This window comes from Caballeronia sp. GAWG2-1, from assembly GCF_023631405.1.
In the GTDB taxonomy this organism is placed as follows: Bacteria; Pseudomonadota; Gammaproteobacteria; order Burkholderiales; family Burkholderiaceae; genus Caballeronia.
In genome coordinates this window covers 1-115343 of record NZ_JALQDD010000042.1, presented here as the reverse complement: position 1 = coordinate 115343, position 115343 = coordinate 1, and the positions used below count along the sequence as shown (strand labels likewise).

101 protein-coding genes, 1 other RNA gene and 3 pseudogenes (1 of these 105 running past the window's edge) are annotated in these 115343 nt (G+C 54.7%); 60 read left to right on the top strand and 45 right to left on the bottom strand.

The annotated features are described in order from the left end of the window. The 7 genes from proW to NCR98_RS29775 all read right to left on the bottom strand — a co-directional run. On the bottom strand, positions 1 to 181 hold the start of the coding sequence (gene proW / locus NCR98_RS29805) for a glycine betaine/L-proline ABC transporter permease ProW (protein ID WP_033758677.1). 911 nt of this gene lie to the left of the window's left edge; only the first 181 of its 1092 coding nucleotides appear in the window; it begins with the start codon at positions 179 to 181; its stop codon lies off the left edge, out of view. Continuing rightward, entirely contained in the window at positions 178 to 1374 is a 1197-nt protein-coding gene (gene proV, locus NCR98_RS29800) for a glycine betaine/L-proline ABC transporter ATP-binding protein ProV (RefSeq protein WP_010672155.1), read from the bottom strand. Before proV ends, proW begins: the two co-directional genes overlap by 4 nt. 501 nt (positions 1375 to 1875) lie before the next feature. Next, positions 1876 to 2844: a class 1b ribonucleoside-diphosphate reductase subunit beta gene (gene nrdF, locus NCR98_RS29795; protein ID WP_284503992.1), complete on the bottom strand. Its 969-nt coding sequence runs from the start codon at positions 2842 to 2844 to the stop codon at positions 1876 to 1878. Continuing rightward, positions 2844 to 4982 carry a class 1b ribonucleoside-diphosphate reductase subunit alpha gene (gene nrdE / locus NCR98_RS29790; protein ID WP_250489372.1) on the bottom strand — a complete coding sequence of 713 codons (2139 nt, stop codon included), beginning with the start codon at positions 4980 to 4982 and terminating at the stop codon, positions 2844 to 2846. The genes nrdF and nrdE overlap by 1 nt, the downstream gene beginning before the upstream one ends. Further along, positions 4952 to 5365: a class Ib ribonucleoside-diphosphate reductase assembly flavoprotein NrdI gene (gene nrdI, locus NCR98_RS29785; RefSeq protein WP_033778606.1), complete on the bottom strand. Its 414-nt coding sequence runs from the start codon at positions 5363 to 5365 to the stop codon at positions 4952 to 4954. The genes nrdE and nrdI overlap by 31 nt, the downstream gene beginning before the upstream one ends. Positions 5366 to 5369: 4 nt before the next feature. Beyond that, positions 5370 to 5612 (bottom strand): glutaredoxin-like protein NrdH, encoded by a 243-nt coding sequence (gene nrdH, locus NCR98_RS29780; RefSeq protein ID WP_010257769.1) that lies wholly within the window; start codon positions 5610 to 5612, stop codon positions 5370 to 5372. 303 nt (positions 5613 to 5915) lie between these two features. Continuing rightward, positions 5916 to 6233: a DUF883 family protein gene (locus tag NCR98_RS29775; RefSeq protein WP_010257764.1), complete on the bottom strand. Its 318-nt coding sequence runs from the start codon at positions 6231 to 6233 to the stop codon at positions 5916 to 5918. 153 nt (positions 6234 to 6386) lie between these two features. Between NCR98_RS29775 and NCR98_RS29770 the strand changes: the two genes are divergently transcribed. The 4 genes from NCR98_RS29770 (at position 6387) to NCR98_RS29755 (ending at position 9697) form a co-directional block, all read left to right on the top strand. Further along, on the top strand, positions 6387 to 6722 hold the full coding sequence (locus NCR98_RS29770) for a DUF2002 family protein (RefSeq protein ID WP_003850360.1): 336 nt from the start codon (positions 6387 to 6389) through the stop codon (positions 6720 to 6722). Between the two features lie 135 nt (positions 6723 to 6857). Next, positions 6858 to 8267 carry an S-methylmethionine permease gene (gene mmuP / locus NCR98_RS29765; protein WP_031594055.1) on the top strand — a complete coding sequence of 470 codons (1410 nt, stop codon included), beginning with the start codon at positions 6858 to 6860 and terminating at the stop codon, positions 8265 to 8267. After that, on the top strand, positions 8254 to 9192 hold the full coding sequence (gene mmuM / locus NCR98_RS29760) for a homocysteine S-methyltransferase (RefSeq protein ID WP_250489371.1): 939 nt from the start codon (positions 8254 to 8256) through the stop codon (positions 9190 to 9192). Before mmuP ends, mmuM begins: the two co-directional genes overlap by 14 nt. A gap of 85 nt (positions 9193 to 9277) precedes the next feature. Next, positions 9278 to 9697, top strand: coding sequence for a hypothetical protein (locus tag NCR98_RS29755; protein WP_010257757.1), 420 nt, complete (start codon positions 9278 to 9280; stop codon positions 9695 to 9697). Here NCR98_RS29755 and speG read toward each other — a convergent pair whose 3' ends face one another. From speG to NCR98_RS29725, 6 genes are all read right to left on the bottom strand, one after another. After that, on the bottom strand, positions 9698 to 10243 hold the full coding sequence (gene speG, locus NCR98_RS29750) for a spermidine N1-acetyltransferase (protein WP_003850356.1): 546 nt from the start codon (positions 10241 to 10243) through the stop codon (positions 9698 to 9700). Between the two features lie 261 nt (positions 10244 to 10504). Then, complete coding sequence (locus tag NCR98_RS29745) at positions 10505 to 11185, bottom strand: ABC transporter ATP-binding protein (RefSeq protein ID WP_250489370.1); 681 nt, start codon at positions 11183 to 11185, stop codon at positions 10505 to 10507. Next, positions 11175 to 12005 (bottom strand): ABC transporter ATP-binding protein, encoded by an 831-nt coding sequence (locus tag NCR98_RS29740; RefSeq protein WP_250489369.1) that lies wholly within the window; start codon positions 12003 to 12005, stop codon positions 11175 to 11177. Before NCR98_RS29740 ends, NCR98_RS29745 begins: the two co-directional genes overlap by 11 nt. Then, positions 11995 to 12852, bottom strand: coding sequence for an ABC transporter permease (locus NCR98_RS29735; protein ID WP_010257750.1), 858 nt, complete (start codon positions 12850 to 12852; stop codon positions 11995 to 11997). Before NCR98_RS29735 ends, NCR98_RS29740 begins: the two co-directional genes overlap by 11 nt. Then, positions 12849 to 13901 carry an ABC transporter permease gene (locus NCR98_RS29730; RefSeq protein WP_154210683.1) on the bottom strand — a complete coding sequence of 351 codons (1053 nt, stop codon included), beginning with the start codon at positions 13899 to 13901 and terminating at the stop codon, positions 12849 to 12851. Before NCR98_RS29730 ends, NCR98_RS29735 begins: the two co-directional genes overlap by 4 nt. Continuing rightward, positions 13901 to 15469, bottom strand: a complete 1569-nt coding sequence (locus NCR98_RS29725; protein WP_010257743.1) for an ABC transporter substrate-binding protein — start codon at positions 15467 to 15469, stop codon at positions 13901 to 13903. The genes NCR98_RS29730 and NCR98_RS29725 overlap by 1 nt, the downstream gene beginning before the upstream one ends. 658 nt (positions 15470 to 16127) lie before the next feature. On the opposite strand from NCR98_RS29725, the gene mgtA reads away from it, so the two are divergent. Together mgtA and mgtU are read left to right on the top strand one after the other, a co-directional pair. After that, positions 16128 to 18830, top strand: a complete 2703-nt coding sequence (gene mgtA, locus NCR98_RS29720) for a magnesium-translocating P-type ATPase (RefSeq protein ID WP_062758852.1) — start codon at positions 16128 to 16130, stop codon at positions 18828 to 18830. Positions 18831 to 18840: 10 nt separating this feature from the next. Continuing rightward, positions 18841 to 18927, top strand: coding sequence for a magnesium transporter protection protein MgtU (gene mgtU / locus NCR98_RS33545; protein ID WP_350029534.1), 87 nt, complete (start codon positions 18841 to 18843; stop codon positions 18925 to 18927). A gap of 67 nt (positions 18928 to 18994) precedes the next feature. Here mgtU and NCR98_RS29715 read toward each other — a convergent pair whose 3' ends face one another. The 5 genes from NCR98_RS29715 to NCR98_RS29695 all read right to left on the bottom strand — a co-directional run bounded on the left by NCR98_RS29715 (position 18995) and on the right by NCR98_RS29695 (position 22677). Beyond that, positions 18995 to 19849, bottom strand: a complete 855-nt coding sequence (locus NCR98_RS29715; protein WP_010257738.1) for a PA4780 family RIO1-like protein kinase — start codon at positions 19847 to 19849, stop codon at positions 18995 to 18997. A 326-nt stretch (positions 19850 to 20175) separates the two neighbouring features. Continuing rightward, positions 20176 to 20664, bottom strand: a complete 489-nt coding sequence (locus NCR98_RS29710; protein ID WP_250489368.1) for a cold-shock protein — start codon at positions 20662 to 20664, stop codon at positions 20176 to 20178. A 343-nt stretch (positions 20665 to 21007) separates the two neighbouring features. Beyond that, a complete protein-coding gene (locus NCR98_RS29705; RefSeq protein WP_010672163.1) occupies positions 21008 to 21253 on the bottom strand; it encodes a YmjA family protein in 246 nt (81 codons plus the stop codon). Positions 21254 to 21540: 287 nt separating this feature from the next. Then, the gene (locus tag NCR98_RS29700; RefSeq protein WP_010672164.1) at positions 21541 to 21843 is read right to left on the bottom strand and encodes a contact-dependent growth inhibition system immunity protein; all 303 of its coding nucleotides are present in this window, start codon (positions 21841 to 21843) and stop codon (positions 21541 to 21543) included. A 3-nt stretch (positions 21844 to 21846) separates the two neighbouring features. Further along, positions 21847 to 22677, bottom strand: coding sequence for an RNase A-like domain-containing protein (locus tag NCR98_RS29695; protein ID WP_250489367.1), 831 nt, complete (start codon positions 22675 to 22677; stop codon positions 21847 to 21849). A gap of 964 nt (positions 22678 to 23641) precedes the next feature. On the opposite strand from NCR98_RS29695, the gene NCR98_RS29690 reads away from it, so the two are divergent. Further along, the gene (locus NCR98_RS29690) at positions 23642 to 24445 is read left to right on the top strand and encodes a hypothetical protein (RefSeq protein WP_250489366.1); all 804 of its coding nucleotides are present in this window, start codon (positions 23642 to 23644) and stop codon (positions 24443 to 24445) included. Positions 24446 to 24606: 161 nt separating this feature from the next. On the opposite strand, the pseudogene NCR98_RS29685 reads toward NCR98_RS29690, so the two are convergent. From NCR98_RS29685 to NCR98_RS29655, 7 genes and pseudogenes are all read right to left on the bottom strand, one after another. Continuing rightward, positions 24607 to 24944: pseudogene (locus tag NCR98_RS29685) on the bottom strand (hypothetical protein); the annotation flags it as partial. Between the two features lie 345 nt (positions 24945 to 25289). Next, positions 25290 to 27605, bottom strand: a complete 2316-nt coding sequence (locus NCR98_RS29680) for a primase-helicase zinc-binding domain-containing protein (RefSeq protein ID WP_250528119.1) — start codon at positions 27603 to 27605, stop codon at positions 25290 to 25292. 14 nt (positions 27606 to 27619) lie between these two features. After that, a complete protein-coding gene (locus NCR98_RS29675) occupies positions 27620 to 27961 on the bottom strand; it encodes a DUF5375 family protein (RefSeq protein ID WP_250489363.1) in 342 nt (113 codons plus the stop codon). Then, a complete protein-coding gene (locus tag NCR98_RS29670) occupies positions 27948 to 28214 on the bottom strand; it encodes a hypothetical protein (protein ID WP_250489362.1) in 267 nt (88 codons plus the stop codon). The genes NCR98_RS29675 and NCR98_RS29670 overlap by 14 nt, the downstream gene beginning before the upstream one ends. Continuing rightward, positions 28211 to 28738: a host cell division inhibitor Icd-like protein gene (locus tag NCR98_RS33415; RefSeq protein ID WP_284503991.1), complete on the bottom strand. Its 528-nt coding sequence runs from the start codon at positions 28736 to 28738 to the stop codon at positions 28211 to 28213. Before NCR98_RS33415 ends, NCR98_RS29670 begins: the two co-directional genes overlap by 4 nt. Before the next feature lie 13 nt (positions 28739 to 28751). Next, complete coding sequence (locus tag NCR98_RS29660; RefSeq protein ID WP_250489359.1) at positions 28752 to 29000, bottom strand: hypothetical protein; 249 nt, start codon at positions 28998 to 29000, stop codon at positions 28752 to 28754. Beyond that, positions 28997 to 29254: a helix-turn-helix transcriptional regulator gene (locus NCR98_RS29655; protein WP_250489357.1), complete on the bottom strand. Its 258-nt coding sequence runs from the start codon at positions 29252 to 29254 to the stop codon at positions 28997 to 28999. Before NCR98_RS29655 ends, NCR98_RS29660 begins: the two co-directional genes overlap by 4 nt. A 521-nt stretch (positions 29255 to 29775) precedes the next feature. On the opposite strand from NCR98_RS29655, the gene sid reads away from it, so the two are divergent. The 3 genes from sid to NCR98_RS29640 all read left to right on the top strand — a co-directional run bounded on the left by sid (position 29776) and on the right by NCR98_RS29640 (position 33011). Next, a complete protein-coding gene (sid, locus tag NCR98_RS29650; protein WP_250489356.1) occupies positions 29776 to 30492 on the top strand; it encodes a capsid size-determining scaffold Sid in 717 nt (238 codons plus the stop codon). Continuing rightward, entirely contained in the window at positions 30489 to 30740 is a 252-nt protein-coding gene (locus NCR98_RS29645) for an ogr/Delta-like zinc finger family protein (protein WP_350029533.1), read from the top strand. Before sid ends, NCR98_RS29645 begins: the two co-directional genes overlap by 4 nt. A 531-nt stretch (positions 30741 to 31271) precedes the next feature. After that, the gene (locus NCR98_RS29640) at positions 31272 to 33011 is read left to right on the top strand and encodes an ATP-dependent nuclease (RefSeq protein WP_250489354.1); all 1740 of its coding nucleotides are present in this window, start codon (positions 31272 to 31274) and stop codon (positions 33009 to 33011) included. A 21-nt stretch (positions 33012 to 33032) separates the two neighbouring features. Here NCR98_RS29640 and NCR98_RS29635 read toward each other — a convergent pair whose 3' ends face one another. From NCR98_RS29635 to smpB, 3 genes are all read right to left on the bottom strand, one after another. Continuing rightward, positions 33033 to 34229, bottom strand: coding sequence for an integrase domain-containing protein (locus tag NCR98_RS29635; protein WP_250489353.1), 1197 nt, complete (start codon positions 34227 to 34229; stop codon positions 33033 to 33035). 192 nt (positions 34230 to 34421) lie between these two features. Continuing rightward, positions 34422 to 34783, bottom strand: a transfer-messenger RNA (tmRNA) gene (gene ssrA, locus NCR98_RS29630). A 43-nt stretch (positions 34784 to 34826) separates the two neighbouring features. Next, positions 34827 to 35309: an SsrA-binding protein SmpB gene (gene smpB / locus NCR98_RS29625; protein WP_010257694.1), complete on the bottom strand. Its 483-nt coding sequence runs from the start codon at positions 35307 to 35309 to the stop codon at positions 34827 to 34829. Between the two features lie 158 nt (positions 35310 to 35467). Here smpB and NCR98_RS29620 point away from each other — a divergent pair, with 158 nt between their 5' ends. Then, positions 35468 to 35902 carry a type II toxin-antitoxin system RatA family toxin gene (locus NCR98_RS29620; protein WP_010257692.1) on the top strand — a complete coding sequence of 145 codons (435 nt, stop codon included), beginning with the start codon at positions 35468 to 35470 and terminating at the stop codon, positions 35900 to 35902. Next, positions 35895 to 36188, top strand: a complete 294-nt coding sequence (locus NCR98_RS29615) for an RnfH family protein (RefSeq protein WP_033758668.1) — start codon at positions 35895 to 35897, stop codon at positions 36186 to 36188. Before NCR98_RS29620 ends, NCR98_RS29615 begins: the two co-directional genes overlap by 8 nt. A 95-nt stretch (positions 36189 to 36283) precedes the next feature. Here the strand turns inward: NCR98_RS29615 and bamE are convergent, their stop codons facing one another. The 3 genes from bamE to nadK all read right to left on the bottom strand — a co-directional run bounded on the left by bamE (position 36284) and on the right by nadK (position 39442). Next, positions 36284 to 36631: an outer membrane protein assembly factor BamE gene (gene bamE, locus NCR98_RS29610; protein WP_010672176.1), complete on the bottom strand. Its 348-nt coding sequence runs from the start codon at positions 36629 to 36631 to the stop codon at positions 36284 to 36286. A gap of 186 nt (positions 36632 to 36817) precedes the next feature. Beyond that, positions 36818 to 38479: a DNA repair protein RecN gene (gene recN, locus NCR98_RS29605; RefSeq protein WP_250489352.1), complete on the bottom strand. Its 1662-nt coding sequence runs from the start codon at positions 38477 to 38479 to the stop codon at positions 36818 to 36820. 84 nt (positions 38480 to 38563) lie between these two features. Next, complete coding sequence (gene nadK / locus NCR98_RS29600; protein WP_010257685.1) at positions 38564 to 39442, bottom strand: NAD(+) kinase; 879 nt, start codon at positions 39440 to 39442, stop codon at positions 38564 to 38566. A 122-nt stretch (positions 39443 to 39564) separates the two neighbouring features. Here nadK and grpE point away from each other — a divergent pair, with 122 nt between their 5' ends. Then, positions 39565 to 40146 (top strand): nucleotide exchange factor GrpE, encoded by a 582-nt coding sequence (gene grpE, locus NCR98_RS29595; protein WP_010257683.1) that lies wholly within the window; start codon positions 39565 to 39567, stop codon positions 40144 to 40146. Positions 40147 to 40205: 59 nt separating this feature from the next. Here grpE and ung read toward each other — a convergent pair whose 3' ends face one another. Further along, positions 40206 to 40886, bottom strand: coding sequence for a uracil-DNA glycosylase (gene ung / locus NCR98_RS29590; RefSeq protein ID WP_022624103.1), 681 nt, complete (start codon positions 40884 to 40886; stop codon positions 40206 to 40208). Positions 40887 to 41128: 242 nt separating this feature from the next. Between ung and grcA the strand changes: the two genes are divergently transcribed. Next, positions 41129 to 41512, top strand: coding sequence for an autonomous glycyl radical cofactor GrcA (gene grcA / locus NCR98_RS29585; RefSeq protein ID WP_010672180.1), 384 nt, complete (start codon positions 41129 to 41131; stop codon positions 41510 to 41512). Between the two features lie 217 nt (positions 41513 to 41729). Here grcA and srmB read toward each other — a convergent pair whose 3' ends face one another. Further along, positions 41730 to 43058, bottom strand: a complete 1329-nt coding sequence (gene srmB / locus NCR98_RS29580; RefSeq protein WP_250489351.1) for an ATP-dependent RNA helicase SrmB — start codon at positions 43056 to 43058, stop codon at positions 41730 to 41732. A 165-nt stretch (positions 43059 to 43223) separates the two neighbouring features. Here srmB and trmN point away from each other — a divergent pair, with 165 nt between their 5' ends. Next, the gene (trmN, locus tag NCR98_RS29575) at positions 43224 to 43973 is read left to right on the top strand and encodes a tRNA(1)(Val) (adenine(37)-N(6))-methyltransferase TrmN (RefSeq protein WP_010257673.1); all 750 of its coding nucleotides are present in this window, start codon (positions 43224 to 43226) and stop codon (positions 43971 to 43973) included. Here the strand turns inward: trmN and nadB are convergent. Further along, on the bottom strand, positions 43958 to 45601 hold the full coding sequence (gene nadB / locus NCR98_RS29570; RefSeq protein ID WP_502799821.1) for an L-aspartate oxidase: 1644 nt from the start codon (positions 45599 to 45601) through the stop codon (positions 43958 to 43960). The two genes, trmN and nadB, sit on opposite strands and share 16 nt — an antisense overlap. A gap of 390 nt (positions 45602 to 45991) precedes the next feature. On the opposite strand from nadB, the gene rpoE reads away from it, so the two are divergent. From rpoE to acpS, 11 genes are all read left to right on the top strand, one after another. Beyond that, positions 45992 to 46570 (top strand): RNA polymerase sigma factor RpoE, encoded by a 579-nt coding sequence (rpoE, locus tag NCR98_RS29565; RefSeq protein ID WP_010257669.1) that lies wholly within the window; start codon positions 45992 to 45994, stop codon positions 46568 to 46570. A 27-nt stretch (positions 46571 to 46597) separates the two neighbouring features. Further along, positions 46598 to 47251, top strand: a complete 654-nt coding sequence (gene rseA, locus NCR98_RS29560; protein ID WP_010257667.1) for an anti-sigma-E factor RseA — start codon at positions 46598 to 46600, stop codon at positions 47249 to 47251. Beyond that, positions 47251 to 48207 (top strand): sigma-E factor regulatory protein RseB, encoded by a 957-nt coding sequence (rseB, locus tag NCR98_RS29555; RefSeq protein WP_010257666.1) that lies wholly within the window; start codon positions 47251 to 47253, stop codon positions 48205 to 48207. Before rseA ends, rseB begins: the two co-directional genes overlap by 1 nt. Continuing rightward, positions 48204 to 48668: a SoxR-reducing system protein RseC gene (gene rseC, locus NCR98_RS29550; RefSeq protein ID WP_010257664.1), complete on the top strand. Its 465-nt coding sequence runs from the start codon at positions 48204 to 48206 to the stop codon at positions 48666 to 48668. The genes rseB and rseC overlap by 4 nt, the downstream gene beginning before the upstream one ends. Before the next feature lie 218 nt (positions 48669 to 48886). Then, positions 48887 to 50686 carry a translation elongation factor 4 gene (lepA, locus tag NCR98_RS29545; protein WP_010257661.1) on the top strand — a complete coding sequence of 600 codons (1800 nt, stop codon included), beginning with the start codon at positions 48887 to 48889 and terminating at the stop codon, positions 50684 to 50686. A 9-nt stretch (positions 50687 to 50695) separates the two neighbouring features. Continuing rightward, complete coding sequence (gene lepB, locus NCR98_RS29540) at positions 50696 to 51670, top strand: signal peptidase I (protein WP_010257658.1); 975 nt, start codon at positions 50696 to 50698, stop codon at positions 51668 to 51670. 131 nt (positions 51671 to 51801) lie between these two features. Further along, a complete protein-coding gene (rnc, locus tag NCR98_RS29535) occupies positions 51802 to 52482 on the top strand; it encodes a ribonuclease III (protein ID WP_010257656.1) in 681 nt (226 codons plus the stop codon). A gap of 141 nt (positions 52483 to 52623) precedes the next feature. Continuing rightward, positions 52624 to 53529 carry a GTPase Era gene (era, locus tag NCR98_RS29530; protein WP_010257653.1) on the top strand — a complete coding sequence of 302 codons (906 nt, stop codon included), beginning with the start codon at positions 52624 to 52626 and terminating at the stop codon, positions 53527 to 53529. Between the two features lie 4 nt (positions 53530 to 53533). After that, positions 53534 to 54262, top strand: a complete 729-nt coding sequence (gene recO / locus NCR98_RS29525) for a DNA repair protein RecO (RefSeq protein ID WP_010257651.1) — start codon at positions 53534 to 53536, stop codon at positions 54260 to 54262. Positions 54263 to 54334: 72 nt separating this feature from the next. Further along, positions 54335 to 55066, top strand: a complete 732-nt coding sequence (gene pdxJ, locus NCR98_RS29520) for a pyridoxine 5'-phosphate synthase (RefSeq protein ID WP_010257647.1) — start codon at positions 54335 to 54337, stop codon at positions 55064 to 55066. Then, the gene (gene acpS, locus NCR98_RS29515; protein ID WP_010257645.1) at positions 55066 to 55446 is read left to right on the top strand and encodes a holo-ACP synthase; all 381 of its coding nucleotides are present in this window, start codon (positions 55066 to 55068) and stop codon (positions 55444 to 55446) included. Before pdxJ ends, acpS begins: the two co-directional genes overlap by 1 nt. Here the strand turns inward: acpS and NCR98_RS29510 are convergent. Both NCR98_RS29510 and NCR98_RS29505 read right to left on the bottom strand, forming a co-directional pair. Then, positions 55443 to 55691: a YfhL family 4Fe-4S dicluster ferredoxin gene (locus NCR98_RS29510; protein ID WP_010671305.1), complete on the bottom strand. Its 249-nt coding sequence runs from the start codon at positions 55689 to 55691 to the stop codon at positions 55443 to 55445. The genes acpS and NCR98_RS29510 overlap by 4 nt on opposite strands. Before the next feature lie 55 nt (positions 55692 to 55746). Next, positions 55747 to 56586 carry a MurR/RpiR family transcriptional regulator gene (locus NCR98_RS29505; RefSeq protein WP_010257643.1) on the bottom strand — a complete coding sequence of 280 codons (840 nt, stop codon included), beginning with the start codon at positions 56584 to 56586 and terminating at the stop codon, positions 55747 to 55749. 76 nt (positions 56587 to 56662) lie between these two features. On the opposite strand from NCR98_RS29505, the gene yfhb reads away from it, so the two are divergent. Beyond that, positions 56663 to 57379 (top strand): phosphatidylglycerophosphatase C, encoded by a 717-nt coding sequence (gene yfhb, locus NCR98_RS29500; protein ID WP_250528118.1) that lies wholly within the window; start codon positions 56663 to 56665, stop codon positions 57377 to 57379. A 63-nt stretch (positions 57380 to 57442) separates the two neighbouring features. After that, on the top strand, positions 57443 to 57934 hold the full coding sequence (gene tadA, locus NCR98_RS29495; protein ID WP_250489350.1) for a tRNA adenosine(34) deaminase TadA: 492 nt from the start codon (positions 57443 to 57445) through the stop codon (positions 57932 to 57934). Here the strand turns inward: tadA and mltF are convergent. Further along, positions 57931 to 59397, bottom strand: a complete 1467-nt coding sequence (mltF, locus tag NCR98_RS29490) for a membrane-bound lytic murein transglycosylase MltF (RefSeq protein WP_010257637.1) — start codon at positions 59395 to 59397, stop codon at positions 57931 to 57933. The genes tadA and mltF overlap by 4 nt on opposite strands. Positions 59398 to 59664: 267 nt before the next feature. Between mltF and purL the strand changes: the two genes are divergently transcribed. From purL to glnB, 5 genes are all read left to right on the top strand, one after another. After that, complete coding sequence (gene purL, locus NCR98_RS29485; RefSeq protein WP_250497565.1) at positions 59665 to 63552, top strand: phosphoribosylformylglycinamidine synthase; 3888 nt, start codon at positions 59665 to 59667, stop codon at positions 63550 to 63552. A 579-nt stretch (positions 63553 to 64131) separates the two neighbouring features. Continuing rightward, complete coding sequence (locus tag NCR98_RS33540) at positions 64132 to 65559, top strand: sensor histidine kinase (protein WP_191918343.1); 1428 nt, start codon at positions 64132 to 64134, stop codon at positions 65557 to 65559. Between the two features lie 3 nt (positions 65560 to 65562). After that, positions 65563 to 66231 (top strand): two-component system QseEF-associated lipoprotein QseG, encoded by a 669-nt coding sequence (gene qseG / locus NCR98_RS29475; protein ID WP_033778643.1) that lies wholly within the window; start codon positions 65563 to 65565, stop codon positions 66229 to 66231. Further along, positions 66231 to 67565, top strand: coding sequence for a two-component system response regulator GlrR (glrR, locus tag NCR98_RS29470; protein WP_010257627.1), 1335 nt, complete (start codon positions 66231 to 66233; stop codon positions 67563 to 67565). Before qseG ends, glrR begins: the two co-directional genes overlap by 1 nt. Positions 67566 to 67749: 184 nt before the next feature. Next, on the top strand, positions 67750 to 68088 hold the full coding sequence (gene glnB, locus NCR98_RS29465) for a nitrogen regulatory protein P-II (RefSeq protein WP_003848647.1): 339 nt from the start codon (positions 67750 to 67752) through the stop codon (positions 68086 to 68088). Positions 68089 to 68154: 66 nt separating this feature from the next. On the opposite strand, the gene hmpA is transcribed toward glnB, so the two are convergent. After that, positions 68155 to 69339: an NO-inducible flavohemoprotein gene (gene hmpA / locus NCR98_RS29460; RefSeq protein WP_124890208.1), complete on the bottom strand. Its 1185-nt coding sequence runs from the start codon at positions 69337 to 69339 to the stop codon at positions 68155 to 68157. A gap of 327 nt (positions 69340 to 69666) precedes the next feature. Between hmpA and glyA the strand changes: the two genes are divergently transcribed. Together glyA and NCR98_RS29450 are read left to right on the top strand one after the other, a co-directional pair. Further along, complete coding sequence (gene glyA, locus NCR98_RS29455) at positions 69667 to 70920, top strand: serine hydroxymethyltransferase (RefSeq protein WP_010257616.1); 1254 nt, start codon at positions 69667 to 69669, stop codon at positions 70918 to 70920. A 128-nt stretch (positions 70921 to 71048) separates the two neighbouring features. Next, the gene (locus NCR98_RS29450; protein WP_033758649.1) at positions 71049 to 72197 is read left to right on the top strand and encodes a 3-phenylpropionate MFS transporter; all 1149 of its coding nucleotides are present in this window, start codon (positions 71049 to 71051) and stop codon (positions 72195 to 72197) included. Here NCR98_RS29450 and csiE read toward each other — a convergent pair. After that, a complete protein-coding gene (csiE, locus tag NCR98_RS29445; protein WP_010671313.1) occupies positions 72179 to 73447 on the bottom strand; it encodes a stationary phase inducible protein CsiE in 1269 nt (422 codons plus the stop codon). The two genes, NCR98_RS29450 and csiE, sit on opposite strands and share 19 nt — an antisense overlap. A gap of 155 nt (positions 73448 to 73602) precedes the next feature. Here csiE and NCR98_RS29440 point away from each other — a divergent pair, with 155 nt between their 5' ends. The 3 genes from NCR98_RS29440 to NCR98_RS29430 all read left to right on the top strand — a co-directional run bounded on the left by NCR98_RS29440 (position 73603) and on the right by NCR98_RS29430 (position 76418). Next, positions 73603 to 74229: a DUF1007 family protein gene (locus NCR98_RS29440; protein WP_010257608.1), complete on the top strand. Its 627-nt coding sequence runs from the start codon at positions 73603 to 73605 to the stop codon at positions 74227 to 74229. After that, the gene (locus NCR98_RS29435) at positions 74220 to 75200 is read left to right on the top strand and encodes a nickel/cobalt transporter (protein WP_245116126.1); all 981 of its coding nucleotides are present in this window, start codon (positions 74220 to 74222) and stop codon (positions 75198 to 75200) included. Before NCR98_RS29440 ends, NCR98_RS29435 begins: the two co-directional genes overlap by 10 nt. A gap of 204 nt (positions 75201 to 75404) precedes the next feature. Further along, the gene (locus NCR98_RS29430) at positions 75405 to 76418 is read left to right on the top strand and encodes a TIGR04086 family membrane protein (protein WP_010257601.1); all 1014 of its coding nucleotides are present in this window, start codon (positions 75405 to 75407) and stop codon (positions 76416 to 76418) included. 63 nt (positions 76419 to 76481) lie between these two features. Here NCR98_RS29430 and suhB read toward each other — a convergent pair whose 3' ends face one another. Beyond that, positions 76482 to 77276: an inositol-1-monophosphatase gene (suhB, locus tag NCR98_RS29425; RefSeq protein WP_003848661.1), complete on the bottom strand. Its 795-nt coding sequence runs from the start codon at positions 77274 to 77276 to the stop codon at positions 76482 to 76484. Positions 77277 to 77417: 141 nt separating this feature from the next. On the opposite strand from suhB, the gene trmJ reads away from it, so the two are divergent. From trmJ to sseB, 5 genes and pseudogenes are all read left to right on the top strand, one after another. Beyond that, positions 77418 to 78170, top strand: coding sequence for a tRNA (cytosine(32)/uridine(32)-2'-O)-methyltransferase TrmJ (gene trmJ, locus NCR98_RS29420; protein ID WP_010257594.1), 753 nt, complete (start codon positions 77418 to 77420; stop codon positions 78168 to 78170). A gap of 130 nt (positions 78171 to 78300) precedes the next feature. Continuing rightward, a complete protein-coding gene (gene iscR, locus NCR98_RS29415) occupies positions 78301 to 78798 on the top strand; it encodes a Fe-S cluster assembly transcriptional regulator IscR (RefSeq protein ID WP_010257591.1) in 498 nt (165 codons plus the stop codon). A gap of 88 nt (positions 78799 to 78886) precedes the next feature. Next, positions 78887 to 80035: pseudogene (locus NCR98_RS29410) on the top strand (IscS subfamily cysteine desulfurase); the annotation flags it as partial. Positions 80036 to 80208: 173 nt separating this feature from the next. After that, positions 80209 to 81495, top strand: a complete 1287-nt coding sequence (pepB, locus tag NCR98_RS29405; protein ID WP_250489346.1) for an aminopeptidase PepB — start codon at positions 80209 to 80211, stop codon at positions 81493 to 81495. Between the two features lie 46 nt (positions 81496 to 81541). Further along, positions 81542 to 82306: an enhanced serine sensitivity protein SseB gene (gene sseB / locus NCR98_RS29400; protein WP_010257582.1), complete on the top strand. Its 765-nt coding sequence runs from the start codon at positions 81542 to 81544 to the stop codon at positions 82304 to 82306. Between the two features lie 270 nt (positions 82307 to 82576). Here the strand turns inward: sseB and sseA are convergent, their stop codons facing one another. Further along, positions 82577 to 83419, bottom strand: coding sequence for a 3-mercaptopyruvate sulfurtransferase (sseA, locus tag NCR98_RS29395; RefSeq protein ID WP_010257579.1), 843 nt, complete (start codon positions 83417 to 83419; stop codon positions 82577 to 82579). Positions 83420 to 83565: 146 nt separating this feature from the next. On the opposite strand from sseA, the gene NCR98_RS29390 reads away from it, so the two are divergent. From NCR98_RS29390 to NCR98_RS29330, 13 genes and pseudogenes are all read left to right on the top strand, one after another. Continuing rightward, positions 83566 to 88461: an alpha-2-macroglobulin family protein gene (locus NCR98_RS29390; RefSeq protein WP_250489345.1), complete on the top strand. Its 4896-nt coding sequence runs from the start codon at positions 83566 to 83568 to the stop codon at positions 88459 to 88461. A gap of 12 nt (positions 88462 to 88473) precedes the next feature. After that, positions 88474 to 90801 carry a peptidoglycan glycosyltransferase PbpC gene (pbpC, locus tag NCR98_RS29385; protein ID WP_250489344.1) on the top strand — a complete coding sequence of 776 codons (2328 nt, stop codon included), beginning with the start codon at positions 88474 to 88476 and terminating at the stop codon, positions 90799 to 90801. A 175-nt stretch (positions 90802 to 90976) separates the two neighbouring features. Then, positions 90977 to 91408, top strand: a complete 432-nt coding sequence (ndk, locus tag NCR98_RS29380) for a nucleoside-diphosphate kinase (RefSeq protein WP_003848684.1) — start codon at positions 90977 to 90979, stop codon at positions 91406 to 91408. A gap of 187 nt (positions 91409 to 91595) precedes the next feature. Next, complete coding sequence (gene rlmN, locus NCR98_RS29375; RefSeq protein WP_010257560.1) at positions 91596 to 92765, top strand: dual-specificity RNA methyltransferase RlmN; 1170 nt, start codon at positions 91596 to 91598, stop codon at positions 92763 to 92765. 80 nt (positions 92766 to 92845) lie between these two features. Continuing rightward, on the top strand, positions 92846 to 93580 hold the full coding sequence (gene pilW / locus NCR98_RS29370) for a type IV pilus biogenesis/stability protein PilW (protein WP_031594241.1): 735 nt from the start codon (positions 92846 to 92848) through the stop codon (positions 93578 to 93580). Continuing rightward, positions 93570 to 94589 (top strand): cytoskeleton protein RodZ, encoded by a 1020-nt coding sequence (gene rodZ / locus NCR98_RS29365; RefSeq protein ID WP_250489342.1) that lies wholly within the window; start codon positions 93570 to 93572, stop codon positions 94587 to 94589. Before pilW ends, rodZ begins: the two co-directional genes overlap by 11 nt. 37 nt (positions 94590 to 94626) lie before the next feature. After that, complete coding sequence (ispG, locus tag NCR98_RS29360) at positions 94627 to 95748, top strand: flavodoxin-dependent (E)-4-hydroxy-3-methylbut-2-enyl-diphosphate synthase (protein WP_003848692.1); 1122 nt, start codon at positions 94627 to 94629, stop codon at positions 95746 to 95748. Positions 95749 to 95853: 105 nt separating this feature from the next. Then, complete coding sequence (hisS, locus tag NCR98_RS29355; RefSeq protein WP_010257545.1) at positions 95854 to 97128, top strand: histidine--tRNA ligase; 1275 nt, start codon at positions 95854 to 95856, stop codon at positions 97126 to 97128. A gap of 39 nt (positions 97129 to 97167) precedes the next feature. Further along, entirely contained in the window at positions 97168 to 97785 is a 618-nt protein-coding gene (locus tag NCR98_RS29350; protein ID WP_010257542.1) for a YfgM family protein, read from the top strand. Positions 97786 to 97804: 19 nt separating this feature from the next. Next, the gene (gene bamB / locus NCR98_RS29345; RefSeq protein ID WP_250489341.1) at positions 97805 to 98986 is read left to right on the top strand and encodes an outer membrane protein assembly factor BamB; all 1182 of its coding nucleotides are present in this window, start codon (positions 97805 to 97807) and stop codon (positions 98984 to 98986) included. A gap of 174 nt (positions 98987 to 99160) precedes the next feature. After that, positions 99161 to 100582, top strand: a pseudogene (der, locus tag NCR98_RS29340) (ribosome biogenesis GTPase Der); the annotation flags it as partial. 131 nt (positions 100583 to 100713) lie between these two features. Next, complete coding sequence (locus tag NCR98_RS33535; protein WP_010257531.1) at positions 100714 to 100935, top strand: zinc ribbon domain-containing protein; 222 nt, start codon at positions 100714 to 100716, stop codon at positions 100933 to 100935. 312 nt (positions 100936 to 101247) lie between these two features. Further along, on the top strand, positions 101248 to 103689 hold the full coding sequence (locus NCR98_RS29330) for a glucose/quinate/shikimate family membrane-bound PQQ-dependent dehydrogenase (protein ID WP_250489339.1): 2442 nt from the start codon (positions 101248 to 101250) through the stop codon (positions 103687 to 103689). Positions 103690 to 103733: 44 nt separating this feature from the next. Here the strand turns inward: NCR98_RS29330 and NCR98_RS29325 are convergent, their stop codons facing one another. The 3 genes from NCR98_RS29325 to xseA all read right to left on the bottom strand — a co-directional run bounded on the left by NCR98_RS29325 (position 103734) and on the right by xseA (position 106896). Continuing rightward, on the bottom strand, positions 103734 to 104066 hold the full coding sequence (locus tag NCR98_RS29325) for a protealysin inhibitor emfourin (protein WP_010671321.1): 333 nt from the start codon (positions 104064 to 104066) through the stop codon (positions 103734 to 103736). Then, the gene (locus tag NCR98_RS29320; protein ID WP_182500256.1) at positions 104063 to 105076 is read right to left on the bottom strand and encodes a M4 family metallopeptidase; all 1014 of its coding nucleotides are present in this window, start codon (positions 105074 to 105076) and stop codon (positions 104063 to 104065) included. The genes NCR98_RS29325 and NCR98_RS29320 overlap by 4 nt, the downstream gene beginning before the upstream one ends. Positions 105077 to 105522: 446 nt before the next feature. Then, the gene (gene xseA, locus NCR98_RS29315) at positions 105523 to 106896 is read right to left on the bottom strand and encodes an exodeoxyribonuclease VII large subunit (protein ID WP_033758621.1); all 1374 of its coding nucleotides are present in this window, start codon (positions 106894 to 106896) and stop codon (positions 105523 to 105525) included. Between the two features lie 168 nt (positions 106897 to 107064). Here xseA and guaB point away from each other — a divergent pair, with 168 nt between their 5' ends. The 4 genes from guaB to NCR98_RS29295 all read left to right on the top strand — a co-directional run bounded on the left by guaB (position 107065) and on the right by NCR98_RS29295 (position 113797). Then, positions 107065 to 108531 (top strand): IMP dehydrogenase, encoded by a 1467-nt coding sequence (gene guaB, locus NCR98_RS29310; RefSeq protein ID WP_031594021.1) that lies wholly within the window; start codon positions 107065 to 107067, stop codon positions 108529 to 108531. A 68-nt stretch (positions 108532 to 108599) separates the two neighbouring features. Then, complete coding sequence (guaA, locus tag NCR98_RS29305; protein ID WP_010671325.1) at positions 108600 to 110180, top strand: glutamine-hydrolyzing GMP synthase; 1581 nt, start codon at positions 108600 to 108602, stop codon at positions 110178 to 110180. Between the two features lie 387 nt (positions 110181 to 110567). After that, positions 110568 to 111848: a DUF262 domain-containing protein gene (locus NCR98_RS29300; protein WP_187492060.1), complete on the top strand. Its 1281-nt coding sequence runs from the start codon at positions 110568 to 110570 to the stop codon at positions 111846 to 111848. Continuing rightward, on the top strand, positions 111845 to 113797 hold the full coding sequence (locus NCR98_RS29295; protein ID WP_187510548.1) for a DUF262 domain-containing protein: 1953 nt from the start codon (positions 111845 to 111847) through the stop codon (positions 113795 to 113797). The genes NCR98_RS29300 and NCR98_RS29295 overlap by 4 nt, the downstream gene beginning before the upstream one ends. 322 nt (positions 113798 to 114119) lie before the next feature. Here NCR98_RS29295 and NCR98_RS29290 read toward each other — a convergent pair whose 3' ends face one another. Then, positions 114120 to 115028 carry a hypothetical protein gene (locus NCR98_RS29290; RefSeq protein WP_187510549.1) on the bottom strand — a complete coding sequence of 303 codons (909 nt, stop codon included), beginning with the start codon at positions 115026 to 115028 and terminating at the stop codon, positions 114120 to 114122. Between the last annotated feature and the right edge of the window lie 315 nt (positions 115029 to 115343).

Genomic DNA, 115343 nt, shown 5'->3' with positions numbered 1-115343 from the left:
TATTGAAATGTTCCGGCGCGGGCGCAGGGGCGCTGTTGAGCCAGTCACTGCTGCTGGCTGCATCGGGTGTCGCGCTGCCATCGGGCGTGCCCCAGGCATCGGCACCGCTGCTGCTGGTGGGCGCAGCCTGACTGCTGGCGGCGGTGCCGCTATCCCACGGATTGGTGGTTTCCTGACTCATGGCTGGGCTCCTTCACGATCTAACGCGCGCAATAGCGTGCTTTTGGAAATGATACCGACATACTGATTCTCCTCGCCGACCACTGGCACCGCACAGGGCGCCTGAGCGACGTGCGAGAGCAGATCGCTCAGTGAGGTATCGGCGGGCACCGCGGCTGGCGAGTCGAGAAGGGCGCTATCGAGTCCCAGACCTGCTGCCAGCGCGGCTTTCAGCGAGTCGGTGGAGACCACGCCAAGAAACTTCTGTTTCTCCAGCACGTAGCCGTAGTCACGGTCTTCATCCTGCAGCAGCTTAATGGCGGAGCGCGGGCCGAAACCTGGCGCTTTGCGGATCAACGCTCCCGCGCTACGACGGGCGATATCTTTGGCGCTGAATACGTGACTGATATCGACGCCACGGAAGAAGGTGCGGACATAGTCATTGGCTGGGTTATTCAGGATCTCATCCGGCGTACCAACCTGTATCACTTCGCCGCCCTGCATAATGGCAATACGGTCGCCAATACGCATCGCTTCATCAAGATCGTGGGAAATAAAGACGATGGTGCGCTGATGCCTGGCTTGTAAATTAACCAGTTCATCCTGCATTTCAGTACGAATCAACGGATCCAGTGCGGAGAAGGCCTCATCCATTAATAAGATGTCGGGATTGATGGCCAGTGCGCGGGCTAATCCGACGCGCTGCCGCATCCCTCCGGAAAGTTCATCCGGGTAAGCGTGCGCATAATTCTCCAGCCCGACCTGACGTAACGCTTCCAGTGCTTTTTCCTGGCGTTCAGCCAGTGCGACTCCCGCTAATTCCATACCAAATGCCGTATTATTTAATACATTCATGTGCGGCATCAAAGCAAATGACTGGAATACCATGCTGATTTTATTTCTGCGCACGTCACGCAGTTCGCTGGCTGATATTTTGGCAATATCGACACCGTCAATAATCACCTGGCCGCGCGTCGGCTCTATCAGACGATTGAGAAGGCGAACCATGGTCGATTTTCCTGAACCGGATAACCCCATGATGACGAATATCTCGCCTTCTTCAATGGCCAGACTGGCGTTCTTTACGCCAAGGGAGAGCCCGGTCTTCTCAAGAATGACATCTTTGGTCGCACCCTTTTCAATATATTTAAACGCGCGATCCGGATTGTCGCCAAATATTTTATAGAGATTTTTTACTTCGAGCTTAATAGCCATGCAGTCATTAAATCCTGGTTGAAATATCTAATATTATCCTGTCGTTCCCGCTGAAATTTAAGCAGGCCATACCGTAGCACACTGACGTTATCTGACAACCCTGAAGTGGGATATTGACCGGCCGCGGGACATTCAGATGCCGATTATCTTCAGTGCTCACAAGGGATAAGCGTGGATTAATTTTTTGTGAAATCATTGGCGGGTTTTTGGCATTTCAGCCGATTTGCCGAGTGAAAGGGAGAAAAACAAGTGTCACCGACGTGAAATATTACGGAAATAATGGATTCCGATGCAGGGAAATAATCACGCCTGAAACGATCGGGTTCAGTGGAATAATTGGTCGAAAAAAAAGGAAATGCGGGGAGGGGCAGAATCAACAAACGGTGAAATAGTCAGGTTGTGTTGCAGTAATATTTTTTTCTTATGATTAGACGGAATGGCGCGGCTGACACGGCACTGCCAGTGAAAACCGGATGCTGACAAAACAGCACCCGGTAACCCTCAGAAATTCCAGTCCTCGTCTTCGGTTTCGACCGCTTTTCCCATCACATAGGAGGAGCCTGAACCGGAGAAGAAGTCGTGGTTTTCGTCGGCGTTGGGCGACAGAGCCGACAGAATGGCCGGATTCACCGCTGTCAGCTCCGCCGGGAACAGCGCCTCATAGCCCAGATTCATCAACGCTTTGTTGGCGTTGTAGTGCAGGAAGGTTTTCACCTCCTCTACCCAGCCGACATCGGCATAGAGCGCCTCGGTATAAGCCACTTCGTTTTCATACAGCGCCAGCAGCAGATCATAGGCGAACTGCTGCAGCTCTTCGCGGCGCAGATCGTCAGCGGCAGCCAGCGCCTGCTGATATTTGTAACCGATGTAGTAACCGTGCACCGCCTCATCGCGAATAATCAGGCGAATCAGGTCAGCGGTGTTGGTCAGCTTGCCACGGCTCGACCAGTACATCGGCAGCCAGAAGCCGGAATAGAACAAAAACGACTCCAGGAAGACGCTGGCGATCTTCTTCTTCAGCGGATCATCGGCCTGGTAGTGTTCCAGGATGATGCGCGCCTTGTTCTGCAGCGGCGCATTCTCTTCGCTCCACTGATAAGCGGCATCCACATCCTGGGTGTTACACAGGGTTGAGAAGATCGAACTGTAGGAGCGGGCATGCACCGCTTCCATAAAGCTGATATTCGACAGCACCGCCTCTTCGTGCGGGGTAATGGCATCTTCCATCAGCCCCGGCGCGCCGATCACGTTCTGGATAGTGTCGAGCAGCGTCAGGCCGGTGAACACCCGGATGGTCAGCTGCTGCTGCTGTTTATCCAGCGTCTGCCAGCCGGGCAGATCGTTGGAGAGCGGCACTTTCTCCGGCAGCCAGAAGTTGCTGGTGAGACGATTCCACACTTCAAGATCTTTGTCATCCTGAATGCGGTTCCAGTTAATTGCCTGAATCTGTTTTAGTTTCATCGTTTTCATCACAGGGAGCATGAGACGCAACCCTGAACCTCCGTGCCCTGAAGCGCCATCTGGCGCAGTCGAATGTAATAGAGCGTTTTGATGCCTTTTTTCCACGCGTAAATCTGCGCTTTGTTGATGTCACGGGTCGAGACGTCATCGCGGAAGAACAGCGTCAGCGACAGGCCCTGATCGACATGCTGAGTCGCTTCTGCGTAGGTATCAATAATCGCTTCCGGCCCAATCTGATACGCATCCTGATAGAGATGGAGATTCTCATTGGTCATAAACGGCGCGGGATAGTAGACGCGGCCGGTTTTGCCCTCTTTGCGGATCTCGATGGGGGAGACAATCGGATGGATGCTGGAGGTGGCATGGTTGATGTAGGAGATTGAACCGGTTGGCGGGATCGCCTGCAGGTTCTGATTAAACAGTCCGTGCTGCATCACCGCGTCGCGCAGTGCCTGCCAGTCCGCCTGTGTCGGCAGCGTCAGTCCGGCGTCGGCAAACAGCGTAGCTACCCGTTCCGTGCGCGGCAGCCATTCGCGCTGCAGATACTTATCGAAGTAGGCGCCGCTGGCGTACTGCGATTCCGCAAAGCCATCGAAGGTCTGCTGACGCTCCTGTGCCAGCTGATTAGAGGTGCGCAGCGCATAATAGGTGATGCAGTAGAAGTAGAGATTGGTGAAATCCAGCGCTTCCGGTGAACCATAGGCGATGCCTTCCCGCGCCAGATAGCCGTGCAGGTTCATCTGACCCAGGCCAATGGCGTGCGAACGGCGATTGCCTTCGGCGACCGAGGGCACCGAGCCAATTTCGCTCATCATCGACACCGAGGTCAGGGCGCGGATCGCCACATCCACGGTACGCGCCAGATCGCGTGAATCCATGGCGTGCGCAATGTTCAGTGAGCCGAGATTACAGGAGATATCTTTGCCGATCCGGTGATAGCTGAGATCGTCATTGTACTCGCTGGCGCTGTTCACCTGCAGGATCTCAGAGCAGAGGTTGCTCATGTTAATGCGACCGGCAATCGGGTTACTGCGGTTCACGCTGTCCTCATACATGATGTAGGGATAGCCCGACTCAAACTGAATCTCAGCAAGCGTCTGGAAGAAGTCGCGTGGCTGAATATAGGTTTTACGAATGCGGTCGTCGGCCAGCATCTCGTCATATTTCTCGCTGATGCTGATATCGCCAAAGGCCTGACCGTAGATCCGTTCAACGTCGTAAGGTGAGAACAGCGCCATCGGTTTGTTCTCTTTTGCCAGCTGGAAGGTGATATCGGGGATCACTACGCCCAGCGACAGGGTTTTGATGCGGATCTTCTCATCGGCGTTTTCGCGCTTGGTATCAAGGAAGCGGAAAATATCGGGATGGTGCGCATTGAGCCACACCGCGCCAGCGCCCTGACGCGCGCCGAGCTGATTCGCATAAGAGAAGGCATCCTCCAGCATTTTCATCACCGGGATAACGCCCGACGACTGATTTTCAATACGTTTGATTGGCGCACCGGACTCACGCAGGTTCGACAGCAAAAAGGCGACGCCGCCGCCGCGCTTTGAGAGCTGCAGTGCCGAATTCACGGCGCGACCAATCGACTCCATATTGTCTTCGATGCGCAGCAGGAAGCAGGAGACCAGCTCACCGCGTTGCTGTTTGCCGCAGTTCAGGAAGGTTGGTGTAGCGGGCTGGAAACGGCCGCTGAGGATCTCCTCCAGCAGGGCCCGCGCAAGCTTTTCATCGCCCTGAGCCAGCGTCAGCGCCACCATGCAGGCGCGCTGTTCGAAGGTTTCCAGATAGCGTTTGCCGTCGAAGGTCTTCAGGGTGTAGCTGGTGTAGTACTTCCAGGCACCGAGAAAGGTTTTGAACTCAAATCCCCAATTTTCCGCCACCTCATGCAGCGCAAGCAGGAACGAAAAATCGTACTGGTTCAGCACTTCCGCTTCGTAATAGCTCTCTGCCACCAGATAGCGTAAACGCTCAGCGCAGCTATTGAAGGGGACGGTATTGGGCTGCACATGCTGCAGATAAAACTGACGTGTCGCTTCGCGATCCTTGTCGAACTGGATGCGGCCCTCGGCGTCGTAGAGATTAAGCATGGCATTAAGGGCGTGATAATCGAGCGTCACGCCGTTGAGGGTGTCTGTTGTTGCCAAAATTGGGTTACTCCCGCTTTAACTTTCGCGATATCGTCAGGCGTTCCCATCAGCTCGAAGCGGTAGAGGCAGGGAACCTGACATTTTTTTGCAATGATGCTGCCCGCCAGGCAGTAACCGGCACCGAAGTTACGGTTGCCCGCTGCGATCACGCCACGAATACCGCGTCGGTTCGCCTCATCATTAAGAAACTGAATCACCTGACCGGGCACCGCACCGCGACTGCTGCCACCGCCATAGCTGGGCACGACCAGAATATAGGGCTGGTCGATATGCAGTTGTTGCCGGGCATCAAGCGGGATGCGCCGGGCGGGCAGGCCGAGGCGCGTCACAAACCGGTGGGTGTTTTCCGACTGGCTGGAAAAATAGACCAGCGGGAACATGTGTTTACCCCCCGACAGCAGAAAGCGTGCGCAGAGTGGCGATTTTATCCGGGCGGAAACCGCTCCAGTGATCGTTATCTGCCATCACAACCGGTACCTGGCGGTAACCCAGTGATTTCAGGTTGTCGATCGCCTCGGGCTGGCTGTCGAGATTGATAAGCTGATAGGCGAGACCCTGACGGTCCATCGCATTTTTGGTTGCCGTGCACTGGACACAGTTATCTTTAGTGTAAATAATAATGCGCATGATTCGTATTTCCCTCTGTATGCGGTTCTGATGTCAGGAAACAGAGCTGGAGGAGCAGGTTGCGGGCCTCATTCTGCCGGACATCTGGTGTCGTGCTGATGAGATAAATACTAGATGTAGTGGTTTTGTGGGTCAAGCCCACCAGATATAGGGTTTTATGATTTGCATTTGCGCAACAGCGGCAAAGCCAGCAGGGATGCGCCCTGCAGCCTGGAAAAATCTTTTGTAAATGTCATCGGCCAGAAAAAGGGCATAAAAAAGCCCCGCACAGGGCAGGGCTCAGGAGATTTTTTAGAGTTGAGCTTAGCGGCGTGAAGCCAGCAGCACACCCACTACGATACCGAAAGCGGCACCGATACCAACACCGTGCCATGGCTTGTCATGGACATAAGTGTCAACCTGCGCACTGGCATCACGCGCAACCTGTGAAACACGGTTGCTGCCGCCGTTCAGTCTGGAGCGGGTCTGTTTCAGCAGCTTTTCTGCCTGACTGCGTGCAGAATCGACTTCGTCTTTGGCGTCACTGCCGTAAGATTTCAGCAGCGCTTCCAGTGAATCGGCCAGTTCGTTAACATCCTGATTAATATCAATGTCATCGTTTTTTACAGTGCGATTAAACATTTTTTAGCTCCCTTTGATTTAAAAACGTAATACTAGTGTAGACGACCTTGAGATAAACGAGACGCGGGAGTGTTCTTTAGGGAAAATTCCGAATGCCCACTCTGTCATGCTGTTGTAAGGTTGCGAAGCTTTTGAAAGAGGAGAGGATCGAGCATGTATTTACGACCAGATGAGGTAGCGCGCGTACTGGAAAAAGCGGGTTTCGAAGTCGATGAAATTACCCCACGGGCCTATGGTTATCGCCGTGGAGAGAACTATGTTTATGTGAATCGCGAAGCGCGCATGGGGCGCATGGCACTCGTCATTCACCCGACACTGAAAGAGAAGAGCCAGCCGTTCGCTGAACCTGCTTCAGAAATGAAGACCTGCGATCACTACACCCAATTCCCTCTCTACCTGGCGGGTGATTCACAGGAACACTACGGCATCCCGCACGGATTTAGTTCCCGCATGGCGCTGGAACGTTATATTCAAAGCGTTTTCGGCTAACGCATCAGGCCCCGCCGCGACGGGGCACTGAACCGCCTTTAACTCCTCCCTGTTTCCCTGCCGTTGCAATTACCGGCTGTGACGCGTATAAAACTGTTCCTTATAGATGTTTAGACGTCCATACGGATAAAAGTGATGAGCGAACAGCCAACTCCCTCGCAGGAACAATTCAAACGCACCATGAAAGTGCGCCATCTGGTGATGTTATCGCTGGGCGGTGTAATCGGCACCGGCCTGTTTTTTAATACCGGCTATATCATTTCCACCACCGGGGCGGCGGGTACGCTGCTCGCCTATCTGATTGGCGCGCTGGTGGTCTGGCTGGTGATGGTCTGTCTGGGCGAACTCTCGGTGGCGATGCCGGAAACCGGCGCGTTCCACGTCTATGCCGCACGCTATCTCAGCCCGGCAACCGGCTACACCGTGGCCTGGCTCTACTGGCTGACCTGGACCGTGGCGCTCGGCTCCAGCCTGACGGCGGCGGGCTTCTGTATGCAGTACTGGTTTCCGCAGATCCCGGTGTGGATCTGGTGCCTGGTCTTCTGCTGTGCCATCTATCTGCTGAACGTCATCTCAACCCGCTTCTTCGCCGAAGGGGAGTTCTGGTTCTCGCTGATTAAGGTGGTGACGATCGTCGCCTTTATCGTGCTAGGGGGCGCGGCGATGTTCGGCTTTATCCCGATGAAGGATGGCACGCCCGCACCGGGCCTGAGCAACCTGACGGCGCACGGCTGGCTGCCTAACGGCGTACTGCCGATTCTGATGACCATGGTGGCAGTCAACTTCGCCTTTTCCGGCACCGAGCTGATCGGTATTGCGGCCGGTGAAACCCAGCAGCCGGAGAAAGTGCTGCCGCTGGCGATCCGTACTACCGTGGCCCGGCTGATTATCTTCTTCATCGGCACGGTATTTGTGCTGGCGGCGCTGATTCCTATGGATCAGGCGGGTATCGTGAAAAGCCCGTTCGTGCTGGTCTTCGAAAAGATCGGCATCCCGTGGGCGGCTGATATTATTAACTTTGTGATCCTGACCGCTATCCTGTCTGCGGCCAACTCCGGACTCTATGCCTCCGGGCGGATGCTCTGGTCGCTGGCCAATGAAAATACGCTGCCGCGCGCCTTTGCCCGGGTGAATAAACGCGGCGTGCCGATGCTGGCGATCACCGTCAGCATGGTGGGTGGTTTGCTGGCGCTGGTCTCCAGCGTGGTGGCGCCCGACACGGTGTTTGTGGCGCTGTCGGCCATCTCCGGCTTTGCTGTGGTGGCGGTCTGGCTCAGCATCTGCGCTTCGCATTTTGTTTTCCGTCGTCGTCATCTTCAGCAGGGCAAATCGCTGACCGATCTGGCCTACCGTGCGCCGCTCTATCCGCTGACGCCGGTACTGGGTTTCCTGCTCTGCCTGCTGGCCTGCGTCGGTCTGGCATTCGATCCGACTCAGCGTATCGCGCTGTGGTGTGGCATCCCGTTTGTGCTGTTCTGCTATGCCGCTTACCATCTGACCCACAAATCATCCCCGAAGCCTGAGGAGGCCAATGATGTCGCATAACCCTGTCGCGCAGGCTTTAACGGAGTCGCCACTGCTGATTCTGGATGGTGCCCTGGCCACCGAGCTGGAAGCCCGCGGCTGTCATCTGGCCGATGCGTTATGGTCAGCTAAGGTGCTGATGGAAAATCCTGAGCTGATCTATCAGGTGCACTACGACTATTTTGTCGCCGGCGCGCGCTGTGCCATTACCGCCAGCTATCAGGCGACGCCGCAGGGCTTTGCCACACGTGGCCTTGATGAGGGGGAGTCACTGGCGTTGATCGCGCAGAGCGTCGAACTGGCGCGACGCGCCCGTCACGATTATCTGGCGGTACGGCCCGACGCAAAAACGCTGCTGGTAGCGGGATCGGTCGGTCCCTATGGCGCCTTCCTGGCGGATGGTTCGGAATATCGCGGCGACTATGCGTTGCCGGAAGCGGAGATGATGGCGTTTCACCGCCCACGCGTGCAGGCGCTGCTGGCGGCGGGTGCCGATCTGCTGGCCTGCGAAACCCTGCCTTCGTTTGCCGAAGCGCAGGCGCTGGTGAAGCTGCTGGCTGAATTTCCTGAAGGCCGCGCCTGGTTCTCGTTTACCCTGCGTGACGCCGGACACATCAGCGACGGCACGCCGCTCTCAGACGTCGTGAGCTGGCTGAATCAGCAGCCACAGGTGGTAGCGGTGGGAATCAACTGCGTGGCACTTGAGAGCGTGACGCCTGCGCTGCAGCAGTTGCAGAAGCTGACCGACAAGCCGCTGGTGGTCTATCCCAACTCCGGCGAGCAGTATGATGCTGGCAGCAAAACCTGGCACTCAGCGCCATCAGGCTGCACGCTGCATGACAAACTGGCAGAGTGGCAGCAGGCGGGCGCGAAGCTGATTGGCGGCTGCTGTCGCACCTCACCCAACGACATCGCGGCTATCGCCCGCGCTTGTCAACCGCAATAAGCTGGCTGAATCGGGCGATGATAGCCCGATTGAGGCGGAGAGGGCGGTCTACACTCTGATCACTGATCACTCTGTGGACCCCTTCATGAAACAGCGAATTCTGGCCCTGGCCGCCGCGCTGCTGCTTAGCGGCTGTGCCACCATTGTCGGCAATGAAACCCAACTGGTGCGCATCGACTCCTTGCCGCAGGGCGCGCGCTTTACCGTGCAGGATGAGCGTGGCTATGCGGTTGCGCAGGGTTTCACGCCGCAGACCGTTGAACTGGAAAAATCTACCGGCCGCTACTTCGGCAAAAAGCACTACCTGCTGATGCTGGAAAGTCCGGGCTACGTGCCGGTCACGGTGCCTATCGAGGCACGCGCTAACCTGTGGTATCTGCTGGGCAATATCCCACTGGGTGGCTTCCCCGGCTGGCTGCTGGTCGATCCCTTCTATGGCGGCATGTACGACCTTAAGCCTGAACACCCGCGTCCCTTTATGAACCCGGTTGGCGCGCGCGGCTGATTACTGCGCGGTCGGCTTCACCATTCCGCCTGGCGTTTTATGGCGTTCCAGATACTGATGCTGGAAAATGCACATGCGGATGGTGTTGCGGTACTCCCCGTTGATGAAAAACTCATGTTTAAGCACGCCTTCGATCTCGAAGCCGAGCTTGGTGTAGATGTGGATCGCTTTTTCGTTCTCCTGATCGACAATCAGGTAGAGCTTGTAGAGATTCAGCACCGAAAAGCCGTAATCCATCGCCAGTTTTGCCGCCTGGGTTGCCAGTCCTTTGCCCTGATGGGCCGGATCGATAATGATCTGAAACTCGGCGCGGCGGTGCACATGGTTGATTTCCACCAGTTCCACTAATCCCGCTTTCTGCCCGCTGTGCTCGACCACAAAGCGACGTTCTGTCTGATCGTGAATGTGCTTGTTGTAGAGATCGGACAGCTCCACAAACGCCTCATACGGCTCCTCAAACCAGTAACGCATCACGCTGGCGTTGTTATCCAGCTGATGGACAAAGTGCAGATCTTCCCGCTCCAGCGGACGCAGTTTTACCGTCATTGCCTTTTCCTCTCATGAAATAATGGTCGCGAGTATACCGCATCAGCCAGCCGCTGCGTTTTGCGCTGTCGCATTCGCTGCCTGCTTCAGTCTGTAAAGGTTTACAGCGTCGCGTGGCAATCTAATGACTCAGAGGAAGAGGACAGCGCGCCATTCTGGCAATAGAGAGGATGAGGCTAATGGCGAAAGAAGGGGATGTTACAGAAAGGCGTGGCGGATGCAGCAGCGCCGGACGGCAGGTGAACGCCGTCCGGCCTGATTTCAGGCAGAGATCTGTTCGATGATACGACCCTGCGACATGTGCACGGCGCGATCGCACATGTGATCGATCACGTCGGGATCGTGGCTCACCAGCACCATGGTCAGACCATCCTGCTGTTTCAGATCGTTGAGCAGATTGAGGATCTCCGCCTGCACTGACATATCCAGCGCCGACGTCGGCTCATCCAGCAGCAGGATCTTCGGCTGCAGCAGCAGGGCGCGCACGATGGCAACACGCTGACGCTGGCCGCCGGAGAGCTGATGCGGATAGCGATCCGCCAGAGCGGGATCGAGCCCGACGTGACGGAAGCCCTGATCGATACGATCGTTGATATTGTCGCGTTTCAGCAGCTTCAGCGGCTCGGCCAGCGTGCGACGCAGCCGGTGACGCGGATGCAGCGAGGCATAGGGATCCTGAAACACCATCTGCACTTCCTGACGCAGCGCGCCGGTGAAGGCTTTACCCGGCTGAACTTCGTGACCGGCAAGCTGCATCTGACCCTGCCAGTGTGGGTTCAGACCTGCCAGCACCCACAGCAGCGACGACTTGCCGCAGCCTGACGGACCCACCAGACCAAAACACTCACCAGCGTTAACCTCCAGGTTAACCTCATGCACCACGGTGCGCAGCTCGTAACCCTGTTTGTGGGCGACGCTTAGATTCTGCAGCTTAATCATCATTCGCCTCCAGCGCAGCGCGGTCCAGCACCGGTAAAGTCTGTCCGTGGGTCGCTTTGCCCGGACGGCAGGCCCACAGCGTGCGGGTGTAGGGATGAGTAGCGTGCGGCAGATCGGCGGCGGGTAGCGTATCCAGCAACCGGCCTTTATACATCACCATCACCCGCTCGCAATGTTCTGAAACCTGCTGCAAATCATGGCTGATCAGCAGCAGGCCCATGTTGCGCGCCTCCACCAGACCGCGGATCAGCGCCAGCACCTGATCGCGCATGGCATGATCCAGCGCGGAGGTCGGTTCATCGGCGATCAGGAAGTCCGGATCGGTAATCAGGGCGATCGCCAGCATCACGCGCTGGCCCATGCCGCCAGAGAGCTGATGCGGATACTGCTGCATCAGACGACGCGGATCGGGCAGGCCGACCGCATCCAGCATTTCACATACTTTCTCTTTGCGCTCGGCACGGCTCAGACGGCGATGCAGGATCAGCGGCTCTTCCACCTGCCAGCCAATGGTGCGCGTCGGGTTAAGGGCATACTTCGGGTCCTGCATCACCATCGCCACGCGGTTACCGCGCAGCTGGTTCCAGTGACGCTCGCTTAGCGTCAGCGCATTTTCACCGGCCACCTGGAGCTGGCTGGCCTGCAGATGCAGCTCGGGCGAGAGTAAGCCCATCAGGCTGCGGGCGGTCAGTGACTTGCCGGAACCGGACTCACCGACCAGCGCCACGCGCTCGCGACCCACGGAAAAACTGATGTTGTCGACCAGCAGCGCATCGTCGCTGCGAATGGTCAGCCCCTCGGCATGGAGCAGATTATTTTGCATGACGGGTATCCAGTCGGTCGCGCAGGCCATCGCCTGTCAGGTTAAAGGCCAGGCTGGCAAACAGAATCGCCGCGCCCGGTGCAGCAGCAACCCACCACTGATCAAAAATGACTTTACTGCCTTCGGCCACCATCGAACCCCATTCCGCCGTCGGCGGCTGAACGCCCATACCGAGGAAACCGAGTCCGGCCGCAGCCAGGATAATCCCGCCCAGGCTCAGGGCGGCGCGGACTACCGCCGTCGGCATGCAGAGCGGCAGGATATGACCGAACATCAGGCGAAAGCCCGTAATCCCCTGCATCCGCGCGGCAGCAAGGTAGTCGCTGCGGCGCAGTGCCAGGGTTTCAGCGCGTGCCTGACGGGCAAACGGCGGCCAGCTGGTCAGTGCCAGCGCCAGCGCGCCGTTCATCAGGCCAGGGCCGAGAATCGCCACCAGCGCCAGCGCGATCACCAGGTTGGGCAGTGACAGAAAGATATCGGTAATGCGCATCAGCAGGCGTTCGGTCCAGCCGCCCACGTAACCGGCGGTGATGCCGATCAGCAGCCCGGCCGGAATAGTCAGCACCAGAATCAGCGACACCAGCAGCAGGGTCGGACGCGCACCGTAAATCACGCGCGACAGCAGATCGCGGCCAAAGCCGTCGGTGCCGAACCAGTGCTGTGCCGACGGCGCCAGCAGACGGCTCGACATGGTCTGCACGTTCGGATCGAACGGCGCAATCAGCGGCGCCAGCAGTGCCATCAGGATAAGAATCGCCACCAGCGTCAGCCCAACGGTTAACGAGGTAACGCGTTGACGGCGACGGCGTGGTCGCAGCGTTTCGAGTTCAGAGAGTTGTTGCGTCATCGGGTTCTCGGATCGGTTAACCAGGTTAAAACATCCGCCAGGGTGTTAATCAGGATAAAGCAGCTGCCGATTAACAGGGTTGAGCCCAGAATCGCCGGCACATCGCCGGAGAACAGCGCATTGGTCATATAGCGACCCACACCTGGCCAGGCGAAGACGGTTTCAGTCAGCACCGAGCCTTCCAGCAGCGTAGCGTAGGAGAGGGCGATCACCGTGACCAGCGTGCCCAGCACGTTGGGGAAGATATGGCGCAGCAGGATGCGCACCCGACCCGCGCCTTTAGCACGCGCCAGCACCACATACTCTTTGCTGCTCTCTTCCAGCAGCGCAGCACGCAGCAGGCGGGTAATGCCCGCCATCGCCAGCAGGCCGAGGATAACCACCGGCAGCCAGAGGTGCGCAATCGCATTGCGGAACATCTCCGGTTCACCCGACAGCCAGCTGTCGATCAGCACAAAGCCGGTCTTCGGCTCCAGGGTATAGACCCAGATATCATCCAGCCGTCCCGGTCCGGCGGACCAGTGCAGCACCGCATAAAAGAGCAGCAGGCCCAGCAGGCCGAGCCAGAACACCGGCACCGAGTAGCCCAGCAGCGAGACAAAGCGGGCGAGATTATCGATCCAGCTCCCCGGTTTCCAGGCGGCCAGCAGCGCCAGCGTCACACCGAACACCACCGCGAAGAGCATCGCGCAGGTCGCCAGCTCGATGGTGGCGGGGAAGGTGGTCATAAGGTCGCCGCTCACCGACTGATTGGTGAGACGGGAGACACCCAGATCGCCCTGTGCCAGATGTTCGACGTAGCGCCAGAACTGCATCAGCACCGGCTGGTCGAGACCCAGGTCATGACGCACCTGCTCATAGGTCGCTTCACTGGCGTGATCGCCGGCGATCTGCTGCACCGGATCGATCGGCGAGAGATGCGACAGCATAAAGGTGAAGGCGAGCAGGCCAAGCAGCGTGACCAGCAGCGACAGTACGCTACCGATCAGGCGCCCGCCACGCTGCCAAAAAAGCCGGGCGAACCCGGCTGAAGGAACAGACTGTGCCATTACTTAGTGACCTGCGAGTAATACACCATGTCAGGGTTAATGCCCTGCACATAGCCTTTCAGGTTGTCGCGCAGGGCGATCAGGTTCTTCGCCTGCATCCCAATCACATACGGTGAGTTCTTCATTACTTCACGCTGCATCGCTTCATACAGCGCCACGCGTTTCTTCGGATCGCTCTCGGCGGTCGCCGCAATCACCTGCTTGTTCAGCTCAGGAATGTGCCAGTCTGAACGGAAGGCGATGGTTTTGCTGCCATCTTCCGGGTTGTAAGCAAACGAGGCGGCATTGGTGTTGGGATCGAAGTAGTCGGAGCCCCAGGCGTTCAGCGTCGCTTCATATTTATGCGCTTTCACGTTGGTCGACACTTCGGAGCTCAGACCCGGCACCACTTCCACTTTCACGCCCGCTTTGGCGAAGCTGCCCTGCAGCGCCTGTGCGATATCCAGATAAGGCGGCTGGTTGCTGGTGGAGAGCTTGAAGGTGACGTTGTTCAGGCCCGCTTTCTTCAGAATCGCTTTGGCTTTTTCCGGATCGTAGCTGTATGGCGTGTCGTTGATCGCGCCCAGGAAGCCCTTAGGCAGGAAGCTCTGATGCACGTCGAACTGACCTTTCAGCAGCTCACTGGCGATGCCTTTGTAATCCCACAGGTAGCGTGCCGCTTCCCAGAAGGCCGGGTTCTTCATCGTCTCGTTCGCACCGATGTTGAACTGGATGTAGTAGAGCGACGCCATGGGAATCGCTTCCGTCTTCACGCCCGGTTTGCCGTTCAGCGCAGCAATCTGATCGGCACCCAGGTTACGGGCGATATCGGCATCACCCTGTTCCAGCAGCAGACGACGCGCAGCCGGTTCAGGCACGTTTTTGATCAGGATGTTCTTCATTTTTGGCGCGCCCGCTGGTGAGGTCGGGTTAGCGCTGAGCAGCACCACCTGATGCATCACCACTTTGCGGATCTGATACGGGCCGCTGCCCGCCGAGTGGGTGGCCAGCCAGGCGTTACCGAAATCGCCGTTCTTCTGGTTCGCCATCGCGGTTTTTTCATCAATGATGGACGAAACCGGGGCAGAGAGCAGGCTCAGGACGTAGGTCGGGCTGACGTTGGCGGTCCAGCTGATCTGCACATGATTGTCGTCGACTTTCTTCAGGAAGCCATCGACGTTATCTTTGTTCCAGCCGAGCTGCGTCAGGATGAAAGAGGGATCGAGGTTCAGTTTCACCACGCGGCCCAGCGAGAAGATCACATCTTCCGGACGCAGCGGGTTGCCGGTAGAGAATTTCGCATCTTTGCGCAGTTCAAAGGTCAGGCTGCGGTTGTCGCTGCCGGGCTGCCACGAGGTGGCCAGCGTGGGTTTCAGATCCACCGGATTCTGCGGGTCAGACTGTACCAGACGCTGATAGATGTTCGTAAAGGCCTGAACGCTGGTCAGTTCAAACCCTTTGGCCGGGTCGAAGCTGTCTGCGTCGTCAGTTGATTGTGCAATCACCAGCGTATCTTTTGGTGTTGCGGCCTGGGCTGTGAAGGCGGCAGCCAGCGTCAGCGCCAGCAGTGATGGAATTATAGTTTTCATGAAATTTCCTTGCCTCTAAAAAGTTACGCGAGTTTACGAAAGGGCCGATGCGAAGAATAGTCGAATATGGGCTAATCATATGCCAAAAGGTTATAAGCATTACCTGGCGGTTATAAGAAGATCGCCACGCTGTTACCGAAGCGGCAACCTGAGCAGAAACAAATCCTCAACGAAACCGTTATTCAATACGTTATTGCTTTACCGACGCCGGCCTCTCTTTATAATGGCGGCAGATAACTTCAGGAGAATTCAGTTGGACAGTCACCCGAGATTAACCTTTATTCTGGCAAGCTGAGTTTCCTCTGCTGCTTGCCAACCGGCGAGCAGCGATCCCCGCTTTAATTAACGATCGCGCTCCTTGTTTTTAATCCTGCTATCACCAGGAGTGCGCGTTATGCTGCTGTTTTTATTCGCTCTTTTTCCTCCGCCCCGTCTGGCGTAGCCCAGGCTGCGCCCAATCGCTGATATCAGACTTTTAAAACGCCGCGTATAACCGGCGTCAGGTAACCCTGTGCGCGTCATTATTTTGTGTGCAGGCGGAATAACCTGACTGTTTCTGAAAGTCACCCCATTAAATAACCCGGCTACGCCAGGTTTTATCCATGCACGTTATTTCCCGTGCAGGACAACTATTGCTTTAAATCAGGGAGATGTCGAAATGAGCGACATGAAACTGGAGCAGGTTGCGATCACTTCATCCGGCAACCGTAATGATAAAAAAAGTAAAAAAATGTTTGCTGTGGCGCAGCAGGCAGACCAGCACATTGATATGACGCTGGCGAACCTGCGCAGCCAGCGTCAGGGTCTGACCCAGGCTGAGGCGGCGAAACGACTGGCTTTGTATGGCCGTAATGAAGTGGCGCATGAGAAAGCGCCACCTGCGCTGATTCAGCTGCTGATGGCGTTTAATAACCCGTTTATCTACGTATTACTGGTCCTGGCGCTGGTGAGCCTGTTTACCGACTATATTCTGCCGCTGCGCGCCGGTCAGGAGACCGATCTCTCCGGCGTGATCATCATCTTCACCATGGTGATGCTGAGCGGGCTGCTGCGCTTCTGGCAGGAGTTTCGCACTAACCGTGCGGCGCAGGCACTGAAGTCACTGGTGCGCAGCCAGGTCACCGTGTTGCGCCGTGAGCCAGGCAGCGAAACCGCGCAGCGTCAGGATGTGGATATGAGCGAACTGGTGCCGGGCGATATCATTCTGCTCAGCACCGGCGATCAGGTGCCTGCCGATGTCCGTCTGCTGAGTTCACGTAATCTGTTTATCAGTGAAGCAGTACTGACCGGTGAGTCGCTGCCGGTTGAGAAACAGAGCTGCGATGCGGGTATCGATGCCGAAGGTCAGACCGCCCAGGAGCGGCTGGCATCACCGAATATCTGCCTGATGGGCACCAGCGTGGCCAGCGGCACAGCCAGCGCAGTCGTGGTAGCGACGGGCGGCGAGACCTGGTTCGGCTCCCTGGCCTCATCGCTGACCGGAAGCCGTCCGCAGACCGCGTTTGACCGCGGGGTGAACAGCGTCAGCAAGCTGCTGATCCGCTTTATGCTGGTGATGGTTCCGGTGGTGCTGCTGATTAACGGCTTTACCAAAGGCGACTGGATGGATGCCACACTGTTTGCACTGGCGGTCGCGGTCGGACTGACCCCGGAAATGCTGCCGATGATTGTCAGCGCCAACCTGGCTAAGGGCGCGATTGCGATGTCACGCCGCAAAGTGATCGTTAAAAAGCTCAACGCCATTCAGAACCTCGGCGCGATGGATGTGCTCTGCACCGATAAAACCGGCACGCTGACCCAGGACACCATCCTGCTGGCGCATCATCTGGATGCGCGGGGCAACGAAGATGCACAGGTGCTGCTGCTGGCATGGCTCAATAGCGGCAGCCAGAGTGGCGCGAAAAACCTGATGGATCGCGCCTTACTCTGCGCGGGCGATAAGGTCATTTCACAGTCTCAGCGCAGCCAGTTCCAGCTGATCGATGAGCTGCCGTTTGATTTTACCCGCCGTCGGGTGTCGGTGCTGGTGGAAGATCTGACTCAGCATCGTTCACAACTGATCTGCAAAGGCGCAGTGGAAGAGATGCTGGCCGTCAGCATTGCCGTGCGGCAGGGCGACACGGTGGTCGCACTGGATGCGGCACAGCGTGCGGCGCTGCTGGCGCAGACCGAACACTATCATCAGCAGGGTTATCGCGTGCTGCTGGTGGCAACCCGTGATGGCGAGCTACACGCGCCGCTCAGCGACAGTGATGAGCGCGATCTGATTATCCAGGGAATGCTGACCTTCCGCGATCCGCCTAAAGCCAGCGCGGGTAAGGCGATTAAAGCCCTGCGTGACAGCGGTGTGACGGTGAAAGTACTTACCGGTGACAATCCGCTGGTGACGCTGCGGGTCTGTGCCGATGTCGGGCTGACCGATCCGGCCATGCTGACCGGCGATCAGATTGAGGCGATGAACGATGATGAGCTGGCGCAGGAAGCCGAGCGCTGCACCCTGTTTGCTCAGCTGACGCCGCTGCAGAAATCCCGTCTGGTGCGGCTGATGCAGCAGAACGGTCACACCGTCGGGTTCCTGGGCGATGGCATTAATGACGCGCCTGCGCTGCGGGCGGCTGACACCGGGATTTCCGTGGACAGCGCGGCGGATGTGGCGAAAGCCTCATCGGACATCATCCTGCTGGAGAAAGATTTACAGGTGCTGAATGAGGGTGTACTCAAAGGACGCGAGACCTTTGGCAACATCATCAAGTATCTCAACATGACCGCCAGCTCCAACTTCGGCAACGTTTTCTCGCTGCTGGTGGCCAGTGCCTTTATTCCGTTTCTGCCGATGCTGTCGATTCATCTGCTGATTCAAAACCTGATGTATGACGTTTCCCAGCTGGCGCTGCCGTGGGACAAGGTTGACCGTGAGTTTCTGAATAAGCCGCGTAAATGGGATGCCGGCAACATCAAACGCTTCATGCTGTGGATGGGCCCGACCTCGTCAATTTTTGACGTCACCACCTTTGCGCTGATGTGGTTTGTTTTCGGCGCTAACCATGCAGGCGTGCAGTCGCTGTTCCAGTCCGGCTGGTTTATTGAGGGGCTGCTGTCACAGACGCTGGTAGTGCATATGCTGCGTACCCGGAAGATTCCGTTTATCCAGAGCCGCGCCACCTTACCGGTGATGCTGACCACGCTGGCGGTGATGGCGCTGGGCATCCTGATCCCGTTCTCACCGCTGGGTGCGATGGTCGGTCTGGTGCCACTGCCATGGCAATATTTCCCGTGGCTGGTGCTGACACTGTTCAGCTACTGCCTGGTGGCGCAGGGCATGAAGCGTTTCTATATCCGTCGCTTTGGTCAGTGGTTCTAGGGAGGGGAAGATGAAAAAAAGCAGGCTCGATAAGGTCTTTGTCGGCGTGATGATCATCGGCTTAACTCTGATTGCGCTGACGGTCATCGTGCGGTGATGACGTTGTGATAGTGCGGTAATTAAGAGGCAGCGAGGCGACTCGCTGCCTTTTTTTATTGATGCAGTTACTCTTCGTCGCGCTCACGGCTGGCGCGCTGGCGCTCGTAATATTCATCTTCAGCGGTGATGATCTCATCCATCAGAGAATCCATATCCACCACGCGCTCCTCTTCCACAAACTTCCCGGTAAGCGGCGTTTCCGGGGTGAGCTTGCCATCTTCATAGAGCAGCCAGATCTCTTTGGCATAGCGCGTCTTCAACAGCTGCGGAGCGAACTGACCGTAGTAGGAGGTGATGTTGTCTACGTCACGTTCAAACATCGACTCGGCATGGTTATTGGCCGCCGCATCAACTGCCTGTGGCAGGTCGATAATCACCGGGCCCTGGTCATCCAGCAGTACGTTGAACTCGGATAAGTCACCGTGAACGATACCGGCACAGAGCATACGGACGATGTTGCGGATCATGGTGTGGAAATCCGTCACCGCCTGCTCTTCAGACAGAGAGACATCGCTGAGACGTGGCGCGACCGAGCCATTAGCATCGGTCACCAGCTCCATCAGTAACACACCGTCGATGCAGAGATAAGGCTGTGGAACGCGAACACCGGCGTTCGCCAGGCGGAACAGGGCATCTACTTCGGCGGTCTGCCAGGACTCTTCCTGCTGCTTACGGCCGAACTTTGTGCCTTTCTGCATGGCGCGGGCGTTACGGCTGTTACGGGTTTTACGACCTTCCTGATACTGCACGGCCTGCTTGAAGCTACGCTGGGTCGCTTCTTTATAGACTTTGGCGCACTGCACCTTGCCGCCGCATAGCACGGTATAGACGTCTGCTTCTTTGCCGCTTTTCAGCCGCTGCAGGACATCGTCAATCAGGCCGTCATCGACCAGGGGCTGGATTCTGTTTGGGATTTTCATGCGGCTTTATACCTTATTTCACCCGCTTTTCGTATCACTTTGCGATGATGGAAAACATTGGCAATGACTGAACAAAGTTTCTAATTCTACCCTGGAAAGTCGCTTTGTGGGGATGAACCTTGATGAGCTGCGCTTTTGACCTTTGTTTTATCATAAACAATGGATTAGAGGGGAGAGCAGGACGGTTTTATCCGCCAGAGCAACGCTTTGTTATGTATCAGCCCTGTGGGCGGGGATTTCGTGTCAGAGAAATGTGCCTGAATAGCAGGCTGGCGGGAGGCTGAAGGCCGGAATTCTGCCAACAGAATTTCGGCCCGCCTGCGGGATTACTTCAGGCCTTTAAGCACTTTAACCGTGCTTTCAATGTCGATCTCATCTTCAGAGAAGATCAGTGTCGTACCCTGGAAGGTGGTGACCGCCAGCTTTTTCAGCGAGCGCATCTCATTGGCGTTCGGGTCAGTTTTCGGCCGGATATTATTCAGCAGCAGTCCCACTGACAACACCGCGTTCTCTTTATCGACACCGGCATCGACCGGGACTTCTTCGTTGTAGACCAGATAAGACTTAATCGAGGTGATCTTGAGCCGCTCGCCTGCGATATAGATGTATTTGCTGGTCGGCGAGACCTTCACCGCATAGGCGGATAAGCCCTTGTTGTTGGTGGTGGGTTCAAACGTCACCGCCGCATCTTTCTTGATCAGATCAGGATTGGCGACCTTAATCACATGAAAATAGCGGTTATCACCGTTTTCATCTTTGATAAAGCCAAAACCTTTATCTTCAAACCAGGTTGTGATCGTTCCGTTCATCGCCATTTTTGCCTGCTTAATCTACTCAGTTTTTTACAGCGCGCAGTGTAAAACACAATGCCTGCGCAGACTATATAAGTCTGGATGATAATTTTCAGGTGCGCCAGAGGGTGAGCGGCGGAAGGGGGACTTTGTGGCGGATGAAGGCGAGTGTGATGGAGTGTGTGTAGCGGCAGATAAAAACGAAGTGATGGGTCGGTAGAGCCGGGAACGGACATCAGCCACGTGGGACACGTGGCTGTCAGCACTGGGCGTTGTTACGGGGATACCGGCGCTGTGTCGAATCAGGTTGTTGAGTCAGGCAGATTACCGGCAACCTGCGCAAAGCTCGTCTGCCGGTGAGCGTCTGTTACTCGTTGCCCCAGCGGTTCAGGAACTCGGCAATTTCATCAATACGCTGCTCATCGATACCCGCTTCACGCGCCATATCCTGCTGCGACTCTTCACTGATCTCTTCGTTGTTCATCAGACGGGTGATCAGCAGCTGGAAGTAATGCGCCAGCGGGGTACGTTCAGCTTCGCTCACCGGCTTAGCGGACTCCGTCGCATACTCATCTGCGACATCATAGTATTTGAGAGAGATTTCGTTATTCATAGGGGGTCCGCAGAGTTGAGTTTGGGTTTAAGCGTTGGCAGGGCATTGTGGCCCGGCGTAGAGGGGTATTATTTCGTGTTTGGGTTGGGGCTGTAAAGGGGGAGTGGGGAGGCGGAAGGAAGTATAGTAATGACGTTGCAGAAAATGTTGATATACATGCCTGAAGCGCATTCGCACGGAAGGCCGCAAGGCTGCACAGACACAAAAAGCCCGCAGTACGTTTATCTCGCGGGCTTTGAGGCGTTCGACGAAGTTCTGGTAACCCTCCATCGAACACCAATGCTCGTTTATAAGGGATTGCCATGGTCACTATGCTTGTTGATGCTTTCGAGTATTCGCAGAAGCAACCCTTTACCATCTTCCGGTGCAAAGGCGTTAATATACCTGTCTCTGAACTCTGATTTTATCATTTCATCGTCATATGTCAGAAAGTTCATCACTTCTTTTTTTAGATCTTCACGATCCTGGAGTGTTAATTCAGCTGTATAAATATCAATAGCTTCATCAATGGTGTCAGCACCTGTAATAAAGTCAAAGTCCTGATTTAATGTCCCTTCAATCAGAATATCTATATTAGTAGTTAGTAACATAATTTAAACCTCCGGGAATGCAGTCAGAATATAGTAAGGCTTGCCATTGTACAATTCATATTTAAGAACAACCTTGACTTTCGTTGCCGGAGTCAGTTTTTGACTACCCCTGAACAGGGAATAACCAATGACTTTTCTGGTGTCATATTTGATATTTAAATTATGTCCTGGTCTGTTTGCCGCCCAAATCTTTATCCACTCTTTATTTACCTTTATGGCATCGGATACTGATTTTTCGGCCAGATCTATATTGGTGAAAGAGCTAATGGCATTTGGCGGGCGAGCCAAATTTTCTATGCTTTTTAACCGGGCTGCTAGTTCATGCTGGGTTTTACCAATATGCTTTAAAATTGCATGGCCTCCGGGCGTATGACCAGTTACTGATTCATGTTGAATAAGTTTGATGCGTCCTGTGCGAATGGCTGCAATTCTCGCCGCTCCTGCCCCCAGAGAAAGAGCAACAGGTACAGCAACATCGAAGGTCAAACCTACCTTCCAGGCAGTATCTTCATCAGCACCAAACTGTTTCGCCATCTCAATGGCGGCGCGATATGTTGCACTACGAACATTCTTGCCGCTCAGAACCTGATTTGCTGCGGTATTAATACTGTCCATGCTATGCGCGCCAACAACGATGCAGGCCGCCTTTGTTAAGCCTGTAGGCTCGGGTGCCATACAAAGCGCAGTTGCCCCGGCCAGCTCAAGCGTTCCCATTACCAGCCCCAGCCCGCCCATAAGACGGTTAGACATTGTCTCAGATTCGGTAACTGACTTGTCAGAAAGTGCAGCAGCAAGCTGGACAGGAGACAATACTATCTTTAACCCATCATCCATGATTCAACTCCATCTGTGTGAATGACATCCTTTTTAAATCAGGCAGGTATGTGCCTTGATTAGATCTACCTTAAATAAGCACTGTTTCTTTAAAACTGTGTTATTTGGATTATTAGTTATTTATTTTTAAAATAATATAGTCAGGTCACTAACTATGGGGGTTAACTCACACAGTAGGGTGCTAGCTAGTTTCATTAGTTTATGGGGTTAGTCAGACGATGAAGCGGGCATTGCGTCAGTCGAGGGGGATGTTTTAAGGAAGATCGTAGACACAGGAAAGCCCGCAAGATTTTTATCTTGCGGCTGGCGGAATCTGAAATAGTTTTTCAACCTTATGTAATTATACGCTTTTATCCAATTCAGATTTGTTGAGTGTACCTAAACGTGTACCAATTATTGGATCTCATACCCCGGAGCAGCCCGGCGAGGATAACGAATGCCTAGCGCGTGATTCATAATAAAATCATTTTAGAGAAAAGTATTCACACTGTTCACATATGGTTTTTATGTAATAATTTCAATTATTTATCCGGTGAATGATTTGAGGGGGGGATGTATACTAGTGTGCACTTTTGATGAGCACCTTAGCCAAGATCACAAAAAGCGACCTGAGCCATTATGCGTAATATGAAGTTATTAGGCGCTGCTACTGTCAATGGTCCACTTTGTGCCAACTGCAGCCATTGCTGGCGAATGGCATGTTAGTTTAAGGGGGGGCAGGTCATAGCCTTTTACGTCATTGCTTCTGGTGTGTGCCGGACAGGCTGTTCGGCATGGCTCCGTAATGCTATTGTAAACTGACATCCATAAGGCCAGACAAAAGCAGTAGCCATATTATATCCGTAGAATAAATAGTATTAAAATGCTGTTTTTTTTGGTATCTGTAATTGAAATTGAATGATTTTTTCTATGTTTTATTCTTGTTGAAGATGAAAGCAGTATTCTAGTTAAAGTGAGGGAGTTTATGTCTGAAAATGAAGCCTATAAAAAATTACATGCGTCACATGAAAAAAATTATAAAAAAAAGCTTAATCAACTAGATCCAAACAGGACTGGCCTGGTAATTACCTGTCCAAAATGTCAGGATTTGAGTTGGCTAATGCTTCCAGAATGCAAAACGGGATGGAATGACGAAATTTATTTAGCATGCCCATCCGCTTGCGGTTATGGTGGTCTTATTGACACTTTTAGGCCTATAGCCAAACTCAGAGATGATGCTGGAAGTTTTGATATAGATACTATTTGTAAAAATTATAAAACCCCCTACGCATTCAACGGTTATATACACAGATGCCCCATATGCTTTATTGAAAACCCAAGAGAAGTTATGAGGGATATGGTGAGTAAAGCTGAAGTGGCGGTTATTCAAAATTATTCCCGAGAACAATTAAAACAGTTGTTGTCAGATATTGTCAGTGCATTTGATGGTGTAATGAAGAGGTGCTATGAAATTCACATGCATAATAAAAATATTTTCGATTTCAAAACCCCATCCTTTCAGAATGTAAGCGGATGGAAGGATAAAATGGCTGATTTAATAGTTGTTGAAGACGTTGTTGATGATCTGAATGAATTTACACGGATTTTTCAAAAAAGGCATTTGTTTGCCCATTCTTTAGGCGTTGTTGATCAAAAGTATATTGATAAAACAGGGGACACAACGGTTCAGGTTGGAAAGCAAGTGCCATTGAATTCAGAGGAAGTACTTTTCTTGGCAAAGAACACTCTAAATATTGTAGTGCATTTTTTTGGTTATCATTTGTCTTAAAGATTATGCAGCGCTGCCTGTTTTAGATTTGGCTTATTGGCGTTAAAAGAATATTATAAGGTAATCCTCCAAGAAAAGGAGGTTTACCGAAATTTTGGTTTTATAGCTATTACTTATTAAATTTATGATTAACATTAAGCTTTTAATGTTTCTATTTAAATTTATAGCGGCTTTGTTGAATAAAACAGATTTGGGATAAATATTACCGTGGCGGATTTTTTTTCAGGCATGCCAGCCTTTGTCATCTTGTTCAATGCACTTACCATGCATAGGTCCTCTGCGACCTGGCCGTCATTATCACGCAGTGTAAGCGAGCCTCCGAAAAGTTGTTTTACGAGAGAAATTGCCGTTTCCGCAATGGAGCGACGGTTATATTCCGTGTCTATTTCTACCGAGCATTGCTCCCACTTAGACGTTGAATAGCAACCGCTCTGTTACGGTCTACTTACTCGCTCGGCCAGTACCCCTCTCACATTTGGGGAGGGATGAGGGCGCTAATTGTAAATTATTACGCCGCAATTCATTATGTCACATTGCTACACCTTAGGAGCGCTTTATTCAGGATGCTCTCAACCAATACACACCGGAAGTAATATTTATTCCGAACTAACAAAGGTTTGGAAAAATCAGCGTTAACTTAAGCTAATAAAAATAAATACTCTGAATGAAAATATGTTTCATGATAATTATAGATTAATTTTCAATGAAGTTTTTAGAAATAATTTTAATCTAGGTTTAAAGCTGCTTCTAACGTCTGCTGTTCGCTCTTAGCGGCCTTGGCTGATATTAATAATCGCATCAAATATAAAAAAACCGGCCTAAGCCGGTTTACGTGGAGTAGTAATTAGGGGCTACATGCTGGCAGCCAATCTGCCTCACTGTCTTCATGTAGCGTGAGATTAGTCTGGATGCCGTTATTAGTCCTGCGCTTCAGAAGGGTGCGCTCATACTCTTTAAGAGTCTGCGGCACCGCCTGGCCGAATGCGGTCAGGCTCAGCGGATGCTGATGGCCGCGTGACTCCATGAATGACAGATACGCATGATAGAGATAACGTTTCGGGTTCATCGGGCGGATATTGGCGTTACCGATAAACAGCCCGTTCGGCGTGCTCAGCGGCATCAGATAGCCACAGAAATCAATCAGCGGATCAGCCTGGCGCTTTATCTCCAGCGCTTCGCCGGATGACTGCTGCGCCTGCAACAGCTCGCGCGCTTCATCGGGTGATGCGAAACGCTGCATCAGGTGACGGACAATCACGGCCAGCTCGGCGCTGATTTTGTCCAGTAGCTGCGGATCTCGCTCATTAGCCGGTATCACTTCGGGGAACGTCAGGATAACCCGGCGACGCGAAACGCCACCGCTGCGATCGCTGAAACGCATCGGGTTGTTGTTCACCGCCAGAATGACCGCCGGAATGTGCGTTGAATAGGCGTCACGGTATTTCGGATCGATTGCCACGGCATCACCGCCGGTAATCGCCTTGATGCCCGCGCCGTCGCCGCTCCATTTCTCCTGGTCAGGGAGAATAATCAGTGAGAAGCCCACCACGCTGGCGCGCTCGCGTGAGGATTCCAGCGTGTCGATGGTGGCTGACGTGGTATTGTCTTTTCCGGCCAGCAGAGTGGCTATTGAGGCCATCACGCTTTTACCGCTACCGCCGGGGCCGGTTACTTCGAAAAACATCTGCCAGTCATAGCGGTTTGCCAGCACCATAAATAACGCCGCCAGAATGCGCTCCTGCTTGTCGTGATTATTCCCGGCGGCCCGCGTTAACCAGCGCCAGAAATACGGGGCGTGGTCTGCGAGGTTTTCACCCGGACGCGGGGCGGTGAAGTCCACGCTGTTAACGGTGCGCAGCCAGTGCTCCCGGCGGTGCGGACTGAACGTGCCGGTAGCGGTATCAAATACGCCGTTACGGAAACCAATCAGGCGGCGGGACGGTTCCCCCATCTGCGGTAACATCAGCTTGAGTGTGTCCAGCACGCTGCCGATACCGGCGGCCGAGAACGGTGCGCGCACCTTCTGAAACAGCGCGGCGATTTCCCGGCGCAGCGTCTTCGCCTCCATCACCTGCCATGCGCCGTTTTCATAGCGGCAGATTTCCTCTCCGACCGGCGGCACGGCCAGCGCCTCCCCGTAATGGGCGACCAGCAGCTCGGCTTTCTGACTGGCGCTCATGGCCTTCAGGTCGGCCTCGCTGACGGATTCAAACGGGCTAAGCAGCTGCGGCTGGGTGAAGTCGGTGAGCTGCGCCAGCGTGGCGATATCGCCCTGCGCCTGCCACACGTCGTTCCAGTCACCGGTAACTGGCGGCAGTGCGGCTTTCCCGCCGCAGGCTTTCGCCGCTTCTTCTGCTTTTAACTGGCCGGTGCCGTTGTCATCGCGGTCGGCGGCAATTAGCATCAGCGCGCCGGGGTGTAACTCACGCAGCTGCTTTGCCATCGCGGGCAGGTTGTTGGCGCTCAGCGCCACGTAAACCGCCTGCCCGGTCAGCCGGTGCACGGTCAGGCCGGTGGCATATCCTTCAGTGAGCCACAGCGTTTTGCCGTCCGGCTCGCCTGCCAGCCAGTAAGTGCCTTTCACCTGCCCGCCGGGAAGGGTGCGCTTGTCGCCTGCGGCACTGATGAGCTGCACGTTTACGGCCGTACCGTCTTTGCCGGTCAGTGGAATGAGTACATCCCCGGCGGCAAAGCTGACGCCGCCACATCGCAGCGCATCAGCAAGTGTGAGCGCCTGCGTACCGTGCAGCCCTTTCGATGAAAGGTAGGCGTTGTCCGTGCGGCTGACAGCGGCGGCGATAAGTGTCTGCGCCCGTGCGGCGGCGTCTGCCTGCGCGCGGCTTTTGTCTGCGGCTTCAAAATGCATAACCGGGGCTGGCTCCGGCAGCGTGCCGAGCACTCCGGCCACCTTCATGGCGGCCTCTTTAGCGCTGATACTGAGCGCCTTTTCCACCAGGTTAAGGCCGTCACCGGCCCCGCACTGGTTACAGAGCCACGTTCCGCGCCCATCCTGATTGTCGAAGCGGAAGCGGTCTTTACCGCCGCACGCCGGGCAGGCACCGTGTCGCCCCCCGGCGTGCACGCTGATGCCGAGGGCAGGCAGAAGCTGCGGCCAGAATCCGGTGGCCGCCTTTACGGTGTCAGAGACGATATGTTTCATCTGCATGTTCTCCCTCAGTGCAGCGTGATGTGGCTGGCGGCCGCAAGCTGGCTGCGGAAAAGTTCATCCATCATGGTGACGCCGAGCTGCGTCAGGCGCGGCGGCGCGGTCAGCAGGTCAGGTTCGACCATATCGCCCAGCATGGTGCAGGCCATCTCCATGCCCGCATCGGGGCCGTGACGGCGCACATAGAAGCTCTCCAGCTCAAGGGCAATCGTCATCTGCAACTCATCGAGCGTGGCTGAAACGGTGATGCCGAGGTTTTTGCAGGCATTCAGATAGCCCTGCGCCAGAGCGCGGCGGTAAACGGCGGTGCGTACCTCAACGGGCAGGCAGGAGTGATTAGCGGTCATCATGGCGGGCCTCCGTGGCTAACATGCGGGATTCACAGGTTTCAACGACTTTACCGAGCTGGTCGGTGAGCAGGGCGACGACCGAGGCAAGCGCCGCGCCGTCCGGGACGCAGCCGCGCGCGCTCAGGCAGTTCACCGAGTCGAACATATCGAGCACGGTCACGCCGACCGTGTGCGCGTGCAGCAGACGCAGATAGTCAGCGTGGGGAATGGGGTAGGTGTCATGGTTATTCAGGTGTTGAGAACGGGTGTTCATGCCGCCACCGCCTTAACCGGCAGACGACCGGCAAAGGACAGGACGTAATCGCGGGCGAGGCTGGCGCGGGCGCTGCGCTCATCGCCTGCTACAGTGCGCAGCATGCATGGACGGGCGGCGGCATCGATGCGGCGCACGGCGGCAAAAACAAAGGTGAATTCAGGGTGAGCGGCAGTAAGGGCCGTTGTCATGAGGACAATCTCCAATAAGTAGCGGTTACTGCTACCACCGGAGTTCCTACGCTCATGGGTGGTAGCCCAGACGGGGGTAGGAATACCGGCCTTATTGGAAACCGGCCAGCCCGAAGGCTGCCCCGCCTGAGCCACCATTATTTTGACGACGCAACGGAATAAGGACCGCTGCGCTGAAAAATGGCGCACTGAGGCAACGACGTAAAAAAACACGCATGGCGCGTGTTGTGTCGCCAATAAGTAACTCGGGTTCCTACGCCCGGCTGCCGATTTTGCGACAGCACAAAAACTGTATAACGGCCGCTCGCCAGAGAAAAGCCTTTTTTCACACATCGGGGTATTTTCCTCAGCAACTGGTCAGGACGTGATCGGATTGCGGCGGATTTGATCGGAATTCCCGGTTCTCTTTTTTCGCCCGCTGCCTGGCAGGCTTCGCTTTTTTACTCATAACGGAGATGTGACCGTGCATTCCGCTGGTAAAGGCCGGTGCGGTTGCTGGTCTGTAGCTGAGGGCTGCCGTCAGGCTTTCTGCGACAAAGGCGGCTTCTTCGAGGGTGAGCGGAAAGGTTTTTGTGCCCAAATTCAGCAAAATCACTCTGCACCTCCGGCACGCTGCGCGATGCGGGCCTGCATCCAGCCGTCAATCTCTGATGCCAGCCAGGCGACGTTTTTACCGCCGAGGGAAATCTGTGAGGGGAACTGCTCCCGACTGATTAAGTCGTAAATGGTCGAGCGTGACAGACCGCAGGTGCTGATGACCTCCGGCAGTCGCATAAAGCGGTCGCGCGGATAAACGGCATCGCGGGTTACGGGAATGGCAGGGACTGGTAAGGATGAAACTGCGTGCATGGTGTTACCTCATTATGAGTCCGGCCGGTGCTGTCCGGTTCCGGTGGTGTCTTCAGGTAACCCCCTATTCTGATTATATTTCTGGTGAAGTAAACAACCCCCTGATTGCTGAAAAATGAGCAAAAAGCATTTCTCTTACCTCCTGTTTGCCTTTGTTTGCCAACGTTTGCCAGTGTTTGCCTTTTGAGAGCTTTCAACGATTAAAAAGCTTTTATTAATAGAATTAAAATCTGAAAAAGGCTCGCCAGAAAAAAGCTGTTATCTGAGGCTGTGTGAACACCTGTGAATACTCAGTGAAAACTTAATTTTAAAGTGTTCACTGCTTTACTTACTGTATTTATTATCTTTTTTATCTCAGTGAATACCAGTGAACAGTTATATAAGAAATATCATCAGTTAAGGAGCCATCCCGTACCGATTATGCCTTTGTTTGTTCATCGACAGGCGGAAAGCAATGAAATGCGCTGTCCTGTGGTACACGACAGAATGGCCTCATCCTTTACAGACGATGAGAGACAATCATGACCACCCCGGAACAGAAACCTGCATCACTGGAACGCTTCGAGAAAGCCCGCGCTGAACATACCGAAAGAATGAAAGCCTATAATGGCATCTGCGCCGATATTGCCCGCTGTGAAAAAGAGCAGCAGTTGGCCATCGAGGCTGGGAAAGAAGCCGAGAGCAACTGGCGCACGAGCTTCCGCAACCTGCGAGGCAATCTCACTGACGAGCTGCGCGCCGAACATTCTCATCGCATCGCCAGCCGGGAACTGGCCGACGAGTTCGGCGGGCTGCTAAAAGAGCTGGAGCTGGATAAGCAGGAGGCAATGCTGAAATGCTGCGGCAGTGGCAAAGAGTACGTCGAATCATACAGCGCGGCGTTTACCGGATTTGCGGATGCACACTGGCAGTCAGCGCTGCGTAACGTGAGCCCGTCGCTGTTGTGGGCTATTAAGCTGCGTGTCCGCCGTGAAGAACTTTCCCCGACGTTTGCCGGTGATGACCGGGACCGGATTAAGGACGTGGCTTATCTGGTTGGTGAAGCGCTGACACGGGCGGCTGTGGCCCTGCCGGACAGTGTAATGGAAGAGGCACCGCTACTGGAAAATATTGGTCTGTATCGCCCGCCGTTAACAGGTATTGATATGGAGCTTTACCGCCATCCTATGCGTCGTCAGAAACTGGCTGAATCAATCCGGGCGCAGCGTGCAAAACTTCAGGAGGGCAGCCAGAAATGATGCACTGTCCCTACTGCAAAAGCGCGGCACATACCAAATCGAGCCGCTATATGTCAGAGCAGGTAAAAGAGCGTTATCACCAGTGCACTAACCTGAACTGCTCCTGTACTTTCAAGACGAATGAGAGCATCACAAAGGTGATCACCGCACCGCCACGGCCGGAAAACGTACCAGAAGCGCCACCCGAACCGGCCAGGGAACGGCAGACGCTGGGCCGTTATGGTTCTGCATTCCGCCAGGTTCATTAATCCCGTACAGCCGCTGCCACACCAGCGGCTTTTTTGCGCCCATATTCTTTCTTCCCGAAGCCTTTTTTCTGGCCAGCCGCTTTGTAAAGAGCCCTGCATGCATAGCGTGCATGAATCTGCATGCAAAATTATCGGCCACTTTCCACCGTTCAGCCCATGCCGGGCGCGGCCCGGCCCGTATCATGCACTTGCATGAAAAACGATCCATAAAGCGGGCAGGCGTGGCGGGGATAGCATTGCGCGCGGATGTTTAATCGAGCTAGCAGCGAATGAGACTAGCCTTAATCAGAAAGTAACATTGGATACTTAATTTTAAGAGTGGTTTTCAGTGGCCATTAGACGTGTGCTAATTGCTCTTTATTTTTAAGCTGTTGTTTTCGTTTAATTTATTACTGCATATTCCTTTTTTTATTTATTAAATATATTTAATAGTTAAACGGTATAAGACTATTCTTATTTATTTTGATATTTATTGTAACATCAAGTTTCGATTGTTGATGTCATTTTAAACTTACGGATAAGAGGCTGAAAATGAAAATATCTTTTTTTGCAGTTGATAATTTTAGAGGTATTTCTGGGGGGTTGGATAAGAATAAAATAGTTTTTAAAGACACTAACACTCTTTTTATTTATGGGGCAAATAATGCTGGTAAATCTACTTTTCTAAAAGCTTATATGTATTTTTACAAAGACGAAAAACCTATCTTAGACGACTTCCATAAAAGAGGAAAGTCTCAAAATATTGAATTTGAATTAGAGGTTGAAGTCGATGAGGTGGATAAGGCTAGGATTGAAACTGTAGCGCCCACAAAAAAGGAGAGCTACAAAAAGTATTTAAAAGGCAACCTTCTCAGGATAAAAAAAATTTTAACCCATAAAGCAGGGAAGTTTGAAGTAGCTAATCTTACTTTCAATTATGATAACGATTCTTATGAAGATGTTGCCTATGCAACTCTTGGGTTGCACACTGTTTTTCAGGCGTGTCTGCCAAAACCAATATTTATAAATGCCATGCCCACTGAAGAACAAGCTAAAACAATCCTTAATGAAATATTAAAGGCTATGGCTGAAAGCACATTAAAAACTCAAGATTTCATGGAGCTGCAGTTAGCGCAGGCGAAAATAAAAGAATTACAAGATAAAATGTATGATTCTGAGCTTATAAGTACTTACGAGAAATCGGTCAACACTTATTTTAATAGGATATTCGGGGATACCAATATATCATTTAAAGATCACAAGGATAGAGTTGTATGGACTGAGAATAAATTAGGTAAAGAATTTGATATTGAGTTTATAAAAAAAGGTGTGAATGGAGAGAAGGATGATGACATACCATCATCTTATAATAGTGTAGGCCATGGGACTATCAGAACTGCAATTTTCACTCTATTGCTAATGAGAGATGTAGCTGAGAAATTTGAAAGACAGAAAGGAAGAAAGGACTACATGGTTCTTTTTGAAGAGCCAGAGTTATTTTTATATCCAAGAATGGTAAAAGAGCTTAGGGAGTTGATTTACCAAGTAAGCACTGAAGAGTTGCCTTATCAAGTTTTATGCGCCTCTCATTCTGCGGCAATGATTGATATCACTAAACCTAAATCTTCAATTATAAAGTTAGTTAAGAACGAAACCGGTACAGAAGTACATCAGATTAATGACGCTTTTCTCAAGTCTGCAAAAGGCATTGTTACTAAGGAAGAATTAAAGCAAGAAATGTATGAAGTGCTGAGGTTCAACCCTTACATCTGTGAATCATTTTATTGCGATGAGGTTCTTCTAATTGAAGGGCCAACAGAAGAAATAATTGCACGAGCTTACCTCCAAGAGAAAAAAAGTCAGAAATACATTTTTGTATTAAATTGTGGCACTGTAAACAACATACCCTTTTATCAAAAAATATTTTCTAAATTCAACATAAAATATCACGTTATTTTTGATACTGATAAAGCTGTTAGGGTAGGGGCTGACGAAAGAGGTAACTGTATATTTGATTCTGGAATTCAAAAAACGATTGTTGATCAGTACAATATAGATTTCGTGAGTATGAAAGGGAATATAGGTGTTTTCAGAACACATGTTACAACCTTCGAGCCTGCGCATAAATGTGAGTCAATACCCGCTGCATTTAGGTTTATTGAATCAGGGGATAAGAGCAAGCCTTATAATGCTAATCTTTATTGGAAAAATGTTTTGAAGCCTAACGTAGATCATGAGGATATTATTAAGGTCCCAATAATAAAATATCTTGGGGAAATAATAAGCCATTAATTAACTAGCTGAGCCATTGGCTCAGCTGTTTTTCTTATAAATTTCTCGCCCCCACCAATCCATTAACTCTATCCTTCCCTTAAGGTAAATAGAACGGTTATAGGCTTTCCTTACCTCATTTTTATCGCTATGAGCTAGAGCAGCCTCAATTACATCTGAATTGAAACCGTATTCATTCATTGCGGTACTAGCTATCGAACGTAATCCATGTGCAACCAGCCTACCTCCATATCCGACGCGCTTGATAGCGGCATTGGCTGTCTGGCTGTTCATTGATTGCTTTGGATCACTTCTGCTTGGAAATACATGTTCCCTGTGAGCGCTGATAGGTTTCATTATCTCTAGAATATCCAATGCTTGAGAAGATAAAGGAACAACGTGTTCTCGCTTTGCTTTCATACGTTTGGCAGGTATCGTCCAGAGCTTTGCTTCAATATCGATTTCAACCCAACGAGTACCCGCGGCTTCAGAAGGACGCACAAGGGTCAGAAGTTGCCACTCAATAAGGCAGCGAGTAGAAACAGATAGGTTCGACATAGATAATGACCGCATCAACATTGGCAATTCCTCGGGTCTAAGCGTTGGCATATGCTGCTTTTTTGGCTTCTCAAAAGCCATACCAACGCCTGAAGCAGGATTTGCATCAATCAACCCTGTGTTGACTGCATAAATCATGATCTCATTAATACGCTGAATTAAGCGGCGAACTGTTTCAAGCGCCCCGCGAGCTTTAATCGGCTCCAATGCTTCAACGATCGTTCTGGCCTTGAGCGTTTGAACAGGAATCTCACCAATCGTAGGGAAGATGTCTTTCTCCAGCGATCGCCAAATATCCTTCGCGTAATCCTCCGTGACGCTTTTGCTTTTAAGTAGGAACCATCTTCCGGCAACAACTGAAAAAATACTATCCAGCTCAATTTGCCGTTGCTCAGAAACTTCCTCTTGCTGCTTCTGCGGGTCGATCCCTTGCGCAAGCAGCGACATATATTGGTCACGCATCTGACGTGCGGCAGCGAGTGTTAGAGCAGGGTAGGAGCCAAGACTAAGGTTTGTACGGCTGCTACTTCCAGGACGTTGATAGCGGAAACGCCATAGCTTCTTACCGGATGTTTTGACGAGCAGGAAAAGTCCGTCACCATCATGCAGCGTGAACTCTTTCTCTTGAGGCTTAGCTTTGAGGATTTCGTTATTAGTGAGGGGGCGTGTCATCCGAGCCATGACTGGTTTCCGTCCATAATTGGTACACGTTTTTGGCCCACATTATAGCGTGTACCTAAACGTGTACCAATTATCTCTGGATTCAGGCGGATCGTCACGGAAGATTACGGATACAAAAAAGCCCGCAGGGCTTGTGCCGTGCGGGCTTTCAGGACTTCTGCGGATGGCACTGGAACCATCTTTGAAGAATTTTGGTGGAGCTGGCGGGAGTTGAACCCGCGTCCGAAATTACTACACCGTCGGCACTACATGCTTAGTCAGTTTTTACATTCGCCGGTTAGCTGCGAACAGACACGCCACTAACAGACTAGCCTGATTGGATTTAACGCTTCAACCCCAGGCAAGGCATCCACGCGATCTCTTTTGGGTTTGACTTCTCTTGATCCCCGTCTTAAGAGCGGAAGCTAGGGAGAGAAGGCTCTAAGCAGGTTATTAAGCTGCTAGTGCGTAGTTTTCGTCGTTTGCGACTATTTTTTTGCGGCTTTTTACGAGGCAAACCGCCCCTCGGCATGCTCCTAAGGCTTCACAATCCCGTCGAGTCCAGAATCAGCCCCAGAACTTCAAATACTAACAACAAAACAACTCAAAATCCAGTGCTTAACGCTTTGAATTCTTCATGATACGTGCTTTGTCTAATTGCCATTCGCGGTCTTTGATATCATCGCGCTTGTCGTGCTCTTTTTTACCGCGTGCAACACCAATCTTCAGTTTGCACCAGGCGTTCTTCCAGTACAACGACAGCGCCACGATGGTGTAGCCTTCGCGGTTGACGCGGCCATACAGGGAGTCGAGTTCACGTTGCTTCAGCAGCAGCTTACGGCTGCGCGTCGGGTCGCAGACCACGTGACTGGAGGCAACGGCTAAGGGTTGAAAGGTTGAACCGAACAGAAAGGCTTCGCCATCGCGCAGCAGAATATAGCTGTCGCTGATGTTGGCTTTACCAGCACGAAGTGACTTAACTTCCCATCCTTGTAACGACAATCCCGCTTCGTACTCCTCTTCAATGAAGTACTCGTGACGGGCGCGTTTGTTCATGGCAACAGTGGCAGAACCGGGTTTGTGTGCTTTTTTCTTTGTCATAGTGCGGCGTATTTTACATCACTTAGTCGGTTATCGCATCCCCAGTCCAGCGGGGCGGCAGGAAACGGGATATTCTAGCACACCCTCACTCGGGGACATTTTTGTTTAATCGCTGAAAATGCTATTATTCAGCGGTTTCGTGATGAACAGGAACCATTATGGCTCAGATTAGTCGTTCGGCGCTGGTCCCGTTTAGTGCCGGTCAGATGTACAAACTTGTAAATGATGTGGATGCCTATCCGCAATTCCTGCCGGGTTGCACCGGAAGCCGCGTGCTGGATGCGTCAGATAATCAGATGACTGCGTCCGTGGATGTGTCGAAAGCGGGCATCAGCAAGACATTTACCACCCGCAATACCCTGACAGATAACCAGAGCATCCATATGCAACTGGTTGATGGACCGTTCCGCAAGCTGACCGGCGGCTGGAAGTTCGTCTCGCTGGGCGATGACGCCTGCAAGGTTGAATTAAGCCTGGAGTTTGAATTCACCAACATGCTGGTAGAGATGGCCTTTGGACGTATCTTCAAAGAGCTTGCCAACAGCATGGTGCAGGCTTTCACTCAGCGTGCTAAAGAGGTCTACAGTGCCTGAGATCTCCGTTGAGGTGGTCTACGCCTTACCTGAAAAACAGTATCAGCTTTACGTGAAAGTGGAGCAGGGCAGCACGGTAGAGCAGGTCATCCAAAAGTCAGGACTACTGGAACTGCGTCGGGAGATTGATCTCACCAGTAACAAAGTCGGCATCTACAGCCGGCCAGTGAAGCTGGGTGATGAGGTTAATGAGGGCGATCGTATTGAGATCTATCGTCCGCTGATTGCCGATCCCAAAGAGCTGCGCCGTCAGCGCGCAGAGCGAGCGGCAGAGAGCAAAAAATAAGTCGCTATCCCTTCAGGCTCAGTGGATAGCGGGCATAAAAAAAGGCGCTCAGTGCGCCTTTTTGCTGTCTGCCGTTTAAACGGTCTTCCGTTCAATCAGTCGCTGTTTCTGGCCAGATTCTGCTTATTGTCGATGTTAGTCAGAACACCGTTACCATCAAAGTTCAGTGTCAGCGTCTGCTGCTTCACGCGCTCATGACCTGGCTCCTGACGGAACACGTAATACCATACGTTGCTGCCAAACGGGTCTTTCATCATCGGCGTACCGAGGGTGTAAGCCACCTGTTGCTGTGTCATACCGGTATGGATCTTGGCTACGTCGTTAGCTACCAGATAGTTACCCTGGTTGATATCAGGACGATAGACCACGCGCTCTAAAGTGGAACATCCGGCGGTCATCATCAACATTACTACTGCCGCGGCAGTCAGCGTTTTACAGCGCATCTATACATTCCTTTTCCGGGGCCAAACGCCTTTTACAGGCGGTTTTCTTGCCATCAAAATCTGAACTCTGCCTGCGGCAGGCTTTATTACTTTGGCGACATAAGTGCCGATGATAATAAACCTTTTCGCTATTGGAAACCTCTACAGAGCAAGCTTATGACCCCAGCCGGTTAAAAAAGTGCGCTGCTATGCGGCTAAAAGTTCTTTTGCGTTGGCCAAGGTGTTACGTGTGACCTCGCTGCCACCCAGCAGTCGCGCCAGTTCCTGCAGACGTGCACGTTTGTCCAGCGGCTGCATATGAGTCTCGGTCATCGCACCATCGGTCTCTTTGCTGACATAAAAATGCTGATGACCACAACCGGCAACCTGCGGCAGGTGGGTTACGCACATCACCTGAGTCGATTCGCCCAGCTGACGCAACAGTTTACCCACCACGGCGGCGGTCGGGCCGCTGATGCCGACATCCACTTCATCGAAAATCATCGCCGGCGTTTCCATTTTCTTCGCGGTGATCACCTGAATCGCCAGGGCGATACGTGACAGTTCACCGCCCGAAGCAACTTTGCCCAGCGGCTGCAGTGGCTGACCTGGGTTAGTGGTCACCTGGAAATCGACGCGGCTCGCACCGTCTGCGGTCAGCTGATCCCGATTAAAGGTCAGCGCAATTTTAAACTGGCCATGCGGCATCGAGAGCAGATGCATACTCTGGGTAATCAGCAACTGCAACTCATCGGCATAGTGGCTGCGCTGCTGGTGCAGCTGCTCTGCGCTTTGCAGCGCGGCCTGATAGTGTTCACCCACCAGTAATTGCAGGCTCTCCTGATCGCTCTCATGCTGAGACAGCAGTTCCGCTTCTGCCAGTAGTTGCTGATGCAGTTCAGGCAGCCCTTCAGGGGTGACGTGATGCTTACGGGCTAAGGCGATCTGGCGCGAAATACGCTGTTCCAGTTCATACAAGCGGTTAGGATCCAGATCAAGGCTGTCGCAGTAGTGGCGCAGTTCGTCACTGGCTTCGCTCAGCTGAATCGCCGCCTCTTCCAGCAGGTTGTGAACGCCGTTCAGCTTCTCATCCAGCGAGGTCAGCTCTGAAATCATCTCACGCGCGCTGTAGAGCAGGCTGTTGAGATTATTGTCATCGCTGTCTGCTAACAGTTGCAGTGCCTGCTGGCTGGTCGACAGCAGCTGTCCGCTGTTGGCCAGACGCTTATACTCTTCGTCGATCTGCTCATATTCACCCTGCTGCGGAGCGAAGTCGTTCAGCTCTTTCAGCTGATACTGCAACAGCTCGCGGCGGGATTCGCGCTCCTGCGCCTGCTGCTGATGCAGCGCCAGGGTGCGGCAGCTCTGATGCCAGGTCTGATAGCTGGCGCGCATTTGCTGCAGCAGATCGTCGTGACCGGCATAGGCATCCAGCAGATGTTTCTGGTGGTCTGGTTTGAGCAGAAGCTGATGGGCATGCTGGCCGTGGATCTGAATCAGTAACTGGCCGAGATCGCGCAGCTGAGAGAGCGGCACCGCCGTGCCGTTGATAAAGCCGCGGGAACGTCCGTCAGCGCTGATAACCCGGCGCAGCAGACATTCGTTGCCATCGTCCAGATGATTATCAATCAGCCAGCGCTGAGCAGAAGGGGAGGACTTAAGCTGGAAGCGTGCGCAGAGGTCGGCCCGGCTGGCACCCTGACGCACCATGTCGGCATCAGCACGACCGCCCAGGCATAATCCCAGCGCATCAATCGCGATAGACTTACCGGCACCGGTCTCACCAGTGATTGCTGTCATGCCGCGTTGAAAATCAATGTCGAGCTCACGAACGATAGCGAAATTACTGATGGTCAGTTGGGCCAGCATAGGTTCACCTGTATGAATAAACACATATGGTTTTTCATACAGTATAAACTGGTTTTTTATCCAGTAAAGAGGTGATGCCGCATTTCAGAACAATTTTTTTGACCAGCCCAGTTTTGAACTCAGCGTATTGAAATAGCTGTAGTTTTTAGGATGAATCAGGTTCAGGTGGTTGGCGCTGCGTCGTATCAGTACATCCTCGCCTTCCTGAATCGGCAGCGCAATCTGGCTGTCACAGCTGATTTCCAGGTCGCTGCGGCGTGAGGAAAAGCGCAAACGGATGGTACTGCTGCTGTTGATGACCAGTGGCCGCGCTGACAGCGTATGCGGGAACATCGGCACCAGCACAATCGCTTCAAGTGACGGCGTCAGAATCGGGCCGCCCGCAGAGAGTGAATAGGCGGTCGAGCCGGTGGGTGTCGAAATAATCAGCCCATCCGAGCGCTGGGAGAAGGCGAACACTTCATCGATGTAGACTTCAAATTCGATCATGTGCGCGACTTTGCCGGGATGCAGCACCACTTCGTTGATAGCGGAGCCAATGCGCGGCGAGCAGTCAGATTTGCACACCTGCGCTTCCAGCAGAAAGCGGCTCTCGACGAAATAGTTGCCCTGTAGCACCTCATCCAGCTGCTGCTGCGCATTGTCCGGGTCAAGGTCGGTGAGAAAGCCGAGATTACCGCGGTTAATCCCAATCACTTTAATGTCGTAGCGCGCCAGCACCCGCGCTGCGCCCAGCATATTGCCATCACCGCCCACCACGACAGCTAAATCGGCCTGCTGACCAATCTCCGCCAGCGTGCCCGTCTGCACGTCGTGAAGCGACAGCTCCTGCGCAATTTGCTTCTCAACGATCACTTGATAACCTTTGGCTGTCAGCCAGCGCCAGAGCATCTCATGCGTGGTTAACGCGGTGGGATGGCGCGGATGGCCCACAATACCAATGCAGTTAAAGTGTTTGTTCATCTGGTCGGTGTTCCTTATAAGCCAAAACGGTAAGGCAATGTGATAGGTTCCCTTGAATCCGTCATACCAATCCCCATAATAAGCCAACCAGCGAAATGAATGTGCAAAACGCGGAGAAATTCATGAGTAGTAAAGAACAGAACACCCCAAACGAGCAAGTCTCAGACGAAATTCAGCAGGATCAGCAGCAACCTCAGGAAGCGGAGACAGCGGCAGAGGTGGATCCGCGTGATGAGCGTATTGCTCAGCTCGAAGCTGAATTAGCGCAGTCGCAGACCGGTGTGCGCGATGCCCAGCTGCGTGCACAGGCAGAGATTGAGAACATTCGTCGTCGTGCCGAGATGGACGTTGAGAAGGCGCACAAATTTGCGCTGGAGAAGTTTGCCAACGAACTGCTGCCGGTCATCGACAGTCTCGAGCGTGCGCTGGAAGTGGCGAACAAAGAGGACCCACAGCTGGCTTCGATGATTGAAGGGATTGAACTGACCCTGAAAGGCCTGCTGGGCGCCGTGCGTAAATTCGGTGTTGAAGTGGTCGGCGAAACCGGCGTGCCGTTTAACCCGGAAGTGCATCAGGCGATGTCGATGATGGAGTCTGAAGAGTTTGAGCCAAACCATGTCATGCTGGTCATGCAGCGTGGCTATACGCTGAATGGTCGCCTGCTGCGCCCGGCGATGGTTGCGGTTTCCAAAGCGAAAAGCTGATTCAACGCCTGAATCCCGTTACACGGCCGCGCACTGACGCGGCCGTGTGCTTTCTGGCGTTAGTCCGGTAAAACCGGCGTCCAGTCCACCGGCTTTTTACCGGCAGCGCTCAGCAGCTCATTGGTTGTTGAAAAGTGTTTGCAGCCGAAAAAGCCACGGTGGGCGGAGAGCGGCGAGGGATGCGGTGCCTGCAACACGTGATGGCGCTGGCGATCGATAATGCTGCCTTTCTTCTGCGCATGTGAACCCCACAGCAGAAAAATCACCCCTTCACAGTGCTGGTTAATCGCCGCAATCACATTATCCGTAAAAGTCTCCCAGCCAAATCGCGCATGGGAATGCGCTTTGCCCGCCTCAACCGTCAACACGGTGTTCAGCAACATCACGCCCTGTTTTGCCCAGCTCTCAAGAAAGCCGTGACTGGGCTTCTGAAAACCTGGAATATCCTGCATCAGCTCTTTGTAGATATTTTGCAGAGAGGGCGGCACCTGGACGCCGGGCAGTACCGAGAAGGCCAGACCGTGCGCCTGATGAGGCCCGTGATAGGGATCCTGACCGAGTATCACGACGTTGACGTCGCCCAGCTCCGTCAGGCGAAAGGCGTTGAACACATCTTTCTGCGGCGGATAGACGGTGACACCCGCAGCGCGTTGATCGGCGACCTGCTTCAGCGTCTCGATAAAATAGGGTTTCTCTTTCTCTTCAGCCAGCACGTCGTGCCAGGTCAGCTTTTCAGCCATGTTTAACTCCCTTAACGTTAGTGCCATAAGCTTAGCGGTTCCTGCCGCTGACCTGAAGGCAAAAATAATTTGAATAATACAAATTAAGTTTAGGTGGCAGGGGTATTGAGATCAACGGGTTAGCTTAAAAGCGGCCGGAATGCCTGATTAATATTGATACAGGTCAAAACTGTCCGAAATCAAAGGTGATATACCGGGGCCTCAAATTTGATTTATCCACGTATTACCCGGGAGACGCAATCATGATCACTGGTATCCAGATCACTCAATCAAACAATTCACAACTACTGAACTCCTTCTGGCTGCTGGACGAAGAGAAAGCCGAAGCGCGTTGCCTGTGTGCAAAAGCGGGCTACGAAGAAGATCAGGTTGTCGCCATCAGCGAACTGGGCGAATTCGCTTACCGCGAAGTGCCGGTTGAAATCAAACCTCAGGTACGTGTTGAAGGTGGACAGCATCTGAACGTCAACGTTCTGCGTCGCGAAACGCTGGAAGATGCAGTTAAACATCCTGAAAACTATCCGCAGCTGACTATCCGTGTTTCAGGCTATGCCGTGCGTTTTAACTCACTGACGCCTGAGCAGCAGCGCGACGTCATTACCCGTACCTTTACTGAAAGTCTTTAAGCAGCCTGAGTTATCGGTTGCTGAAAATTAGCGCAAAGCGCACACAGCAATTTTTATTAATATTATGAATAAGATAAACAGTTAACTGCCTGGCACGCTGATGACAGTGTCGTGAAGAAAGCGCTCTGGCAGACAAAAGATTGTGAAAGGGCTGTTACTGATTATCAGATAAAAAAAATCGCCTCCTGTGAGGCGATTTTTTTATAGCTGCGATGATTTATTCCGCATTCTCGTTAGCTGGCGTACTGCCGCTTGCCTTGCGGCGTTTGCCGACATTTTTGGCATCACGATGGCGTTTTTTCACTCGCGGTTTTTCTGTTTCACTGGCTTTCTGCTCTGCACGCTTCGCCAGAACCTTTTTCGACGGTTTGCCGGTCGTTTTGGCACTTGGCGCCCGCGTCTCAGGACGCAGCTCATCAATCACGCGCGCTTTGATCGGCTCGTTCACATAGCGGGTGATTTTGCCCAGCAGCACGAAATCGTGCGCTTCAACCAGTGAGATGGCGATGCCTTTACGGCCCGCACGACCGGTACGCCCGATGCGGTGCAGATAGGTATCGGCGGTGCGCGTCATGTCATAGTTGAAGACATGACTGACATCTTCAACGTCAATGCCGCGCGCGGCGATATCCGTCGCAACCAGCACGTTAACGCGGCCTTCACTCAGACGTTTAATCGCTTCGTTACGCTTCGCCTGCACCATTTCGCCTTCAAGATAGCTGCTACGAATCCCCGCTTCGTGCAGCCAGCTCACCAGCTCATGCAGACGTTCACGCTTACGCACGAACACGATGCTGCGCGTCACATCCGGCTGTTTCAGCAGATGGATCAGTAATTTGGTTTTGTGCTGCAGATCGTCAGCGCGGTAGTACCACTGCTGGATCTTTTTGCGCTCACGGCGGCTTGGGTCCGCTTCCAGCTCAACCGGATCGTTCAGCAGACGCTCGGCGAAGTCACGGATATTGTCGCCTTCCAGCGTGGCGGAGAACAGCAGGGTTTGCTTGCGCCAGCGCGTTTCAGCCGCGATGGTTTCGATATCCTGGGCAAAGCCCATATCGAGCATGCGGTCCGCTTCATCCAGCACCAGGGTTTCTACTGCGCGGCAGTCAAAGTTCTCTTCATTGATGTACTGCAGCAGACGGCCGGTGGTGGCGACCACGATGTCCTGGTTTTCGCTGAACACTTCGGCATGGTTCATATAGGCTACGCCGCCAGTGATGGTAGCGATGTCCAGATGGGTATGTTTCGCCAGCTCACGCGCATGATCGGCGACCTGCATCGCCAGCTCGCGGGTCGGGGTCACAATCAGGATGCGTGGCGGGCCAGATTTCTTACGCGGAAAATCAAGGAGGTGCTGCAACGCCGGTAACAGATACGCGGCGGTTTTCCCGGTCCCTGTAGGTGCCGAACCCAGAACGTCACGGCCCTCCAGCGCGGGCGGAATTGCAGCAGCCTGGATCACTGTTGGGCGCGTAAAGCCTTTTTCCTGCAACGCTTGTAGCAGGCTTTCGTCGAGTTCGAGTTCGGAAAATGTGGTTACTGTCATGGTCTACCTCAGTTTGGGGCGCTGATTATAGACAGATCAGACTGAATCTTCATCTGTTAATCCGTTTCGGCTGCGCCTGGGGTTGTCTGCCGCGTGAATTCCCTCTGTCGTCACGTTACACTCATGCGCTGCCGTACGGCAGGAAAAAAACGATGGTAGTGACGAATGATGCAGGATAAGCCGCGTGAACGGCCACAGTTAAACAAGAACGGTTTTACCTTTAAACAATTTTTTGTCGCGCACGATCGCTGTGCGATGAAAGTGGGCACCGATGCCATTCTGCTTGGGGCCTGGGCGCCGGTTGCCGGGGTAAAACGTATTCTGGATATTGGCAGCGGCAGCGGGCTTATCGCGCTGATGCTGGCGCAGCGTACGCCGTCGCCGGTCAACATCGATGCGGTTGAGTTAGAACCGCAAGCCGCGCTTCAGGCGCAGGAGAATGTGCAGCAGTCGCCGTGGCCTGAACGTATTCAGGTTCATCAGCGTGATATCGCCGACTGGGCCGAACAGTGCGATAAACGTTACTCGCTAATCGTCAGCAATCCGCCTTATTTTGCGCCAGGTGTGGCCTGTTCGACTGCGGCACGGGACAGCGCCCGTGCCACGGCCTCGCTCGATCATCAGACACTGTTGCGCAGTGCTGCATTACTGATTGAAGAAGAGGGGATGTTCTGCGTGGTGCTGCCCACCGCGACCGGCCAGGAATTCATCGCCCTGGCGCAGGCGGATGGCTGGCACCTGCGTTTCCGGCTGGACGTGGCGGAATATGCCCATCGTCCGCCGCACCGCGTCCTGCTGGGGCTGTCGCCGCAGGCCGGGGAAACCCTGCTGGAGCGCCTTGCTATCCGCACGCCGGACACCCGCTATTCTGATGAGTGGTGTAGTCTGACGCGGGAGTTCTACCTTTTTATGTAGTCCGGCGGCGTCAGGATGGTTGGCCGCGCCTCGGGCAGTAAATCCGGGTAGTCGCGGATATAGTGCAGGCCGCGACTCTCTTTTCGCTCCAGCGCACAGCGCACCATCAGGTCAGCGACCTGCACCAGATTCCGTAGCTCCAGCAGGTTATTGGAGAGGCGGAAATGACGATAATATTCATCGATCTCCTGCTGAAGCAGGTTGATGCGACGCAGCGCCCGCTCCAGCCGCCGGGTCGTGCGGACGATTCCCATGTAATCCCACATGAATAACCGTAGCTCGTGCCAGTTATGCTGGATCACCACGCGCTCATCGGCGTCATCAACCTGACTTTCATCCCATGCGGGTAGCGCAGTAACGGCTTCAATGGCGGGCAGGGTGCGAATCAGCTCCTCTGCGGCGGACCAGCCATAAACCAGACACTCCAGCAACGAATTGGATGCCATGCGGTTAGCGCCGTGCAGGCCGGTATAACTCACCTCACCGATGGCATAGAGGCTACTGACGTCGGTCTGGCCATGCTGATCGACGACCACGCCGCCACAGGTATAGTGCGCGGCAGGCACAATCGGGATGGGTTCTTTGGTGAGGTCAAAGCCAAAGGTCAGCAACTTCTCATAGATCATCGGGAAGTGCGCGCGAACAAACTCCTCAGGCTGGTGGCTGATGTCCAGATACATACAGTCAACGCCCAGCCGCTTCATCTCATGATCGATGGCCCGGGCGACGATATCGCGCGGGGCGAGTTCGGCACGCTCATCGAAATCGGGCATGAAACGGCTGCCATCGGGACGCAACAGCCAGGCACCTTCTCCGCGTAACGCTTCGGTTAACAGGAAATTCTGCGCCTGCGGATGAAACAGGCAGGTCGGGTGGAACTGGTTAAATTCCAGATTGGCAACCCGGCAGCCGGCACGCCAGGCCATTGCGATGCCGTCACCGGAGGCGATGTCGGGGTTAGTCGTATATTGATAGACCTTGGCGGCACCACCGGTTGCAACCACCACGGCCCGTGCCCGACAGGTTTCCACCTGTTCGCGATTACGGTTCCAGATCCACGCGCCTACTACACGGCGTGGGCCTGGCAGGCCGATTTTATCTGAAAGAATCAGATCGACCGCGTTGGTGCGTTCCAGAATCCGGATGTTGGGATGGCTCAACGCCTGGCTTACCAGCGTCGTTTCAACCGCATGGCCGGTGGCGTCAGCGCTGTGCAGGATACGGCGATGACTGTGGCCGCCTTCCCGCGTCAGGTGATAACGCATGTCGCCGGCCGCCTGCGGATCGAGATCAAAGGCGACACCGTTGTCGATCAGCCACTGCACGCAATGCCGGGCATTACTGGCGATAAACGAGACGGCTTCACGGTCGCATAATCCTGCTCCGGCAATCAGCGTATCTTCGATGTGCGACTCGATGCTGTCAGTCTCATCAAATACCGCAGCAATACCGCCCTGGGCGTAAAGGGTTGACCCCTCATTGACCTGCGCTTTACTGAGAACTGTCACCTGATACTGTTTTGCCAGCCGCAACGCCAGCGACAGGCCAGCAGCACCGCTGCCCACAATGAGTACATCACACTGATAATCCGGGTTCGCATTCATCATAATGTTTAATTTACTAAACAAGAATAGGGCTGAGCATAAGCGCAATGGGGGTTGCTGTGAAGTATTTTAAACATCTGGCGCAGGTTTTTGTCTGATGATTTCCCAAAGTTACTTAATATCAGTGAGTTAAAACCGGACTGCTTTTGGCGCGGTTTTTTATAGCAAACTTATTAAACCTAAAGGATTTAATGATGAAAAAGCTGTTGTCATAGGTTACTCTGCCTGCGATTTACGCTCCTTACACTGAACGAAAACGAAGAACCTGTGTAATGTCCATCGGAGCGGTAAATATCAGGGCGAGAAGTGAACTTCGCACCACATCACAACTCTAAGCGCATGCTTGCTCAGAACCATGAGATGTGCTGGCAGTTACTTTATGCGTATGAAAAATTTGGGGAGACATTACCTCGGATGAGCGAGCAGTTGACGGACCAGGTCCTTGTCGAGCGCGTACAGAAGGGAGATCAAAAAGCTTTCAACTTACTGGTGATTCGTTACCAGCATAAAGTGGCGAGCCTGGTTTCACGCTATGTTCCCTCGGGCGACGTACCTGATGTAGTACAGGAATCGTTTATTAAAGCGTATCGCGCGCTGGATTCATTCCGGGGCGATAGCGCGTTTTATACCTGGCTGTACCGCATTGCGGTAAATACAGCGAAAAATTACCTGGTTGCTCAGGGGCGTCGTCCGCCATCCAGCGATGTGGATGCTATTGACGCAGAAAATTTCGAAAGTGCGGGTGCATTAAAAGAAATTTCGAACCCTGAGAACTTAATGTTGTCAGAAGAATTGAAACAAATTGTCTTTCGTACCATCGAGGCGCTACCCGAGGATTTGCGTATGGCAATCACCCTCAGGGAACTGGACGGTCTGAGTTATGAAGAGATCGCCGTCATTATGGATTGCCCGGTAGGCACTGTTCGATCACGTATCTTTCGTGCGCGAGAGGCCATTGATAACAAAGTTCAACCGCTTATCCAACGTCAGTGATAACGGCTACTGGAAGGGTACATAGGCATGCAGAAAGAAAAACTTTCCGCTTTAATGGATGGTGAGACCTTAGATAACGAGCTGTTTTCCGCCTTGTCTAAGGACGCAGAATTACAGAAAAGCTGGGCAAGCTATCATCTCATTCGCGATACCATGCGCGGTGATGTGGGCGATGTCCTGCATTTTGATATTTCTGCGCGCGTCGCTGCTGCCATCGAAAAAGAACCGTTGCGTACGGTTACAACGCTGATCCCTGAAGCTCAGCCAGAACCTTCCCGCTGGGAAAAAATGCCGTTCTGGAAAAAAGCGCGCCCGTGGGCTGCGCAACTGACCCAGGTCGGTGTCGCTGCCTGTGTTTCACTGGCCGTGATCGTAGGCGTTCAGCACTATAACCAGCCAGAGGGCAGCGCCACGCAGACCTCTGACTCTCCGGTGTTCAATACGATGCCGATGATGGGCAAAGCGTCTCCGGTGAGCCTGGGCGTGCCGTCTGATGCATTTGACACCAACAGTTCTAACCAGCAGGTTCAGGACCAGCGTCGTCGCGTAAATGCCATGCTGCAGGATTACGAACTGCAACGTCGCCTGCACGCTGACCAGCTGCAGTTTGAAACCACTGCGCCAAAACAGGCGCAGGTTGATGTTCCCGGAAATCAATCATTAGGACAGCAACAGCAGTAATGAAGCCGCTTTGGTATGCTGTTAGCCTGCTGACAGGCAGCCTGTTGTGGTCATCTGCCGCCCCGGCGCAACCTTCTGCGTCCGGGGCGCTATTGCAGCAGATGGAGCAGGCAAGTCAGAACCTCAACTACGAATTCGCCTATATCAACGTTTCCCGCATCGGCATCGAATCGCTGCGTTATCGTCATGCTGTAATCGATAACCGGATATTCGCTCAGCTGTTGCAGATGGACGGGCCACGTCGGGAAGTGATCCAGCGCGGCAACGATATCAGTTACTTCGAACCCGGCCTCGATCCCTTTTCGCTCCCCGGCAATCACATTATCGATGCTTTACCGTCGGTAATTTTTGCTGACTTCACCAAGCTCGCCACAGCCTATGATTTTATTACCGTAGGCCGCTCGCGCATTGCCGATCAGATGTGTGATGTGTTGCGCATCGTTTCACGCGATGGCACCCGTTACAGCTATGTGGTCTGGCTGGATGTGGACACCAAGCTGCCGCTGCGCATCGACCTGCTCGATCGTGACGGCGAAACGCTGGAGCAGTTCCGCGTCATCAGCTTTGCGGTGGACGAAGGGGTGCGCAATCTGATGCAGGGGCTGGAGAAAGCCAATCTGCCTCCGTCGCTTTCGGTGCCGAAAGGGGATGCGGTCACGCTCACCTGGCAGCCTGGCTGGATACCTGCCGGTATGTCGCTGGTGTCGCAGAATCGTCGCACGCTACCCGGTTTGAATAAAAATATGGAATCGAAGCTCTACAGCGATGGCCTGTTTAGTTTCGCGATCAACGTGACGCCGGCCGATAAAACCAGCACAACGCAGACATTGCGCACTGGGCGTCGTACGGTCCAGACCGTTGTGCGCAATAATAACGAAATAGCGGTGATCGGCGAATTACCGCCCTCTACCGCAAAACGTATTGCGGACAGCATCGACCTGGGGTCACAAAAATGATGAGAGAATGGGCCACCGTGGTGGCATGGCAGGATGGCATCGCCACGCTGCACACCGAAGCTAAAACCTCCTGCAACAGCTGTCAGGCGCGTAAAGGCTGTGGCAGCCATATGCTGAATAAGCTCGGTCCGAAGAATGCCCACGTGATGCAAATCGCCAGCAGCAAGCCGCTGCAGCCGGGGCAGCGGATCGAACTTGGTATCAAAGAGAGCAGCCTGCTGGGTTCTGCGCTGTTGGTCTACATGACGCCGCTGTTTGGCCTGTTCCTGGTTTCCGGGCTGTTTCAGGCGCTGTTCAGCAGCGACCTGGCCGCCGCCTGCGGTGCGCTGCTGGGCGGCATCGGGGGTTTTATTGTCGCCAAAGGCGTTTCAATGAAATTCGGCGATCGGGAAGCCTTTCAGCCGGTCATTCTTAACATCGCCTTGCCTCCCGATGCGCTGCGTGTTGAAAGCGAAGCGTAACGCACGTCCAGGCCGCGCATCCCGCGGCCTTTGTCTGTTCTGCCTCGCGCAGATATCTGTTTCGCTTCCACCACGTTCCATTCTTTTATGCGCGGCGTTAACAGTGTAATATGCGTCGTCATTAATGAGGCTGACAGGATTGTGGGTAAAGAGCGATCTTCCTGAATGTGTCTGTGCTCAGGTTTTCAACTGAATTTTAAGCGAAGATATCCCAATAAATGAAGCACATAAGAAATTTCTCCATCATCGCTCATATCGACCATGGCAAATCTACGCTCTCTGACCGCCTGATTCAGATTTGCGGCGGCCTCACCGCTCGTGAAATGGCTGCGCAGGTTCTTGACTCTATGGATCTGGAGCGCGAGCGTGGCATCACCATCAAAGCACAGAGCGTCACACTCGATTACCACGCGAAAGACGGCCAAACTTACCAGCTCAATTTCATCGATACCCCAGGACACGTAGACTTCTCCTATGAAGTTTCCCGCTCACTGGCCGCCTGCGAAGGCGCGCTGCTGGTGGTGGATGCCGGTCAGGGTGTTGAAGCGCAGACACTGGCGAACTGCTACACCGCGATGGAGATGGATCTGGAAGTGGTGCCGGTTCTGAACAAAATTGACCTGCCCGCTGCCGATCCCGATCGCGCCGCGCAGGAGATTGAAGATATCGTCGGCATTGATGCAACTGATGCAGTGCGCTGCTCAGCCAAAACCGGCGTCGGCGTTCCGGAAGTGCTGGAACGCTTAGTGCGCGACATTCCGCCGCCAGAAGGCGATCCGGAAGCGCCGCTGCAGGCACTGATTATCGACTCCTGGTTCGATAACTACCTGGGTGTTGTTTCCCTGGTGCGCGTGAAAAACGGCACCATGCGCAAAGGCGACAAGATCAAAGTCCTGAGCACCGGCCAGGTTTATAACGCTGACCGCCTGGGTATCTTTACCCCGAAACGGGTTGATCGTAATGAGCTGAACTGCGGTGAAGTAGGCTGGCTGGTCTGCGCCATTAAAGATATCCTCGGCGCACCCGTGGGCGATACGCTGACTACCGCACGTAACCCGGCAGACAAAGCGCTGCCAGGCTTTAAAAAAGTGAAGCCGCAGGTTTATGCCGGTCTGTTCCCAATCAGCTCTGACGACTATGAAGCGTTCCGTGATGCGCTCGGTAAGCTGAGCCTGAACGACGCCTCGCTGTTCTATGAGCCAGAAAGCTCAACGGCGCTGGGCTTTGGTTTCCGCTGCGGCTTCCTCGGTCTGCTGCACATGGAGATCATCCAGGAGCGTCTGGAGCGCGAATACGATCTCGATCTGATCACTACCGCACCGACGGTGGTGTATGAAGTCGTGACCACCAGCGGCGAAATCGTTCATGTCGACAGCCCATCTAAGCTGCCGGCACTGAACAATATCGAAGAGCTGCGTGAACCAATAGCCGAATGTCACATGCTGCTGCCGCAGGAGTATCTGGGCAACGTCATCACGCTCTGTATTGAGAAGCGTGGCGTGCAGACCAACATGGTTTACCACGGCAATCAGGTGGCACTGACTTACGAAATTCCGATGGCTGAAGTGGTACTCGACTTCTTTGACCGTCTGAAATCAACCTCGCGCGGTTATGCCTCGCTGGATTACAACTTTAAACGTTTCCAGCCTTCAGACATGGTACGCGTCGACGTACTGATTAACTCTGAGCGTGTGGATGCGCTGGCGCTGATTACCCACCGTGACAACGCGCCTTATCGCGGACGCGATCTGGTTGAGAAAATGAAAGAGCTCATCCCGCGTCAGCAGTTTGATATTGCGATTCAGGCTGCCATCGGCAACCACATTATCGCGCGTTCAACGGTGAAACAGCTGCGTAAAAACGTTCTCGCCAAGTGTTATGGCGGTGACGTCAGCCGTAAGAAGAAACTGTTGCAGAAGCAGAAAGATGGTAAGAAGCGAATGAAGCAGGTTGGTAACGTTGAGCTGCCACAGGAAGCGTTCCTCGCCATTCTGCATGTCGGTAAGGACAGCAAATAAGGATTTCCAATGGCTAATATGTTCGCCCTGATTCTGGCGATAGCGACGCTGATTACTGGCATCGTATGGGTAATTGATCGTTTTAAATGGGCACCCGCGCGTCGCGCGAAACAGGCTGAGGCTCAGGCCCAGACCGGTAACGCGCTCGACAGCAAAACGCTGGCGAAGGTCGCTGCAAAGCCAGGCTGGGTTGAAACGACCGCATCCGTGTTCCCGGTGCTGGCCGTGGTTTTCATCGTGCGTTCGTTTATCTACGAACCGTTCCAGATTCCCTCTGGCTCGATGATGCCGACACTGCTGATTGGTGACTTTATCCTGGTGGAGAAGTTTGCTTACGGCATCAAGGATCCGATCACCCAGACGACGCTGATCCCAACCGGTCAGCCGAAGCGCGGCGATATCGCGGTATTTAAATACCCGAAAGATCCGAGCCTGGATTACATTAAGCGCGTTATCGGCCTGCCGGGCGACAAAGTCATTTATGATCCTTACAGCAAAACGCTGACGGTGAAACCGACCTGCTCCGATGATAAAGCCTGTGACACAGCGTTAGCGGTAACTTACACCGACGTTGAGCCAAGCAACTTTGTTCAGACCTTTAGCGGCTTTGATGGCAACGAAACCGGCAACGGTTTTTATCAGGTGCCGCAGGGCGATACCCTGCGCGGTGGTTTGCGCCTGGGAACCCGCAAAGAGACAATCGGTAACGTGACGCATGACATTCTGCTGGTAAACGAAGCGCAGAGTCAGGCAGGCATGTATTATCAGCAGCCGGGTCAGCCGCAGGCGAGCTGGGTCGTGCCGAAAGGGCAATACTTCATGATGGGCGATAACCGTGATAACAGCGCCGACAGCCGCTACTGGGGCTTTGTCCCGGAGCGTAATCTGGTCGGTAAAGCGGTCGCAATCTGGATGAGCTTTGAGAAACAAGAAGGCCAGTGGCCAACCGGCGTGCGATTCAGTCGCATCGGTGGTATCCACTAACATTATTGTCTGATTAACAGGCAAATCGGGTGGCCTCCTCAGGGAGGCCACTGCACACCAAACGGAACGTGTTGGATTACCAGCCCCGTTTGGTATGCAGAGTCACAGACGCAACAAAGAACTGGAATCGCATGAACCCCATCCTGATTAACAAGCTTCAGCGCAAACTGGGCTACACTTTTACTCATTCGGAACTGTTACAGCAGGCCCTGACTCACCGCAGCGCCAGCAGTAAGCACAACGAACGCCTGGAATTTCTTGGCGATTCTATTCTTAGCTATGTGATTGCTAATGCCCTTTATCACCGCTTCCCGCGGGTTGATGAAGGTGACATGAGCCGCATGCGCGCCACGCTGGTGCGGGGCAACACGCTGGCTGAAATGGCTCGCGAATTTGATCTTGGCGAGTGCCTGCGCCTGGGACCCGGTGAGCTGAAAAGCGGCGGTTTCCGTCGTGAATCGATCCTGGCGGATACGGTGGAAGCGCTGATTGGCGGTATCTTCCTCGACAGCAGTATTGAGCGGGTAGAGCAGCTGATCCTCGACTGGTATCAGACCCGCCTCGACGAAATCAGTCCTGGCGACAAACAAAAAGATCCGAAAACGCGCCTGCAGGAGTATCTGCAGGGACGTCATCTGCCGCTGCCAAGTTATCTGGTAGTACAGGTACGTGGCGAAGCCCACGATCAGGAATTCACCATTCACTGTCAGGTGAGTGGCATGGCCGAGCCGGTTGTCGGCGTCGGCTCCAGCCGTCGTAAAGCTGAGCAGGCAGCGGCTGAACAGGCACTGATAAAATTAGGTCTTGAATAGATCTGTCGGGGTGACAGTGCCGGAACCGGCACTGACCATTAACCTGACACTCTATCCCGGCGTCAGAAGACGCTGAATGACACATGACTCAAATAGCACTCTTTCGGCGCCGCATCAGGCGCTGAACAATTCAGGACTCGAATGAGCGAAAACGTTACTTATTGCGGCTTTGTCGCGATTGTTGGCCGACCAAACGTCGGTAAATCCACCTTACTGAACCAGTTGCTGGGGCAGAAGGTGTCGATCACCTCGCGTAAGCCGCAAACCACGCGCCACCGTATCATGGGCATTCATACCGAAGGCGAATATCAGGCGATCTACGTCGATACCCCGGGTCTGCACATGGAAGAGAAGCGCGCTATTAACCGTCTGATGAACCGCGCAGCCAGCAGTTCCATTGGCGACGTAGAACTGGTGATCTTCGTGGTTGAAGGCACCCGCTGGACGCCCGATGATGAGATGGTGTTGGGCAAACTGCGCGACAATAAAGTGCCGGTGGTGCTGGCGATCAATAAGGTCGATAACATCCAGGACAAAAGCATTCTGCTGCCGCATCTGCAGTTCCTGAGCCAGCAGATGAACTTCCTCGATATCGTACCTATTTCCGCTGAGAGCGGCAAAAACGTCGATACCATTGCGGCGATTACCCGCAAGCATCTGCCGCAGGCCGATCATCACTTCCCGGAAGATTACATCACCGACCGATCACAGCGTTTCATGGCGTCAGAGATGATCCGTGAAAAACTGATGCGCTTCCTGGGTGCTGAACTGCCTTACTCCGTTACGGTTGAGATCGAGCGCTTCGTCACCAACGAACGTGGCGGTTACGACATTCACGGTCTGATTCTGGTTGAGCGCGAAGGGCAGAAGAAGATGGTGATTGGCAATAAAGGCGCCAAAATCAAAGTCATCGGAACAGAAGCGCGCAGAGACATGGAAGAGATGTTCGAAGCGAAAGTGCATCTCGAACTGTGGGTGAAAGTGAAATCCGGCTGGGCAGATGACGAACGTGCGCTGCGCAGCCTGGGTTATACAGACGATCTCTGATTCAATGGAAGGCTGGCAACGCGCCTTTGTGCTGCATAGTCGCCCCTTCAGCGAAACCAGTCTGCTGCTCGACCTGTTCAGCGAAAGCGAAGGGCGGGTGCGGGTTCTGGCCAAGGGCGCACGTTCGCGGCGCTCGCAGCTGAAGGGGGCGTTACAGCCTTTTACCCCGCTGCTGGTTCGCTGGAGCGGGCGCGGGGAAGTCAAAACCCTGCGCAATGCCGAAGCGGTGTCGCTGGCTTTACCGCTCAGCGGCATCACGCTCTACTGCGGTCTCTACGTCAATGAGCTGGTCTCTCGCGTATTGCAGCAGGAATTCCCCTTCTCAGAACTCTTCTTCGACTATCTCAACTGCCTTCAGGCATTAGCCTCAACGCACGGCAAGCCCGAACCGGCACTGAGGCGTTTTGAACTGGCGCTGCTCGGTCACCTGGGTTATGGCGTCGATTTCCTGCACTGCGCCGGTAGCGGCGAGCCGGTCAGCGACAACATGACGTACAGCTACCGCGAAGAGCGCGGCTTTATTGCCAGCCTGGTGGTCAATCAGCGCAGCTTTACCGGCCGCGAATTGCGCGCCCTGTGCGAGCGAGAGTTTCCCGATGCCGACACTCTGCGCGCCGCGAAGCGTTTTACCCGCATCGCCCTGAAGCCCTATCTTGGTGGCAAGCCGCTGAAGAGTCAGGAGCTGTTCCGCCAGTTTATCCCGAAGAAAAAGCCTGAACAGGCAGAAGAATAGCGCTGGTCGTACCGCCTGTTTAACTTTGCGCGGTACACTCAACATCACGATGAAAAAGAAGTGAGGATGGTCATGGCTGAGTTGCTGTTAGGCGTCAATATCGATCACATTGCCACGGTGCGTAACGCCCGTGGGACAAACTATCCCGATCCGGTGCAGGCGGCGTTTATCGCCGAGCAGGCGGGCGCAGACGGCATTACCGTGCACCTGCGCGAAGATCGCCGTCACATCACTGACCGCGACGTGCGTATCCTGCGTGACACCATCCAGACGCGGATGAATCTGGAGATGGCGGTCACAGATGAGATGATCGGCATCGCCTGTGATATCCAGCCCCACTTCTGCTGCCTGGTGCCGGAAAAGCGTCAGGAAGTGACCACTGAAGGCGGGCTGGATGTGGCGGGGCAGCAGGAGAAGATGAACGCGGCCGTACGACTGCTGAGTGACGCAGGCATTCTGGTTTCGCTGTTTATCGATGCCGATCACCGCCAGATTGAAGCGGCCGTGGCCAGCGGCGCGCCTTACATCGAAATTCATACCGGCGCTTACGCCGAAGCACCAGAGGGACTGGCGCGTGACGCTGAGCTGGCGCGTATCCGTCACGCCGCGACCTTTGCCGCCAGCCTGGGACTGAAGGTCAATGCCGGTCATGGTCTGACCTACCACAACGTGCTGCCGATTGCGGCGCTGCCGGAAATGCATGAGCTGAATATCGGCCATGCGATTATTGGCCGCGCGGTGATGAGTGGCCTGCCGGATGCGGTGAAAGAGATGAAGCAGCTGCTGCGTGAAGCCCGTCGCTGATGGCTATTCTGGGACTGGGTACGGACATCGTTGAGATTGAACGCATCGCCGGGGTAATAGAGCGCTCCGGCGACCGGCTGGCGCGGCGGGTGCTGAGCGAAGCCGAATGGCAGCAATATCAGGCGCACAAGCAGCCGGTGCGCTTTCTCTCTAAACGCTTTGCGGTAAAAGAGGCGGCAGCAAAAGCCTTTGGCACCGGTATTCGCGGTGGTCTGGCGTTTAATCAGTTTGAAGTTTACAACGATGCGCTGGGAAAACCGGGATTACGCTTCTTTCAGCATGCCGCTGAAGTGGCGGAGAGGCTGGGCGTTAAACACGTTCACGTGACGCTGGCCGATGAGCGTCACTACGCCTGCGCCACGGTGATCATTGAAAGCTAGCCGTGCAGCAGCACGAACTTCTCCCACAGCGCATCACGTGATTCGGTGTGCTGTGGGTCAATGATGATGGTGTTGTCGATGGGGCATACCTGCTGACAGGTTGGCGTCTCATAATGCCCGACACATTCCGTGCAGCGGCTGACATCAATCTCATAGATCGCATCGCCCAGTGAAATGGCCTGGTTCGGGCACTCCGGTTCACACATATCGCAGTTAATGCATCTGGACGTAATCAACAGCGCCATTTTACCCACCTGATAACAACAGAAAAAGCGCGGGTATTATACGCGCTGCCGCTGATCAGACCAGCTTTTTCACCAGCGCTTCGCTGTGGCGAATATGACTGGACGCGCGTTCCGGATCGTTTTGCACCAGCGCCATAAACAGCAGATCGGTCAGTGCCAGCTGCGCCGTGGTCGAGGAGATGGCCGCGCTGCGGGTACTCTGCTCCTCCGCCACCGTATAGAGACAGTAACTGGCGCTCTGCTGCAGCGTATTCGGCGTAAAACCGGTAAACGCCACCACATCGGCGCCTACCTGAACCGCCTCCTGCGCGGCCAGATTGATCTCCCGCCGTTCACCGGTGTAAGAGATGGCGAGCAGCACATCGCCGGGCCCCATCGCCTGCACGCTGGCCAGCAGGGCGTGCATATCCTGCTCCGCCACCGCATTGATGCCAATCTTCATCAGCTTCCAGGAGAAGTCCTTCGCCACCAGACCCGAAGCGCCGATGCCCACCAGTAAAATACGCCGGGCATTTTTCAGCAGCTGTAACACATCGTTGAGCTTCTCTTCGCTGTTGATATCCAGCGTGGCGCGGATCGCCGAGAGTTTCTCCGTCAGCAGCTTCTCACCCACCATTTTAAGGGGATCGTCGCTGAGGATATGGTTATGTACGGTAATGGCATCTTTGTCCGCCAGTGACTCACTCAGGGCCAGCTTAAGCGCCGGAAAACCTTTGTATCCCAGTTTCTGAGCAAACTTCACCACGCTCGACTGGCTGACGCCAGACTCTTCCGCCAGCTTTTGCGAACTCAGGTGGCGCGCCCGATCGGGTTGCGACAGTAGAAAATCAGCCAGCCGACGCTCGTTCAATGCCAGACGTGGATAAAGCTGGCGAATGCGCAGCAATGAACTCATGCCCAATCCTCGTAATTCAGGGATAATCTGTGAAGAATAAACTATTCATCAGGCATTGTAGTCATCGGAATTAAAAATGACAGTCATCGCCGTAGCGCCTGATGATGGCTACACTACTCTTTATCATTCCAGAATCAGCCTGAAGGAGAGTTGTTTGACCAGGGGAACACAACGTCGCGTCGTATTTTTTGACCTGGATGGCACTTTGCACCAGCAGGACATGTTCGGCACTTTTATGCGCTATCTGCTGCGTCGCCGACCGCTTAATCTGCTGCTGGTGGTGCCGTTATTGCCGGTAGTGGGTATCGGCTTGCTGTTTAAAGGCCGGGCGGCACGCTGGCCCATGAGCCTGCTGCTCTGGTCTATTACTTTTGGCCGTTCTGAGCGGACGCTGCTGCAACTCGAAGCCGAATTTGCGCAGTGGTTCCGCCTGCGCGTCAAAGCCTTTCCGGTGGTTCAGCAGCGCCTGACCGATTATCTCGGCAGTGATGATGCTGACGTCTGGCTCATCACCGGATCGCCACAGTCTCTGGTGGAGCAGGTCTATTACGACTCCGCGTTTCTGCCACGCGTGAAGCTGATTGCCAGTCAGATGCAGCGCGGCTGGGGCGGGCGGGTACTGGCAATGCGCTGCCTCGGCCATGAGAAAGTGGCACAGCTGGAAGAGAAAATCGGCACGCCGCTACAGCTCTACAGCGGCTATAGCGACAGCAAACAGGACAACCCGCTGCTGTTTTTCTGTCAGCATCGCTGGCGCGTAACACCCGCAGGTGAGCTGCAACAGCTGGAATAAGTTTCTAAAGGATCGGTGAGACCGCTATAATGCGCCGCTTTTCTGTCGCCCGGAGTGGTCAGCATGAAACAACAAGATGAATACTGGATGCGCCATGCGCTTGACCTGGCGCGCCGGGCGTGGGAGCAGGGCGAAGTGCCGGTGGGCGCGGTGCTGGTTCAGAATGACCGGGTGATCGGTGAAGGCTGGAACCGGCCCATCGGCCAGCACGATCCGACGGCGCATGCGGAGATTATGGCGTTGCGGCAGGGCGGTAAAATACTGGAAAATTATCGTCTGCTGGACACCACGCTCTATGTGACGCTGGAGCCGTGCGTGATGTGCGCCGGCGCCATGGTACACAGCCGCATCAGCCGGCTGGTCTACGGGGCGCACGATATCAAAAGTGGAGCGGCAGGATCGCTGCTCGATGTGCTGGGGCACCCCGGCATGAATCATCAGGTTGAATTACAGAGCGGCGTGCTGGCTGAAGAGTGTGCCGCTATGCTGAGCGACTTCTTCCGTATGCGTCGTGAGCAGAAAAAAGCGCTGCGGCAGGCGCAACGCCAGGATTAATTCATGGCGATCTTTGGTTCGACCGCCGGATAGCCTTTGGCCAGTTCGGCCTGTGCTTCTTGTGCTTCAGCCTGCTGCGCCAGGCGTTTTTCCTGCTCCTGCAGATAACCCACCAGGCTTAACTGATATTTGCGGATGTTCTCCACATAGTTATAGGCTTCATGCCCACGGGCATAGCCATAAGCTGTCTGGGTGTAGTAACGCTTCTGACTCAGCATGGGCAGACGCAGCTTCACATCCGCCCAGCTATCCGGATTACCCCCCTGGCGGGCAGTGAGTTTACGGACATCCAGCATATGGGCATAGCCCATGTTATAGGCCGCCAGCGCAAACCAGATGCGCTCATCTTCCGGGATGGTCTGCGGCACCTTCGCCATCATATCCTGCAAATACTGACTGCCGCCGCGAATGCTCTGTTCGGGATCGGTCCGGTCGCCCACATCCAGGCTCTCAGCGGTGTTACGGGTCAGCATCATCATGCCGCGCACGCCGGTAGGGGAGGTGGCCTGCGGGTTCCAGTGCGACTCCTGATAGGAGATCGCCGCCAGCAGTCGCCAGTCAATGCTGGTGGCGTACTTCTCAAACAGCGGTTTGATGTCAGGCAGCGTGTTGTCGATGGCGCGCAGGAAAGTGCGGGTATCGACATAATCAAAGGTGCCGACGTGGCCGAGATATTTCTCCTCCAGTCGCGCCATCGCCCCTTCTTCACCCATACCGTTAAAGAAGTCGAGCATCGCGGCATTCAGGCTGTCGTCATCGCTGTGCCGCACATACCATGTGACCGGCTCTTCATCAGTGACGTCAAACGCCACCGCCAGCTGCGGATAGATGCGCTGCAGCAGAGCGATGGTCACGGAGTCGCCAATCGTATAGTCGAGCTTGCCGTCTGCCACCGCTTCCAGCAGGGCTTTAGGACTTTGATCGGTGGAGATCGCCCAGTCCAGATCGGGGTACTGATTTGACCGCGCGCTCTTCAGCGTTGACAGATACGCCGATCCTGACGCAACAGTCAGCCGCCCCTTTAAGTCACCGAGGTTTTTAGGGCGCGGCTTATCCACGCGATAGACCAGCTGCTGCGAAACGTTGTAGTAGCCTGGCCCGGTCTGATAGCGGGTCAGGCGTTCGCTGTTGTAGTTCAGACCCGCGGCCAGCAAATCGGCTTTGCCATCATCTAAATCGTCAAACAGATCGCTCAGGTTGGGACGTACTGTCACCTTGAGTTTGACGCCCAGATAATCGGCGAAGCGTTTTGCCAGCTCATAATCCATACCGGCCGGAGATTGGTTCACTGTGTAGTAAGTCAACGGGGAATTGATGGTACTGACACGCAGTACTCCCCGTGATTTAATCTGTGAAATCTGGTCCTGCCCACCCCCATACCAGGGAATGGATGGCCATAGCGCTAACGCTAACAGCACGGCAACCAGACCGATAAACAGATAATTAAATTTTAGGCGTTTCAAATAGTTATCTCTCGCTGGCTCTAAGGCCTCTGTCTTTTAAAGGCAGTATTTGTCTTCTTTGAACTCCCAGAGCGAGGGGCATTTTGCGCAACAAAATCACGCTGAGCAACTTTTATAGCAGCTTTTGCGCAAAATTCAGGCAAATCCGGGTCGCCAAAAATTGTGCGCAAACGGTTTCGTCGCGAGGTCGCTTTCTCTATAATACGCCCCGTTTTCCCTGTTGCGCCCAATGAAGCGTCGCCCGGCGCCCTGACGAGAGATTTATTAATGGAAATTCTGCGTGGTTCGCCCGCCCTGTCGGCATTTCGTGTAAACAAACTGCTGACCCGCTTTCAGGACGCTCATCTGCCGGTGAGTGATATTTACGCTGAGTACATCCATTTTGCTGATGTCAGCACGCCCTTAAGCGCTGACGAACAGAGCCGTCTGCAGCGCCTGCTGAAATATGGTCCCTCTCTCGCTGAACATGCCCCACAGGGGCGTCTGCTGCTGGTGACGCCTCGTCCCGGCACCATTTCGCCCTGGTCATCCAAAGCCACGGACATTGCCCACAACTGCGGTCTGCCGCAGGTACGTCGCCTGGAGCGCGGCCTGACCTTTTATGTACAGGCCCCACAACTGACGGAAGCGCAGTGGCAAACGCTGGGCACACTGCTGCACGATCGGATGATGGAAACGGTCTTCGGCGATCTGGCGCAGGCTGAACAGCTGTTCGCGCATCACACGCCACAGCCGGTGAAAAGTGTCGATCTGCTGGGGGAGGGCCGTCAGGCGCTGGTTCAGGCGAATATCTCACTGGGTCTGGCGCTGGCTGACGATGAAATCGACTATCTGGTGGCGGCGTTTACCGCATTGGGCCGCAATCCCAACGACATTGAACTCTATATGTTTGCGCAGGCGAACTCTGAGCACTGTCGTCACAAGATCTTCAACGCCGACTGGATTATCGACGGCGAGAAACAGCCAAAGTCGCTGTTTAAGATGATCAAAAACACCATGGAGCAGACGCCGGACTACGTGCTCTCTGCTTACAAAGATAACGCCGCCGTGATGGAAGGCTCAGAGGTTGGCCGCTTCTTTGCTGACGCCGGAGAGAGCGAATACCGCTGGCATCAGGAAGCCGCACACATCCTGATGAAGGTGGAAACCCATAACCACCCAACGGCCATCTCGCCGTGGCCTGGTGCTGCGACCGGTTCCGGTGGTGAAATCCGTGATGAAGGCGCAACCGGAAGGGGTTCGAAGCCAAAAGCGGGCCTCGTCGGTTTCTCTGTATCGAACCTGCGTATCCCTGGCTTTGAACAGCCGTGGGAAGAGGACTTCGGCAAACCGGCCCGCATCGTCAGCGCGCTGGAAATTATGACCGATGGCCCGCTGGGCGGCGCTGCATTTAACAATGAATTTGGTCGTCCGGCTCTGAATGGTTACTTCCGTACCTATGAAGAGCAGGTCACCAGCCACAACGGCACTGAGCTGCGTGGCTACCATAAGCCGATTATGCTGGCGGGCGGCATCGGGAATATCCGTGCCGATCACGTGCAGAAAGGTGAAATCACCGTAGGCGCGAAGCTGGTGGTGCTGGGCGGTCCGGCAATGAACATCGGCCTGGGCGGCGGCGCGGCGTCATCAATGGCCTCGGGTCAGTCTGATGCCGATCTCGACTTTGCCTCGGTACAGCGTGATAACCCGGAGATGGAGCGCCGTTGTCAGGAAGTGATCGACCGCTGCTGGCAGCTGGGCGATGAGAACCCGATTCTGTTTATCCACGACGTGGGCGCTGGCGGTCTCTCCAATGCGATGCCGGAGCTGGTCAGCGATGGTGGTCGTGGCGGCCGGTTTAACCTGCGTGACATCCTGAGTGATGAGCCTGGCATGAGTCCGCTGGAGGTCTGGTGTAACGAATCACAGGAACGTTATGTGATGGCAGTGGCACCCGATCAGCTGGCGCAGTTTGAGGCAATTTGCCAGCGTGAACGCGCACCGTTCGCGGTCATTGGTGAAGCCACCGAAGAGCTGCACCTGAGCCTGGAAGATAGTCATTTCGGTAATAAGCCGATCGATATGCCACTTGATGTCCTGCTGGGCAAAACGCCGAAGATGACGCGGGATGTGGTGACGCAGCAGACACAGGGTACTGCCCTGCAGCGTGACGGCATTACGCTGGTCGATGCGGTGAACCGCGTGCTGCATCTGCCTGCCGTGGCGGAAAAAACCTTCCTGATCACCATCGGTGACCGCAGCGTGACCGGCATGGTTGCGCGCGACCAGATGGTGGGACCGTGGCAGATCCCGGTTGCCAACTGTGCGGTGACAACCGCCAGCCTCGACAGCTATCACGGCGAAGCGTTTGCCCTGGGCGAACGTTCACCGGTTGCGCTGCTGGACTTCGCGGCATCGGGTCGTCTGGCCGTCGGTGAAGCACTGACCAACCTGGCGGCTACCCACATTGGTTCGCTGAAGCGTGTGAAGCTTTCCGCAAACTGGATGTCCGCAGCCGGTCATCCGGGTGAAGATGCCGGTTTATATGCGGCGGTGAAAGCGGTCGGCGAGGAGCTTTGCCCGGCGCTGGGGATCACCATCCCGGTCGGTAAAGATTCGATGTCGATGAAAACACGCTGGCAGGAAGGCAGCGAACAGCGCGAAATGACCTCACCGCTGTCGCTGGTAATTACCGCTTTTGCCCGCGTCGAAGATGTCCGTCGCACCGTCACGCCACAGCTGCAGGCCGATCGGGATAATCTGCTGCTGCTGATCGATCTGGGCAACGGCGCGAATACGCTGGGCGCAACCGCGCTGTCGCAGGTTTACCGTCAGCTTGGCGACAAACCTGCCGACGTGCGCGATGCCGCTCAGCTGGCGGGCTTCTTCAATGCCATCCAGGCGCTGGTGGCTGAGCAGAAACTGCTGGCTTATCACGATCGCTCCGACGGTGGTCTGCTGGTGACGCTGGCCGAGATGGCGTTTGCTGGTCACTGCGGCATCGACGTTGACATCGCCTCGCTGGGTAACGATGCGCTGGCTGCCCTGTTTACCGAGGAGCTGGGCGCGGTGATTCAGATCAACGCCGCCGATCGCGCCGTGGTTGAGCAGATCCTGGCGGATCACGGCCTTGCCGACTCGACGCATCTGCTGGGCAGCGCGCATCCGGGCGATCGCTTTGTGATCCGTTCTGGTGACAGTGCGGTCTACAGTGAAAGCCGCAACACGTTGCGTACCTGGTGGGCGGAAACCACCTGGCAGATGCAGCGTCTGCGCGACAACCCGGCGTGTGCCGATCAGGAGCATGAAGCGAAGAAAAACGACAGCGATCCTGGCCTGAACGTTAATCTGACCTTTAATCCGCAGGAAGATGTTGCTGCCCCGATGATCGCCACTGGCGCACGTCCAAGGGTCGCGGTGCTGCGTGAGCAGGGCGTGAACTCCCATGTAGAGATGGCCGCCGCCTTTGATCGGGCAGGCTTCACCGCCATTGACGTTCACATGAGCGATCTGCTGGCCGGACGTCGCGGTCTGGAAGAGTTCCAGGCGCTGGTCGCCTGTGGCGGCTTCTCTTACGGTGATGTGCTGGGAGCCGGTGAGGGCTGGGCGAAATCGATTCTGTTTAATCCGCGCGTGCGTGACGAGTTCGAAACCTTCTTCCACCGTCCGCAAACCCTGGCGCTGGGCGTCTGCAACGGTTGCCAGATGATGTCTAATCTGCGTGAACTGATCCCAGGCAGCGATCTCTGGCCACGCTTTGTGCGTAACCAGTCTGAGCGCTTTGAAGCGCGCTTCAGTCTGGTAGAAGTGGCCGCCAGTCCCTCGCTGTTGCTGGACGGCATGGCCGGTTCGCATATGCCTATCGCGGTTTCGCACGGTGAAGGCTTTGTTGAAGTGCGTGATGCTTCACATCTGGCGGCGCTGGAGTCGAAAGGGCTGGTGGCACTGCGCTTTGTCGATAACTTCGGCAAGGTAACAGAAACCTATCCGGCTAACCCGAATGGCTCACCAAACGGCATCACTGCCGTGACCAATGAAAGTGGTCGCGTCACTATCATGATGCCGCATCCGGAGCGGGTGTTCCGCACCGTCAGCAACTCCTGGCATCCGGCAGAGTGGGGCGAAGATAGCCCGTGGATGCGTATTTTCCGCAATGCGCGTAAACAGCTGGGTTAATTTAATCCGCTGAAAAGAGCAGGAGGCCAGTGTGCCTCCTGCTCTTTTTTGTGGCTCTGTTGGCAAATGGCGACAATGAGCATCTCGCACTGTCTCTTTTTGGCGACATCTATCTCGTTGATTTTTAATGAGCGCCCATCAGGCGCGATTTCATGTCGCTCTGCGGAGACAGTTTTCACTTACTGTAATCAGATTTGGCGCAACAGTTGTTCGGCAAGCTTATTCAATCTGCTGAAAAATATAATGATTTATTTTCTGGCATGGAACTTGCTATACTCATGCAGCTGCTCATTCACCTGTTTATGATTGCCCCGCTTAGCGGAGAAGAGCTCATAAAGCCCGAATGACGCACCAAACGGAGCCTGCCGTCCAACTGACCGATAATCGCTTGCGTTATCAAACACCGGACGTAACGTTGAGTAAGGCTCCACCCATTTTTACGCGATGCATCACGCGTCGTGCCAGCGGCAGGCCATCGAGCCTGCCGTTTTCTTTTCTTCCCCTTTCTTCCGCCGACACCTTTCTTCCGCTGACAGAGTCCGTTAGCATCCAGACAGCAAATCTTAAGGAAGCGGCTGCGTGAAAAAATGGCGTTTATTTCCCCGTTCTCTGCGTCAGCTGGTGCTGATGGCGTTTGTACTGGTGCTGCTGCCGTTGCTGGTGCTGGCCTGGCAGGCGTGGGAAAGTCTCTCTGCGTTAAGCGAACAGGCAGCGGATACCAACCGCAATACCTTCACCGACGTTCGCAGAAGTGAGGCGATGGCGCGAACGGCGGTGGAGCTGGAGCGCAGCTATCGCCAGTACTGCGTGCTGGATGATGCCTCGCTGGCGCGCCTTTATCAGACCCAGCACACCCGCTACAGCCAGATGCTGAGTTCGCACAGCGCCAGCCTGCCCGAACTGCCCGCATTCCAGACTTTACAGGCGACGTTGCCGCTGCTGACACCGTTAAAGTGCGATAACGGCAATCCGGTTACGCCTGCCGCAGAGGCGCTGGATCGTTTTTCTGCCACCAATGCGCAGATGGTGCAGGACACGCGCGAAGTGGTGTTTTCGCGCGGCCTTCAGCTGCAGCGCGAAATTGCCGATCGCGGCCAGTTTTTTGGCTGGCAGGCGCTGATTCTGTTTATCATCAGTCTGGCGTTGATGACGCTGTTTACCGGCATGATTATCGGGCCGGTCAAGCGTATTGAGCGGATGATCAACCGGCTTGGCGAAGGCCGGGAACTGGGTAACAGCGTGACATTTCGCGGCCCGCGCGAGTTACGCTCGCTGGGACAGCGCATCGTCTGGCTCAGCGAACGGCTTCAGTGGCTGGAATCGCAGCGCCATGAATTCCTGCGTCATCTTTCTCACGAACTGAAAACGCCGCTGGCCAGCCTGCGTGAAGGCACCGAACTGCTGGCGGACGAGGTAGCCGGTTCGCTGAACGCCGATCAAAAAGAGGTGGTCACTATCCTCGACGGCAGCAGCCGTCATCTGCAGCGGCTGATTGAACAACTGCTTGATTACAACCGTAAACTGGCAGATGGCCCGATCCAACTGGAACCGGTCAGCGTGGCGGAAATTGTGGAGGGGGTAGTGAATGCACACGCACTCTCGGCGCGCGCCAAACTCATGCAGACGGTTGTCGATCTGGAGGTCAGTCACTGCCTTGCCGAACCGATGTTACTGATGCGGGTCATCGATAATCTCTATTCGAACGCCGTGAACTACGGCAGCGAATCCGGTACCATCTGGCTGCGCAGTCAGCAGCAGGGCGATCGGGTCTGGATTGATGTCGCGAACAGCGGTACGCCGATCCCGCCGGAAGAGCAGGCAATGATTTTCGAACCTTTCTTCCAGGGTAGCCAGCAGCGCAAAGGGCCGGTAAAAGGCAGCGGGCTGGGATTGAGTATTGCCAAAGATTGCCTGCGCCGGATGCATGGCGACCTGACGCTGGTCTCCTGCGAGCAGGCTGATGTCTGTTTTCGAATTGAACTGAACACCACAGCCGGGAAAGTCTGACTGATGAAATATTTACCCGCTTTGCTGTTGAGCACACTGACCACGCTGCTGCTCAGCGGATGTACGACCTCCCCGGCCACCTCATCCCTGCCGTCAGGCCATCAGGTAGCGGAACCCGAGGTCAGCGTGGCTGATTACCTGGCGACCCGCTGCAGTGACCTGTGGACGATAGAGAATAGTGTGGCACTGAGTAATCCCCTCTACTGGATGCGGGCGATCGATTGTGCTGAACGCCTTTCCCCCGCCGAGGCCCGAGCCGAAGCCCACCGCTGGCCGGTTGAGAGCTGGTCGCGCGCTTTCAAGCAGGGCGTGCTGATGTCGAACGGCAACGTGACGCCAGTGGAGCGTCGTCGCTATGTTGAAACCCTGGATCGCTACAGCAGCGATTTCCCGCAGTCTGTGCGTCCGCTGCTCCAGTTGTGGCGCAGTAATCAGGCCGCACAGCTCGACCTGAGTGAAGCGCGCACCCGTTATGTTCATCTGCAACAGAGCAGCGATACCCAGCTGGAGGCGATACGCCAGCAGATGGTTAAACAGCAGCAGCAGCTCAGCGACACGCAGCATAAGCTGGAGCGGCTTACTGACATTGAGCGCCAGCTTTCATCGCGGAAAGCCCCGGATGTGTCTGACAGCGGCCATGGCACTGCGCTGCCGCAGGATGAGGAGCAATAATGGTCAGACAAGCGGCAAAACTGCTGCTGGTGGATGACGATCCCAGCCTGCTGAAGCTGCTGGGCATGCGTCTTCGCAGCGAAGGGTATCAGGTCACCACCGCGGCCAGCGGACCCGAAGCGTTGCGTCTGCTGCAGAAAGAAAAAATCGAGCTGGTGATCAGCGATCTGCGGATGGATGAGATGGATGGTCTGGCGCTGTTTGGCGAGATCCAGAAACGCCACACCGGTCTGCCAGTGATTATCCTGACGGCGCACGGCTCAATCCCGGACGCGGTTTCCGCCACGCAGCAGGGCGTCTTCAGCTTCCTGACTAAACCGGTGGATAAAGATGCGCTTTACAAAGCGATCGATGAAGCACTGGCTCAGCAGGCGCCGGTCAGCGATGACCGCTGGCGGGAAGCGATCGTCACCCGCAGCCCGCTGATGTTGCGGCTGCTGGAGCAGGCACATATGGTGGCGCAGTCGGACGTCAGCGTGCTGATTAACGGGCAGAGCGGTACCGGTAAAGAGATGCTGGCACAGGCGATTCACGCCGCCAGCCCGCGAAACGGCAAGCCCTTTGTCGCCATTAACTGCGGCGCACTGCCGGAGCAGTTACTGGAGTCAGAGCTGTTCGGGCATGCCAAAGGGGCCTTTACCGGCGCAGTCAGTGCCCGTGATGGTCTGTTTAAAACTGCAGGTGGCGGGACGCTGTTCCTGGATGAGATTGGCGATATGCCGCAACCGCTACAGGTTAAGTTGCTGCGGGTGTTGCAGGAGCGTAAGGTCAGGCCGCTGGGCAGCGATCATGATATTGAGATTGACGTGCGCATTATTTCAGCCACGCATCGCGATCTGCCAAAGGCGATGGAGAAAAAGGAGTTTCGTGAGGATCTCTTCTATCGTCTTAATGTGGTGAACCTGAAGATTCCGGCACTGCATCAGCGCACTGAAGATATTCCGCTGCTGGCTAATCATCTGTTGCGTCAGGCGGCGGAACGGCATAAACCGCAGATCCGCAGTTTTTCCGTTGATGCGATGAAGCGGTTGATGGCGGCCAGCTGGCCGGGCAATGTGCGTCAGCTGGTTAACGTGATTGAACAATGTGTAGCGCTGAGCTCATCGCCGGTGATCAGCGATGCGCTGGTGGAGCAGGCGTTAAGCGGTGAGAATAGTGCTTTGCCGACCTTTGCAGAGGCGCGCAATCAGTTTGAGCTGAACTATCTGCGTAAGCTGTTGCAGATGACCAAAGGCAATGTAACCAATGCCGCACGTCTGGCTGGACGCAACCGCACGGAGTTCTATAAGCTGCTGTCTCGTCATGAGCTGGATGCCAGTGATTTCAAAGAGTAGCGGAGGCTGCGGAGTGATACCGGCAGGTTGCCTGCTCAGGCCCGAATCAGAATGGGTGCGGTCAGCATAATCTGGCAGCGCTTGCGGCAACCTGAAGAATCCCGGATATTACCGCCCGACAGCGCCAGCAACATTTATACTTGATAAACCCTCTGACCATGGAGGGAGTGAAAAAGGGTCTGACATGAAAAAGATTGATGCGATTATCAAACCATTCAAACTCGATGATGTCCGTGAAGCCTTAGCGGAAGTCGGCATCACCGGGATGACCGTGAGTGAAGTAAAAGGTTTTGGCCGCCAGAAAGGGCACACCGAGCTTTACCGCGGCGCAGAGTATATGGTCGACTTTTTGCCTAAAGTGAAAATCGAGATGGTGGTGGGCGACGATATCGTTGATACCTGCGTCGAGACCATTATGCGCACTGCGCAGACCGGCAAAATCGGTGATGGTAAAATCTTTGTCTTCGACGTGGCGCGCGTGGTGCGCATCCGTACTGGCGAAGAGGATGAAGAGGCGATCTGATTATCTCTTTATCAGCTCTTTATCAGCATAAAGAAGCCCGCGCTGCGGGCTTTTTTTATTGCTCAATTACATCCCTTTGTGCGGTCCAAAAAGTTCGTAATGAATGCGTGTATCTGCCACGCTGGCATCACGCAGTTGCGCCACCACATGCTGCATAAAGGGCAGCGGACCGCAGAGGTAGAAGTGGGTGTCGGGTGAGGCGAGACGTGCGGAGATCGCGGTGATATCCATCAGACCCTGCGCGTCATAGCGACCAGCATCTTCAGCGGCGGGATCGCGATACCAGACCTGACTGACGAAATCGGTGAGCTGCGCGCCCGTTGCTATCACTTCCGGGCCAAATGCATGCTGTTTGCCGTTCTCTGCTGCGTGCAGCCAGCTGACCGGCGCGCGGTGCTGGCGGGCCGCCAGGGCATGCAGCATGGCCAGCATCGGCGTCTGACCCACGCCCGCGGATATCAGCGCCACCGGGGTTGCAGCATCGACCTCAAGGAAGAAGTCGCCATGCGGTGCGGCCAGCATCAGCTCATCACCCACTTTGCCATTCTGATGCAGCCAGCCGGAGACGGTGCCCTGCGCTTCACGTTTCACCGCAATCCGGTAATCTTTGCCATTACTGAGGTGAGTAAGCGAGTACTGGCGAATCTGGTGATGTTCGAAACTGGCGGGCTGCAGATGCACCGTCAGATACTGACCCGGTTTAAAGGCCGCTACCGGGCCGCCATCTACCGGACTGAAGGTAAAGCTTTTAATCACCTCGCTCTGCTGCTCAACAGCACTGATGCGAAACGCACGAGTGCCGCGCCAGCCACCGGTTTGCTGCTCCGTCGCCTGATAAATCTCCTCTTCGCGATTAATGAACACATCTGCCAGTACGCCATAGGCCCGGCCCCAGGCTGCCAGCGCCTCTTCACCCGGATTCAGCAGCTCTTTAATGGTTGCCAGCAGATTTTCACCGACGATGGCGTATTGCGCAGGCTGAATATTCAGGCTGGTATGTTTCTGTGCAATCTTTTCCACCGCAGGCAGCAGCACGGCCAGGTTCTCCAGATTCGCGCCATAGGCGCAAATGGCGTTGAATAGCGCTTCACGCTGATCGCCATTGCGCTGGTTGTTCATATTGAAAACATTTTTGAGTTCAGGATGGTGCGACAGCATACGGTCATAGAAGTGTGCGGTAAGCGCAGGACCACAGGCGGCGATGGCAGGCAGGGTCGATTTAACCGTGGCGATAGTGTGTGCATCAAGCATAAAAGCGGCCTCTCATTTAAAGATGTATTTTAAATGCATCTTATAGCCGTCTCGCCTGTGGTGTAAATAACCCGATAAATTTCCCGGTTGTCAAAGTGGCAACTTTTTGGTGCATCCTGAGAAACCGCCGTCACATCCTGAAGAAAAATTGTGGCGTCTGAACAGGGTGAAAAGGTGTAAAAAAGCCCTGCCAGTAGCCAGCCAATCGTTTGCGTAAAAAGAGGAGGTTCACCCTACCTTCACCTGTTAAAACGGTTTACACTGTGGGCCTTCGCCCCTGAAGGGGGGTAAATACCGTCAGAAAGTTAGCTGAGTCAGGAGATCCGGATGTTAAAGCGTGATATGAACATTGCCGATTACGATGCCGAGTTGTGGCAGGCGATGGAGCAGGAGACAGTGCGTCAGGAAGAGCACATTGAACTGATTGCTTCTGAAAACTACACCAGCCCGCGTGTTATGCAGGCACAAGGTTCTCAGCTCACCAATAAATACGCTGAAGGCTATCCGGGCAAACGCTACTACGGCGGCTGTGAGTACGTTGATATCGTTGAGCAACTGGCGATCGATCGCGCAAAAGAACTGTTTGGTGCCGATTACGCTAACGTGCAGCCACACTCAGGTTCACAGGCTAACTTTGCGGTTTACACCGCGCTGCTGCAGCCGGGCGATACTATTCTGGGGATGAACCTGGCCCACGGTGGGCACCTGACTCACGGCTCACCGGTTAACCTGTCGGGCAAACTCTATAACGTCGTGGCTTACGGTATCGATGAGACCGGTAAAATTGACTACGACGAACTGGCTGAACTGGCGAAAACCCACAAGCCAAAAATGATCGTTGGCGGATTCTCAGCTTACTCCGGCGTTTGCGACTGGGCGAAAATGCGCGAAATCGCGGATAGCGTAGGTGCATGGCTGTTTGTGGACATGGCACACGTTGCCGGCCTGATTGCTGCAGACGTTTATCCAAGTCCGATCCCACATGCGCACATCGTGACCTCTACCACTCACAAAACGCTGGCGGGTCCGCGTGGTGGTATCATTCTGGCGAAAAACGGCGACGAAGATTTCTATAAGAAACTGAACTCTGCTGTCTTCCCTGGCGGTCAGGGCGGTCCTCTGATGCACGTTATCGCTGGTAAAGCGGTGGCGTTCAAAGAGGCGATGGAGCCGGAATTCAAAACCTACCAGCAGCAGGTGGCAAAAAACGCCAAAGCGATGGTTGAGGTGCTGATTGAGCGTGGCTATGACATCGTTTCTGGCGGCACGTATAACCATCTGTTCCTGATCGATCTGGTGAGCAAAAACCTGACCGGTAAAGAAGCGGATGCGGCATTGGGCCGTGCCAACATCACGGTTAACAAAAACAGCGTGCCTAACGATCCAAAAAGCCCGTTTGTCACTTCCGGTATCCGTATCGGTACACCAGCTGTTACCCGTCGTGGCTTCAATGAAGCGGACGTGCGTGAGCTGGCTGGCTGGATCGCGGATGTGCTGGATAACGTCAATGACGAAGCGACCATTGAGCGCACCAAAAAGAAAGTGCTGGAAATCTGCAGCCGTCTGCCGGTCTACGCTTAATCGTTAACCTGTTGTGAGACAGCATACAAAGGATGGCATCAGCCATCCTTTTTTATTGCCTGTCCTGCGGCGCTCTGCCAGAGTAGCGCCCACTCATGCTGCCATGCAGCACTCTTGCTGGAGGGAATATGGCAATCGGCTCCGCCAGATGGCTCGGATTGGGCTACTTCACTTACTTCTTCTGTTACGGCATCTATCTGCCATTCTGGGGCGTGTGGCTGAAAGGCACCGGTCTCGATGCTGAAAAGATTGGCCTGCTGCTCGGCTGTGGCATGGTGGCACGCTTTGTCGGCAGTCTGCTTATCGCTTCTCAGGTCAAAAATCCTTCACGGTTGATTACGGCGCTGCGTTTGCTGGCGCTGATGACCTGCCTGTTCGCTGCCGGTTTCTGGGTGGGAGAGCAGTGGATGTGGCTGCTGACGGTCATGATCGGCTTTAACCTCTTTTTCTCGCCGCTGGTCCCGCTCAGCGATGCGCTGGCCGCCACCTGGACACAGCAGATAGGGCTGGCGTATGGGCCGGTCAGGCTGTGGGGTTCGCTGGCCTTTGTGATCAGCTCGGCATTAACCGGCGTGCTGGTCAGTGCTTACTCTTCAAACGCCATTCTGCTGCTACTTTCCGTCGGCGTCATCTCTATGCTGGCAGGCATGATGCTGTCACCCGCCACCCAGCCACAGGGTAATGAACGGCAGGGCGCGGCGGGCGGCGGCTGGCAGGTGTGGCGTGCATTGCTGCGTGAGAATGCGGTATGGCGATTTATGCTCTGCGTAACACTGCTGCAGGGTGCGCACGCCGCCTATTACGGCTTCAGTGCTATCTGGTGGCAGGAGAGTGGCTATTCCGCCTCCACGGTGGGTTATCTCTGGTCGCTGGGCGTGGTGGCCGAAATCGTCGTGTTTGCCCTGAGCAACCGGTTGTTCCGCCGCTGGAGCGCGCGCGATCTGCTGCTGCTTTCGGGCATTTGTGCGTTAATCCGCTGGAGCCTGATGGGTGCTACTACCGCGCTGCCGCTGCTGATTGTGGCGCAAATCCTCCACTGTGGCAGCTTCACCGTCTGTCATCTGGCGGCGATGCGTTTTATTGCGGCGCGTCAGGGAGCGGAAGTGATCCGTCTGCAGTCGCTCTATTCCGCGTTGGCGATGGGGGGTGGCATTGCGATAATGACCATGATCTGCGGCGTCCTGTTCGCTCATCTGCAGGGGCATCTGTTCTGGGTGATGGCACTGGTGGCGCTGCCCGCGCTATTTCTGCGTCCCGGCTACGACTCCAGTAAATAACGAATCCGCTGCTGATGGTGTAACGTCAGCGGCAGTTCCGCATGCACCAGCGGCGGAGAGAAGAGTGGCAGCGAGGTGGGGTAGGGCGAAATGATGATGTCCACATCCCGCGGTGCGCCATCCCGCTGAAACTGTTTCACGTCCTGATAGGTAATATTGATCGGCAGCAGCGTGATCTCCCGGATCTGCTGCTCCACATCCTGCTCCAGATCGGTATCGTCACCCGTCAGAATCAGCACCTGCTTCTCCTGCAACGCATTCTCCTGCATCAGCCAGGCACCAAAAATAACGGTAATTAAGCTCACCTCTTCCGGGCTGAACGCAATCCCATATTGCTGCTCAAACGCCTGCAGCGCCTGCTGAGTGGTGCGCAACAGGCGGGGATAGAGGCGGCTGACATCCAGCGCCACGCTGTTGTCGATGCCGATAGTGAAGTGGGTGCGATCCAGCGCCTGCGCCAGATGAGGATAGAGCTGGTTAAGCAGCTCGTCGCGATCAGCAAAAGTAATGTCGGCACACCGTTCAAAGTCATTAATTAACTGCTGGGTCGCAGCCATTAACTGCTGCTCAGCAGGATGTGCAATCGCATCCACGACAGGCGTATGTATCTGGCTGAACAGCAGTGTCCAGAAGTCGGTTTCACTGACGGGCGGCGCAAGGTGGCAGCGTTTGCGCCAGTGGTGAATCACATCCTCGGCAGCCTGCCGCTCAGCCTTCTGCTGCAGCCAGTGACACTGCGCTTCACTGAACAGCACCGGCTGGCGCTGGCACAATCCATATTTCATGAAAATCTGCAGAAAAAGCCGGTCGCGTTCGCTGAAATCGCGCTTCAGACGCAGGCTACAGTGCTGGATCAGCGCCTGTAAATTGGTCTCATCCCACAGCGCCTTCTCAATCTTCATCACCTTCAGGCGCTGACGCAGGGGAGCTGCAAAATGGTCGCAGACGAAATCCTGCGATAAACGCAAACTGCGTCGCAGGTTGTGCAGCAGACAGAGGCGCCGATCCAACTCTGTGCCATGAAGACGAAAGCTGCCATCCACCATCTGATGCAATTCCAGCTGGTGATATCGCTGTATCTCAAGGCCCACATCCGCGATATCCTGTCGGGCAACAGCAGGATCGACGCCATTCAGCTGGCAGACTTTTTCAAGCGTAAGCACGGGTGTCGGCAGAAACAGCAGCAATAAAAGATGGCACTGACGCTGTGAGCGGGTGAAGAGTGGTGCCAAAGGGGTAGCAGAACTCATCAATCAGGTTTCCAGCAGGCTATTTTGAGCTAAGAATAGTCAACCCCGTCAGCGCCTGCGCGGTTTACGCGGTTTATTTGCCGGAGGTTTAAGGCGGGTCACAAAATTTTGTTACTTATAGATTCTTTTCATCGGGAACGTTACTTTATAACATTATGAAACGCACACTCTTTGCCCTCTTGATGGTATTAAGTCCGGCTGTAATGGCACATCCTCACAGCTTCATCGATATGAAAACCGAACTGGTGGCGCAGGATGACACCTTTACCGGATTAAAGATGACCTGGACCATGGATGAGATTACCTCCGCCGATCTGCTTTACGACGCGGGCGAGGCGAAACCAGGCAGCGTGGTGTGGAAGAAGCTGGCGGCAGGCGTGATGGCGAACGTGCTGGGCCAGCACTACTTTTCTGAAATCTGGCACAACCAACAGCGGGTAAAGTTTTTGAATCTGCCAACCGAATACAACCTGTCACGTAACGGCCATAAAGCGGTGCTGGAATTTATTCTGCCGCTGGCGGAACCCCCGAAGCTGACCGGGCAGCGCTTTGAGATCCTGACTTTTGATCCCACCTATTTCGTCGATATGTTCTATGACAATCCTGGTGCGTTAACGCTGCCGACGGCGCTGCAGGCGCGCTGCAAGTTCGCGCTGAACACGCCAAAGCCCAATGATTCACTGAAGCAGTATGCGCTGTCGCTGGATAAAGCCGACGCGCCTGCAGAGGAGATGGATTTAGGCCGCCAGTTTGCCCAGACGGTGATACTGACATGTCAGTAATCTCCCCACCGTTACGGGCTTCCCGCCTCTGGCCGCTGTGGCTGATGGCGGGCGTGCTGCTGAGCAGCGCGTTGCTGGTCTGGCTCTACTGGTCGCAGATTCTGATGCAGAGCGTACTGTGGCAGAAAGATCTGCATCGGCAGATGACTCAGCTGCTACAGCAGGTTGCGGAGCAGCCCCACCAGGCAGGCATTTCGCTGGTGATATTCAGCCTGCTGTATGGCGTACTGCACGCGCTGGGGCCGGGCCATGGCAAAGTGGTGATCGCGACTTTTCTGGCGACCCATCCCACCAGAGTGAAAACCAGTATCAGGCTGACGCTGCTCGCCTCACTGCTGCAGGGTTCGGTGGCGATTGTCCTGGTGACGGTGATGCTGTTGCTGCTGAAAACGTCATCGCGACAGCTGCATCTCAGCAGTTTCTGGCTGGAGAAGGGCAGTTATCTGTTGGTGATCGGGCTGGGCGTGATGATCGGTTATCGGGCGCTGCGTTCGCTGTGGCGGACATTGCGTCCGCATCCGGCCCCGGTATTTCGCGCCTTCAAACCTCACCATCAGCATGACGATCAGTGCGGATGCGGACACGCACATCTTCCGACACCGCAGCAGATGAGCGGCAATCTCAGCGTGAAAACCCAGCTGCTGGTGGTGGTGTCGATGGGATTACGTCCCTGTTCCGGCGCGATTATGATGCTGCTGTTTGCCAAAGTGATTGGTGTCTATGGCTGGGGGGTGATCTCTGCTGCGGTGATGGCGCTGGGCACGGCACTGACCATTTCGGCGATTGGCCTGCTGGTTCAGCAGGCGCGCACGGTGGCGCAACGGCTGGCACAGCCTGGCGTTACCGCAGGCATGACGCGACTGCTGATCCCCGCGCTGGCCTTAACCGGCAGTCTGATTTTAATCGTAGCGGGTATCGCGCTATGGCAGTCAGCGCAGATGACGCTGGGTGGCGGAATTCGACCTTTCTGAATAAAAGCGCAGCGGAAATAAAATTGCCGCTGCGCTCTTCTCTTCGTTAATTATCTCTGAATTCATCTCTTTATTTTTTTCTCTGGCTGGTTTAGTGGTGAAATGACTATTCCCTGTCTACGCTGATAATACCAAAACGGCATTCCGCCGTCGGGATGATAAAAGATCAAGACCGCTTTCTGTTTATTGCGAGGAGTATATTTCATGGCTGATACCCGTATTAATAATGGCTACACCGAAACGCTGGCGACCGGGCCTGCTGGATTGCCGTTAAAACGTATTTCCTGGAGCGCCGTGTTTGCCGGTGTCATTTGTGCGTTGATCGTTCACATTATTCTGACGCTGCTGGGAACCGCCATTGGTGCAACAACCATTGATCCGATGAAAGAACAGAATCCACTCGACGGCCTGGGCACAGGCGCGCTGGTCTGGACTGCCATTGAAATGCTGGTCGCGATGGCTGCAGGTAGTTATGTTGCAGGCCGACTGGCTCAGCGCGAAGGCGCACTGCACGGTTTACTGATGTTTGGCCTTAGCACAATTTTCACTATTTACCTGGCTATTGCGCTGGCGACCAGTGTATTAGGCGGCGCGATGAATATTGTGGGCTCAGGCTTCCAGGCGCTGGGTAGTGGTATTTCCGCCGCTGCGCCATCCGTTACCCAAATGGCAAAAGACAAACTGCAGGAGAGTAATATTAATTTAGATAACCTGCAGAACGAACTGGAAACGACTTTACGCCAGACCGGGAAACCGGAATTACAGCCAGAGAACTTAAAGCAGGATGCAAATAAAGAAGCGCAGAATGCTGAAAACCAGGCTAACAACACCGCAAACCATCCACAGACAGCGGATACTGATCTGGCTAACTGGTTAAAAGGGGTGATGGATCGTCATTCCGATACCCTGCAGGCAGCCGATCGTGATGCGCTGAAAAATATTATCAAAGCGCGCACCGGCAAAAGCGATCAGGAAGTGGATCAGATCGTGGCCAAAACTGAACAGAGCTATCAGCAGGCCGTTCAGAAGTATCAGGAACTGAAACAGCAGGCTGAACAGAAAGCGCGTGAAGCCGGTGAAAAAGCCGCTGCCGCGACTGCGAAAGCGAGCTGGTATGCCCTGATTCTGCTGATCATCGAAGCGGTGCTGGCAGGTGTGATGGGTATGGTAGGTCGTCGTACTCAGCCTCGTCAGGTGCTGTCACACGAACGTCGTTAATCATCACTGAGTAACAGGCAATAAAAAAGGCGGCTGAGAAGCCGCCTTTTTCTGTACTGAAACTTAGCGTTTTAACGCTTCGCTCAGTTCATCACGCATGTTCGACAGCATCGATTTCACCACACGTGGGTTACCCGCGACCAGGTTACCTGACAGCAGATAGCCGTGGTTGCCGGTGAAATCAGTCACCAGACCACCCGCTTCACGGACCAGCAGTTCACCCGCTGCAAAATCCCACGGCTTCAGGCCAATCTCAAAATAGCCATCTACGCGACCGGCAGCCACATAGGCCAGATCCAGCGCAGCAGAACCGGTGCGGCGGAAGTCAGCACACTGGGTAAAGAGTTTGGTCATGATATTCATGTAAGCCGGCGCGTGCTGCTTCATTTTGAACGGGAAGCCAGTCGCCAGAACGGTGCCATCCAGATCGCGTGCCGTGCTGCCACGCAGACGATAGCCATTCAGCTGAGCGCCCTGACCGCGTGAAGAGGTGAAGAGTTCATTGCGCATTGGATCGTAAACGACGGCGACTTCGGTGCGGCCTTTAATGCGCACAGCGATAGAAACAGCAAAGTGGGGTAAACGTTTGATGAAGTTTGATGTGCCATCCAGCGGATCGATAACCCATTGAACATCCTGATCTTCGCCCGCCAGTTCACCGCTTTCTTCAGTGATGATGGTATGTTTCGGGTAAGATTTACGAATAATTTCGATAATCAGGCGTTCTGCTTCGCGGTCAACATTCGTTACGAAGTCGTTGCTGCCTTTCTGGCTGGCTTCGACGGCGTCCGGGGTTTCATAATATTTGGCAATTAAATTTCCGGCCTTGCGCGCTGCGCGCACGGCAATGTTGAGCATTGGATGCATCGGTATCTCTCGCTGGATGTTAAAGAACGGGGAAAACGGCGCGGAGTATAGCAGCGTGTTCGGTAAATGTCCTGCTTTATGTTAATATTCTCTCTACTGATTTTACTGACCCGTTTCTGAGTATCCCTAATCATGTTGCAAAATATTCGTATCGTGCTGGTCGAGACTTCTCACACCGGTAACATGGGCTCCGTTGCGCGCGCCATGAAAACCATGGGCTTAACCAACCTCTATCTGGTTAATCCGCTGGTCAAGCCTGACTCACAGGCTATCTCACTCGCGGCCGGTGCCAGCGACGTTATCGGCGACGCCAAAATTGTCGACTCGCTGGATGAGGCCATTGCCGGATGCAGTCTGGTGGTCGGCACCAGCGCACGTTCCCGCTCGCTGCCCTGGCCGATGCTGGATGCGCGCGAATGTGGCGTGAAAAGCGTTGAAGAGGGCCAGCAGGCACCGGTTGCGCTGGTTTTTGGTCGTGAACGTGTCGGCCTGACCAATGACGAGTTGCAGAAGTGCCACTATCACGTCGCAATTCAGGCAAACCCGGAATACAGCTCGCTGAATCTGGCGATGGCCGTACAGATTATCGCCTATGAAGTGCGCATGGCATGGTTACAGGCGCAGGAGCAGGCCAGCCCGCCGCCACAGTATGAAGAGTCACCTTATCCGCTGGTGGATGACCTGGAGCGCTTCTATCAGCATATGGAACAGATGATGCTGAACAGCGGCTTTATCCGTGAAGCCAATCCTGGCCAGGTGATGAGCAAACTGCGTCGTCTTTACACCCGTGCCCGCCCGGAACGCGATGAACTGAACATCCTGCGCGGCATGCTTTCGTCGTTTGAAAAGCGAAAAAACGATAAAAAAGAAGCAGATAATAGTTGAGTGAATTACCAGGTTAAATACCTGACTAATTTACCAGGTTAAATAGTTGACCAATTTACTCGGGAATGGCAGACTTCAGAGCATCTGTTGCTAATCCTCCGATAACCGGACGCTATTGAGGTCGTACGCTATGAGACTGACATCCAAAGGACGTTATGCCGTTACTGCAATGCTGGACGTTGCCCTTCACTCCCATGAAGGCCCGGTCCCGCTGGCTGATATTTCAGAGCGTCAGGGCATTTCGCTCTCCTATCTGGAGCAGTTATTCTCCCGATTACGTAAAAATGAGCTGGTGTCCAGCGTACGTGGTCCGGGCGGCGGTTATCTGTTGGGTAAAGCGTCTAATACCATCTCTGTCGGTGAAGTGATCACCGCCGTTGATGAGTCTGTTGATGCCACCAAATGTCAGGGTAAAGAAGGCTGCCAGGGCGGCGAGCGTTGCCTGACTCACGTGCTGTGGCGCGATCTGAGCGTGCGTATCAGTGACTTCCTGAACAATATTACACTGGCTGAGCTGGTGAATAATCAGGAGATCCTGGATGTAGCCGATCGTCAGAATGCGATTGATAATCGTCGCTTCCAGAGCCCGCGCACGCAGGAAATTAACGTCAACCAACGCGCCTCGTAATCCCCGCTGTTGCGGCCCTTACTGCTAACGCGGTCAGGGCCGAATCTGCTATAAAGACGTATGATTTTTTATACGGAGCTGTAGCGCAATGAAATTACCGATTTACCTGGATTACGCCGCCACCACGCCGGCCGATCCGCGTGTGGCCAGCAAAATGATGCAGTTTCTGACGCTGGATGGCACGTTCGGTAATCCGGCCTCGCGATCGCACCGTTTTGGCTGGCAGTCTGAAGAAGCGGTTGATGTTGCGCGTAATCAGATCGCCGAACTGGTCAATGCCGATCCGCGTGAAATCATCTTTACCTCTGGCGCCACTGAATCCGATAACCTCGCGATTAAAGGTGCAGCTCACGCCCATCAGGCGCGCGGCAAACATATCATCACCAGCCAGACAGAACATAAAGCGGTGCTTGATAGCTGCCAGCAGCTTGAGCGTGAAGGCTTTGCTGTCACTTATCTCACCCCGGCGGCTAACGGCATTATCTCGCCTGACCAGCTGCGTGCGGCGCTGCGCGACGACACGATTTTAGTCACCCTGATGCACGTTAATAATGAAACCGGAGTGATTCAGGATATCGCCGCCTTTGGCGAACTCTGCCGCGAACGTGAGATTCTGTTTCATGTGGATGCGACCCAGAGCGTCGGCAAGCTGCCTATCGATCTCAGCCAGTTACCGGTTGATTTGATGTCCTTTTCTGCCCACAAACTCTATGGCCCGAAAGGCATCGGCGCACTCTATGTACGGCGTAAACCGCGTGTGCAGATTGCTGCGCAGATCCACGGCGGCGGACATGAACGCGGTATGCGATCCGGGACATTGCCGGTGCATCAGATTGTTGGCATGGGCGAGGCGTATCGTATTGCAGCAGAAGAGCGCGAAACCGAGATGGCGCGCCTGCAGACTCTGCGCGATCGTCTGTGGCAGGGCATCAGCACACTGCCCGACGTCACCCTCAATGGCGATCTGCAGCAGAGCGCACCGAACATTCTTAACCTCAGTTTTGCTGACGTTGAGGGTGAATCACTGATCATGGCGCTGAAAGATCTGGCGCTCTCTTCCGGCTCGGCCTGCACCTCCGCCAGCCTGGAGCCTTCCTATGTATTGCGGGCGCTGGGCCTGAGTGAAGAGCTGGCGCACAGTTCGCTGCGCTTCTCGCTGGGACGCTTCACAACCGAGGAAGAGATCGACTACGCCATTGCCCTGGTGCAGAAATCAGTGACCCGTCTGCGGGCCTTAATGAAATCCTGATATCCGGTCATAGTCTGGAAATTGCGCCTATATTTGCACTTCGCTGGCAACACCTGACGGAATCTGTTATCAGGTCTCTCTGCGAATTATATTTAACATCTTATTAAAGCCGTTATAACAATCAGGCTGGATGAAACAGATAACGATTATGGAGCTTTTCGATGACCACACAACCCATGAATATTACGCTTAGCAGCCAGCCCGCCGATGCGCGCTGGGGCGAAAAAGCGATTCTCAGCAGCAACGACAGCGGCATGACACTGCATCTGACCGGCGCGGATGCGCTGAATATCATTCAGCGTGCGGCTCACAAAATCGACAGCCAGGGGATCCGCCATGTGGCGCTGACCGGCGAAGGCTGGCACCTTGAGCAGTGCTGGGCATTCTGGCAGGGCTTCCGTGGTCCGAAAGGCCAGCGTCAGGTTGAGTGGCCGGCGCTGGGCGAACATGAGCAGGCGGAGTTTGATCGCCGTCTGAAAATTATCGACTGGGTTCGCAACGTTATTAACCTGCCCGCGGAAGATCTTGGGCCAGAACAGCTGGCACACAATGCAGTCGATCTGATCAGTGAAGTGGGCGGAAGCGCCGTCAGCTATCGCATCACCAAAGGCGACGATCTGCGGGTACAGGGGTATATGGGCCTGCACACCGTTGGACGCGGTTCAAATCGTCCTCCGGTATTTCTGGCGCTCGATTACAACCCGACCGGCGGCGACGATGCTCCGGTCTACGCCTGTCTGGTCGGTAAAGGCATCACCTTTGATACCGGTGGCTACAGCCTGAAGCAGAGCAGCTTCATGGACTCAATGAAATCTGACATGGGCGGCGCGGCGACCGTCACCGGCGCGCTGGCCATGGCGATTTCGCGCGGTCTTAACAAGCGCGTGAAACTCTACCTCTGCTGTGCCGATAACATGGTCAGCAGCAACGCCTTTAAACTGGGCGACATCATTCGCTATCGCAACGGTAAATCGGTGGAAGTGATGAACACCGATGCGGAAGGGCGTCTGGTCCTGGCCGATGGTTTAATCGACGCCAGCGAGCAGAACCCGACGATGATCATCGATGCTGCGACGCTGACCGGTGCGGCTAAGACGGCGCTGGGCAACGATTACCATGCGCTGTTTACCTTTGATGATGTGATGGCACAGTCGCTGATGGGCAGCGCGGTGAGTGAGAACGAACCTTTCTGGCGTCTGCCGCTGGCCGAATTCCATCGCAGCCATCTGCCGTCTAACTTCGCCGATCTCAATAACATCGCCAGCCCGTCACATGCGGCGGGTGCCAGTAGCGCGGCAGCGTTCCTGTCACACTTCGTCAGTAATTATCAGCAGGGCTGGCTGCACATCGACTGCTCCGCGACCTATCGCAAAGGCGCAGTTGACCAGTGGGCGGCGGGTGCAACAGGTCTTGGCGTGCGTACCCTCGCCAATCTGTTACTGAAATAAGCCGATCTCAGCGGTGGCTGATGCCGCCGCTGTTCAGAGGGAAACTATGAATCGTCTTGAAGAGGTGCTGAAGCTGGCGGCCACTGAGCCTGCCCATCGGCCCGAATTTTTTCAGCTGCTGCTGGAATCTGATGCGTGGGTGCCAGGTGAAAGCACCACGCAACAGCTTGATGCCAGCACGCCCGTTGATCTGCAGCACTGGGAAAAAGAGGATGGCAGCAGCATCATTCCTTTTTTCACGTCAGAAGAGGCGATGAGTGAAGCGGTGAGCGGTGAGCAGTCCTGGCTGCGTCTGCCGGTACGAACGCTGTTTGAGATTACGCGCGGCGAGACGCTGTTTCTCAATCCCAAACTGCCTTCCGGTAAAGAGTTTACTGCGGCCGAGATCACCCATCTGCTGGCTGAAGAGGGCAGTGCACTAAGCCAGCAAACCGTGCTGGAAGGCGGACAGTCACTATTGCTGTCTGAGGTGGCTGAACCCCCTGCGCAGATGATCGACTCACTGACTCAGCTCTTCAGTAAGCATAAGCAGGTGCGTCGCGCGTTTATCGCCAGTATCCGTGAGCGGGCTGACGAAGCGCCCAATCTGCTGATTGGCATTGAAGCGGACAGCAACATTGAGACGATCATTCAGGCGGCGGGCAGCGTGGCAACCGATACGCTGCCGGACGATGCGCCGGTTGATATCTGTGAGGTGACGCTGAACGATCGCGGCATCAGCCACTTCTTTACCGCCCACATCACGCCATTCTACGAGCGTCGCTGGGGCAGTTTCCTGCGGGACTTCAAGGGCAGTGAGCGGATTATCTGAGACAACAAAGTAAACAGGCGGCTCATGGGCCGCCTCATATAGCTGATATCCCGAATCAGGGGGAGTCTGGCCGCAACGAATAAGCTTAACGCGCAGGGAACAGGGTCAGAGGAGGAAAGCGTCCCGCGCCATGGACGGCGCGGGCCGAGCGGCCAGGGAGTGGCTTTAGCGACTTTCCGATCTGACCCTGTTTCCTGTGCTACCTCGTTCTTACAGCTGATCGAATCCGATATTATTAAAAAAACAGGCGGCTCATGGGCCGCCTGTTTTTTATTTCGCGATAGGTAAGTCGTCGCGACTGCCCCATTCGCCCCAGGATCCGTCATACAGTGTGACATCCCGTGCGCCCAGCGCCGTCAGCGCCAGAATCACCACCACCGCCGTCACGCCTGAGCCACAGCTGGCGACCACCGGTTGGGTAATATCGACGCCCGCATCGGCAAACAGCGTCTGAAGTTCCGCCTCCGGCTTGAGTTTTCCCTGTTCAACCAGGCTGTTCCACGGCACGTTCAGGCTGTTGGGAATATGGCCACGATGCAATCCGGGACGTGGTTCATCCACTTCGGCGTTAAAGCGATTGGCAGGACGCGCATCAATAATCTGTGCGCCGCCTTCATGGCTGATCAGCAGTACGTCCGTCAGGCGCTTCACCCGGCTTTCATCTGCGTGGGCCTCAAACTCACCTTCCGGCAGATTCACTTCGCCGGTTGCCAGCGCAAAACCGGCTTCTTTCCAGCCCTGCAAGCCCCCGGCCAGAATCGACACCTGAGCCACACCAAAGGTTTTCAGCATCCACCAGGCGCGTGGCGCAGAAAAGAGATTACCCTCGTCATACACCACCAGGTGCTTATCACTGCTGACACCCAGTTCACGCATCGCAACGGCAAAACTTTCGGCGCGGGGCAGCATATGGGGGTAAGGGCTGGTGTGATCGGAAAGCGCTTCAATATCGAAGTAAGGGGCGTCGGGTAAATGACCCGCCAGATATTCGGCCTGGATATCGCGAACCGCTTCCATACCGGGTGGCAACAACCGTGCATCCAGCACCTGAAGCCGCTCATCGTTGTAGTGCTCTTGTAACCAGTCGGCGGACACAAACAGTGGCGTCGTCATAACAACCTCATCTCAGCAATCTGTCATACCAGTGTCAGGGAATGTGCGCACCATCTCAAGAGAAGCGTTGATTAAATGCGAGCATTGATATGAAATTGCGCTGCGTAATCAAACGACACTCCCTGCGTCCCGGTGAAGGAACTACCATGAAGAAACGCAATACCCGGCTGCTGCTCAGCATGCTGATCGGTGGCTCGCTGCTGTCAGCGACCCTGTTACCTGTTTTGCCTCTCCAGGCGGCAGAAGCACCCGCAACCTCCCAGGTCAGCAAACCGCTGACGATTATCGATCTCTCGGAACTGCAGATCGATAATGCCGCTGCGCTGGTCTTAACCTTCAGTCAGCCGCTTGATGATAAACAGGATATCGCGCAAAAAGTCAGGCTGACCGACGATAAACAGGGCCGGGTGGATGGCGGCTGGGAGCTTTCTGCTAACCGCAAAACGTTGCGCTTCCGCCATCCCGAGCCGTCGCGTCACTTCACCGTCACGGTGGATGCGGGACTGCGCGCGGCCAGCGGAGAGACGCTTGCCGCCGATTACAGTCAGAAAATCGCCACCCGTGATATCCAGCCGATGGTGGGCTTTGCCAGTCGCGGTTCACTGCTGCCGCTGCGTATCACCCAGGGACTGCCGGTGCTGGCGCTGAATGTTGACCAGGTCGATGTCGATTTCTTCCGGATAAAGAATGCCGGCCTGGCGGAATTTCTCTCGCAGTGGAATTACGGCAACAACCTCTCAAGCTGGCAGTCGCAGGAGCTGCTGAAAAGCAGCCAGCTGGTTTATAGCGGACGCTTTGAGCTCAACCCGGCGCGTAACACGCGTGAAAAATTGCAGCTGCCGATGCGTGACATTACCGCACTTCAGCAGCCGGGCGTCTATCTGGCGGTGATGAAGCAGGCCGGTACTTATCGCTACAGCCAGCCCGCCACGCTTTTCACCCTCAGCGATATTGGCCTGTCACTGCATCGCTTCCCGACCCGGTTCGAACTGTTCGCCCAGAGTCTGGCAGACGGTCAGCCGCTTTCCGGGGTCAGCGTCAGGTTACTGGATGAGAAGGGGCAGGTGCTGCAAAGCGGTACCAGTGACAGCACCGGTCATCTGAGCCTCAAGGCGGATGAAAAAGGCAAGCTCCTGCTGGCAATTCAGGGAGAACAGACCTCAATGATCGACCTGGCGCGTCCGGCGCTGGATCTCGCTGAATTCCCGGTCGCGGGGCCGCAGGGCTATGACAAACAGCTGTTTGTTTTTGGTCCGCGCGATATCTATCGTCCTGGCGAAACGGTCATCGTGAATGCGCTGCTTCGCGATGCCGACGGACACCCCTTGCCCGCGCAGCCGATCAAAGCGGAGCTGGTGCAGCCCGATGGCCAGGTGATGCGGACTTTTGTCTGGCAGCCTGAAGCGGGATTCTACCAGCAGCGACTGGCGCTGTCCGCGTCGGCCATGACCGGCGACTGGATGTTGCGACTGAATACCGGCGATAACCTCAAGCGAGAGTGGAAGTTTCACGTCGAAGATTTTCTGCCGGAGCGTATGGCGTTAACCCTGAAAAATGACCCTCAGCCACAGGCCGCTGATGCCAGTGTTGAGTTCGGTATTGAGGGGCGCTATCTCTATGGCGCCCCGGCAGCAGGTAACACGCTACAGGGTCAACTCTATCTGCGACCGGCACGCGAGGCGGTGACTGCACTGCCAGGCTACCAGTTTGGTGACATCACCGAAGAGGGGTTAAAGCGGACGCTGGATGAGGTGGATCTCAAGCTTGACGCCAGCGGTAAAGCACAACTCACGGTAGAAAATCAGTGGGATCAGCTCCACTCCCCGCTCAATCTGATCCTGCAGGCCAGCCTGCTGGAGACCGGCGGACGTCCGGTCACCCGTCGTGCCACCCAGGCCATCTGGCCCGCTGAAGCGCTGCCAGGTATCCGGCCGCTGTTTGGTAACAAGGCGGTTTATGACTACCGCAGTGACAGCTATCACGATGAGCCGACCGTGCCGGAACAGAGCCTGGCCGAATTCGACATTGTCTATGCCAACAGTCAGGGCAAAAAACTGGCGGCAGAGAAGCTGGATGTTCGCCTGATCCGTGAACGCCATGATTACTACTGGAGCTTCTCTGACAGCGAAGGCTGGCAGTCGCAGTATAGCGACAAGGATCTGCAGGAAGATGAACGCGCCATCTCTGTCCCGGCTGATGGCAGCACCAAAGTCAGCTTCCCGGTCGAGTGGGGCCACTACCGGCTGGAAGTGCAGGCGGGCGAGAAGATCGTCAGCAGCGTCCGATTCCAGGCGGGTTATGACTGGCAGGATAACACCAACGGCACGGGGGCATTGCGCCCGGATCAGGTCAGACTGAAGCTGGATAAAGCGGCTTACCAGCCGGGCGATACCGTGCATCTGCAGGTTGAGTCACCGGCGGCCGGTAAAGGTTACCTGATGGTGGAGTCGAGCAGCGGCACGCTCTGGTGGCAGCCACTGACCGTACCAAAGGGCGGCACAACGGTGGATGTCCCTGTTGCTGAGAGCTGGCAGCGTCACGATCTCTACTTCAGCGCCATCGTGGTGCGTGACGGCGATAAGGTCAGTGGCGCAACGCCAAAACGCGCGGTGGGGCTGTTGCATCTGCCGATGGCGACGGAGGCGCGCCGCTTAAATCTGACGCTGGATGCGCCCGATAAAATCCGTCCTGAGCAACGCCTGACGGTAAAAGTCCACGCCAGTCGTGATGGCGGCCCGCTGCCTGAAAAAGTGAATGTACTGCTGTCAGCGGTGGACAGCGGCGTTCTGAGCGTGACGGATTTTAAAACGCCCGATCCGTGGCAGGCTTTCTTTGGCCGTAAACGCTACAACGTCGATCAGTACGACGTCTTTGGCCAGCTGATCGAAGGCGGTGGCCGGCTCGCGGCGTTGCGCTTTGGTGGTGATGGCGAGGATGAATCGATGACGCGCGGCGGCAAAAAGCCGGTGACGCACGTCAATATCGTGGCGCAGCAGTTACAGGCGGTCACGCTGGATAAAGAGGGCAACGGATCGATTACGCTGCCGATCCCGGCCTTTAACGGCGAACTGCGGCTGATGACTCAGGCCTGGAGCGACGACAGCTTCGGCGCGGCAGAGCGCAAACTGGTGGTTGCGGCGCCGCTGATCAGCGAACTGGCCACCCCGCGCTTCCTTGCCAGCGGCGATACAGCCTCACTGGCGCTGGATCTCACTAACCTGACCGATCTGCCGCAAACCCTGAAGGTGGATCTGAGCAGCAGTGGCTTAGTGGATCTGGCCGGGGCTGCCAGCCAGAGCGTGACGCTGGCCAAAGGCGCACGTACCACACTTCAGATTCCGGTCATGGCGAAAGCCGGCTTTGGTGATGGCGAGGTCGCCGTACAGATTTCCGGTCTGAACCTGCCGGGCGAGCAGGTGAAGCCCAGCAAACAGCAGTGGAAAATCGGCGTCAGGCCACCTTATCCGGCCCGGACGCTGAATTTCGATGCCGTCATCAATCCCGATCAGCCCTGGCAGGTCGCGGCAGCCGCGTTTACCGGGTTGGATGCTCAGACCCTGAGTGGACAACTGACGCTGAGCAATCGTCCGCCGCTCAATATCGCCAGCTATATCAGTGCGCTTTATGCCTATCCCTACGGCTGTCTGGAACAGACCACCAGCGGCCTCTGGCCGTCGCTCTATACCAGCCATGCCGAGCTGACTGCGATGGGGATAAAAACCAGCAGTGATGAGTCGCGCCGGGCCGCCGTCGACACCGGCATTGCCCGTCTGGCGGGCATGCAGCGGGCCAACGGTAGCTTCGGGCTGTGGGACAAACAGAGTGAGGAGGAGTTCTGGCTGACGCCTTACGTGACCGATTACCTGCTTCGTGCCAGCGAGGCGGGCTATGCGCTGCCGGATAATGTAGTTGATCGCGCTAACGCACGGCTGCTGCGCTATCTGCAGGATCCCGCGCAGATCAGCGGCGGCGGCAGTGATAACAACGCCGCGCTGCAGTTCAGCGTGCAGGCTTACGCCGGACTGGTGCTGGCGCGTCAGCAGCGTGCGCCGCTGGGTGCGCTGCGCGCATTGTATGAAAAGCGTGACAAGGCCCGCTCCGGCCTGGCGCTGATGCAGCTTGGCGTGGCGCTGAAGCTGATGGGTGACGGGCAGCGCGCATCGCTTGCGATCATGCAGGGTGCCAGTCTGACGCGCTCAGATAAAGAGTGGTATGGCGACTATGGCAGCACGGTACGCGATGAGGGGATGATGATAGCCCTGTTAGCAGAGAATAAGCTGCAGCCCGATCTACAGAATAGTCTGCTGCTGTCGCTGTCAAAAGAGGTCAACGGCAAGCGCTGGTTCTCGACTCAGGAGAATAACGCGCTCTATTTAGCGGCGCATACGCTGCAGCGTGCGCAGGGCGGAAGCTGGCAGGCGCAACTGTCGGGCAATGCACAGCCTCTGCAGGGCGATGCGCCACTGAATAAAGGGCTGGGGGCTGAACGACTGTTGCAGGGCTTAGCCATCAGTAATCCGGGCAGTGCGCCGCTGTATGGTCGTCTGGATGTCACCGGTTATCCGCTGGCCGCGCCACAGCCGGAGAGCAATGTGCTCGGGATAAAACGTGAATACTTTACGCTGGATGGCAAAGCCGCCGATCTCAGTAATCTGCGCAGCGGCGAGTTGCTGGTGGTACGTCTGACCGTTTCGTCGAAGCGCAGCATCACCGATGCGCTGGTGGTGGATCTGCTGCCTGCCGGTCTGGAGCTGGAAAACCAGAACCTGGCTGACAGCAGCGCCAGCCTCGGCGACAGTGCGGATGCGCTGAAGGAGAGCATGGGTGACATGCAGCAGGCTGACATCAGACACATTGAGTTCCGTGACGATCGCTTTGTGGCGGCACTGGCGGTGGATACTTATCGTCCCGCGACGCTGGTCTACCTGGCGCGGGCGGTCACACCGGGTCGCTATCTGATGCCACCACCGCAGGTCGAGTCGATGTATGTGCCGGAGTGGCGCGCCACCGGCAGCACGCCGTCACAGCTGCATATTCAGTAAGTGACGCGACGCGTGGTAAACGTCAGCAGCATCAAAAAGTGGTGGCTCGCGCTGCCGCTTTTTTTTCTGGCGCTGTGGCTGGCGATATGGGGGCTGGATCGGCTTTTCCCGTTGCCGCTTAAACAGGTGCAGCCTGCGCGGGTGGTTGTTGCCAGCGACGGTACACCATTGTGGCGCTTTGCTGACAGCAAGGGGATCTGGCGCTATCCGGTCACGCCAGAGGAGGTGGCTCCGGCCTATCTGCAGGCGCTGCTGACCTACGAAGATCGCTGGTTCTGGTATCACCCTGGCATCAATCCCCTGGCTCTGCTGCGCGCCGCCTGGCAGGATCTGCGCCATCAGAGCGTGATTTCCGGAGGCAGCACGCTGACCATGCAGGTGGCACGCCTTATCGACCCGCAACCCCGGACGCTGCGCGGCAAGCTGATTCAGGCGTGGCGGGCGCTGCAGCTGGAGTGGCATCTTTCCAAACGAGACATCCTGACGCTCTACCTTAACCGTGCGCCCTTTGGCGGCACGCTGGAAGGGGTGGGCGCGGCCAGCTGGAGCTGGCTGGGAAAAGCCCCGTCACAGCTGACGCCGGGCGAGGCGGCACTGCTGGCCGTTTTGCCGCAGGCACCCAGCCGTCTGCGACCCGATCGCTGGCCTGAGCGGGCAGAAGCCGCACGCAACAAAGTGCTGGATCGGCTGGCGGAATACCGCATCTGGTCCGCTGAACAGGTGGCGGAAATCCGTCAGGAGCCGGTATGGCTGCCGCCGCGCCAGATGCCACAGATGGCGCCGCTGCTGGCCCGGCGACTGCTGTCGATCAGCCACAGCGATAAGATTGTCTCTACGCTTGACCCCTCACTGCAGCGCGAACTGGAAAGTCTGGCGCTGAATGTTAAAAATCAGCTTCCTCCACGCACCTCGCTGGCGATGCTGGTGGTGGATCACACCACTATGGCGGTTCGCGGCTACGTCGGCTCGGCTGACTTTACCGATGACAGCCGTTTTGGCCATGTGGATATGATCGCCAGCGTGCGTTCGCCAGGCTCGGTGTTAAAACCCTTTATTTACGGCATGGCGCTGGATGAGGGGCTGATACATGCTGAATCACTGCTGCAGGATGTGCCGCGTCGCTTTGGTGATTACCGGCCAGGCAACTTCGATACCGGATTTCACGGGCCTGTCAGCGCCAGTGACGCACTGGTGCGGTCGCTGAATCTGCCTGCGGTGCAGCTTCTGGAGGCGCTGGGACCGAAAAACGTTGCAGCGCGCCTGCGCAATGTCGGTCTCAACTTACGTTTTCCCCCCGGCGCTGAACCTAATCTTTCCCTGATTCTCGGCGGCACCGGAGCGCGCATGGATGAGATCGTGGCAGCCTACAGCGCCTTTGCCCGCCACGGCAACGCCGGCCAGTTGCGCTGGATGCCCGATCAACCCTTACAGCAGCGGCCGCTGCTTTCGCCTGAGTCGGCGTGGATCATCCGGCGTATCCTGGCCGGGGAAGCACAGCCCGCGGGCAATGGCAGCGTACCCGATGTGGTGCCACTGGCCTGGAAAACCGGCACCAGTTATGGCTACCGCGACGCCTGGTCGGTCGGGATCAATCCCCGTTATCTGATTGGCGTCTGGGTCGGAAGACCGGATGCGACGCCGGTTGCCGGGCAGTTTGGTTTTGCCTCTGCCGTGCCCGTCATGAATCAGATCAACAGCCTGCTGATGAGTCGCCTTGGCAGACGTGATGTTCCGGGCGATCCGCGGCCGGCCTCGGTGACGGTGGCGAGCATTTGCTGGCCTGGCGGTCAGCCGTTGCCCGCCGGAGACGAAAACTGTCGCCAGCGGCGGCAAAGCTGGGTCGCCGCCGACACGCTGCCGCCTACACTGCTGGCACCCGGCCAGGAGAGCCTCAGCGGATTACGCCTGGGCTACTGGCAGAATGCGCAGGGACTGCGCGTCGCAGCAGACTGCCCCGACGCCACCCGCCATGAACGGCTGGTCTGGCCGCTGCCGCTGGAGGCCTGGCTGCCGCCTCAGGAGCGGCGGGCGCAACGTCTGCCCCCTGTCGATGCCCGGTGTCCGCCGTTACAGCAGGGCAGCAGCGCTCCGCTGATCGTTACCGGCGTGATTGAGGGGCAAATTGTCAGACCGCTGCCGGGCAGGAGCGCGCTGACAATGCCGGTCGCGGTGCAGGGAGGGCAGGGCACACAGCGCTGGTGGTTCCTGAATGGTGAGCCTCTGATGACGCAGAACGCCGCAGACAGCCTGTCGCTGCAGCTCGATCATCCGGGCGAGTATCAGCTGGTGGTGATGGATGAAGAGGGGCAACTTGTCTCCGTCACCTTCAGCCGGGGCTGACGCTTTTTTGCGCTAAATCATAACTATGGCGCGTCTGCTTCGACTCAGATCAAGAATTTTCATCAAATTAGGGATCTCTGATAGGCAATGCCGGACTCAGCCCCTATAATCGGCGCCGTTTCTTAACCGGGGCGGACGCCACCGGTTTCTTCAGAACGTCAAGACAGAGGTCATCATGGCAATCGAACGTACTTTTTCTATCATCAAGCCAAACGCCGTCGCTAAAAATGTGATTGGTGCTATCTATAACCGTTTTGAAAGCGCTGGCTTCAAAATCGTTGGCGCAAAAATGCTGCAGCTGAGCAAAGAGCAGGCTGAAGGTTTTTACGCTGAGCACCAGGGCAAGCCATTCTTCGATGGTCTGGTTGAATTCATGACCTCTGGCCCGGTTGTTGTTTCCGTGCTGGAAGGTGAAAATGCCGTTCAGCGTCACCGTGACCTGATGGGTGCCACTAACCCGGCAAACGCACTGGCTGGCACACTGCGTGCTGACTACGCTGACAGCTTCACCGAAAACGCCACGCACGGTTCAGATTCTGCTGAATCCGCTGCCCGCGAAATCGCTTATTTCTTTGGCGAAAACGAGATCTGCCCACGTACCCGTTAATCGCCTGGCGATAAACGTTACGTCGGCTTTACAAAAATCTGCGTAGGGGAGGTCACTCCCGCCTGTTATCAGGCTGCAGATGTTGTACAATATTGCGCCTTCATTGACTCAGCTTAATGAAGGCGCAATTTTTTTCACCTATCCCTGAACAGCGCCATAACGTGTAACAACGAGGCCAGAGAATATTATGTCCGAACAGATTGTGACGTCCGCGTCAGCATCCCCTATTGTCGTCTCCCCCAAAAGCCAGAAAATAAACCTGCTGGATCTCAACCGTCAGCAGATGCGCGAATTCTTCCTGTCGCTGGGCGAAAAGCCTTTCCGCGCCGATCAGGTCATGAAGTGGATTTATCACTACTGCTGCGATGACTTCGAGCAGATGACCGACATCAACAAAAAGCTGCGTAACCGGCTGATGGAGCTGACGGAGATCCGTGCGCCAGAAGTGGCAGAAGAGATGCGCTCTACCGACGGCACCATCAAATGGGCCATTCGCGTGGGCGACCAGCTGGTGGAAACGGTCTATATCCCGGAAGGGGACCGCGCCACGCTCTGTGTCTCTTCACAGGTGGGTTGTGCGCTGGAGTGTAAATTCTGTTCGACCGCACAGCAGGGCTTTAACCGTAACCTGCGGGTGTCAGAAATTATTGGTCAGGTGTGGCGTGCGGCGAAAATTGTCGGCGCAGCGAAAATCACCGGCCAGCGTCCTATCACCAATGTGGTGATGATGGGCATGGGCGAGCCGCTGCTCAACCTCAATAACGTGGTCCCGGCGATGGAGATCATGCTGGATGACTTCGGTTTTGGTCTGTCGAAGCGTCGCGTGACCCTCTCCACCTCGGGTGTGGTGCCTGCGCTGGATAAACTGGGCGATATGATCGACGTCGCGCTGGCGATTTCCCTGCACGCGCCTAACGATAAGCTGCGTGATGATATTGTCCCGATCAACAAAAAGTACAATATCGAAACCTTCCTGGCGGCGGTGAAACGCTACATTGGCAAATCCAACGCCAATCAGGGACGCGTGACCATCGAGTACGTGTTGCTGGATCACGTCAATGACAGCACAGATGATGCGCATGAACTCGCCGCATTACTGAAAGAAACACCGTGTAAAATCAACCTGATCCCCTGGAACCCCTTCCCGGGCGCGCCTTATGGCCGTAGCTCCAACAGCCGCATCGATCGTTTCTCCAAAGTCCTGATGGACTATGGTTTTACGACCATCGTGCGTAAAACCCGTGGCGATGATATCGATGCCGCCTGTGGTCAGTTAGCCGGTGAGGTGATCGACCGTACCAAGCGTACGATGCGTAAAAAAATGGCGGGTGAGGCCATCTCTGTGAAGGCTCTCTAGAAGAGTGACTCAGAGCGTTTCCTGAAGTGATGACGCGTGGCAGGCTGCAGCCTGTCAACGTCAACCGGATGGAAACGATTATGCGTAACGGATTACCTGCAGTTTTACTGGCGCTGTTTGTTGTAAGCGGGTGTGTCAGCCAGCATCACGAACCCGGAGCAGAAGAGGTGCGTCTGCAGTTAGGGATGCACTATCTGGCGGGTGGCGACTATGCCGCAGCTGAGCGAAACTTTCTGCGGGCACAGGCCGCCGCGCCAGAGGATTACCGGGTCTCGCTTGCGCTTGCTCGACTGGCGCAGAAGCAGGGTAATCAGACAGCGGCGCAGGCACGGTTTATACTGGCACAGCAGCAGGCCCCGGATAATGGTTTTGTTGCTAACAATTACGGTGCGTTTCTCTGCGCTTTAAGGCAGTATGGCGAAGCGCATCAACAGTTTAGTCGGGCAAGCGCAGCACCGCAGTTTGATGCACGCAATGACGCGCTTGAACTGGCAGGGTTTTGTTATCTGCAGGCTGGCGATATTGCCGCTGCCCGCAGGACACTACGCCAGGCCATTGAGGCTGACAGACGCAAAGCTGATTCGCTGCTGTCGGAAGCTGAAAAGCAGATGGCAGATAACCATCTGGCGAAGGTGCAGATTTTGCTTGATGTTTACCAGCAACAGCTGCCCGCAACGGCACGAAGTCTGGCGTTACACTTACGTTTCGCCGCGCTACAGGGAGATGCCGCTGACGTTTCACGTTATGGCGACCAGTTAGCGCGACGTTTTCCGCAATCGATACAGTACCAGCGTTATTTAGCTAATGAATACTGAAGCCACTCAAGAAAACTCTGCATTACATTCAACAGGTGAACGCCTGCGTCTGGCCCGTGAGCAGATGGGGCTGACGCAGCAGAACGTCGCTGAACGCCTGTGCCTGAAACTTTCTACCGTGCGTGATATCGAGGAAGACAAATCGCCTGCCGATCTGGCCTCCACGTTCCTGCGCGGATACATTCGCTCCTACGCGCGTCTGGTGCACATTCCTGAAGAGGAACTGCTGCCGATGATGGCGAAACAGACACCGATTCGGGCTTCAAAGATCGAGCCGATGCAAAGTTTCTCACTGGGCAAACGCCGCAAGAAACGCGACGGCTGGTTGATGATTTTCACCTGGCTGGTGGTGTTTGTGGTGGTGGGTCTGACCGGTGCCTGGTGGTGGCAGAATCATAAAGAGTCACAGGATGATCTGGTGCCGATGACCGATCAGAACAGCAGCAGCGGTGATAGCGGCCAGTCGATTCCGCTGGGTGAATCCAGTGGTGACAGCGCGGCACCTGCCGCGCCTGACGAAAGCAATACCACCAGTGACAACAGCGCAACCAGTGCGCCAGCGAGTGCGGCTCCGGCCGCCACTGGCAGCAATAGCGCGACCACCGCACAGCCGGATACCACCAGCAATGCCGTGGTTTCACCGAGCCAGGCGCCCGTGGACAACTCAGCGGCTGCACCTGCGGCCGCGAACACGAATACCAATAACAGCACGGCACCTCAGATGCCAGTAGGTGCAGCGGCGGTCAGTGAACCGGCTGCTGACCCTAATGCGGTGGTGATGACCTTTAACGCCGACTGCTGGCTGGAAGTGAGCGATGCCACCGGCAAAAAACTGTTCAGCGGCATTCAGCGCAGTGGTGGTAAACTCAGCCTCGCAGGAACGCCTCCGTATCGTCTGAAAATTGGCGCGCCTTCCGCTGTTCAGGTGCAATATCAGAATCAGCCCGTTGATTTAAGTCGTTTTATCCGTAATAACCAGGTTGCTCGCCTGACGTTGGGTGCGCAATAACAGCGTATCGCGTACCGGGCAATTGTGGAGAAGAAATATGCATAACGAAGCACCCATTATCCGTCGTAAATCCAAACGCATTTACGTCGGCAAGGTGCCGGTCGGTGACGGCGCACCCATCGCTGTCCAGTCGATGACCAACACCCGCACCACTGACGTGGAGGCGACGGTAAATCAGATCAAAGCCCTTGAGCGAGTCGGTGTCGATATCGTTCGTATCTCGGTGCCTACCATGGATGCCGCAGAAGCATTCAGACTGATCAAACAGCAGGTAAACGTCCCGCTGGTTGCAGATATTCATTTTGACTACCGCATCGCCCTGAAAGTCGCCGAGTATGGCGTCGACTGCCTGCGCATCAATCCCGGTAATATCGGGAACAATGAGCGCATCCGTATGGTGGTCGACTGCGCGCGCGACAACAATATTCCGATACGAATTGGCGTGAACGCCGGTTCGCTGGAAAAAGATCTGCAGGAAAAGTATGGCGAGCCGACGCCGCAGGCGTTGCTGGAATCTGCCATGCGCCATGTCGATCATCTCGACCGTCTTAACTTCGATCAATTCAAAGTCAGCGTTAAAGCCTCTGACGTTTTCCTCGCGGTTGAATCTTATCGTCTGCTGGCGAAACAGATTGAACAGCCACTGCATCTCGGTATCACCGAAGCGGGCGGCGCGCGGGCTGGCGCAGTGAAATCGGCGATTGGACTGGGTCTGCTGCTGTCAGAAGGGATCGGCGATACGCTGCGTATCTCGCTGGCCGCCGATCCGGTAGAAGAAGTCAAAGTCGGTTTCGATATCCTCAAGTCACTGCGCATCCGTTCTCGTGGCATCAACTTCATCGCCTGTCCGACCTGCTCACGTCAGGAGTTCGACGTTATCGGCACGGTCAACGCGCTGGAGCAGCGTCTGGAAGACCTCATCACCCCGATGGATGTCTCCATTATCGGCTGCGTGGTCAACGGACCCGGCGAGGCGACTCTCTCTACGCTGGGCGTGACCGGCGGCAGCAAGAAGAGTGGTTTCTACGAAGATGGTGTGCGTCAGCGCGATCGTCTCGACAACAATGACATGATCGATCAGCTGGAAGCGCGCATTCGTGCTAAAGCGTCGATGCTGGATGCCAGTCGCCGTATTGATGTGCAGCATCTGGAAAAATAATGGCGTACGCGGTTTGCGTGCGTGACTTTTTTGACTGAACCTGTGCGGTTTCATCCTCATAAGGTATGATGCCGGACAGGTTTTTTTGCATTAAGAGATTCTAACGTGGCGAAGAATATTCAGGCGATTCGCGGGATGAACGACTACCTGCCTGCGGATACCGCCCTCTGGCAACGGATTGAAGGCGTTCTCAAGCAGACGCTGGCGAGCTACGGTTACAGCGAAATTCGCTTACCGCTGGTGGAGCAAACCCCACTGTTTAAACGCGCCATCGGTGAAGTCACCGACGTGGTTGAAAAAGAGATGTATACCTTCGAAGACCGCAACGGTGAAAGCCTGACGCTGCGTCCGGAAGGCACTGCAGGTTGCGTGCGAGCCGGTATTGAACACGGTTTACTCTACAACCAGGAGCAGCGCCTGTGGTATATGGGCCCGATGTTCCGCTATGAGCGTCCGCAGAAAGGCCGCTATCGTCAGTTCTACCAGATTGGCGTGGAAGTGTTTGGTCTGCAGGGTCCGGACATCGATGCTGAACTGATCATGCTGAACGCCCGCTGGTGGAAAGCCCTGGGTATCTCTGAGCACGTTCGTCTGGAACTCAACTCTATCGGTTCGCTGGAAGCACGCGCGCATTACCGCGACGCGCTGGTCGCCTTCCTTGAACAGCACAAAGAGGTGCTGGATGAGGATTGTAAACGCCGCATGTACACCAATCCGATGCGCGTTCTCGACACTAAAAATCCCGATATTCAGCAGTTACTGAATGATGCGCCACAGCTTGGCGACTATCTTGATGACGAATCACGCGAACATTTCAGCGGCCTGTGTGCCCTGCTGGATGACGCCGGGATTAGCTACACCGTCAATCAGCGTCTGGTACGCGGTCTTGATTATTACAATCGCACCGTGATTGAGTGGGTCACCGATAGCCTGGGTTCACAGGGCACGGTATGTGGTGGCGGTCGCTATGATGGCCTGGTTGAGCAGCTCGGTGGGCGCGCAACACCTGCCGTTGGCTTTGCCATGGGCATGGAGCGTCTGGTGCTGCTGGTTCAGGCGGTTAATCCTGAATTTGAACCGACGAGCAATGTGGATGTCTATGTTATCGCTTCAGGTCAGGGCGTGCAGTCTGCTGCGATGCAGCTGGCTGAGAAATTGCGTGATGAAGCGCCAGAACTGAGGCTGATGACCAACTTTGGCGGCGGCAACTTCAAGAAACAGTTTGCCCGTGCTGACAAGTGGGGCGCTCGCGTCGCACTGGTGTTAGGCGAGGACGAGGTCAAAGCCGGTCAGGTCGTGATTAAAGATCTGCGCCGTGGCGAGCAGCAAACGCTGGATCAGGCAGAGGCTGCTGCTGTCTTGCGCTCGCTGTTACAGTAAGCGTGACACAGCACCAACCATAGAAAGGAGAGGGATTGCGTGGAAGTGTATAGCAATGAGAACGAGCAGACCGACGCGCTGCGCAACTTTTTTGCCAACAATGGCAAAGCGTTAGCTATTGGCGTGGTGATCGGCATTGCTGCGCTGGGCGGCTGGCGTTACTGGAGCAGTCATCAGGACGATACGGCGAAGACAGTATCAGCGCAGTATCAGCAGCTCACCAGCGCCATGCAGGCGGGCAAACCGGAGACGCTGGAAGCGGTAAACCGTTTTGCCAGTGAAAACAGCAACACCTATGGTGCGCTGGCTGCGATGGATCTGGCGAAGCAGTATGTTGACGCCGGTCAGCTTGATAAAGCCGCGACGCTGCTGCAAAACGGACTGAAAGATACCAAAGATGCCAATCTGCAGGCGGTGATTAACCTGCGGCTGGCACGCATTCAACTGCAACAGAATCAAGCGGATGCGGCGCTTAAAACCCTTGACGGTGTGAAGGGTGATGGCTGGACAGCCATTGTGGCCGATATTCGCGGCGAAGCGCTGCTGACCAAAGGCGACAAGCAGGGCGCGCGCGATGCCTGGAGTAAAGGGGTTGAATCTGACGCCTCTCCGGCATTGAAGCAAATGATGCAGATGAAGATGAATAACTTAAGCTAAGCCAGTCAAGAGAGAGCGCATGGAATTACGTAAATACCTGCTGCCGGGACTGATTTCAGTCACTTTGCTCAGCGGTTGTTCGCTGTTTAGCGGCGAAGAAGATGTAGTAAAAATGGCCCCGTTGCCGAAGGTGGAAAATCAGTTCACGCCACAGAAAGTGTGGAGCACCTCGGTAGGCGATGGTGTCGGTGATTTCTACTCAAATCTGCATCCTGCCTGGCAGGATAATACGGTTTATGCTGCCGACCGCTTTGGTATCGTCAAAGCGCTCGATGCCGCAGACGGTAAAGAAAAATGGAAAGTCGATCTCTCTGAGAAAACCGGCTTCTTCTCTAAAAATCGCTCAGCCATGTTATCAGGTGGCCTGACGGCTGATGGCGATCGGGTCTATGTTGGCAGCGAGCGCGGCCAGGTTTATGCCCTCAACAGCAGTGATGGTAGCCTGGTGTGGCAGACGAAAGTCGCCGGTGAAGCACTGTCACGTCCGGTAGTCAGCGATGGTCTGGTGCTGGTTCATACCAGCAACGGCATGTTGCAGGGCCTGGATCAGAGCAGCGGTGCCGTGAAGTGGAGCGTCAACCTGGATATGCCAGCGTTGTCTCTGCGCGGTGAATCTGCTCCGGCTGTCGCTTTTGGTGGCGCGATTGTCGGTGGCGACAATGGTCGTGTCAGTGCCGTGGTGCTGAACCAGGGACAACTGGTCTGGCAGCAGCGTATTTCCCAGGTCAGCGGTGCCACTGAGATCGATCGTCTTAACGATGTCGATACCACACCGGTTATCGTCAATGGCGTGGTTTACGCGCTGGCGTATAACGGCAATCTGACAGCACTGGATCTGCGTTCCGGCCAGATTTTGTGGAAACGCGAAATTGGCGGTGTGAAAGATCTGATTGTGGATGCCGGCCGCATCTATCTGGTCGATCAGGACGATCGTGTGATTGCGCTTAACGCTGACGGCGGTGTCGCCATCTGGCGTCAAAGCGATCTGCTGCATCGCAACCTGACTTCGCCGGTGCTCTACAACGGCTATCTGGTTGTCGGCGACAGTGAAGGTTATCTGCACTGGCTGAACACCACGGATGGTCGTTTTGTTGCGCAGCAGAAACTGGATAGCTCAGGCTTCCAGACCGAGCCGGTGGTCGCCAGCGATAAGCTGCTGATCCAGTCGAAAGATGGTGAGGTTTATGCGATTACCCGTTAACGGGTACACGTCTGGCAGGTGAAATCCTCCGTTCCGACGGCTCCTGATTTAATCAGGGGCCGTTTCGTTTTTAGTCAGGCATGGTATTCTTTGCGCCTTAAGCCTGAACTTGACGGCCAGAGCCGTTATAATCACGCCATTCGGGCGATTAATTATTTATTGAGGCATTTTGTTATGGTACCTGTGGTCGCGCTGGTTGGGCGTCCCAATGTGGGAAAATCTACGCTATTTAACCGCTTAACCCGCACACGTGATGCGCTGGTAGCGGATTTTCCTGGACTGACTCGCGATCGCAAATATGGTCGCGCCGAAGTGGAAGGGCGCGAATTTATTGTTATTGATACCGGTGGTATCGACGGCACCGAAGAGGGTGTTGAAACGCGGATGGCCGAGCAGTCACTGCTGGCGATTGAAGAAGCGGATGTCGTGCTGTTTATGGTCGATGCGCGTGCGGGCATGATGGCCGCCGATCAGCAAATCGCTAAGCATCTCCGTTCCCGCCAGAAAGCGACTTTCCTGGTGGCCAACAAAACTGACGGGATGGATCCTGATCAGGCGGTTGTGGACTTCTATTCACTGGGCCTGGGCGAGATCCACGCCATTGCGGCATCGCATGGTCGTGGTGTGAGCAGCCTGATAGAAGAGGCACTGCTGCCATGGATGGACAAAGTTGAGACGGTCGAGCTCACGGAAGAAGAAGAGAACCAGGCGTACTGGGCTGCGCTTGAAGCTGACGAGATTGCTGAGCAGGAAGCCGCCGAGGAAGAAGAAAACTTCGACCCGACGGGCCTGCCGATCAAACTGGCGATTGTTGGCCGTCCTAACGTAGGTAAGTCAACGCTTACCAACCGTATTCTCGGTGAAGACCGCGTAGTGGTCTACGATATGCCGGGTACCACCCGCGACAGCATCTATATTCCGATGGAGCGTGATGGACGTGAATACGTTCTGATCGACACGGCGGGCGTGCGTAAGCGTGCCAAAATCTCTGATACCGTAGAGAAATTCTCGGTGATCAAGACGCTGCAGGCGATTGAAGATGCCAACGTGGTGATGCTGGTGATTGATGCCCATGCCGGTATTTCCGATCAGGATCTGTCGCTGCTTGGCTTCATTCTCAACAGTGGTCGTTCGCTGGTGATTGTGGTCAACAAATGGGATGGCCTGTCGCAGGAAGTGCGTGATGAAGTGAAAGAGACACTGGATTACCGTCTGGGCTTTATCGACTTCGCCCGCATCCACTTTATCTCTGCGCTGCACGGCAGCGGCGTCGGCAATCTGTTTGAGTCGATCACTGAAGCCTATGACTGTTCGACGAAGCGTGTAAACACCTCGCTGCTGACCCGTATCATGAACATGGCGGCAGACGATCACCAGCCACCGCTGGTACGCAGTCGTCGCGTTAAGCTCAAATACGCGCACGCGGGGGGCTATAACCCGCCTATCGTGGTAATCCACGGTAATCAGGTTAAGGATCTGCCAGATTCTTACAAACGCTACCTGATGAACTATTTCCGTAAATCACTCAACGTGATGGGAACGCCAATTCGTATTCAGTTCAAAGAGGGTGATAACCCTTACGAAGGCAAACGTAACCTGCTGACACCAACGCAGCAGCGTAAACGTAAGCGTCTGCTGGCGCATATGAAAAAGAACAAGCGTTAAGAATAGAGGGCCATCTGGCCCTCTTTTTTTTGCCCTGAATAAACCGGAGCAGGGAGAAAATAGTGACTATTATTTGCGAAAAATGTCAGCAACCGCTGTCGCTCAGTGACGGTGAATTTATCTGTAATACCTGCGGTACGCATTACCCCGCACAACCCTGCTGTCCGGCGTGTCATCAACCGCTTGAGGTGCTCAAAGCCTGCGGCGCGGTGGACTATTTTTGCCGGAACGGACATGGCCTTATCTCCCGCAAGCGCGTCCTTTTCCAGCCGCCAGGTCACTGACGCCGCTTTCAGCTACGCTTAAAACGTCTGAGAATTCAGAGCGACGACTGGCTCATTTTGTAGCAAAAATGCTATTGCGCCGTAACAAATGAGTTGTAGATGTTCACTCTGTAATGTACCAGGTGGTACAATCCTACCGCGTCGTGGGAGGGGCCAGTCACATCCGTGTTCTTCCGGCCCCTCGATCTCACGGACGCGGGTCTGTTTATATTCGATTTGAAACCGAGCGGTGCCTGGCGCGGACTGACTTATCGCGCCGGAGTCCGGATGGCATCTGTCCGGGCGCTCTGTTTATTCAGGAGAGTAAGTATTATGGCTGAAACATCCTCCCGCTCCGGAAAGGGGCTGGGAATAGCATCCGTGCTGCTCGGACTGGTGCTGCTTGCCACCGGTCTGTTTTTTGCAATTGGCGGCGGCAAACTGGTTGCACTTGGTGGCAGCGGGTACTTTTTAATTGCGGGTATCGTCACTGTACTCTCCGCAATTCAGTTCTTCCGTCGCAAATCCTCGGCAGTGATTCTGTTCCTGCTGGTCTTTGTCGGCACCCTGATCTGGTCGCTGTTCGACGCGGGCCTGGAGTTCTGGCCGCTGGTATCACGCCTGATGGTGCCTGCCGGACTGATGCTGCTTGCCTTCCTGATCTGGCCTTCACTGCGTAAGCATGAAGGTAAGCACTCACTGGCAAAACCCTCTTATGCGTTCTCTGCGCTGCTGGCGGCAGGCATGGTTGTTACGCTGGTGCAGATGTTCCAGCCACATCCTACCGTTGCAGGCACGGGCGAAGAGCTGCCGCTGATCCCGGTAGATAAAGCGAAACAGCAGAAAGACTGGGATAACTACGGTAATACCCCGCAGGGCAGCCGCTTTGTGGCGCTGGATCAAATTACCCGCGACAACGTGAAAGATCTGCAGGTGGCCTGGACTTTCCGCACCGGTGATACCCCTGTCAGCCCGACCGGCAACGGCGCAGAAGATCAGCAGACACCGTTGCAGATTGGCAATACCCTTTATCTCTGCACACCGCACAACAACGTCATCGCCGTTGAAGCCAACAGCGGTAAGCAGATCTGGAAACGTGAAATCAATGCCAAAGCGGAAGTCTGGCCGCGCTGCCGTGGTCTGGCTTACTTTGACGCCACGAAACCGCTGCAGCAGCCAGATAAGCCGGGGTCTTCACCTGTGACTGCCGCAGTGTTGCCAGCCGGTGACAGCTGTCAGCGTCGTATTCTGATGAACACCATCGACGCGCGTCTGATTGCGATCAATGCTGACAATGGTGAGTTCTGTGAAAACTTTGGCGATCACGGCATCGTTGATCTCAAAGCGGGCATGGGCAAGGCACCGGATCCGCAATATCAGCTGACCTCAGCGCCAACCCTGGCTGGCACCACTGTGGTGGTCGGCGGTCGCGTAGCGGATAACGTGCAGACGGATATGCCGGGTGGCGTATTGCGTGGCTTTGACGTTATCACCGGCCAGATGCGCTGGGCGTTTGACCCAGGCAATGTTGACCCGAATGCGATATTGATGCCGGGTAAAGATTATACCCGTAGTACGCCGAACTCATGGGCGCCAATGTCTTACGACCCGGAAATGAACACCGTGTTCATTCCAATGGGCAGTTCGTCGGTTGACCTCTGGGGTGCGAACCGTACTGAACTGGATCACAAATATGGCGCATCGGTTCTGGCGCTGGATGCCACGACCGGTAAAGAGAAGTGGGTCTATCAGACCGTGCATAACGATCTGTGGGACTTTGACCTGCCGATGCAGCCAAGCCTGATCGACTTCCCGCAAAAAGATGGCACTACCACACCTGCGGTAGTGATTGGCGGCAAAACCGGCATGATCTTCGTACTTGACCGTATGACCGGCAAGCCGCTGACCAAAGTCGAAGAACTGCCGATGCCGCAGGGTCATATCCCGAACGAGCAGTACACCAAAACGCAGCCACACTCGACCGGGATGCCGCAGATTGGCAACCAGACGCTGAAAGAGTCTGACATGTGGGGTGCCACGCCGTTTGATCAGCTGGCCTGCCGCATTGGCTTCAAATCTATGCGCTATGATGGCCTGTTCACCGTGCCGGACACCGACAAGTCTCTGAGCTTCCCGGGTTCGCTGGGCGGTATGAACTGGGGCAGCATGTCGGTCGATCCGAACAACCACCTGTTGTTCGTCAATGATATGCGTCTGGGTCTGTGGGTTCAGATGATCCCGGCTGATACCAGCAATATTGCGCGCGGCAGCAACGGCGGCGAAGCGATCAACACCGGTATGGGTGCCGTTCCGCTGAAAGGTACGCCATATGCTGTGAATAAAAATCGCTTTATGTCACCGCTGGGTATCCCATGTCAGAAACCGCCATTTGGTACGCTGTCGGCGATTGACATGAAAACGCAGAAAATCGTCTGGCAGGTGCCGGTCGGCACGGTGCAGGATACCGGACCATTCGGTATCAAGATGCGCGTCAAAATGCCGGTTGGCATGCCAACGCTGGGCGGTACGCTGGCCACGCAGGGCGGCCTGGTGTTCATCGCGGGTACGCAGGATTACTATCTGCGCGCCTTTGATTCTTCAACCGGCAAAGAGGTGTGGAAAGCACGTCTGCCGGTGGGCAGTCAGGGTGGCCCGATGAGCTACGTCTCACCGAAAGATGGTAAGCAGTACATCCTGATCTCGGCAGGTGGCGCACGTCAGTCACCGGACCGTGGTGATTATGTAATTGCTTACGCGCTGCCAGACAGCAAGTAACAACGCTTAAGGAAAAGGGCCGACATTGTCGGCCTTTTTTTTGCTTATTTACCGTCGCGCCACAGCGCCTGCAACTCAGGTGGCGCCACCTGTTCCGGAATCAACAGCACTATCGTCCCAACCTCGCGGTGGGTTGCATACTGAATCTGGATGCGAAAATAGCGCTGGTCGCCACTGCCCACCTGCGCGGCTTTCTCCTCCGGTTCGCCCAGCGGCATCGCCTGCTGCAGCGCATGGCAGACGCGCTCTCTTTCTGGCGGCGGCAGATCGCCCAGCATAAAGCGTCGTTCGGCGCGTAGCCCCGGAATAAAGGCCATGCCGCCTTCACGCGCGACGATGATGGTGGCGTCATCAGTGAGTTCGGGCAGGTCACTCATAGCACGCCAACCTCCTTCCACGCCTGTTCAATGGCACTGCCGACCGATTCGTTGAACCGTTTTTTACCATGCTGAACGGTGAAGCGGGCAAAGGTCTTAAAGTCAGCATCCTGTGGCAGTTCGTCGTCACACACCGTGTCGTACCAGGCATATCCCGCCTGTTCCCACGCATAACCACCCAGCGCTGTTGCTGCCAGATAAAAAGCCCGGTTAGGGATGCCGGAGTTGATATGAACCCCGCCATTATCTTCGCGTGTTTTCACGTAGTGATCCATGTGTGCCGGTTGCGGATCTTTGCCCAGCATCGGGTCATCATAGGCCGAGCCAGGTTCAGACATCGATCGCAGACCACGCCCATTGATGCCGCTTGCCAGCAGGCCTTCGCCAATAATCCAGTCCGCCTCACCGGCGCGCTGTTTTTTACTGAACTGTTTCACCAGCGAGCCAAACACATCTGACAGCGACTCGTTCAGTGCACCAGCCTGCTCGAAGTAGATCAAGCCGGCTTCATTTTCCGTCACGCCATGCGCCAGTTCGTGCGCCACAACGTCAATCGCAATGGTGAAGCGATTAAAGATTTCGCCGTCACCATCACCAAATACCATTTGCTGACCGTTCCAGAAGGCGTTCTGGTATTTGTCACCGTAGTGTACGGTACCGAGCAATTTCAGCCCCTGATTATCCAGCGAATTACGCTGATAAGCCTGCCAGAAGAAGTCATAGGTTACGCCAAGATAGTTCCAGGCTTCCTCAGCCGCCACGTCGTCATTGCCGGGCTGGCCCTCCTGACGAATCAACTTACCTGGCAGGGTCTGCTGACTTTGCGCATCATAAATTTCACGATCCACGTGGCCGCCTGCCGCGGTTTTTGCCACCGGCTGCTTTTGCCAGTGTTCCGCCATCAGGTGCTGGACGTGTGTCAGGGTGCGACGCGCCTGCTCCTGCTGGTGGCCGGAACCGTGCGCGATGATTTTGCGAAGGATATAGGGAGGAATAACGCAATAAGCCATCTGAAACTCCTTGGCGACAGGGAATGTGCCAGAAAGTATAGACCCGTCAGGCTGGTTAGACCTCATTAGTAAGGCCAGCGTTAAGTGTAAAAGTGTGAGCTGACGGGCAGAGTCAGGAGACGGTTTTGCGGCGGCGCTTTTCTGAGGCAACAACGTTGGCCAGCCATCTGAAACGCCCTGGCGACAGGGAATGTGCCAGAAAGTATAGACCCGTCAGGCTGGTTAGACCTCATTAGTAAGGCCAGCGTTAAGTGTAAAAGTGTGAGCTGACGAGCAGAGTCAGGAGGCGGTTTTGCGGCGGCGCTTTTCTGAGACAACAACGTTGGCAAGCCATCTGAAACGCCCTGGCGACAGGGAATGTGCCAGAAAGTATAGACCCGTCAGGCGGGTTAGACCTCATTAGTGAGGCCAGCGTTAAGTGTAAAAATGTGAGCTGACGGGCAGAGTCAGGAGGCGGTTTTGCGGCGGCGCTTTTTCTCAGGCAGTAACTGCGTCACCTGGCTTTCAACCCAGCCATCATCAAGACGGGTACGGAGCAGGTCGCCGCTCTGGAGCTGTGCGGTTTTCTTCACCACCTGTCCGGCAGTGTCGGTGGTCACGCTAAAACCGCGCGCCAGCGTCGCCAGCGGGCTGACGCCTTCCAGCTGCGCCACCAACTGACCAAAGTGCTGTTTGCTGGTGCTCAGCTGTTTTGTCATGCTCTGCTGCAGGCGGTAGTGCCAGCTTTGCAGCTGTTTTTGCGCATCGAACAGCCGCTGCTGAGGCTGCTGGGCATTGAGTCGATGCGACAGGCGATCCTGCTGACGCGTGGCCTGACGCAGGCGGGTTTCCATCGCTTCTCCCAGTCGCTGCTGCAGGCGGAACAGGGCGGTCTGCTGACGGGCCAGACGCAGCTGCGGATGCTGCTGTTGCAGACGATGCTCAAGGCGGGAGTAAAGCCGCTGCTGACGTGCCAGGTAGTAATCCATCGCCATCTCCAGCCGCTGTTGCTGTGACTGCAACTGACGCAGTAACTCCAGCTGGTTACGGCTGACAATTTCAGCCGCGGCGGAAGGGGTGGGTGCACGTAAATCGGCAACGAAGTCGGCAATGGTGACATCGGTTTCATGACCCACCGCGCTGACGATGGGAATGCGGCTGGCAAAAATGGCGCGCGCCACGCGTTCATCGTTAAAGCCCCACAAATCTTCCAGCGAACCGCCGCCGCGTCCGACAATTAATACGTCGCACTCGTTGCGCAGGTTGGCGATTTCAATCGCCCGGACGATAGCCGCTGGCGCATCGACGCCCTGAACCACGGTCGGGTAGATGACCACGGGCAGGGAGGGATCACGGCGATGCAGCACGCGTAACACATCGTGCAGCGCCGCGCCGGTGGAAGAGGTGATCACCCCGACCTGACGCGCCGGTTCCGGCAGCGGTTGCTTATGCTGCGGATCAAACAGTCCTTCGGTGGCCAGTTTTGCTTTCAGCAGTTCAAACTGCTGCTGCAGCAAGCCTTCACCCGCCGGATGCATACTTTCGGCAATCAGCTGATAGTCACCGCGTGGCTCATAGAGAGTGATGTTGGCGCGAACCAGCACCTGCTGACCATGCTGCGGACGAAAGGTAACGCGTCGGTTACTGTTGCGGAACATAGCACAGCGAACCTGAGCGCCATCATCTTTCAGCGTGAAGTACCAGTGACCGGATGCCGGTTGCGTGAAGTTGGAGATCTCGGCGCTGATCCAGACCAGGCCCATCTCTTTCTCCAGCAGCTGACGCACTGTCGTATTGAGACGGCTGACGGTAAAAATATTGGCGATGGGTGGCAGCGACATGTGACGAAGATCAAATTCCAAATCAGCAGGTTAATTCATCGATACTACAGGGCTGTCAGTGCGGATCAAGAGTTTTTCGTAAATAATGCTGGAGGCAATCGATTACGGCCTGTATAATGCCGCGGCAATATTTTATCTATTCTCAATCACCCGAGGTGGAGTATTGCCATGTTAAGAATCGCTAAAGAAGCACTCACTTTTGACGACGTTCTGCTCGTCCCTGCACACTCCACCGTCCTGCCGAATACGGCCGATCTCAGCACTCAGCTGACCAAAAATATCCGTTTAAATATTCCTATGCTCTCCGCTGCCATGGACACAGTGACCGAGTCGGGTCTGGCGATTGCGCTGGCACAGGAAGGCGGCCTTGGCTTCATCCATAAAAATATGTCAATCGAACGCCAGGCGGACGAAGTGCGCAAGGTGAAGAAACATGAAAGCGGCGTGGTGACTGAACCACAGACCGTTCTGCCAACCACCCCACTGGCTGACGTTAAAGCGCTGACCGAGCGCAACGGCTTTGCGGGCTATCCGGTGGTTAACCGCGACAACGAACTGGTGGGTATCATCACCGGTCGTGACGTGCGCTTTGTCACTGACCTTTCACAGCCTGTCTCTGCAGTCATGACCCCGAAAGATCGTCTGGTGACGGTAAAAGAGGGCGAAGCGCGCGATGTGGTGCTGCACAGGATGCATGAAAAGCGCGTTGAGAAAGCGCTGGTGGTGGATGACAGCTTCCATCTGCTGGGCATGATCACCGTTAAAGATTTCCAGAAAGCCGAACGTAAACCTAACGCCTGTAAAGATGCGCAGGGCCGTCTGCGTGTCGGTGCGGCAGTCGGCGCAGGTGCAGGTAACGAAGAGCGTATCGATGCGCTGGTTGCAGCGGGCGTTGACGTGCTGCTGATTGACTCTTCACACGGCCATTCTGAAGGCGTGCTGTCACGTATCCGTGAAACCCGTGCCAAATACCCGGACCTTGAAATCGTCGGCGGCAACGTAGCCACCGGTGCCGGCGCACTGGCGCTGGTTGCGGCAGGTGTCAGCGCCGTTAAAGTGGGTATCGGCCCGGGCTCTATCTGTACTACCCGTATCGTGACCGGCGTGGGCGTTCCGCAGATCACTGCCGTCTCTGACGCAGTCACCGCGCTGGAAGGCACCGGTATTCCGGTGATTGCCGATGGCGGTATCCGTTTCTCCGGCGACATCGCGAAAGCGATCGCCGCCGGTGCGTCCTGTGTCATGGTCGGTTCGATGCTGGCGGGGACCGAAGAGTCACCGGGCGAGATCGAACTCTATCAGGGCCGTTCGTTCAAATCCTATCGCGGTATGGGTTCACTGGGCGCGATGTCTAAAGGCTCTTCTGACCGCTACTTCCAGACCGATAACGCCGCTGACAAACTGGTGCCGGAAGGTATCGAAGGTCGCGTGGCCTATAAAGGCCGTCTGAAAGAGATCGTGCATCAGCAGATGGGCGGCCTGCGCTCGTGCATGGGCCTGACCGGTTGCCCGACCATTGATGACCTGCGCACTAAGGCGGAGTTTGTCCGCATCAGCGGCGCCGGCATCAATGAGAGCCACGTGCATGATGTGACCATCACCAAAGAGTCACCGAACTATCGCATGGGTTCATAATCCCGATTTCCCGCCCGGCTTCAGCCGGGCGCTTTTATTGATTAAGTCACCGTTCTGGAAAACCCTCAATGACGACGGAAAATATCCATAAGCATCGCATTCTGATTCTCGATTTCGGCTCACAATATACTCAGCTGGTCGCACGTCGCGTACGCGAGCTGGGCGTTTACTGTGAACTCTGGGCATGGGATGTCACCGAAGAGCAGATTCGCCAGTTCAACCCAAGCGGCATCATCCTTTCCGGTGGCCCGGAGAGCACCACCGAACTGAACAGCCCGCGTGCGCCTGAATATGTCTTCAGCGCTGGCGTGCCGGTGCTGGGTGTCTGCTACGGTATGCAGACGATGGCAATGCAGCTGGGCGGCACCGTTGCTGGCTCAACCGAGCGTGAGTTTGGTTATGCGCAGGTTGAAGTGACGACGCCAAGCGCCCTGGTTCGCGATATTGAAGATGCGATCAGCGCCGCTGGCAAACCGCTGCTGGATGTCTGGATGAGCCATGGCGACAAAGTCACGGCGATCCCGGCTGACTTCGTGACCGTTGCCAGCACAGAAACCTGTCCGTTCGCCATCATGGCTAACGAAGAGAAGCGTTTCTACGGCGTGCAGTTCCACCCGGAAGTGACCCATACCCGCCAGGGCCTGCGGATGCTTGAGCGCTTCGTTATCGACATCTGTGAATGTGAAGCCCTGTGGACGCCAGCCAAAATCATTGAAGATGCGGTTGAACGCCTGCGTGTGCAGGTCGGCAACGACAAAGTGATCCTCGGCCTGTCAGGTGGTGTTGACTCCTCCGTGACGGCAATGCTGCTGCATCGCGCCATTGGCGACCGTCTGACCTGCGTGTTCGTAGATAACGGGCTGCTGCGCCTGAACGAAGCACAACAGGTTATGGATATGTTTGGCGACCACTTCGGCCTCAACATTATTCACGTTGAAGGCGAAGCGCGCTTCCTCGACGCGCTGGCAGGTGAGAATGAGCCGGAAGCGAAACGTAAAATTATCGGTCGCGTCTTTGTGGAAGTCTTCGACGAAGAAGCGCTGAAGCTGCAGGACGTTAAGTGGCTGGCACAGGGCACCATCTATCCGGATGTTATTGAGTCTGCGGCCTCTGCAACCGGTAAGGCGCACGTCATTAAATCGCATCACAACGTCGGCGGCCTGCCGAAAGAGATGAAGATGGGCCTGGTTGAGCCGCTGCGTGAGCTGTTCAAAGATGAAGTGCGTAAGATTGGTCTGGAGCTGGGCCTGCCTTACGACATGCTCTACCGCCATCCGTTCCCGGGTCCAGGTCTGGGCGTGCGCGTGCTGGGCGAAGTGAAGAAAGAGTATTGCGACCTGCTGCGCCGTGCCGATGCCATCTTCATTGAAGAGCTGCATAAAGCGGATCTCTATAACAAAGTCAGCCAGGCCTTCACCGTCTTCCTGCCGGTACGTTCAGTCGGCGTGATGGGCGATGGCCGTAAATATGACTGGGTTGTCTCGCTGCGTGCGGTGGAAACCATCGACTTTATGACCGCACACTGGGCGCACCTGCCGTATGATTTCCTGGGTCGTGTCTCTAACCGCATCATCAATGAAGTCGACGGCATCTCCCGCGTGGTGTATGACATCAGCGGTAAGCCACCAGCGACGATTGAGTGGGAGTGAGGCTATTATTTAACCTATTTTTTTATTTGATTTAGTGAGTGCCATTGATGATATTGACTGCATTATCAATGGCATTTTTCAAGGTATAAGGCCGACGCTGAATCAAAGATATAGCAAATACCATGTGACCGTATCAGCAAATGCCATGGTATCGACAACCGGGTGCATTGCAGCGCTGTGCTGATGTCATCGATGCCCGCTTTTGGTCTCAGAACCGCTCTCTCGACCCAAGCCTCCAGATCGTTAAATATGCGCCAGAGGAGCACCTCGTGATCGAAATTGTGAACAAGACAGCCGCCGCTCGGAATCGAAGTCTCCATATGAGTGAATAAAGTTTGCGGAAAACACGCTGAGAAAATAGAAAATGTTCAATGACGGGACATAGCAATGGCGATTAACGGAGAGGACGGTGTTAGTGCAGTCACTGTGGATGAACTACTCAAGCAAGGCCTTCGGATACCGAACTATCAACGCCCATACAGTTGGGAAGTATCGACCGCTCTACAACTGGTGGATGATCTCAGCGAAGCTCTTCAAGATACCGAACGAAAAGATATTCCCTATGTTTTGGGTGCAATCATTCTTCACGATGATGGTGAGTATCTCAATGTAGTCGACGGACAGCAACGTCTGCTGACTTTGCGAATGATTCTTGCGGCCTTAGATCCGATAAATCATCAGATTTCGGTGTCTGGTAACAGCGAAACCCCTGTCTCCCTGGTTTGGATGGAGCTTCAAAGGCGCCTGTCGCAGTTGGAAGATAAAAAAGAATTTTTGGATTTTATCTGTCACAAATGTCAGTTGGTGCGTATTGTGACGGACGATATTGATGAGGCATTTCGTGTCTTTGATTCCCAGAACTATCGCGGCAAACCGCTTGCCCCTCACGACTTGCTCAAAGCACACCACCTGCGCGAAATGCACGATGAGTCCGCTGCTATGAAAGTGGCTGTCGTTGAGGCTTGGGAAGCCGTAAAAGATGAGGATCTGGACAGGCTTTTTTCTACTTTTTTATACCGGATATCCAAGTGGTCACGAGGCGAAAACTCGCTCGAATTTGCTATTCGGGACATCGGCATGTTCAAGGGAATTTCATCGCGATCCAACAGATCATTTTCGCCAAATCTGCGATATCACCTTGCAGCACAAGCCGCTATGCCACTTCTAAGTGCATGGGCGGTGTCCTCTACACATGATGCACGAAATGCCGGGCGCAGCCGCTTTCAGCTTGATGCCCCGATAATCGCTGGGCGCTCATTTTTCGAGATGGTGACATTCATGCTTGACGAATTGAAGATACTGGAGAAAGAGGTTATCGACAGAGGTTTCAAAAACTTTGGCCCATCTCAAAGTCGCTACCGCTACGTGTACGAATTGTTCATTGCCGCGCTGCTTTGCTATACAAACAAGTTTGGCGATGAAGATTTAGATGAAGTGCGAAATAGGTTATTCGCATGGGCATATGCCTTACGGGTCGAGTTACTTCGTGTGCAATTTGTATCTGCTGACAACCGAGCGCGAGGTAAAAACGATGCAAATAAATCGCCTTTTGTTTTGCTACGCAACGCGATGACTGGAAGTGTTGTCCGCAAACTTCCAATAGCAAGTCAGCCATACAACGATAACCACGAAAAGGAACTCGTTGCTTTTATCAAGGGGCTGCAATGAGCAAGAAGGAGTTGAAACCCGAACTGCTAACAGTAGGCACGCTATTCACGGACAATTATCTGATTCCTGTTTATCAACGGAACTATGCTTGGCGGGCCGAACAGATTGAGCAACTTATCAGCGATATTCAAGACTCGGTGGTTGGGGGTCAGGACGACTATTTTCTTGGGAACCTTGTTGTAATCAAGCGGGGTAGAGAGGACGAGTTCGAGGTCATAGATGGACAACAACGACTGACAACTCTCTATCTGCTTCTGACATTCCTGGAGCAAGATGGTGAGGGTGAGAAGCCGTCGGTTGGCCATGCAGGCCACTTGCAATATGAGTCGCGAGCACGGGCAACGGAAGCCCTGCGGCGAGTAGCACAGGAGGCGGCTAAGGAGCACGTCCGACCGCAGGGCTCCACGAGTAATGCAGATGCTGGCATCCATGAAGGCTACAGCATCATCAATCAGTTCTTCAAACAAAATGAAGCTCTTAATCGCTCACGCGAAAAATTCTCCGATTTCTTGCTAACGAAGGTGACTGTCGTCCGTGCCTCGCTGCCACCCAATACCGACCTCAATCGCTACTTCGAGATCATGAACACTCGTGGGCAGCAACTCAAGCAGGTTGATATTGTTAAGGCTCGCCTGATGAGCAAGCTGCCCAATCAATATGAACGCGAATGCTTCGCGTGGGTTTGGAATGCCTGTGCTGACATGGATTCTTATGTCCAGATGTCTCTGACCCGTGGTGACACCAGTTTGCGAAACAAAGTATTTGGCGATGAATGGTCCTGGTTGGAGGTGACCAGCTTCGCGTCGCTAATGGAAAGTCGTCCGCAATCCGGCATCAATACATCAAGGCAATCCTCCGAAGGGGTATCGTTGTCCTTGGATGAGGCGTTGTCAAAATACGCTAAAGAGATCGAGTCAAATTCCACTGAAGACGAAGGCAACGAGCGGTTTCGTTCGACTATTGAGTTTCCGGCCTTTCTGCTACACGTGCTAAGAATCATGAAAGGCGATGAGGTCGAAGACGAAGGCCAGCTTGACGACAAGCGCCTCATCAAGTCATTTGACGACGCCGTAAATAATATACCCGATGCTAAAGCCGATTGGGTGCGTAGCTTTGCATTCATGCTTCTCAAGTGCCGCAACCTCTTCGATGGCTTCATCTTGAAGCGTCAATTCACGGCGAACATCGGTGACGATGGCGATTGGTCTCTCCAGCGATTGAAGAAAGGCGGCGCGGACAAGAAGCCAACCCCGACGTACATCCATGTTTTCTCGGCCAGCAATGGAAACTTAGAGGAGGACGGCGGTGCTGACCCACATACACGAGATGTGTTGCTGCTTCAGTCCATGCTTCGGATTACCTACACTTCTCCGCGAACGATGCACTGGATTACCAAAGTTCTTCGCTGGCTATCCGTTAAAGCCCCTCAAGACGCGAAACATGCGGATCTTGCCGATTTGTTGAAGGGGTATGCCCGCAGCAAGGTCAAAGAGACATTCCCCTTTGAGGAAGATCAGCAACCACAAGGGTTAGGTATCAGCCGTATCGTCTTTTCGTATCTCGACTATCTTCTGTTGAGCGATTCCTCAAAACGAGATTTCAAATTTCAGTTCAGAAATTCCATTGAGCACTTTTATCCACAGCATCCGGATAGAGAACAGTCGGGCGCGGTTGTTTCAGGTTCTAGCCTTAACCTGCTTGGCAACCTCGCGCTCGTAAGCGTCAGCGCGAATTCAAAATTCAGCAATAGCCTTCCCAGAGCGAAGGCCGAAAACTTCAAGGATACGATTGAACTTCAAAGTCCCAAGCTCAAAAGAATGGCGGAAATCACTCGAAATACAAGCTGGGACGATCAGCAGATAACAGCACATCATGAAGAGATGGTGACATTGCTTCGTGATGATGTAAGTCTGGTGGAAGCAAGCGGAAGATCCTACCCGGGGCGTTGACTTCTTTGAATAACCGCTTTTGGACGAATACCCCTTGTGGAGTGCAAGTAGTCAGTCTAAAAGCGTTTTGCGTCGGGCGACGCGAACAGTACAGCTCCCAGGTTTTCTTACCATGGTATTTTGTGTGGTATCGACATGCAAAGAAAATTCAAACCTATTGATTTTATAGTGTTTTAAGGTGGCATTGATCATCGAGTGGGAATAAGGGGGTGATTTTTTAATTGCCTGACTTGATAAAAGAATACCAATAAATTTTATCTATTGGTGTTCTTTTTAATAATATGAAAGATTTAAATTCCCGTATCAAATTAGGAGTACTTTATTATTCATAGTCCCAGCCCCATGAATATAAACATTGTATTGCATGAAGGAGAGCACATAAATGGATACTTTTGGATATTGAGAAATTAAGCTTCCCACTAAAAGACTTATCTAACACCTCAGGCATGTCTACATGACCTAATGTTCTCAATTGTGTTTTTGTTCTTTTCATTTCAGAGTAAAGTTTTGGGGATTCTCTCAGTTGGAAGTGCTCTTTATTTCCCTGAAAGATTAAATCGTCAAGGTAATTAGCGCTTATGGTAAGGTTGGCTTTTAGATTGTTGTACAACGTATTGAAGTTAATCATTTCTTTTTGAACGTTGCTCATCAACTCTTGTAGTTTAGATTGATCAAGTCTTGCTTTCATCTCTAAAACCAGATTGCAAAAATAAGTATCATTCACTAAATCCGCCTCTAGGTATGTATTTGGTTCTAAATGATACTTTAAATTTATTTTTTCTCTGAAAGAACAATCTCCAAATATATTTTTAACTGGATTGAGATGATCCTCAATAAAAGATATTTGGTAAAATCTATGTGATATGTTTTCTGAAGTTTGCCAGGCAAGTTGCCCTTGGAATGTACGGAAAACCATTTCTGAACTTTCATGCAGTAAATGCCTTAGATATCTCTCTGCATGTTGATTGGTGTCATATCGGTCGAAATGGTTAACTATTTTTACTAATGTTTCCCCAGCTACTCTACTCAATTCAAGAAGATCATTTTTATGTTTGTTTTGTGTTTTAAGTAGTGCTTTTCTATATGTCAAATGAGATTGAGATAAATGAGAACGATAGTCATTAAAATGATTTCTCTTTGCAAAATCACTTTGCTTTTTTGCATACAGCATACTGAATGCCGATACAATTAATGCAGCAAATGATAATATTTCAGTTAATCCAATATTCATTTTTATCCATAGCATATCAATTATTTTTACACGTCCAGTAATTATACTTTGTTGAACATTTCTGCATCAAGGGAATTGTTCAAAAGATTAGAATGGTAAAAATCCTTTAGGGGATCGTTGTGAGACTGATTGATCTGTCTCTAGTATTAGACACAATCGTCAGTTAGTACGGTCGGTTTTCCTGGACGACACAGGAATACATCTCTCTAACTCTATCGGATTGGGGCCTAGGCCGCGGCGTGTGTGGGGGTGTGGGGATACGGCGCTGGGGCCCGGGTGGGGGGGGGTTTTAAAAAAAACAATCCCGCCGCCGAG

Coding starts and splice junctions, on each gene's coding strand:
- proV (WP_010672155.1), bottom strand. CDS start 1,374: ATGGCTATTAAGCTCGAAGTAAAAAATCTCTATAAAATATTTGGCGAC.
- nrdF (WP_284503992.1), bottom strand. CDS start 2,844: ATGAAAACGATGAAACTAAAACAGATTCAGGCAATTAACTGGAACCGC.
- nrdI (WP_033778606.1), bottom strand. CDS start 5,365: ATGTTCCCGCTGGTCTATTTTTCCAGCCAGTCGGAAAACACCCACCGG.
- nrdH (WP_010257769.1), bottom strand. CDS start 5,612: ATGCGCATTATTATTTACACTAAAGATAACTGTGTCCAGTGCACGGCA.
- NCR98_RS29775 (WP_010257764.1), bottom strand. CDS start 6,233: ATGTTTAATCGCACTGTAAAAAACGATGACATTGATATTAATCAGGAT.
- NCR98_RS29770 (WP_003850360.1), top strand. CDS start 6,387: ATGTATTTACGACCAGATGAGGTAGCGCGCGTACTGGAAAAAGCGGGT.
- mmuP (WP_031594055.1), top strand. CDS start 6,858: ATGAGCGAACAGCCAACTCCCTCGCAGGAACAATTCAAACGCACCATG.
- mmuM (WP_250489371.1), top strand. CDS start 8,254: ATGATGTCGCATAACCCTGTCGCGCAGGCTTTAACGGAGTCGCCACTG.
- NCR98_RS29755 (WP_010257757.1), top strand. CDS start 9,278: ATGAAACAGCGAATTCTGGCCCTGGCCGCCGCGCTGCTGCTTAGCGGC.
- speG (WP_003850356.1), bottom strand. CDS start 10,243: ATGACGGTAAAACTGCGTCCGCTGGAGCGGGAAGATCTGCACTTTGTC.
- NCR98_RS29745 (WP_250489370.1), bottom strand. CDS start 11,185: ATGATGATTAAGCTGCAGAATCTAAGCGTCGCCCACAAACAGGGTTAC.
- NCR98_RS29740 (WP_250489369.1), bottom strand. CDS start 12,005: ATGCAAAATAATCTGCTCCATGCCGAGGGGCTGACCATTCGCAGCGAC.
- NCR98_RS29735 (WP_010257750.1), bottom strand. CDS start 12,852: ATGACGCAACAACTCTCTGAACTCGAAACGCTGCGACCACGCCGTCGC.
- NCR98_RS29730 (WP_154210683.1), bottom strand. CDS start 13,901: ATGGCACAGTCTGTTCCTTCAGCCGGGTTCGCCCGGCTTTTTTGGCAG.
- NCR98_RS29725 (WP_010257743.1), bottom strand. CDS start 15,469: ATGAAAACTATAATTCCATCACTGCTGGCGCTGACGCTGGCTGCCGCC.
- mgtA (WP_062758852.1), top strand. CDS start 16,128: ATGAGCGACATGAAACTGGAGCAGGTTGCGATCACTTCATCCGGCAAC.
- mgtU (WP_350029534.1), top strand. CDS start 18,841: ATGAAAAAAAGCAGGCTCGATAAGGTCTTTGTCGGCGTGATGATCATC.
- NCR98_RS29715 (WP_010257738.1), bottom strand. CDS start 19,849: ATGAAAATCCCAAACAGAATCCAGCCCCTGGTCGATGACGGCCTGATT.
- NCR98_RS29710 (WP_250489368.1), bottom strand. CDS start 20,664: ATGGCGATGAACGGAACGATCACAACCTGGTTTGAAGATAAAGGTTTT.
- NCR98_RS29705 (WP_010672163.1), bottom strand. CDS start 21,253: ATGAATAACGAAATCTCTCTCAAATACTATGATGTCGCAGATGAGTAT.
- NCR98_RS29700 (WP_010672164.1), bottom strand. CDS start 21,843: ATGTTACTAACTACTAATATAGATATTCTGATTGAAGGGACATTAAAT.
- NCR98_RS29695 (WP_250489367.1), bottom strand. CDS start 22,677: ATGGATGATGGGTTAAAGATAGTATTGTCTCCTGTCCAGCTTGCTGCT.
- NCR98_RS29690 (WP_250489366.1), top strand. CDS start 23,642: ATGTCTGAAAATGAAGCCTATAAAAAATTACATGCGTCACATGAAAAA.
- NCR98_RS29680 (WP_250528119.1), bottom strand. CDS start 27,605: ATGAAACATATCGTCTCTGACACCGTAAAGGCGGCCACCGGATTCTGG.
- NCR98_RS29675 (WP_250489363.1), bottom strand. CDS start 27,961: ATGATGACCGCTAATCACTCCTGCCTGCCCGTTGAGGTACGCACCGCC.
- NCR98_RS29670 (WP_250489362.1), bottom strand. CDS start 28,214: ATGAACACCCGTTCTCAACACCTGAATAACCATGACACCTACCCCATT.
- NCR98_RS33415 (WP_284503991.1), bottom strand. CDS start 28,738: ATGTGTGAAAAAAGGCTTTTCTCTGGCGAGCGGCCGTTATACAGTTTT.
- NCR98_RS29655 (WP_250489357.1), bottom strand. CDS start 29,254: ATGCACGCAGTTTCATCCTTACCAGTCCCTGCCATTCCCGTAACCCGC.
- sid (WP_250489356.1), top strand. CDS start 29,776: ATGACCACCCCGGAACAGAAACCTGCATCACTGGAACGCTTCGAGAAA.
- NCR98_RS29645 (WP_350029533.1), top strand. CDS start 30,489: ATGATGCACTGTCCCTACTGCAAAAGCGCGGCACATACCAAATCGAGC.
- NCR98_RS29640 (WP_250489354.1), top strand. CDS start 31,272: ATGAAAATATCTTTTTTTGCAGTTGATAATTTTAGAGGTATTTCTGGG.
- NCR98_RS29635 (WP_250489353.1), bottom strand. CDS start 34,229: ATGGCTCGGATGACACGCCCCCTCACTAATAACGAAATCCTCAAAGCT.
- smpB (WP_010257694.1), bottom strand. CDS start 35,309: ATGACAAAGAAAAAAGCACACAAACCCGGTTCTGCCACTGTTGCCATG.
- NCR98_RS29620 (WP_010257692.1), top strand. CDS start 35,468: ATGGCTCAGATTAGTCGTTCGGCGCTGGTCCCGTTTAGTGCCGGTCAG.
- bamE (WP_010672176.1), bottom strand. CDS start 36,631: ATGCGCTGTAAAACGCTGACTGCCGCGGCAGTAGTAATGTTGATGATG.
- recN (WP_250489352.1), bottom strand. CDS start 38,479: ATGCTGGCCCAACTGACCATCAGTAATTTCGCTATCGTTCGTGAGCTC.
- nadK (WP_010257685.1), bottom strand. CDS start 39,442: ATGAACAAACACTTTAACTGCATTGGTATTGTGGGCCATCCGCGCCAT.
- grpE (WP_010257683.1), top strand. CDS start 39,565: ATGAGTAGTAAAGAACAGAACACCCCAAACGAGCAAGTCTCAGACGAA.
- ung (WP_022624103.1), bottom strand. CDS start 40,886: ATGGCTGAAAAGCTGACCTGGCACGACGTGCTGGCTGAAGAGAAAGAG.
- grcA (WP_010672180.1), top strand. CDS start 41,129: ATGATCACTGGTATCCAGATCACTCAATCAAACAATTCACAACTACTG.
- srmB (WP_250489351.1), bottom strand. CDS start 43,058: ATGACAGTAACCACATTTTCCGAACTCGAACTCGACGAAAGCCTGCTA.
- trmN (WP_010257673.1), top strand. CDS start 43,224: ATGATGCAGGATAAGCCGCGTGAACGGCCACAGTTAAACAAGAACGGT.
- rpoE (WP_010257669.1), top strand. CDS start 45,992: ATGAGCGAGCAGTTGACGGACCAGGTCCTTGTCGAGCGCGTACAGAAG.
- rseA (WP_010257667.1), top strand. CDS start 46,598: ATGCAGAAAGAAAAACTTTCCGCTTTAATGGATGGTGAGACCTTAGAT.
- rseB (WP_010257666.1), top strand. CDS start 47,251: ATGAAGCCGCTTTGGTATGCTGTTAGCCTGCTGACAGGCAGCCTGTTG.
- rseC (WP_010257664.1), top strand. CDS start 48,204: ATGATGAGAGAATGGGCCACCGTGGTGGCATGGCAGGATGGCATCGCC.
- lepA (WP_010257661.1), top strand. CDS start 48,887: ATGAAGCACATAAGAAATTTCTCCATCATCGCTCATATCGACCATGGC.
- lepB (WP_010257658.1), top strand. CDS start 50,696: ATGGCTAATATGTTCGCCCTGATTCTGGCGATAGCGACGCTGATTACT.
- rnc (WP_010257656.1), top strand. CDS start 51,802: ATGAACCCCATCCTGATTAACAAGCTTCAGCGCAAACTGGGCTACACT.
- era (WP_010257653.1), top strand. CDS start 52,624: ATGAGCGAAAACGTTACTTATTGCGGCTTTGTCGCGATTGTTGGCCGA.
- recO (WP_010257651.1), top strand. CDS start 53,534: ATGGAAGGCTGGCAACGCGCCTTTGTGCTGCATAGTCGCCCCTTCAGC.
- pdxJ (WP_010257647.1), top strand. CDS start 54,335: ATGGCTGAGTTGCTGTTAGGCGTCAATATCGATCACATTGCCACGGTG.
- acpS (WP_010257645.1), top strand. CDS start 55,066: ATGGCTATTCTGGGACTGGGTACGGACATCGTTGAGATTGAACGCATC.
- NCR98_RS29510 (WP_010671305.1), bottom strand. CDS start 55,691: ATGGCGCTGTTGATTACGTCCAGATGCATTAACTGCGATATGTGTGAA.
- NCR98_RS29505 (WP_010257643.1), bottom strand. CDS start 56,586: ATGAGTTCATTGCTGCGCATTCGCCAGCTTTATCCACGTCTGGCATTG.
- yfhb (WP_250528118.1), top strand. CDS start 56,663: ATGACAGTCATCGCCGTAGCGCCTGATGATGGCTACACTACTCTTTAT.
- tadA (WP_250489350.1), top strand. CDS start 57,443: ATGAAACAACAAGATGAATACTGGATGCGCCATGCGCTTGACCTGGCG.
- purL (WP_250497565.1), top strand. CDS start 59,665: ATGGAAATTCTGCGTGGTTCGCCCGCCCTGTCGGCATTTCGTGTAAAC.
- qseG (WP_033778643.1), top strand. CDS start 65,563: ATGAAATATTTACCCGCTTTGCTGTTGAGCACACTGACCACGCTGCTG.
- glrR (WP_010257627.1), top strand. CDS start 66,231: ATGGTCAGACAAGCGGCAAAACTGCTGCTGGTGGATGACGATCCCAGC.
- glnB (WP_003848647.1), top strand. CDS start 67,750: ATGAAAAAGATTGATGCGATTATCAAACCATTCAAACTCGATGATGTC.
- hmpA (WP_124890208.1), bottom strand. CDS start 69,339: ATGCTTGATGCACACACTATCGCCACGGTTAAATCGACCCTGCCTGCC.
- glyA (WP_010257616.1), top strand. CDS start 69,667: ATGTTAAAGCGTGATATGAACATTGCCGATTACGATGCCGAGTTGTGG.
- NCR98_RS29450 (WP_033758649.1), top strand. CDS start 71,049: ATGGCAATCGGCTCCGCCAGATGGCTCGGATTGGGCTACTTCACTTAC.
- csiE (WP_010671313.1), bottom strand. CDS start 73,447: ATGAGTTCTGCTACCCCTTTGGCACCACTCTTCACCCGCTCACAGCGT.
- NCR98_RS29440 (WP_010257608.1), top strand. CDS start 73,603: ATGAAACGCACACTCTTTGCCCTCTTGATGGTATTAAGTCCGGCTGTA.
- NCR98_RS29435 (WP_245116126.1), top strand. CDS start 74,220: ATGTCAGTAATCTCCCCACCGTTACGGGCTTCCCGCCTCTGGCCGCTG.
- NCR98_RS29430 (WP_010257601.1), top strand. CDS start 75,405: ATGGCTGATACCCGTATTAATAATGGCTACACCGAAACGCTGGCGACC.
- suhB (WP_003848661.1), bottom strand. CDS start 77,276: ATGCTCAACATTGCCGTGCGCGCAGCGCGCAAGGCCGGAAATTTAATT.
- trmJ (WP_010257594.1), top strand. CDS start 77,418: ATGTTGCAAAATATTCGTATCGTGCTGGTCGAGACTTCTCACACCGGT.
- iscR (WP_010257591.1), top strand. CDS start 78,301: ATGAGACTGACATCCAAAGGACGTTATGCCGTTACTGCAATGCTGGAC.
- pepB (WP_250489346.1), top strand. CDS start 80,209: ATGACCACACAACCCATGAATATTACGCTTAGCAGCCAGCCCGCCGAT.
- sseB (WP_010257582.1), top strand. CDS start 81,542: ATGAATCGTCTTGAAGAGGTGCTGAAGCTGGCGGCCACTGAGCCTGCC.
- sseA (WP_010257579.1), bottom strand. CDS start 83,419: ATGACGACGCCACTGTTTGTGTCCGCCGACTGGTTACAAGAGCACTAC.
- NCR98_RS29390 (WP_250489345.1), top strand. CDS start 83,566: ATGAAGAAACGCAATACCCGGCTGCTGCTCAGCATGCTGATCGGTGGC.
- ndk (WP_003848684.1), top strand. CDS start 90,977: ATGGCAATCGAACGTACTTTTTCTATCATCAAGCCAAACGCCGTCGCT.
- rlmN (WP_010257560.1), top strand. CDS start 91,596: ATGTCCGAACAGATTGTGACGTCCGCGTCAGCATCCCCTATTGTCGTC.
- pilW (WP_031594241.1), top strand. CDS start 92,846: ATGCGTAACGGATTACCTGCAGTTTTACTGGCGCTGTTTGTTGTAAGC.
- rodZ (WP_250489342.1), top strand. CDS start 93,570: ATGAATACTGAAGCCACTCAAGAAAACTCTGCATTACATTCAACAGGT.
- ispG (WP_003848692.1), top strand. CDS start 94,627: ATGCATAACGAAGCACCCATTATCCGTCGTAAATCCAAACGCATTTAC.
- bamB (WP_250489341.1), top strand. CDS start 97,805: ATGGAATTACGTAAATACCTGCTGCCGGGACTGATTTCAGTCACTTTG.
- NCR98_RS29330 (WP_250489339.1), top strand. CDS start 101,248: ATGGCTGAAACATCCTCCCGCTCCGGAAAGGGGCTGGGAATAGCATCC.
- NCR98_RS29325 (WP_010671321.1), bottom strand. CDS start 104,066: ATGAGTGACCTGCCCGAACTCACTGATGACGCCACCATCATCGTCGCG.
- NCR98_RS29320 (WP_182500256.1), bottom strand. CDS start 105,076: ATGGCTTATTGCGTTATTCCTCCCTATATCCTTCGCAAAATCATCGCG.
- xseA (WP_033758621.1), bottom strand. CDS start 106,896: ATGTCGCTGCCACCCATCGCCAATATTTTTACCGTCAGCCGTCTCAAT.
- guaB (WP_031594021.1), top strand. CDS start 107,065: ATGTTAAGAATCGCTAAAGAAGCACTCACTTTTGACGACGTTCTGCTC.
- guaA (WP_010671325.1), top strand. CDS start 108,600: ATGACGACGGAAAATATCCATAAGCATCGCATTCTGATTCTCGATTTC.
- NCR98_RS29300 (WP_187492060.1), top strand. CDS start 110,568: ATGGCGATTAACGGAGAGGACGGTGTTAGTGCAGTCACTGTGGATGAA.
- NCR98_RS29295 (WP_187510548.1), top strand. CDS start 111,845: ATGAGCAAGAAGGAGTTGAAACCCGAACTGCTAACAGTAGGCACGCTA.
- NCR98_RS29290 (WP_187510549.1), bottom strand. CDS start 115,028: ATGAATATTGGATTAACTGAAATATTATCATTTGCTGCATTAATTGTA.